This is a genomic window from Streptomyces thermodiastaticus (genome assembly GCF_014656135.1).
GTDB classification, from domain to species: domain Bacteria; phylum Actinomycetota; class Actinomycetes; order Streptomycetales; family Streptomycetaceae; genus Streptomyces; species Streptomyces thermodiastaticus.
On record NZ_BNBV01000003.1, the window covers coordinates 172,651 to 287,993 of the forward strand.

Annotated in this window: 104 protein-coding genes and 4 pseudogenes (2 of these 108 only partly in view); 71 read left to right on the forward strand and 37 right to left on the reverse strand. The window is 72.3% G+C overall.

Annotated features, from left to right (window positions below; genetic code table 11):
• From IE286_RS04365 to IE286_RS04380, 4 genes are all read right to left on the reverse strand, one after another.
• On the reverse strand, positions 1-802 hold the 5' portion of the coding sequence (locus IE286_RS04365; protein WP_189795257.1) for a branched-chain amino acid ABC transporter permease. It extends 131 nt beyond the left edge of the window; only the first 802 of its 933 coding nucleotides appear in the window; its start codon is at positions 800-802; its stop codon lies off the left edge, out of view.
• A 109-nt stretch (positions 803-911) separates the two neighbouring features.
• A complete protein-coding gene (locus IE286_RS04370; RefSeq protein WP_189795258.1) occupies positions 912-2,147 on the reverse strand; it encodes a branched-chain amino acid ABC transporter substrate-binding protein in 1,236 nt (411 codons plus the stop codon).
• 950 nt (positions 2,148-3,097) lie between these two features.
• On the reverse strand, positions 3,098-3,589 hold the full coding sequence (locus IE286_RS04375) for a PaaI family thioesterase (RefSeq protein ID WP_189795259.1): 492 nt from the start codon (positions 3,587-3,589) through the stop codon (positions 3,098-3,100).
• Between the two features lie 82 nt (positions 3,590-3,671).
• Positions 3,672-5,948 carry an FdhF/YdeP family oxidoreductase gene (locus tag IE286_RS04380; protein ID WP_189795260.1) on the reverse strand — a complete coding sequence of 759 codons (2,277 nt, stop codon included), beginning with the start codon at positions 5,946-5,948 and terminating at the stop codon, positions 3,672-3,674.
• 155 nt (positions 5,949-6,103) lie between these two features.
• Between IE286_RS04380 and polA the strand changes: the two genes are divergently transcribed.
• The 3 genes from polA (at position 6,104) to IE286_RS04395 (ending at position 11,802) form a co-directional block, all read left to right on the forward strand.
• Positions 6,104-8,830, forward strand: a complete 2,727-nt coding sequence (gene polA / locus IE286_RS04385; RefSeq protein ID WP_189795261.1) for a DNA polymerase I — start codon at positions 6,104-6,106, stop codon at positions 8,828-8,830.
• Between the two features lie 140 nt (positions 8,831-8,970).
• Positions 8,971-9,474, forward strand: a complete 504-nt coding sequence (locus tag IE286_RS04390; protein ID WP_189795262.1) for a hypothetical protein — start codon at positions 8,971-8,973, stop codon at positions 9,472-9,474.
• Positions 9,475-9,933: 459 nt separating this feature from the next.
• Entirely contained in the window at positions 9,934-11,802 is a 1,869-nt protein-coding gene (locus IE286_RS04395; RefSeq protein ID WP_189795432.1) for a lytic transglycosylase domain-containing protein, read from the forward strand.
• An 85-nt stretch (positions 11,803-11,887) separates the two neighbouring features.
• Here IE286_RS04395 and hrpB read toward each other — a convergent pair whose 3' ends face one another.
• Positions 11,888-14,506 (reverse strand): ATP-dependent helicase HrpB, encoded by a 2,619-nt coding sequence (gene hrpB / locus IE286_RS04400; protein WP_189795263.1) that lies wholly within the window; start codon positions 14,504-14,506, stop codon positions 11,888-11,890.
• A gap of 73 nt (positions 14,507-14,579) precedes the next feature.
• Entirely contained in the window at positions 14,580-15,545 is a 966-nt protein-coding gene (locus tag IE286_RS04405; RefSeq protein WP_229861943.1) for a class I SAM-dependent methyltransferase, read from the reverse strand.
• Between the two features lie 217 nt (positions 15,546-15,762).
• Here IE286_RS04405 and rpsA point away from each other — a divergent pair, with 217 nt between their 5' ends.
• From rpsA to IE286_RS04425, 4 genes are all read left to right on the forward strand, one after another.
• The gene (rpsA, locus tag IE286_RS04410) at positions 15,763-17,250 is read left to right on the forward strand and encodes a 30S ribosomal protein S1 (RefSeq protein WP_189795264.1); all 1,488 of its coding nucleotides are present in this window, start codon (positions 15,763-15,765) and stop codon (positions 17,248-17,250) included.
• Positions 17,251-17,441: 191 nt separating this feature from the next.
• Positions 17,442-18,383: a proteasome assembly chaperone family protein gene (locus IE286_RS04415; protein ID WP_189795265.1), complete on the forward strand. Its 942-nt coding sequence runs from the start codon at positions 17,442-17,444 to the stop codon at positions 18,381-18,383.
• 46 nt (positions 18,384-18,429) lie between these two features.
• On the forward strand, positions 18,430-19,098 hold the full coding sequence (coaE, locus tag IE286_RS04420) for a dephospho-CoA kinase (protein ID WP_189795266.1): 669 nt from the start codon (positions 18,430-18,432) through the stop codon (positions 19,096-19,098).
• A gap of 50 nt (positions 19,099-19,148) precedes the next feature.
• Positions 19,149-19,529: a tetratricopeptide repeat protein gene (locus IE286_RS04425; protein WP_189795267.1), complete on the forward strand. Its 381-nt coding sequence runs from the start codon at positions 19,149-19,151 to the stop codon at positions 19,527-19,529.
• A 77-nt stretch (positions 19,530-19,606) separates the two neighbouring features.
• Here IE286_RS04425 and IE286_RS04430 read toward each other — a convergent pair whose 3' ends face one another.
• Together IE286_RS04430 and IE286_RS04435 are read right to left on the reverse strand one after the other, a co-directional pair.
• Positions 19,607-19,873 (reverse strand): DUF6343 family protein, encoded by a 267-nt coding sequence (locus IE286_RS04430; RefSeq protein ID WP_189795434.1) that lies wholly within the window; start codon positions 19,871-19,873, stop codon positions 19,607-19,609.
• 75 nt (positions 19,874-19,948) lie between these two features.
• On the reverse strand, positions 19,949-20,521 hold the full coding sequence (locus IE286_RS04435; RefSeq protein WP_189795268.1) for an RNA-binding S4 domain-containing protein: 573 nt from the start codon (positions 20,519-20,521) through the stop codon (positions 19,949-19,951).
• A gap of 122 nt (positions 20,522-20,643) precedes the next feature.
• On the opposite strand from IE286_RS04435, the gene IE286_RS04440 reads away from it, so the two are divergent.
• Both IE286_RS04440 and IE286_RS28020 read left to right on the forward strand, forming a co-directional pair.
• Positions 20,644-21,366, forward strand: a complete 723-nt coding sequence (locus tag IE286_RS04440) for a uracil-DNA glycosylase (RefSeq protein ID WP_189795269.1) — start codon at positions 20,644-20,646, stop codon at positions 21,364-21,366.
• Between the two features lie 201 nt (positions 21,367-21,567).
• Positions 21,568-21,735: pseudogene (locus IE286_RS28020) on the forward strand (DUF8839 family protein); the annotation flags it as partial.
• A 166-nt stretch (positions 21,736-21,901) separates the two neighbouring features.
• Here the strand turns inward: IE286_RS28020 and IE286_RS04445 are convergent.
• The gene (locus IE286_RS04445) at positions 21,902-22,378 is read right to left on the reverse strand and encodes a hypothetical protein (protein ID WP_189795270.1); all 477 of its coding nucleotides are present in this window, start codon (positions 22,376-22,378) and stop codon (positions 21,902-21,904) included.
• Positions 22,369-23,253, reverse strand: coding sequence for an ATP-binding protein (locus IE286_RS27850; protein ID WP_372462489.1), 885 nt, complete (start codon positions 23,251-23,253; stop codon positions 22,369-22,371). Before IE286_RS27850 ends, IE286_RS04445 begins: the two co-directional genes overlap by 10 nt.
• A 263-nt stretch (positions 23,254-23,516) precedes the next feature.
• Here IE286_RS27850 and IE286_RS04455 point away from each other — a divergent pair, with 263 nt between their 5' ends.
• The 3 genes from IE286_RS04455 to IE286_RS04465 all read left to right on the forward strand — a co-directional run bounded on the left by IE286_RS04455 (position 23,517) and on the right by IE286_RS04465 (position 25,596).
• On the forward strand, positions 23,517-24,377 hold the full coding sequence (locus IE286_RS04455) for a Sco1979 family transcriptional regulator (protein ID WP_189795272.1): 861 nt from the start codon (positions 23,517-23,519) through the stop codon (positions 24,375-24,377).
• Entirely contained in the window at positions 24,378-24,659 is a 282-nt protein-coding gene (locus IE286_RS04460; protein WP_189795273.1) for a DUF397 domain-containing protein, read from the forward strand.
• A 91-nt stretch (positions 24,660-24,750) separates the two neighbouring features.
• Positions 24,751-25,596 (forward strand): SAM-dependent methyltransferase, encoded by an 846-nt coding sequence (locus IE286_RS04465; protein ID WP_189795274.1) that lies wholly within the window; start codon positions 24,751-24,753, stop codon positions 25,594-25,596.
• 156 nt (positions 25,597-25,752) lie between these two features.
• Here the strand turns inward: IE286_RS04465 and IE286_RS04470 are convergent, their stop codons facing one another.
• Positions 25,753-27,240 (reverse strand): glutamate synthase subunit beta, encoded by a 1,488-nt coding sequence (locus IE286_RS04470; RefSeq protein ID WP_189795275.1) that lies wholly within the window; start codon positions 27,238-27,240, stop codon positions 25,753-25,755.
• Positions 27,241-27,380: 140 nt separating this feature from the next.
• Here IE286_RS04470 and IE286_RS04475 point away from each other — a divergent pair, with 140 nt between their 5' ends.
• Positions 27,381-28,028 (forward strand): nucleoside/nucleotide kinase family protein, encoded by a 648-nt coding sequence (locus tag IE286_RS04475; protein ID WP_189795276.1) that lies wholly within the window; start codon positions 27,381-27,383, stop codon positions 28,026-28,028.
• 12 nt (positions 28,029-28,040) lie between these two features.
• Positions 28,041-28,271: pseudogene (locus tag IE286_RS04480) on the forward strand (SAM-dependent methyltransferase); the annotation flags it as partial.
• Between the two features lie 231 nt (positions 28,272-28,502).
• Here IE286_RS04480 and IE286_RS04485 read toward each other — a convergent pair.
• From IE286_RS04485 to IE286_RS04495, 3 genes are all read right to left on the reverse strand, one after another.
• On the reverse strand, positions 28,503-29,405 hold the full coding sequence (locus tag IE286_RS04485) for a carbohydrate kinase family protein (protein WP_189795435.1): 903 nt from the start codon (positions 29,403-29,405) through the stop codon (positions 28,503-28,505).
• Between the two features lie 77 nt (positions 29,406-29,482).
• On the reverse strand, positions 29,483-30,388 hold the full coding sequence (locus IE286_RS04490; protein ID WP_189795277.1) for a pseudouridine-5'-phosphate glycosidase: 906 nt from the start codon (positions 30,386-30,388) through the stop codon (positions 29,483-29,485).
• 266 nt (positions 30,389-30,654) lie between these two features.
• Positions 30,655-31,557 (reverse strand): glycerophosphodiester phosphodiesterase, encoded by a 903-nt coding sequence (locus IE286_RS04495; RefSeq protein WP_189795278.1) that lies wholly within the window; start codon positions 31,555-31,557, stop codon positions 30,655-30,657.
• A gap of 314 nt (positions 31,558-31,871) precedes the next feature.
• On the opposite strand from IE286_RS04495, the gene IE286_RS04500 reads away from it, so the two are divergent.
• The 5 genes from IE286_RS04500 to aroQ all read left to right on the forward strand — a co-directional run bounded on the left by IE286_RS04500 (position 31,872) and on the right by aroQ (position 37,521).
• Complete coding sequence (locus IE286_RS04500) at positions 31,872-32,720, forward strand: MHYT domain-containing protein (protein WP_189795279.1); 849 nt, start codon at positions 31,872-31,874, stop codon at positions 32,718-32,720.
• 98 nt (positions 32,721-32,818) lie between these two features.
• Positions 32,819-34,972: an excinuclease ABC subunit UvrB gene (gene uvrB / locus IE286_RS04505; RefSeq protein ID WP_189795280.1), complete on the forward strand. Its 2,154-nt coding sequence runs from the start codon at positions 32,819-32,821 to the stop codon at positions 34,970-34,972.
• A gap of 171 nt (positions 34,973-35,143) precedes the next feature.
• Entirely contained in the window at positions 35,144-35,722 is a 579-nt protein-coding gene (locus IE286_RS04510) for a TerD family protein (RefSeq protein WP_189795281.1), read from the forward strand.
• A 125-nt stretch (positions 35,723-35,847) separates the two neighbouring features.
• Positions 35,848-36,945 carry a calcium:cation antiporter gene (locus IE286_RS04515; protein ID WP_189795436.1) on the forward strand — a complete coding sequence of 366 codons (1,098 nt, stop codon included), beginning with the start codon at positions 35,848-35,850 and terminating at the stop codon, positions 36,943-36,945.
• Between the two features lie 102 nt (positions 36,946-37,047).
• Positions 37,048-37,521: a type II 3-dehydroquinate dehydratase gene (gene aroQ, locus IE286_RS04520; protein ID WP_189795282.1), complete on the forward strand. Its 474-nt coding sequence runs from the start codon at positions 37,048-37,050 to the stop codon at positions 37,519-37,521.
• Between the two features lie 169 nt (positions 37,522-37,690).
• Here aroQ and IE286_RS04525 read toward each other — a convergent pair whose 3' ends face one another.
• Both IE286_RS04525 and IE286_RS04530 read right to left on the reverse strand, forming a co-directional pair.
• A complete protein-coding gene (locus tag IE286_RS04525; protein WP_189795283.1) occupies positions 37,691-38,347 on the reverse strand; it encodes an MBL fold metallo-hydrolase in 657 nt (218 codons plus the stop codon).
• A gap of 57 nt (positions 38,348-38,404) precedes the next feature.
• On the reverse strand, positions 38,405-39,091 hold the full coding sequence (locus IE286_RS04530; protein WP_189795284.1) for a maleylpyruvate isomerase family mycothiol-dependent enzyme: 687 nt from the start codon (positions 39,089-39,091) through the stop codon (positions 38,405-38,407).
• Between the two features lie 234 nt (positions 39,092-39,325).
• On the opposite strand from IE286_RS04530, the gene uvrA reads away from it, so the two are divergent.
• Positions 39,326-42,337, forward strand: a complete 3,012-nt coding sequence (uvrA, locus tag IE286_RS04535; RefSeq protein ID WP_189795285.1) for an excinuclease ABC subunit UvrA — start codon at positions 39,326-39,328, stop codon at positions 42,335-42,337.
• A 158-nt stretch (positions 42,338-42,495) separates the two neighbouring features.
• On the opposite strand, the gene IE286_RS04540 is transcribed toward uvrA, so the two are convergent.
• Positions 42,496-43,407: a carbohydrate kinase family protein gene (locus IE286_RS04540; protein ID WP_189795286.1), complete on the reverse strand. Its 912-nt coding sequence runs from the start codon at positions 43,405-43,407 to the stop codon at positions 42,496-42,498.
• Entirely contained in the window at positions 43,404-44,450 is a 1,047-nt protein-coding gene (locus tag IE286_RS04545; protein ID WP_189795287.1) for a LacI family DNA-binding transcriptional regulator, read from the reverse strand. Before IE286_RS04545 ends, IE286_RS04540 begins: the two co-directional genes overlap by 4 nt.
• A gap of 346 nt (positions 44,451-44,796) precedes the next feature.
• Here IE286_RS04545 and IE286_RS04550 point away from each other — a divergent pair, with 346 nt between their 5' ends.
• Positions 44,797-45,222, forward strand: a complete 426-nt coding sequence (locus tag IE286_RS04550) for a Rieske (2Fe-2S) protein (protein ID WP_189795288.1) — start codon at positions 44,797-44,799, stop codon at positions 45,220-45,222.
• Between the two features lie 36 nt (positions 45,223-45,258).
• Here IE286_RS04550 and IE286_RS04555 read toward each other — a convergent pair whose 3' ends face one another.
• On the reverse strand, positions 45,259-46,197 hold the full coding sequence (locus IE286_RS04555) for a hypothetical protein (protein ID WP_189795289.1): 939 nt from the start codon (positions 46,195-46,197) through the stop codon (positions 45,259-45,261).
• Positions 46,198-46,567: 370 nt separating this feature from the next.
• Between IE286_RS04555 and uvrC the strand changes: the two genes are divergently transcribed.
• The 9 genes from uvrC (at position 46,568) to IE286_RS04600 (ending at position 56,215) form a co-directional block, all read left to right on the forward strand.
• The gene (gene uvrC, locus IE286_RS04560; RefSeq protein ID WP_189795290.1) at positions 46,568-48,622 is read left to right on the forward strand and encodes an excinuclease ABC subunit UvrC; all 2,055 of its coding nucleotides are present in this window, start codon (positions 46,568-46,570) and stop codon (positions 48,620-48,622) included.
• Positions 48,619-49,617: an RNase adapter RapZ gene (gene rapZ / locus IE286_RS04565; protein ID WP_189795291.1), complete on the forward strand. Its 999-nt coding sequence runs from the start codon at positions 48,619-48,621 to the stop codon at positions 49,615-49,617. The genes uvrC and rapZ overlap by 4 nt, the downstream gene beginning before the upstream one ends.
• A complete protein-coding gene (locus IE286_RS04570) occupies positions 49,614-50,705 on the forward strand; it encodes a gluconeogenesis factor YvcK family protein (RefSeq protein ID WP_189795292.1) in 1,092 nt (363 codons plus the stop codon). The genes rapZ and IE286_RS04570 overlap by 4 nt, the downstream gene beginning before the upstream one ends.
• On the forward strand, positions 50,696-51,685 hold the full coding sequence (gene whiA, locus IE286_RS04575; RefSeq protein WP_189795293.1) for a DNA-binding protein WhiA: 990 nt from the start codon (positions 50,696-50,698) through the stop codon (positions 51,683-51,685). The genes IE286_RS04570 and whiA overlap by 10 nt, the downstream gene beginning before the upstream one ends.
• 409 nt (positions 51,686-52,094) lie before the next feature.
• On the forward strand, positions 52,095-53,102 hold the full coding sequence (gap, locus tag IE286_RS04580) for a type I glyceraldehyde-3-phosphate dehydrogenase (RefSeq protein WP_189795294.1): 1,008 nt from the start codon (positions 52,095-52,097) through the stop codon (positions 53,100-53,102).
• A 164-nt stretch (positions 53,103-53,266) separates the two neighbouring features.
• Positions 53,267-54,478 carry a phosphoglycerate kinase gene (locus tag IE286_RS04585; protein WP_189795295.1) on the forward strand — a complete coding sequence of 404 codons (1,212 nt, stop codon included), beginning with the start codon at positions 53,267-53,269 and terminating at the stop codon, positions 54,476-54,478.
• Between the two features lie 5 nt (positions 54,479-54,483).
• On the forward strand, positions 54,484-55,260 hold the full coding sequence (gene tpiA, locus IE286_RS04590) for a triose-phosphate isomerase (RefSeq protein WP_189795296.1): 777 nt from the start codon (positions 54,484-54,486) through the stop codon (positions 55,258-55,260).
• Between the two features lie 164 nt (positions 55,261-55,424).
• On the forward strand, positions 55,425-55,661 hold the full coding sequence (secG, locus tag IE286_RS04595) for a preprotein translocase subunit SecG (protein WP_189795297.1): 237 nt from the start codon (positions 55,425-55,427) through the stop codon (positions 55,659-55,661).
• Between the two features lie 218 nt (positions 55,662-55,879).
• A complete protein-coding gene (locus tag IE286_RS04600) occupies positions 55,880-56,215 on the forward strand; it encodes an RNA polymerase-binding protein RbpA (RefSeq protein WP_189795298.1) in 336 nt (111 codons plus the stop codon).
• A gap of 289 nt (positions 56,216-56,504) precedes the next feature.
• On the opposite strand, the gene pgl is transcribed toward IE286_RS04600, so the two are convergent.
• The 5 genes from pgl to tkt are packed head-to-tail and all read right to left on the reverse strand — an operon-like array spanning position 56,505 to position 63,110.
• Entirely contained in the window at positions 56,505-57,287 is a 783-nt protein-coding gene (gene pgl / locus IE286_RS04605; RefSeq protein ID WP_189795299.1) for a 6-phosphogluconolactonase, read from the reverse strand.
• Entirely contained in the window at positions 57,284-58,345 is a 1,062-nt protein-coding gene (opcA, locus tag IE286_RS04610) for a glucose-6-phosphate dehydrogenase assembly protein OpcA (protein WP_189795300.1), read from the reverse strand. The genes pgl and opcA overlap by 4 nt, the downstream gene beginning before the upstream one ends.
• Positions 58,342-59,865 carry a glucose-6-phosphate dehydrogenase gene (gene zwf, locus IE286_RS04615; RefSeq protein WP_189795301.1) on the reverse strand — a complete coding sequence of 508 codons (1,524 nt, stop codon included), beginning with the start codon at positions 59,863-59,865 and terminating at the stop codon, positions 58,342-58,344. Before zwf ends, opcA begins: the two co-directional genes overlap by 4 nt.
• Before the next feature lie 4 nt (positions 59,866-59,869).
• Positions 59,870-60,988: a transaldolase gene (gene tal / locus IE286_RS04620; RefSeq protein ID WP_189795302.1), complete on the reverse strand. Its 1,119-nt coding sequence runs from the start codon at positions 60,986-60,988 to the stop codon at positions 59,870-59,872.
• Between the two features lie 34 nt (positions 60,989-61,022).
• The gene (tkt, locus tag IE286_RS04625) at positions 61,023-63,110 is read right to left on the reverse strand and encodes a transketolase (RefSeq protein WP_189795303.1); all 2,088 of its coding nucleotides are present in this window, start codon (positions 63,108-63,110) and stop codon (positions 61,023-61,025) included.
• A gap of 446 nt (positions 63,111-63,556) precedes the next feature.
• Between tkt and IE286_RS04630 the strand changes: the two genes are divergently transcribed.
• The 4 genes from IE286_RS04630 to IE286_RS04645 all read left to right on the forward strand — a co-directional run bounded on the left by IE286_RS04630 (position 63,557) and on the right by IE286_RS04645 (position 66,346).
• Entirely contained in the window at positions 63,557-64,543 is a 987-nt protein-coding gene (locus tag IE286_RS04630; RefSeq protein WP_189795437.1) for a heme o synthase, read from the forward strand.
• A 113-nt stretch (positions 64,544-64,656) separates the two neighbouring features.
• The gene (locus tag IE286_RS04635; RefSeq protein WP_189795304.1) at positions 64,657-64,989 is read left to right on the forward strand and encodes a hypothetical protein; all 333 of its coding nucleotides are present in this window, start codon (positions 64,657-64,659) and stop codon (positions 64,987-64,989) included.
• A 12-nt stretch (positions 64,990-65,001) separates the two neighbouring features.
• Complete coding sequence (locus tag IE286_RS04640) at positions 65,002-65,184, forward strand: hypothetical protein (RefSeq protein ID WP_189795305.1); 183 nt, start codon at positions 65,002-65,004, stop codon at positions 65,182-65,184.
• Between the two features lie 217 nt (positions 65,185-65,401).
• Positions 65,402-66,346: an NADP-dependent oxidoreductase gene (locus IE286_RS04645; protein ID WP_189795306.1), complete on the forward strand. Its 945-nt coding sequence runs from the start codon at positions 65,402-65,404 to the stop codon at positions 66,344-66,346.
• 81 nt (positions 66,347-66,427) lie between these two features.
• Here IE286_RS04645 and IE286_RS04650 read toward each other — a convergent pair whose 3' ends face one another.
• From IE286_RS04650 to IE286_RS04665, 4 genes are all read right to left on the reverse strand, one after another.
• Positions 66,428-67,438 (reverse strand): COX15/CtaA family protein, encoded by a 1,011-nt coding sequence (locus IE286_RS04650; RefSeq protein WP_229861944.1) that lies wholly within the window; start codon positions 67,436-67,438, stop codon positions 66,428-66,430.
• Between the two features lie 70 nt (positions 67,439-67,508).
• A complete protein-coding gene (locus tag IE286_RS04655) occupies positions 67,509-68,225 on the reverse strand; it encodes an ABC transporter permease (protein WP_229861972.1) in 717 nt (238 codons plus the stop codon).
• 65 nt (positions 68,226-68,290) lie between these two features.
• On the reverse strand, positions 68,291-69,214 hold the full coding sequence (locus IE286_RS04660; RefSeq protein ID WP_189795309.1) for an ABC transporter ATP-binding protein: 924 nt from the start codon (positions 69,212-69,214) through the stop codon (positions 68,291-68,293).
• A gap of 31 nt (positions 69,215-69,245) precedes the next feature.
• Positions 69,246-70,058, reverse strand: a complete 813-nt coding sequence (locus tag IE286_RS04665; protein ID WP_189795310.1) for an AAC(3) family N-acetyltransferase — start codon at positions 70,056-70,058, stop codon at positions 69,246-69,248.
• Between the two features lie 157 nt (positions 70,059-70,215).
• Here IE286_RS04665 and IE286_RS04670 point away from each other — a divergent pair, with 157 nt between their 5' ends.
• The 11 genes from IE286_RS04670 to dapD all read left to right on the forward strand — a co-directional run bounded on the left by IE286_RS04670 (position 70,216) and on the right by dapD (position 78,808).
• Positions 70,216-70,977 (forward strand): helix-turn-helix transcriptional regulator, encoded by a 762-nt coding sequence (locus IE286_RS04670; protein ID WP_189795311.1) that lies wholly within the window; start codon positions 70,216-70,218, stop codon positions 70,975-70,977.
• A complete protein-coding gene (gene sufB / locus IE286_RS04675) occupies positions 70,974-72,395 on the forward strand; it encodes a Fe-S cluster assembly protein SufB (protein ID WP_189795312.1) in 1,422 nt (473 codons plus the stop codon). The genes IE286_RS04670 and sufB overlap by 4 nt, the downstream gene beginning before the upstream one ends.
• Positions 72,396-72,455: 60 nt before the next feature.
• Positions 72,456-73,646, forward strand: a complete 1,191-nt coding sequence (gene sufD / locus IE286_RS04680; protein ID WP_189795313.1) for a Fe-S cluster assembly protein SufD — start codon at positions 72,456-72,458, stop codon at positions 73,644-73,646.
• Positions 73,643-73,966: a non-heme iron oxygenase ferredoxin subunit gene (locus tag IE286_RS04685; RefSeq protein ID WP_189795314.1), complete on the forward strand. Its 324-nt coding sequence runs from the start codon at positions 73,643-73,645 to the stop codon at positions 73,964-73,966. Before sufD ends, IE286_RS04685 begins: the two co-directional genes overlap by 4 nt.
• A gap of 7 nt (positions 73,967-73,973) precedes the next feature.
• Positions 73,974-74,738, forward strand: coding sequence for a Fe-S cluster assembly ATPase SufC (gene sufC, locus IE286_RS04690; protein ID WP_189795315.1), 765 nt, complete (start codon positions 73,974-73,976; stop codon positions 74,736-74,738).
• Positions 74,735-75,991: a cysteine desulfurase gene (locus tag IE286_RS04695; protein WP_189795316.1), complete on the forward strand. Its 1,257-nt coding sequence runs from the start codon at positions 74,735-74,737 to the stop codon at positions 75,989-75,991. The genes sufC and IE286_RS04695 overlap by 4 nt, the downstream gene beginning before the upstream one ends.
• 11 nt (positions 75,992-76,002) lie before the next feature.
• Positions 76,003-76,470 carry a Fe-S cluster assembly sulfur transfer protein SufU gene (gene sufU, locus IE286_RS04700; protein WP_189795317.1) on the forward strand — a complete coding sequence of 156 codons (468 nt, stop codon included), beginning with the start codon at positions 76,003-76,005 and terminating at the stop codon, positions 76,468-76,470.
• Positions 76,467-76,799: a metal-sulfur cluster assembly factor gene (locus IE286_RS04705; protein ID WP_125497462.1), complete on the forward strand. Its 333-nt coding sequence runs from the start codon at positions 76,467-76,469 to the stop codon at positions 76,797-76,799. Before sufU ends, IE286_RS04705 begins: the two co-directional genes overlap by 4 nt.
• Positions 76,800-76,900: 101 nt before the next feature.
• Complete coding sequence (locus tag IE286_RS04710; protein WP_189795318.1) at positions 76,901-77,221, forward strand: DMT family transporter; 321 nt, start codon at positions 76,901-76,903, stop codon at positions 77,219-77,221.
• Positions 77,221-77,757 (forward strand): TetR/AcrR family transcriptional regulator, encoded by a 537-nt coding sequence (locus IE286_RS04715; protein ID WP_189795319.1) that lies wholly within the window; start codon positions 77,221-77,223, stop codon positions 77,755-77,757. The genes IE286_RS04710 and IE286_RS04715 overlap by 1 nt, the downstream gene beginning before the upstream one ends.
• Positions 77,758-77,821: 64 nt before the next feature.
• A complete protein-coding gene (gene dapD / locus IE286_RS04720; protein ID WP_189795320.1) occupies positions 77,822-78,808 on the forward strand; it encodes a 2,3,4,5-tetrahydropyridine-2,6-dicarboxylate N-succinyltransferase in 987 nt (328 codons plus the stop codon).
• A 63-nt stretch (positions 78,809-78,871) separates the two neighbouring features.
• Here dapD and IE286_RS04725 read toward each other — a convergent pair.
• Positions 78,872-79,629: pseudogene (locus IE286_RS04725) on the reverse strand (dihydrodipicolinate synthase family protein); the annotation flags it as partial.
• A 131-nt stretch (positions 79,630-79,760) separates the two neighbouring features.
• On the opposite strand from IE286_RS04725, the gene IE286_RS04730 reads away from it, so the two are divergent.
• The 4 genes from IE286_RS04730 to IE286_RS04745 are packed head-to-tail and all read left to right on the forward strand — an operon-like array spanning position 79,761 to position 81,740.
• A complete protein-coding gene (locus IE286_RS04730) occupies positions 79,761-79,925 on the forward strand; it encodes a hypothetical protein (RefSeq protein WP_189795321.1) in 165 nt (54 codons plus the stop codon).
• On the forward strand, positions 79,922-80,632 hold the full coding sequence (locus IE286_RS04735; protein WP_189795322.1) for a hypothetical protein: 711 nt from the start codon (positions 79,922-79,924) through the stop codon (positions 80,630-80,632). Before IE286_RS04730 ends, IE286_RS04735 begins: the two co-directional genes overlap by 4 nt.
• Positions 80,633-80,688: 56 nt before the next feature.
• The gene (locus tag IE286_RS04740; protein ID WP_189795323.1) at positions 80,689-81,141 is read left to right on the forward strand and encodes a phage holin family protein; all 453 of its coding nucleotides are present in this window, start codon (positions 80,689-80,691) and stop codon (positions 81,139-81,141) included.
• The gene (locus tag IE286_RS04745; protein WP_189795324.1) at positions 81,138-81,740 is read left to right on the forward strand and encodes a DUF3618 domain-containing protein; all 603 of its coding nucleotides are present in this window, start codon (positions 81,138-81,140) and stop codon (positions 81,738-81,740) included. The genes IE286_RS04740 and IE286_RS04745 overlap by 4 nt, the downstream gene beginning before the upstream one ends.
• A gap of 104 nt (positions 81,741-81,844) precedes the next feature.
• On the opposite strand, the gene IE286_RS04750 is transcribed toward IE286_RS04745, so the two are convergent.
• Entirely contained in the window at positions 81,845-83,680 is a 1,836-nt protein-coding gene (locus tag IE286_RS04750; RefSeq protein WP_189795325.1) for a DUF8508 domain-containing protein, read from the reverse strand.
• A gap of 387 nt (positions 83,681-84,067) precedes the next feature.
• On the opposite strand from IE286_RS04750, the gene IE286_RS04755 reads away from it, so the two are divergent.
• The 3 genes and pseudogenes from IE286_RS04755 to IE286_RS04765 all read left to right on the forward strand — a co-directional run.
• On the forward strand, positions 84,068-85,549 hold the full coding sequence (locus IE286_RS04755; protein ID WP_189795326.1) for an amino acid adenylation domain-containing protein: 1,482 nt from the start codon (positions 84,068-84,070) through the stop codon (positions 85,547-85,549).
• Between the two features lie 181 nt (positions 85,550-85,730).
• Positions 85,731-87,173 (forward strand): alkaline phosphatase PhoX, encoded by a 1,443-nt coding sequence (locus IE286_RS04760; protein WP_189795327.1) that lies wholly within the window; start codon positions 85,731-85,733, stop codon positions 87,171-87,173.
• Positions 87,174-87,387: 214 nt separating this feature from the next.
• Positions 87,388-87,660 (forward strand): annotated as a pseudogene (locus IE286_RS04765) (helix-turn-helix domain-containing protein); the annotation flags it as partial.
• A gap of 58 nt (positions 87,661-87,718) precedes the next feature.
• Here the strand turns inward: IE286_RS04765 and IE286_RS04770 are convergent.
• From IE286_RS04770 to IE286_RS04795, 6 genes are all read right to left on the reverse strand, one after another.
• Positions 87,719-88,954, reverse strand: a complete 1,236-nt coding sequence (locus IE286_RS04770) for a TerD family protein (RefSeq protein ID WP_189795328.1) — start codon at positions 88,952-88,954, stop codon at positions 87,719-87,721.
• Between the two features lie 88 nt (positions 88,955-89,042).
• Positions 89,043-90,032 carry a zinc-dependent alcohol dehydrogenase family protein gene (locus tag IE286_RS04775; protein WP_189795329.1) on the reverse strand — a complete coding sequence of 330 codons (990 nt, stop codon included), beginning with the start codon at positions 90,030-90,032 and terminating at the stop codon, positions 89,043-89,045.
• The gene (locus tag IE286_RS04780; protein WP_189795330.1) at positions 90,029-90,865 is read right to left on the reverse strand and encodes a carbohydrate ABC transporter permease; all 837 of its coding nucleotides are present in this window, start codon (positions 90,863-90,865) and stop codon (positions 90,029-90,031) included. Before IE286_RS04780 ends, IE286_RS04775 begins: the two co-directional genes overlap by 4 nt.
• Positions 90,862-91,800 carry a carbohydrate ABC transporter permease gene (locus tag IE286_RS04785; protein WP_189795331.1) on the reverse strand — a complete coding sequence of 313 codons (939 nt, stop codon included), beginning with the start codon at positions 91,798-91,800 and terminating at the stop codon, positions 90,862-90,864. The genes IE286_RS04780 and IE286_RS04785 overlap by 4 nt, the downstream gene beginning before the upstream one ends.
• Positions 91,797-93,170 (reverse strand): ABC transporter substrate-binding protein, encoded by a 1,374-nt coding sequence (locus tag IE286_RS04790; protein ID WP_189795332.1) that lies wholly within the window; start codon positions 93,168-93,170, stop codon positions 91,797-91,799. The genes IE286_RS04785 and IE286_RS04790 overlap by 4 nt, the downstream gene beginning before the upstream one ends.
• A gap of 120 nt (positions 93,171-93,290) precedes the next feature.
• Positions 93,291-94,061: a DeoR/GlpR family DNA-binding transcription regulator gene (locus IE286_RS04795; RefSeq protein ID WP_189795333.1), complete on the reverse strand. Its 771-nt coding sequence runs from the start codon at positions 94,059-94,061 to the stop codon at positions 93,291-93,293.
• A 525-nt stretch (positions 94,062-94,586) separates the two neighbouring features.
• Here IE286_RS04795 and IE286_RS04800 point away from each other — a divergent pair.
• From IE286_RS04800 to IE286_RS04820, 5 genes are all read left to right on the forward strand, one after another.
• A complete protein-coding gene (locus IE286_RS04800) occupies positions 94,587-95,102 on the forward strand; it encodes a pentapeptide repeat-containing protein (RefSeq protein ID WP_229861946.1) in 516 nt (171 codons plus the stop codon).
• 354 nt (positions 95,103-95,456) lie between these two features.
• Positions 95,457-95,843 (forward strand): DUF6507 family protein, encoded by a 387-nt coding sequence (locus IE286_RS04805; protein ID WP_189795335.1) that lies wholly within the window; start codon positions 95,457-95,459, stop codon positions 95,841-95,843.
• Entirely contained in the window at positions 95,840-96,046 is a 207-nt protein-coding gene (locus IE286_RS04810) for a hypothetical protein (RefSeq protein WP_189795336.1), read from the forward strand. The genes IE286_RS04805 and IE286_RS04810 overlap by 4 nt, the downstream gene beginning before the upstream one ends.
• 9 nt (positions 96,047-96,055) lie before the next feature.
• Positions 96,056-96,910, forward strand: coding sequence for an immunity 49 family protein (locus tag IE286_RS04815; protein WP_229861947.1), 855 nt, complete (start codon positions 96,056-96,058; stop codon positions 96,908-96,910).
• Between the two features lie 154 nt (positions 96,911-97,064).
• Positions 97,065-98,480, forward strand: coding sequence for a DUF6177 family protein (locus tag IE286_RS04820; RefSeq protein ID WP_189795337.1), 1,416 nt, complete (start codon positions 97,065-97,067; stop codon positions 98,478-98,480).
• Between the two features lie 93 nt (positions 98,481-98,573).
• Here IE286_RS04820 and IE286_RS04825 read toward each other — a convergent pair whose 3' ends face one another.
• Positions 98,574-99,383, reverse strand: coding sequence for an NAD-dependent epimerase/dehydratase family protein (locus IE286_RS04825; RefSeq protein WP_189795338.1), 810 nt, complete (start codon positions 99,381-99,383; stop codon positions 98,574-98,576).
• 340 nt (positions 99,384-99,723) lie between these two features.
• Here IE286_RS04825 and IE286_RS04830 point away from each other — a divergent pair, with 340 nt between their 5' ends.
• The 14 genes from IE286_RS04830 to IE286_RS04895 form a co-directional block, all read left to right on the forward strand.
• Positions 99,724-100,701 (forward strand): 5-dehydro-4-deoxyglucarate dehydratase, encoded by a 978-nt coding sequence (locus IE286_RS04830; RefSeq protein ID WP_189795339.1) that lies wholly within the window; start codon positions 99,724-99,726, stop codon positions 100,699-100,701.
• On the forward strand, positions 100,698-101,864 hold the full coding sequence (locus IE286_RS04835) for a hypothetical protein (protein WP_189795340.1): 1,167 nt from the start codon (positions 100,698-100,700) through the stop codon (positions 101,862-101,864). The genes IE286_RS04830 and IE286_RS04835 overlap by 4 nt, the downstream gene beginning before the upstream one ends.
• A gap of 757 nt (positions 101,865-102,621) precedes the next feature.
• A complete protein-coding gene (locus IE286_RS04840; RefSeq protein WP_189795341.1) occupies positions 102,622-103,290 on the forward strand; it encodes a GntR family transcriptional regulator in 669 nt (222 codons plus the stop codon).
• Positions 103,287-104,198: a dihydrodipicolinate synthase family protein gene (locus IE286_RS04845; RefSeq protein ID WP_189795342.1), complete on the forward strand. Its 912-nt coding sequence runs from the start codon at positions 103,287-103,289 to the stop codon at positions 104,196-104,198. The genes IE286_RS04840 and IE286_RS04845 overlap by 4 nt, the downstream gene beginning before the upstream one ends.
• On the forward strand, positions 104,195-105,925 hold the full coding sequence (gene araD / locus IE286_RS04850; protein ID WP_189795343.1) for an L-arabinonate dehydratase: 1,731 nt from the start codon (positions 104,195-104,197) through the stop codon (positions 105,923-105,925). The genes IE286_RS04845 and araD overlap by 4 nt, the downstream gene beginning before the upstream one ends.
• 142 nt (positions 105,926-106,067) lie before the next feature.
• Positions 106,068-107,000: a carbohydrate ABC transporter permease gene (locus tag IE286_RS04855; RefSeq protein WP_189795344.1), complete on the forward strand. Its 933-nt coding sequence runs from the start codon at positions 106,068-106,070 to the stop codon at positions 106,998-107,000.
• Positions 106,997-107,884, forward strand: coding sequence for a carbohydrate ABC transporter permease (locus IE286_RS04860; RefSeq protein ID WP_189795345.1), 888 nt, complete (start codon positions 106,997-106,999; stop codon positions 107,882-107,884). Before IE286_RS04855 ends, IE286_RS04860 begins: the two co-directional genes overlap by 4 nt.
• Before the next feature lie 5 nt (positions 107,885-107,889).
• Positions 107,890-109,056 carry a Gfo/Idh/MocA family protein gene (locus tag IE286_RS04865; protein ID WP_229861953.1) on the forward strand — a complete coding sequence of 389 codons (1,167 nt, stop codon included), beginning with the start codon at positions 107,890-107,892 and terminating at the stop codon, positions 109,054-109,056.
• Positions 109,053-109,898: a DUF6807 domain-containing protein gene (locus IE286_RS04870; protein ID WP_189795347.1), complete on the forward strand. Its 846-nt coding sequence runs from the start codon at positions 109,053-109,055 to the stop codon at positions 109,896-109,898. The genes IE286_RS04865 and IE286_RS04870 overlap by 4 nt, the downstream gene beginning before the upstream one ends.
• Positions 109,895-111,505 (forward strand): glycoside hydrolase family 43 protein, encoded by a 1,611-nt coding sequence (locus IE286_RS04875; RefSeq protein WP_189795348.1) that lies wholly within the window; start codon positions 109,895-109,897, stop codon positions 111,503-111,505. Before IE286_RS04870 ends, IE286_RS04875 begins: the two co-directional genes overlap by 4 nt.
• Positions 111,502-112,836: an ABC transporter substrate-binding protein gene (locus IE286_RS04880; protein ID WP_189795349.1), complete on the forward strand. Its 1,335-nt coding sequence runs from the start codon at positions 111,502-111,504 to the stop codon at positions 112,834-112,836. The genes IE286_RS04875 and IE286_RS04880 overlap by 4 nt, the downstream gene beginning before the upstream one ends.
• A gap of 7 nt (positions 112,837-112,843) precedes the next feature.
• Entirely contained in the window at positions 112,844-113,641 is a 798-nt protein-coding gene (locus IE286_RS04885) for a rhamnogalacturonan acetylesterase (protein WP_189795350.1), read from the forward strand.
• Between the two features lie 87 nt (positions 113,642-113,728).
• Positions 113,729-115,069 carry a pectate lyase family protein gene (locus IE286_RS04890; protein ID WP_372462541.1) on the forward strand — a complete coding sequence of 447 codons (1,341 nt, stop codon included), beginning with the start codon at positions 113,729-113,731 and terminating at the stop codon, positions 115,067-115,069.
• Between the two features lie 149 nt (positions 115,070-115,218).
• A protein-coding gene (locus IE286_RS04895; protein ID WP_189795351.1) for a pectinesterase family protein crosses the window boundary here: on the forward strand, positions 115,219-115,343 show its 5' portion. The gene runs 997 nt beyond the window's last position; only the first 125 of its 1,122 coding nucleotides appear in the window; the start codon lies at positions 115,219-115,221; the stop codon falls past the right edge of the window.

Below are 115,343 nucleotides of genomic sequence, written 5' to 3' on the forward strand. Positions count from 1 at the left end.
CGATGTAGGCGGTGGCGAGGGTCTCGGCGATGCCGAGGACGACGCCGCCGATCATGGCGCCGTAGATGTTGCCGATGCCGCCGAGGACGGCCGCGGTGAACGCCTTCAGGCCGAGGATGAAGCCCATGCGGAACTCGATCTGGCCGTACTTCAGGCCGTAGGCGACGCCGCCGACCGCGGCGAAGGCGGCGCCGAGGGCGAAGGCGACCACGATGATGCGGTCGGTGTTGATGCCCATGAGCCCCGCGGTGTCCGGGTCCTGCGCGGTGGCCTGCATGCCGCGCCCGGTGCGGGTCCGCATGACGAAGTAGGCGAGGACGGCCATGCTCACGGGGGCGGCGCAGATCAGGAAGATGTCGCCGGTCTGGATGGTGACGCTGCCCAGATGGAAGGGGCCGCCGGGGATCTGTGGGAAGGTGCGGGCGGACTTGGCGTCGGGGTACCAGGCCCAGACGGCCTGCTGCAGGGCGAGGGACAGGCCGATGGCGGTGATCAGCGGGGCCAGCCGGGGAGCCGTGCGCAGGGGGCGGTAGGCGAATCGTTCCGCTCCCATGGCGACCAGCACGGCGACGACGATGGCGCCGATCAGCATCAGGGGCAGGGCGATCCACATGGAGGTGCCATCGGGCAGGATGTACGCGTAGACGGTCAGGGCGCCGAAGGCGCCGGTCATGAAGATCTCGCCGTGGGCGAAGTTGATGAGCTGGACGATGCCGTAGACCATCGTGTAGCCGATGGCGACCAGCCCGTACATGGCTCCCAGGAGCAGGCCGTTGACCAGCTGCTGCGGCAGTTCGTTCACCGCATGTCCTCCGAGACGTTCGGATGTGCGACGGATGTGACCGGATGCGAGTGCGCGCGGGGCGCCAGTGGAACAGCGCCCCGCGCGGCTGGTGGGTGTGCGGGCCTGGTCAGCCGGTGAAGGTGCCGGACTTCACCGGCTCGAAGACGCCGTTCTTGACGGCGTAGACGGTGAGCTGCTTGTTGGTGGCGTCACCGTATTCGTCGAAGGAGACCTTGCCGGTCACACCGTCGAAGGACACGTTCTGCATGGCCTCGGTGACCTTGGCGCGGGCATCGGAGGGCAGCGTGCCGCCGTTGTCGTCGACGACCTTCTTGACGGCCTCGATGATGGCCCAGGCCGAGTCGTAGGAGTAGCCGCCGTAGGCGGAGTAGTCGTCCTTGTAGCCGGCCGCCTTGTAGTCGGCGACGAACTGCTTGGCGGAGGGTAGGGTCTCCACCGGGGCGCCCACGGAGGTGGCCAGGTCGCCTTCGGCCTCCGGGCCGGCCAGCTTGGCGTAGGTGGCGTCGTTGATGCCGTCGCCGCCGACCAGCGGGATCTTCGCACCGGCCGCCTTGATCTGCTTGCTCAGCGGTCCGGCCTGCGGGTATTCGCCGCCGTAGTAGACGACGTCGGCACCGGATTTCTTGACCTTGGTGGCGACGGCGGAGAAGTCCTTGGTGTCGGGGTTGATGTGCTCGGTGCCGACGATCTGCCCGCCGAGTTTTTTGAACTCGGCGCTGAAGGTGCTGGCGAGGCCGGCGCCGTAGGTCTTCTTGTCGTCGATGACGAAGACCTTCCGCTTTTTCGCGTCGTTGTAGACGTACTGGGCGGCGAACGGACCCTGGATGGCGTCGGTGGTGGCGGTGCGGAAGTAGGACTTGTAGGGGCGGACCTTCTTGGTCTGCCAGTCGGGACCCTGGGTGAGAGAGGGGCCGGTGTTGGCGGGGGAGACCTCGACGAGTTTCGCGTCGTCGAAGACCTTCTGCATGGATTCGGCGACGGAGGAGTTGAGCGGCCCGACCACTCCGAGGACGTTCTTGTCGGCGACGAACTTCGAGGCGTTCTGCTGTCCGGCGGACGGCTGCGCCTGGTCGTCGAGAGCTTCGATCTTGAAAGTGACGCCCTTGACGTAGTTCTTCTTGTTGGCGTTCCTGGCGGCGAGATCGGCCGAGTTCTTGATGCCGAGGCCCATGGCGGACAGGTCGCCGGTCAGCGGGGCGTCGACGCCGATGACCACGGTGGTGCCACCGCTGCCGGAGCCGGAGGACCCGGTGTCGCCGCCGCCCCGGGAGCCGCAGGCGGTCAGGGTGAGTGCGCCCGCCGCCAGTGCGGCGGTGATGGCGATGAGCGAACGTAGACGCACGGTCAGTCCTTTCCCGAGGCACGGCCCTCCTCCCTGGAAGGGGCCGAGTCGCACGCCGGCCCGGAGGGATATTCCGACCGCGTGGTGACTGGCGGTGACTCTAAGCGCGGGTACGGAACATCGAGGAGAGTCTGACGGATGCTGTGACGTTCTTGTTATGACCCCGCGTAATACCGAACGGCGACGGGCGGCTGGAGCAGGGGATTCCGGGCCGATTCGCTCGGTCCGATTTACCGGAGCCGCAGGACGCGAGGGGTCCTCGTTCAGGTGTCTCGGCGGTTTTGGTGATGACCGGGAATGTCTCCGGAGGGGGGCGCGGAGACCCGCGGTGAGATCCAGTGCGGGGCGGGACTCGCGAGCGGAACTCTGCCACCGCATTGCCTCCGTATTACACGGTGTTACATCCAGGAAAGACGGTCCGGCATTCCGCGTCACTGTCTCGCATTGTGTGACACGCCGAGGGACGAAGATCGCGCGGACGGACCCAGGTCCGTGGTGAAGGGCGGGCCGGAGCGGAGGGCGGGAGAAAGCCCTGTATGCGGTCGGCTCCTCCGGATCACAGAAGACGGAAGGCTGGATTCCGCGCTTGCTTCCGTGCTTGTCGACCGGCGCCGCGCAGGCGAAGCCCGGGGCGGTTCGCGGCCCCGGTGCGGCGGCACCGGATGCGGGTGCGTGACGTCGCCGCCCTCGCGGGGAACGGCCGGCACGCCGCTTGTCGTGGCGTGGCCCCGGAGGGCGGGCAGCACGGATCCCCGGCGCCGGCCGGCCGAGGGGGCTGTCGCCCGGGTCGTATGCGATCCGCGCCGAGCTGTCCGAGGGGCGCGAGGCGAGCGCTGAGGGGGCGTCAGTGGCCGTGAGGTGTCTGGAAGCCGGCCGACGAGGACCCGGACGGGGCGCCCGGCCCCGGCCTGCGTCCGGAGGCCGGGGCGGGACGCGGGCGCGTCGTGGGCTCAGCCGGCCGCCGGCGGCTGCTGGGCGCCGTCGTCCGGGCGGACGTCGCGCAGCATGCAGGTCAGGCGGGCGCTGCAGACCCGACGGCCCTCCTCGTCGCTGATGGCGATCTCGTAGGTGGCCGTGGAACGCCCCCGGTGCAGGGGCGTGGCCACGCCGGTGACCAGGCCGGAGCGCACCCCGCGGTGGTGGGTGCAGTTCAGGTCCACGCCGACGGCGATCTTCGTCGGCCCGCCGTGCAGCATGGACCCCACGGAGCCGAGCGTCTCGGCCAGCACCGCCGAGGCACCGCCGTGCAGCAGCCCGTACGGCTGGGTGTTGCCCTCCACCGGCATGGTGCCCACGACCCGCTCGGCGGACGCCTCGACGATCTGCACGCCCATCCTGGTGCCGAGGTGTCCGGCGGAGAACAGCGCGGGCAGATCGACGCCGAGCGCGGCGTACTCGTCGACGACCTCCTGCGGGAACTTCACGTGGTGCTGCTCGCCCATGGGACCGGCTCCGTTCGTCGTTGGTCGCTCGCGGCCGGCCCCCGCGCCGGGCGGGGACCGGCCGTCTCGGCTGAGCGAACGCTCAGTCGGCCGCCGATTGTTCCAGACGCACCACGACGGACTTGCTGGCCGGGGTGTTGCTCACATCGGCGGTGGCGTCCAGCGGCACCAGGACGTTCGTCTCCGGGTAGTAGGAAGCCGCGCAGCCGCGGGCGGTCGGGTAGTACACCACCCGGAAGCCCGGCGCCCGCCGCTCCACGCCGTCCTTCCACTCGCCGACCAGGTCGACGTACGACCCGTCGGCGACGCCGAGGCTGCGTGCGTCCTCGGGGTTGACCAGCACCACCCGGCGGCCGTCCGCGATGCCGCGGTAGCGGTCGTTCAGGCCGTAGATCGTGGTGTTGTACTGGTCGTGCGAGCGCAGCGTCTGCAGCAGCAGCCGGCCCTCGGGCAGGTGCGGGTACTCCACCGGTGCGGCGGTGAAGTTGGCCTTGCCGGTGGCCGTGGGGAAGCGGCGCTCGTCGCGCGGGGCGTGCGGCAGCGCGAACCCGCCGGGCCGGGCCACGCGCGCGTTGAAGTCCTCGAACCCGGGCACCACCCGGGCGATCCGGTCGCGGATCTTCGCGTAGTCCTGCTGCAGCTCCTCCCACGGCACCATGCTCCTGTCGCCCAGCACCCGCCGGGCCAGCCCGCACACGATGGCCGGCTCCGAGCGCAGGTGCTCACTCGCCGGTTCGAGCCGGCCGCGGGAGGCGTGCACCATGCCCATCGAGTCCTCGACCGTGACGAACTGCTCCCCGCTCGCCTGCACGTCCCGCTCGGTGCGGCCGAGCGTGGGCAGGATCAGCGCCCGCGCCCCGGTGACCACATGGGACCGGTTGAGCTTGGTCGACACATGCACCGTCAGCCTTGCCCGGCGCATGGCCGCCTCGGTGACCTCGGTGTCGGGGGAGGCGGCGACGAAGTTGCCGCCCATGGCGAAGAACACCTTCGCCTCGCCGTCCCGCAGGGCGCGGATGGCGCGGACCACGTCGTAGCCGTGCTTGCGCGGCGGGGCGAAGCCGAACTCCTTCTCCAGCGCGTCCAGGAACGCGTCGTCGGGCCGCTCGAAGATGCCCATGGTGCGGTCGCCCTGCACATTGGAGTGGCCGCGCACCGGGCACACACCCGCGCCCGGCCGGCCGATGTTGCCGCGCAGCAGCAGGAAGTTGACCACCTCGCGGATGGTCGGCACCGCGTGCTTGTGCTGGGTCAGGCCCATCGCCCAGCACACGATGACGCGCTTGGAGGCCAGCACCATCCGCAGCGCCTCCTCGATCCGGTCACGGGTCAGACCGGTCGCGGCCAGCGTCTCGTCCCAGTCGGCGGCCCGGGCGGCGGCCGCGAACTCCTCGTAGCCGTGGGTGTGGTCGCGGACGAACTCCTCGTCCACCGCTCCCTTGTCGATGATCAGCTTGTTGAGCAGCCGGAACAGCGCCTGGTCGCCGCCGATGCGGATCTGCAGGAACAGGTCGGTCAGTGCGGTGCCGGTGGTCAGGCCCTTGGGCGTCTGGGGGTTGCGGAAGCGTTCCAGGCCCGCCTCGGGCAGCGGATTGACGCTTATGATCTTCGCGCCGTTCGCCTTGGCCTTCTCCAGGGCGGAGAGCATGCGCGGGTGGTTCGTGCCCGGGTTCTGCCCCGCCACGATGATCAGGTCGGCCCGGTACAGGTCCTCCAGCAGCACGCTGCCCTTGCCGACGCCGATGGTCTGCGCCAGCGCCGAGCCGGAGGACTCGTGGCACATGTTGGAGCAGTCCGGCAGGTTGTTCGTGCCCAGCTCGCGGGCGAAGAGCTGGTAGAGGAACGCGGCCTCGTTGCTGGTGCGGCCCGAGGTGTAGAAGACGGCCTCGTCGGGGGAGCCGAGCGCGGCGATCTCCTCGGCGATGATGTCGAAGGCGCGCTCCCAGGTGACCGGCTCGTAGTGCTCGGCGCCCTCCGGCAGATACATGGGGTGGGTGAGGCGGCCCTGCTGCCCCAGCCAGTACCCGCTGCGGCCGGCCAGGTCGGCCACGGAGTGCGCGGCGAAGAACTCCGGGGTGACCCGGCGCAGCGTGGCCTCCTCGGCGACCGCCTTGGCGCCGTTCTCGCAGAACTCCGCGGTGTGCCGGCGGTCCGGTTCCGGCCAGGCGCAGCCCGGGCAGTCGAACCCGTCCTTCTGGTTGACCCGCAGCAGGGTCAGCGCGGTGCGCTTCACACCCATCTGCTCCTGGGCCATCCGCAGACTGTGCTTGATCGCCGGCAGCCCGGCGGCCGCGTGCTTCGGCCCGGTGACCCGCGGCGCGTCCTGCACCGGATCGCCCATGGGCGGTTTCCTGGCCATCGCGCCCTCCCCTTCGACAGCAGTGTCAAGACCTGTGGTGCCGATCCTGCCACGCGGCAGCGGCAACCGGACCGGCCCCTCTCGAGGCGGCGCGCGCCGGCGGCCCCCGGGGCGCGCGGTCCGCGCTGTCAGTGGGGCGTGGCAGGATCGGGGACGTGGCAGAGACAGCATCGAAGAAGACCGACACGACCCAGGGCGGCACCCGTCCCCGGCTGATGCTCATGGACGGGCACTCGCTCGCCTACCGGGCGTTCTTCGCGCTGCCCGCGGAGAACTTCACCACCGCGACGGGCCAGCCGACGAACGCGATCTACGGCTTCGCCTCGATGCTGGCCAACACGCTGCGCGACGAGGCGCCCACGCACTTCGCGGTGGCCTTCGACGTCTCCCGCAAGACCTGGCGCTCGCAGGAGTTCACCGAGTACAAGGCGAACCGCTCCAAGACCCCGGACGAGTTCAAGGGGCAGGTGGAGCTGATCGGCGAGCTGCTCGACGCGATGCACGCCCCGCGCTTCGCCGTCGAGGGGTACGAGGCGGACGACATCATCGCCACCCTCGCCACCCAGGCCGAGGCCGAGGGCTTCGAGGTGCTCATCGTCACCGGCGACCGCGACTCCTTCCAGCTGGTCTCCGAGCACACCACGGTGCTGTACCCGACCCGGGGCGTGTCCGAGCTGACCCGGTTCACCCCGGAGAAGGTCGTCGAGAAGTACGGGCTGACCCCCGCCCAGTACCCGGACTTCGCGGCGCTGCGCGGCGACCCGTCGGACAACCTGCCGGGCATCCCGGGCGTCGGCGAGAAGACGGCCGCGAAGTGGATCAAGCAGTTCGGGTCCTTCGCCGAGCTGGTCGAGCGGGCCGAGGAGGTCAAGGGCAAGGCCGGGCAGAACCTCCGCGACCACCTGGAGGCCGTCAAGCTCAACCGCCGCCTGACCGAACTGGAGCGCACCGTCCCGCTGCCGAAGACGGTCGCCGACCTCGCCCGCGCCCCCTACGACCGCAAGGCCGTCGCCGTCTTCCTGGACGGCCTGGAGATCCGCAACCCGTCGCTGCGCGAGCGGCTCTTCGCCGTCGACCCCGGCGCCGAGGAGGCCGAGGCCACGCCGATCGCGGCGGACGGCGTCGAGGTGGACGGCACCGTGCTGAGCACCGGCGAGCTGGCCGGCTGGCTCGCCGAGCACGGCACCGGGCCGCTGGGCGTGGCCACGGTCGCCACCTGGGCCCTGGGCACCGGCTCGGTCGGCGAGATCGCGCTCGCCACCGCGGAGGGACCGGCCGCCTGGTTCGACCCCTCCGAGCTGGACGAGGCCGACGAGCGGGCGCTGGCCGCCTGGCTGGCCGACGCCGCCCGGCCCAAGACCTTCCACGACGCCAAGAGCGCGATGCGGGTCTTCGCCGAGCACGGCTGGAGCATCGAGGGCGTCACCATGGACACCGCGCTGGCCGCCTACCTGGTCAAGCCGGGCCGCCGCTCCTTCGACCTGGACGCGCTGTCCCTGGAGTACCTGCACCGCGAGCTGACGCCCGCCGCCCAGGCCGACGGCCAGCTCGCTTTCGGCGCGGACGAGGCCGCCCAGGCGGACGCGCTGATGCTCCAGGCCCGCGCGATCGTCGACCTCGCCACGGCCTTCGAGGCCCGGCTGGAGGAGGTCGGCGCCGCCGGTCTGCTGCGCGACATGGAGCTGCCCACCTCGGCGCTGCTGGCCCGCATGGAGCGGCACGGCATCGCCGCGGACCGCGCCCACCTGGAGGCGATGGAGCAGACGTTCGCGGGCGCGGTGCAGCAGGCCGTCAAGGAGGCCCACGCGGCCGCCGGGCACGAGTTCAACCTCGGCTCGCCCAAGCAGCTGCAGGAGGTTCTCTTCGGCGAGCTGAACCTGCCGAAGACCAAGAAGACCAAGACCGGCTACACCACCGACGCCGACGCGCTGGCCTGGCTGGCCACGCAGACCGACAACGAGCTGCCGGTGATCATGCTGCGCCACCGTGAGCAGGCCAAGCTCCGCGTCACGGTCGAGGGGCTGATCAAGACCATCGCGGCCGACGGCCGGATCCACACCACCTTCAACCAGACCGTCGCGGCGACCGGACGGCTGTCCTCCACCGACCCCAACCTGCAGAACATCCCGGTGCGCACCGACGAGGGCCGGGCCATCCGCCGCGGGTTCGTGGTCGGCGAGGGCTACGAGTCCCTGATGACCGCCGACTACAGCCAGATCGAGCTGCGTGTGATGGCGCACCTGTCCGAGGACGAGGGCCTGATCCAGGCGTTCACCTCCGGCGAGGACCTGCACACCACGGCGGCCTCCCAGGTCTTCGGCGTGGCCCGTTCCGCGGTGGACGCCGAGATGCGTCGCAAGATCAAGGCGATGTCGTACGGCCTGGCCTACGGGCTGTCGGCCTTCGGCCTGTCCCAGCAGCTGAACATCGACGCCGCCGAGGCACGAGCCCTGATGGAGGCGTACTTCGAGCGGTTCGGCGGGGTCCGGGACTACCTGCGCCGGGTCGTCGACGAGGCCCGCGCGACCGGCTACACGGCGACCCTCTTCGGACGCCGCCGCTATCTGCCCGACCTCAACAGCGACAACCGCCAGCGCCGCGAGGCGGCCGAACGCATGGCCCTGAACGCGCCCATCCAGGGCACGGCCGCGGACATCGTCAAGATCGCCATGCTGAAGGTGGACGGGGCGCTGCGCGAGGCCGGCCTGCGTTCCCGCATGCTGCTCCAGGTCCATGACGAGATCGTCCTGGAGATCGCCCCCGGCGAGCGGGCCGCGGTCGAGGAGATCGTCCGCCGCGAGATGACCGGCGCCGTGCGGCTGCGGGCACCGCTGGACGTGTCGGTGGGCGTCGGCCCGGACTGGGAGTCGGCCGCGCACTGAGCATCCCCGGCGGGACGGGGAGCGGGCGGGTCCACGGGCCCGGTGCCGTTCCCCCGTCCGGCCCGTGCACCGCGCCGGGACGTCACTCCGGCGGCCCCCGCCCGGGCGCACGCGCCCTTGGCGCCCGCCAGGATGCGGGCATGGGTATACGCATGCTCAACCACCGGCCGGCGGTGTCCCGGGCGGCCGTCGGAGCGGCCCCCGCCGCACCGGCCTCGCCGGTCCCGGCTTTCGCGGCCGGCGCAAGCACCGCCCGTATCCCCGTCGGTCCCGCCACCGCCGTACGCCGCGCGGTGACCGGCCTGAGCCGCCGTCTCGCACCCGGTGAACCGTGCCCCTGGCGCGTGTGGGCCGACCTGGCCCGCGGCTATGTCGCGCTCGCCCTGGAGGGGCTGCCGTTGCGGCCGGCCCCCGCACGCACCTTCACCGTCTTCGTCGCGGCCGTTCCCCAGCCTGCCGAGAGCCCGGGCGGCCGGTCCGGCCGCGACCCGGGCCCGCACCGGCAGGACCAGCCCGCTCCCGCGGGCGGGCCGGGCCGCGACGACCGCCGGCCCCACGACGACCGCCCCCGCTCGCAGCGGCACGGCACACGCCCCGACCGGCGCCGGGACGACCGGAACCCGCCGGGCCTCAGGGACCGGTGAGCCGCGCCTTTCCGGGCGGCCGGGGGCTCTGCTGCCGCCCGGCGCGGCACTCGCCGCACTGCCCCCACCGGTCGTGCCGGGCATTCTGGTCCTCCGCGCGGACGCCAGGGGGAAGCGCCCGCCGTCCGCAGCCGGCCGTCCGGCCGGCAGCAAGCCCACGGCGTGCCACGCCGCATCCGTGACCCTCCGTCAGGCCCCCGTCACATTGCCCTCGCACGGCTGCATCGACCTCCCCTCTCCCGCTTGCCGCACTCGGTGCCGTCCGCCCGACAGCACACGACGGACCGGTGACATCCGGGCACCAACGACTCCCGGCGCAAAGGAAGCTGTCGTAGGGTCACGTGCGTCGTACACCTGTATGTCCTCACGAGGGCAACCTGTGTCGCGGGTCGACCGTCACAACAGGGCGGGCAGACAGCACAGCAGGACGCTCGGACGTCCATGGGAGGGGTTCACTTCATGGCGGCGTACTTCGGCAGGAGGCTGTACAAGGGAGCGGCCACCACGGCCGTGGCCGCAGCGGCGGTCGCGGCTCTCACCGCCTCCCAGGCTCCCGTCACCACGGTCGACGGCCAGGACAGACCCACCGCCACCGACACCGGCCTCCCCACCGACGGCGACGGCGCCGCCACCGGCAACTCGCCGTACTGGACGGACCTTCCGCCGCTGAGCACCGCGAGCCCCGCGCCGGACGCCGAGGCCACGATTCCGCACACCCCGTCCGAGGCGGGCATACCCGCGACCGTGCTCGACGCCTACAAGAAGGCCGCGGCCGAACTGCGCGCCGCCCAGCCCGGATGCAACCTGCCCTGGGAACTCCTCGCCGCCATCGGCAAGGTGGAGTCCGGTCAGGCCCGCGGTGGCCGCGTCGACGCCGAGGGCACCACGACCTCGAAGATCCTCGGACCGGTCCTCGACGGCAACGGTTTCGCCCGCATCCCCGACACCGACCACGGTGCCTGGGACGGCGACACCACCTACGACCGCGCGGTCGGCCCCATGCAGTTCATCCCCTCCACCTGGGCATGGGCGGGCCGCGACGGCAACGGCGACGGCGCGAAGGACCCCGACAACATCTACGACGCCGCGCTCGCCGCGGGCCACTACCTGTGCCGCAACGGCTGGGACCTGTCCGACCCGGACGACCTCGCCCGGGCGATCCTCAGCTACAACAGCTCCCAGGACTACCTGCACACCGTCCTGTCCTGGCTGGAGTACTACCGCAAGGGCACCCACACCATCCCGGACGGCACCGGCCCGCTGCCCTCCGGGCGCAGCGACGGCACCGGCACCCACCGCGGATCGTCGTCCCCCACGCCCTCCGCGCCGCCGGCGAGCCCCCGGCCGCGCCACGACGGCGACGGCGGCAAGGAGGGCAAGGACAGCCAGGACGGCAAGCAGGGGCAGGAGGGTCAGGACGGCAAGGACGGCACCGCACCGGGCGACTCGGGCACGGCGCCCGGCACCGGCAGCGGAAACGGCAGCGGCAGCGGCGGCACGGGCCAGACCCCGCCGGCCACGCCCACCGACCGGGTGCACCACCTCGCGGACGTGGACACCGGCGAGCTCACCGCCATGGCCGGCGACACCTTCGCCCAGCGGATCCGCACCCGGGCCGAGACCGAGGACGGCGAAGGCGTCGCCAAGGTCCGGGTCCGCTTCGTGATCACCGGCGACACCGACACCACCTTCGCGGGCGGCGAGAAGGTCGCCACCGTCCTCACCGACGGCTCCGGAGTCGCCGAGGCCCCGGCGCTGCGGGCGGGCGAGCAGACCGGTGAGGTCACCGTGCGCACCGCCCTCGTCGGCCGCACCGTCCCCGGCCCCGAGTACAAGGCCACTGTCACCGAACGCGCCGCCGACACCCTGGTCCGCACCGGCGACACCGCGCTGATCTGCACCCCGGGCGGCGCGTTCGTCGAGCAGGTCGAGGTGAAGGCGACCTACCGAGGTGCGCCCGCGGACCGGGTCGCGGTCACCGCCACGCTCGTGAAGTCCGCCGACGACCCGGCCGAGAACGACAAGGGCCCCTACTTCAAGGACGCCGACGGCACGCCCGTGCGCACCCTGAAGGACCTGCGGACCGACGACCAGGGCCTGCTGAAGCTGCCGAAGCTGTACGCGGACGACACCACCGGCACCTTCCTGCTGCGCATCACCACTGCCGGCGGCGCGGCGCTCACGGTGGAGCTGAAGGTCGCCGGCGGTGACTCCGCCGACCCCTCACCGGGCACCTCGTCCGAGCCCGCACCCGGCACCTCCGCCGAGCCCAGGCCGGGCACCTCCGCCGAGGCGTCGCCCGCCGCCTCCCCGTCGCCGGCCGCTTAGGGCGTGTCCGGAAAGTCGCGCCGTCCGCCCGCAGGGCACGCCGCCGCCGGACGGGCCCCGCGGCGGCGGGAGCCCTCGGCGGCCGTCAGGAGCGCCGGAGCCGGGCGTTGGTGTGCCGGGTCGGCTCGGCGGTCGCCGGGTCCTCGGGCCAGGGATGCCGGGGATACCGCCCCCGCAGCTCGGCCCGCACCGCCCGGTAGCCGTCCTGCCAGAAGGAGGCCAGGTCGGCGGTGACGGCGGCGGGCCGCCCGGCGGGGGAGAGCAGATGCACCAGCACGGGCACCCCGGCGACGACCGGGGTGTCCCGCAGGCCGAACATCTCCTGCAGCTTCACGGCGAGCACCGGCTGCCCGGGATCGGTGTAGTCGAGACGGATGCGGGACCCGCTGGGCACGGTGATCCGCTCCGGGGCCAGCTCGTCCAGCCGCGCCGCCTCGCCCGACGCCCAGGGCAGCAGCCGCGCCAGCGCCTGCCCGGCGTCGATCCGGGCCAGGTCCGCGCGGCGCCGGGCCCGGCTCAGCTCCGGCTCCAGCCACTCCTCCGCACGCGCCAGCAGCGCCTCGTCGTCCACGGCGGGCCAGGGCTCGCCGAGCCGGTGGTGCAGGAAGGCCAGCCGCCGGCGCAGCGTCACGGCGTCCGCCGTCCACCGCAGCAGCCCGAGCCCCTCCTGCCGCAGCCCGTCCAGCAGCGCCTCGCGGACCCGGGCCGCATCGCCCCCGGCCGACGGGCGCACCGCCAGCTCCACCGCCCCCAGCCGCTCGACCCGCCGCGCCACCACGTCGCCGCCGGCCCAGTGCACCTCGTCCCGCTCCTCGTGCAGGGCCCGCGCCGCGAGCCGGGCGACGTTCTCGTCGACGGCCGCGGCGAGCCGCACCCGGGCGTGCCGGACGCCGGCCGGCCGGTCGGCCACCGCGACCGCGATCCAGGGGGAGCCGCGCAGCGCGGAGTCCTCGGGCAGCTCGGCGCGCGTCCCGGACACCATGAGATACGAGCCGCCGTCGAGCCGGGCCACCCGCTCCGGGAAGGCCAGCGCGGTGACCAGCCCGACGAGCCGGTCGCCGGACAGCGGTGCGCCGGCGTCCTGCCCGGGACCGGGGCCGTCCCCGGTCCGCGTCCCGTCGGCCGGTGCTCCGGCGCCGGCGGTCGCGGCGGCCCGCAGCCGCCGCACCTCGGCCCGCCACCGCACGGGGTAGCCGTCGCGCCCGCCGCCCCGGCGCGCGTCGCGGCCCGCCCCGGTCTCCTCGTCCGGCGCCCGGCCGGCCCGGCGGACGGCCCGCAGCGCCGCGGCGAGATCGTCCCCGTACTCGCGCGGCACCTCCTCGCTGAGCAGGGCGACGACCTCGGCGACCGCACCGGCGTCGCCCAGACGGGCGGAGGCGTCCAGCAGGGCCCGGCCCAGCCGCGGGTGCACGCCCAGACGGGCCAGCCGCACGCCCCGCTCGGTGGCCCGCCCGGAGGCGTCCACCGCGCCCACCGCGGCCAGCACCGTCCGCGCCGCCGCCATCGCACCGCCCGGCGGGGCGTCCAGCAGCGCGAGCCCGGAGGCATCGGGATCGCCCCAGCAGGCCGCCTGCAGGGCGAACGCGGTCAGGTCGGCCACCTTGATCTCCGGAGCGGGGAACCGCGGCAGCAGGCCGTCCTCCGCCTGGTCCCAGCACCGGTACACCGTGCCCGGCGCCTCGCGGCCGGCCCGTCCGGCCCGCTGCCTCGCCGACGCCCGCGAGGCCCGGACCGTGGTCAGCGCGCTCAGCCCGCGCGCGTGGTCCACCCGCGGTTCCCGCGCCAGCCCCGAGTCGACCACCACCCGCACTCCGGGCACCGTCAGCGACGACTCCGCCACGGAGGTGGCGAGCACCACCCGGCGGCGCCGCCCCGGCGCCAGCACGGCGTCCTGCACGGCCGCCGGAGCACGCCCGTGCACCCGGAGCACCTCCACCTCGCCGAGGTCCCCCAGCTGCCCCGCGACCCGCTCGATCTCGCCCACACCGGGCAGGAAGCACAGCACGTCCCCGGTCCGCTCGGCGAGCGCGCGCCGCACCACCGACACCACGTGCGCCAGCAGCGCCGGGTCCACCCGCATGCCGTGCGGCGGCCGCACCGGGCGCGGCGGCGGCGCCCACACGACGTCCACCGGATGCGACGGCCCGTGCGCCTCGACCACCGGGGCGCCGCCGAGCAGCCGCGCCCAGCCCTCCGCGTCCGTGGTCGCCGACGCGGCCACCAGACGCAGCTCGGGCCGCAGCGTCTGCCGTACGTCCCACAGGAAGGCCGCCGCCGTGTCCGCGTCCAGGTGCCGCTCGTGGCACTCGTCCAGCAGCATCACGTCCACGCCCGCCAGTTCCGGGTCGCGCTGCAGGCGCTGCACCAGCACGCCGGTGGTGAGGACCTCCACGCGGGTGCGCGGCCCGGTCACCCGCTCCCCGCGGACGGCGTAGCCGACGCTCGCTCCGGTCTCCTCGCCCAGCAGCCACGCCATCCGGCGGGCCGCCGCCCGTGCCGCGATCCGCCGCGGCTCGGCCACCACCACCCGCCGGGCCGGGCCCGCCCCGCCCAGCAGGCCGGCCAGGGCGAGCGGCACCAGGGTGGTCTTGCCGGTACCGGGCGGCGCCACGAGGACCGCGGTCCCGTGGCCGTCGAGGGCGTCGTGCAGAGCGGGCAGGGCGTCGCGCACCGGCAGCGCGTCCAGGGCGTCGTCACGGATCACGCCCTCCAGTGTCCTCACCGCGCCGGCCGGGGCGGACGGCACCCCGCGCCGGCGCCCCCGCCCCGCGGAGCCGTCAGTCCCGGACGCAGACGAAGATCGCCGTCCCCGGGATCAGATGCCCGCGCAGCGGGGACCAGCCGCCCCACTCGGAGGTGTTCCAGTCCGGCCACTCCGGCTCCACCAGGTCCACCAGGCGGAAGCCCGAGGCCACCACGTCCCGGACCCGGTCGCCGAGCGTGCGGTGGTGCTCCACGTAGACGGCGTTGCCCTCCTCGTCCTGCTCCACGTACGGCGTGCGGTCGAAGTAGGAGGCGGACACGCTCAGCCCCTCGGGGCCGGGCTCGTCGGGGAAGGCCCAGCGGACCGGGTGCGTCACCGAGAACACGAACCGCCCGCCCGACCGCAGCACCCGGTGCACCTCCCGCAGCACCAGCCGTGGGTCGGCGACGAAGGGCAGCGCCCCGTACGCGGAGCAGGCCAGGTCGAAGGAGCCGTCCGCGAAGGGCAGCGCGCCGGCGTCGGCGCACACCAGGGGGAAACAGCCGCCGATGCGCAGCGCGTGCTGCAGCTGGCGGTGCGAGAGGTCCAGGGCCACCGGGCGGGCGCCCTGCGCGGCCAGCCAGCGCGAGCACTGGGCGGCACCGGCGCCGACCTCCAGGACGTCCTTGCCTTTCAGCTCCTCCACCGGGCCGAGCAGCTCGGCCTCCACCTCGTCCAGGCCCTCGGGGCACCACACGAACCGGTCGTCGCCGAGAAACGTGCCGTGCTCGGTCTGGTACTCGTCGGCGTTGCGGTCCCACCAGCCCCGGTTGGCCCGGACGCTCTCCGTGACACCGGCCGCGCGCCGCGTGGCCTCCGGCTCGGGCGCGGCAGCGCCCGTCTCCCGCTCTTGGATGATCCGCTCCCTCGTCGTACTCTTCCGTCCAGCCCGCCGGGCGGAGCGCCGCGACGGGCGCCGACGCCCGTGCCGGACGCCGGGCGGAGACAGGGTGTGTGCCGCATATGCGGTGATCTGCCCTGGGTGTGCGGCTTCGCGCATTGACCATGCCCGCCTGCCCCCGTATGCTACAAGTTGCGCTGCGGGCCTGCGCGCCTCGGACGGAGCAGGCTGCGCTCGCATCTGTTGTTGTCCCCTCGGTTGTCGAGGCGCCGCCCTTGGTGGCGCTTCCTTGGCTGTCCGGCTTCTACAGAGCGAAACGGGCTCCGGCGTAAGCAGTACCTACGACTTCAATGTCCGTACCGGAGCCCTTTCCCACATGACGAGCAGCACCGAGACCACCGCGACCACCCCTCAGGTAGCGGTCAACGACATCGGTAACGAGGAAGCCTTCCTCGCAGCGATCGACGAGACGATCAAGTACTTCAACGACGGCGACATCGTCGACGGCGTCATCGTGAAGGTCGACCGGGACGAGGTCCTGCTCGACATCGGGTACAAGACCGAAGGTGTCATCCCGAGCCGCGAGCTCTCGATCAAGCACGACGTCGACCCGAACGAGGTCGTCGCCGTCGGTGACGAGATCGAGGCCCTTGTCCTCCAGAAGGAGGACAAGGAAGGCCGCCTGATCCTCTCGAAGAAGCGCGCCCAGTACGAGCGTGCCTGGGGCACCATCGAGAAGATCAAGGAAGAGGACGGCATCGTCACCGGTACCGTCATCGAGGTCGTCAAGGGTGGTCTCATCCTCGACATCGGCCTCCGCGGCTTCCTCCCGGCCTCCCTGGTCGAGATGCGCCGTGTCCGCGACCTCCAGCCGTACGTCGGCAAGGAGCTCGAGGCGAAGATCATCGAGCTGGACAAGAACCGCAACAACGTGGTCCTCTCCCGCCGTGCCTGGCTGGAGCAGACCCAGTCCGAGGTCCGTCAGACGTTCCTCACGACCCTGCAGAAGGGTCAGGTGCGCTCCGGTGTGGTCTCCTCGATCGTCAACTTCGGTGCCTTCGTGGACCTCGGCGGCGTCGACGGTCTGGTCCACGTCTCGGAGCTGTCCTGGAAGCACATCGACCACCCGTCCGAGGTCGTCGAGGTGGGCCAGGAGGTCACCGTCGAGGTCCTCGACGTCGACATGGACCGCGAGCGTGTCTCCCTGTCGCTGAAGGCGACCCAGGAAGACCCGTGGCAGCAGTTCGCCCGCACCCACCAGATCGGCCAGGTCGTGCCCGGCAAGGTCACCAAGCTGGTGCCGTTCGGTGCGTTCGTCCGCGTGGACGAGGGCATCGAGGGTCTGGTCCACATCTCCGAGCTGGCCGAGCGCCACGTGGAGATCCCCGAGCAGGTCGTCCAGGTCAATGACGAGATCTTCGTCAAGGTCATCGACATCGACCTCGAGCGCCGTCGCATCAGCCTCTCGCTGAAGCAGGCCAACGAGTCCTTCGGTGCCGACCCGCTGGCGGTCGAGTTCGACCCGACCCTGTACGGCATGGCCGCGTCCTACGACGACCAGGGCAACTACATCTACCCCGAGGGCTTCGACCCGGAGACCAACGACTGGCTGCCGGGCTACGAGAAGCAGCGCGAGGAGTGGGAGCGCCAGTACGCCGAGGCCCAGGCCCGGTTCGAGGCGCACCAGGCCCAGGTCATCAAGTCCCGCGAGGCGGACGCTGCTGCCGCCGCCGAGGGTGGCGACGCCGCCGCTCAGGCGTCCGGCGGCTCGTACTCCTCCGAGGGCGGCGACAACTCCGGCGCCCTGGCCTCCGACGAGGCCCTGGCCGCCCTGCGCGAGAAGCTGGCCGGCGGACAGAGCTGACGCTCACCGCAGGGCCCTTCCCGGCCCGAGGCTGACGGCCGTGGCCCGCACCCCGAACGGTGCGGGCCACGGCCGTTCCGGTACACAGGACACGGACACCTCACGAGGTCGCCGGCGTCCCGGATGCGCGCGGGAATGCCCGTTGGCCGCGCCTCGTTGTACTCGTACGAACACAAGGAGGGGCGTTCACAGTGCTTGATCCGCAGGGTTTGTACGCATGGGAGCCGAAGGGCCTGTCGGTCGTCGACATGGCGCTCGCCCAGGAATCGGCCGGCCTGGTCATGCTGTACCACTTCGACGGCTACATCGACGCCGGCGAGACCGGGGGTCAGATCGTCGAGCGGCTCCTCGGTTCGCTGCCCCACCAGCTCGTGGCGCGTTTCGACCACGACCGGCTCGTGGACTACCGGGCCCGGCGTCCCCTGCTGACCTTCCGGCGCGACCGCTGGACCGACTACGAGGTGCCCGCCATCGAGGTGCGCCTGCTGCAGGACACCACCGGCGCGCCGTTCCTGCTGCTGTCCGGCCCGGAGCCCGACGTGGAGTGGGAGCGCTTCGTCGCGGGCGTGCTGCAGATCGTGGAGCGGCTCGGGGTGCGCCTGTCGGTGAACGTGCACGGCATCCCCATGGGCGTCCCGCACACCCGGCCGGTCGGCCTGACCCCGCACGGCAACCGGAGCGACCTCGTCCCCGGTCACCGCAGCCCCTTCGAGGAGGCCCAGGTGCCGGGCAGCGCCGAGGGCCTGCTGGAGTACCGCCTGATGGAGGCGGGGCACGACGTCCTGGGCGTGGCCGCGCACGTGCCGCACTACATCGCCCGCTCGCCCTACCCGGACGCCGCCCTGACCGCCCTGGAGGCGATCACCGCCGCCACCGGCCTGGTCCTGCCGACCGTCGCCCACGCGCTGCGCAGCGACGCCCACCGCACGCAGACGGAGATCGACCGCCAGATCCGCGAGGGAGACGAGGAACTCACCGCCCTCGTCCAGGGCCTGGAGCACCAGTACGACGCAGCGGCCGGGGCGCAGACCCGCGGCAACATGCTCGCCGAACCCCTGGAGATCCCCTCCGCCGAGGAGCTCGGCCGCGAGTTCGAGCGGTTCCTGGCCGAGCGGGAGGGCGGCGACAACTGACGCCCGCCGGGGGCCGCCCGCACCTGTGGGATCTAAGCTGCCGCTCATGCTGAAGGTAGGCCTGACCGGCGGTATCGGAGCCGGCAAGAGCGAGGTGTCCCGGATGCTCGTGGAGTGCGGGGCGGTCCTGATCGACGCCGACCGCGTCGCGCGCGAGGTCGTCGCCCCGGGCACGCCCGGTCTGACGGCGGTCGTGGAGGCGTTCGGCCCGGAGGTCCTCGCCCCCGACGGCTCCCTGGACCGGCCCCGGCTCGGCGCGATCGTCTTCGGCGACCCGGAGAAGCTCGCCCTGCTGAACTCGATCGTCCACCCGCTGGTCGGCGCCCGCTCCCGCGAGCTGGAACAGGCCGCAGCCGAGGACGCCGTCGTGGTCCACGACGTCCCCCTGCTGACGGAGAACGGCCTGGCCCCGCTGTACGACGTGGTCGTCGTGGTGGACGTGGCGCCCGAGACGCAGCTCGACCGTCTGGTGCGGCTGCGGGGCATGACCGAGGAGGACGCGCGCGCCCGGATGGCCGCCCAGGCCACCCGAGAGGAACGCCGGAAGATCGCGGACATCGTCATCGACAACGACGTCCCGCTGGAGCAGCTGCGCCGGCGAGTGCGCGAGGTGTGGGAGGACCTCACGCGCCGGGCGCACGCCGCCGCCCCGGCCGCGCGGTCCCGCAAGCCGGAGGCCACCGAAGGGGCGCCCGGGCAGGAGCCCCAGGAATAGCTCTGCCCTGCACAGGCGTTGAAACGCCCCAGTGAGGGAAGGACTGTGTCGTGCCCGACTCCAGCGGTTCCACCGGAGGTACTCCGGAGACGCATGTCATAGATTTTCGCGCCGCCGAGCGTCTGCTGGCCGCGCGGGACCCGCGGGGCGCGGTGAGGCTGCTCGACTCGGTCATCGCCGCGCACCCCGAGAACACCGCCGCCCGCCTGCTGCGGGCGCGCGCCTTCTTCGCCGCGGCGCAGCTCAGACCGGCGGAACTCGAGTTCAGCATCGTGCTGGAACGGGAGCCGGACAACGCCTACGCGCACTTCGCGCTCGGCCGGACCTACGAGCGGCAGGGCCGCCCCGACCAGGCCCGGCGCCATTTCCGGCTCGCCGCGGCGCTGGACCCCAACCCCGAGTACCTGCAACGGGCCAAGTTCGACACGTAAGACGCCGAGGCCCTCGCCAGAATGCCGAGGCTCCCGCCCACCACCCGGGCGCACCGTCCGCCCCCGCCCGCCCGCCGCTACCGGCCCTTGTTCTCCGGCGGCTCGTACGGGGGGACGTCCCGGCCCGGCTGGAAGTGCGGGCCCTGCCGGATGTGGCGCACGACCACGGCGAAGTCCACAGCCATCAGCAGCAACAGCACCCCGCACGCCGCCGCCCAGCCCGGGTGGCCGAGCAGCACGAACACCACGAGGGCGGCGATCACCCACGCCATCCCCCACACGCTCAGCCACAGCCGTGCCCGCAGTGCACTGCGCGCGGTCCTCGGTTCGCTGCCTGTCCGCATGGCCATCACCGCTCCTTCTCGCACCGTACTCGCGCAGCGAGGAAACGGGCAAAAGGGGCGACGGCCGACCGGGGTTCACCGGCCGCGCGTGCGGCCCTTCGACCGGACGGACCCCTCCCGGCCTCCGGCGCCCAGGCCGGGCATGCCGGTGAGGCCGCGCAGGCGTTCCAGCTCGCGGCGGTCGCGCTTGGTGGGGCGGCCGGCGCCGCGGTCGCGCACCCCGATGGAGGCGACGGCCTCGCGGGGCGGGGGCGGCGGGGAGTTGTCGATGTAGCACTGGGCGGCCACCGGGGCGCCCACCCGCTTGCGGATCAGCCGGGTGACGACGACGATCCGCTCCCGGCCCTCGTGCCGCAGGCGCACCTCGTCCCCGACCCGCACCGCGTGGGCGGGCTTGACCCGCTCGCCGTTCACCCGGACGTGTCCGCCGCGGCAGGCGGTGGCGCCGATGGAACGGGTCTTGACCAGCCGTACCGCCCAGATCCAGCTGTCGATCCGCACCGTCTCGCCGTTCGCCGGGGCGGCCGCCTCCGCGGCGGCCACGGCCGCGGCGATCTTGGGGTCCGCGGCGGCGGACGGCTCGGCTCCGGCGGCCTTGCCGGCGTCCCGGTCACGGTCCATGTCGCGCTCGTCGTCCTCCACTGCCATGGCTATGACCTTAGTCTCTCCGCGGCGCCGCACCGGACGGCCGGCCGCGTGCGGGCCGCGCGCGGCCGCGGGCGAGGGCACCGTCGCCGCGTTCCCGCACCGCGGGACCGTACGGTGGAGGCATGGACTCCAGCGGCCTGGCGGCCCTCGACCGGCGGATCACGCAGTGCCGGGCCTGCCCGCGGCTCGTGGCCTGGCGCGAGGAGGTGGCCAGGACCAGACGTGCGGCCTTCGCCGACCAGCCGTACTGGGGGCGCCCGGTGCCGGGGTTCGGGCCGCCGGACGCCCGTCTGCTGATCGTGGGGCTCGCCCCGGCCGCGCACGGCGGCAACCGCACCGGCCGCATGTTCACCGGGGACCGCTCCGGCGACGTGCTGTACCAGGCGCTGTACGACATCGGGCTGGCCTCGCAGCCGGCCTCCGTGCACCGGGACGACGGCCTGCACCTGTACGGCGTGCGGGTCACCGCACCGGTGCACTGCGCCCCGCCCGCCAACAAGCCGGCGCCCCGCGAGCGCGACACCTGCCGGCCCTGGCTGGTGCAGGAGCTGCGGCTGCTGCGGCCCGGGCTGCGGGCCGCGGTGGTGCTCGGTGCCTTCGGCTGGCAGGCCGCGCTGCCCGCGTTCGCCGAGGCCGGCTGGACGGTGCCCCGGCCCCGCCCCGCCTTCGCGCACGGCGCCCATGTGCGACTGGACGGCCTCGACCTCTTCGGCTGCTTCCACGTCAGCCAGCGCAACACCTTCACCGGCCGGCTCACTCCCGCGATGCTCCGGGACGTCCTGCGCACGGCGGCCCGGACGGCGGGACTGCCCGTGGTGGACTCCCCGAGCGGCCAGGGGGAGTGAGACCGCGCTGCGCGGGCACGCGCACGTCCCGTGCCCCTGGCCGGGGGGTGCCCGCCGGCCGGCCGCTCCGGTGGTGTGAGCCGGGCCGCGTCACCGGCGGTGAACGCGTGTCGACCGGGTCCCGGCACCGGCACAGGAGGGGGCCGTCGCCCGTGCCGGACGGTTGACGGCTTGCGGCACGGGGCCGGATGGAGACGCAGGGTGGACGGGCGGACGGTGGTCGAACGGTTCCCCGCGGGCGGCCCGCGCGGGTCGTGGCAGGCACAGGAGTTCGCGCGTGCGCGGCGTCAGGAGGGGCTGCCCGCCGAGGTCGTGACGGACCTGGCGACGGACACGTTCCTGGTGTTCGTGCGCAGCGGAGACAACGGCGCCGGCCCCGCCGTCCGACGGGGCGGCCGGGCGCCGGTGCGGCCCTCGCGCACCCGGCGGCCGCACAGACCGTCCGGGGCGCGGAGGGGGAGAGGGCGCGGGACACGTGGCCCCGGCCCTTGGGCGAGCGAGGCCTGTGCAGGGGCCCCGCCGGGTGGTGCAGACGCTAGACGCTGACCGGGCGGGACCACGCCGGGGTGGTGCCCGTCACCCGGCACAGCGCCAGATAGAGCGGAATCGGCGGGGTGTACGGAACGGTGCCGTCCGGCCGGTGGATGAGGGCCGGCGGCCGGTCCGGGGCCACGCCGGGCAGCACCGCGCCGGTCACGTAGTGCGCCGGGGCGGGCCACGGGAGCGCGTAGTCGGAGTCGGCCGGCACGATCCACCACCAGGTGGTCGCGTCGGCGTAGACACAGCCCACGCGGGGCAGCCGGGGCAGCAGCTGGGGCCCGATGCGGGCCGGTGCCGACACCGCGTCGCAGCCCAGCGGGAGCGTCATGTCCTCGGGCAGGGACAGCCGGCACGACACGCCGGCCGTGCCGGATCCTCCGGGCGCGTCGGACACATGGGTCCGGCGGCCCAGGCGGACGAGGGTGTCGAGGCTGCGTACCGGGCCGGAGCCGGAAGAGCCGCTCACAGCCATGAGGCCCCCGCTCCCGGTATGCGGCCCGGAGCCGCCGGCTGCGGTGTGCGCGGCGGCCGTGCCACGGCACCGGACGGCTGCGGCAGGCCCTTGGGCGACTGGCGCGGCGTCAGCTGCGGTTGACGAAGCCTCATGTGCGGTACCGTCCGTGCTCCTTGGGGTGCGTGCGGCACGCCCGGCTGCGCCTGCCGTGCGCCGGGAAGAGGCGCCGTGCGGCGCGCGCCGGTGTGCGGCCGGCCGTCGTCGGGGCGCGGCCGGCATCCCTCGGGCGCCGTGGTGTCCCGCCGCGGGGCGTCCTGGCCGTCCCGGGCCGGCTGAGGGCCGGGCAGCGGCTTGGGACGGGCGCCCCAGCCGAGGTCCCCGCGCGCCTCCTCCTCGGGCTGCGTGCGGGCCTCGGGCGCACCGCCGCGCGGCAGTTCGGCCCACACCACAAGACCGGAGCCGTGCTGCTGCGCGCCCCAGGCGTGACAGACCGCGTCGACGAGGAGCAGACCCCTGCCGTGTTCCTCCTCCGGACGCGGAGGGAAGGGGCTCGGATCCCCCGGCGCGCTGCCTTCGTCGTGCACCGCGATGCGCACCCGGTCGTCGGTGTCGTGCAGTTCGCACACCACGCGCCGGCTCGCGGTGTGCACGACGGCATTGGTGACCAGCTCGGAGACGACCAGCGCCGCGGTGTCGCGGGTGTCCTCGCAGACCGACCAGATGGCGAGCCGGGATCTGGTCAGCCGCCGGGCCTGGGCGGGGGAACCCGGATCTGCGGCCAGTTCGAAGCGGAACCTGCGCTCGGCAACGGCCCGCGCGGGGCTCGCTCCCGTGGCGGCACCGGAGGCGGGGGAACCTGCGGCGGCTGTTCCTAAGGGCGGGGACGGAATCACGCTTGCCACTATCGCCCCGTCACAAACACTTGGCAAGGGTCACTCTGAAAAATGCAGAGTGCTTCACGACGGAGTGAAGGGGCGTGGCAGACTGCTCGCAACAGCATGTGCGTGGCACCGGCCGAGGTCACCGGGGATCCGGCGGGTCTTCGAGCCGGCCTTCGCACCGGTGCCGCGGGGCTGTGGGTCCTCCGGGCCGGCCGGTCTCACGGGCCGGTGCGGTCCGGCTGTTCCCGGGTCCGCAGGCGAGATGGAGGTGGAGTGTGAGCGAACCGCGGTCCGCGCCGACCGTCGGACAGGTCGTGCTCGGCCGGCGCCTGCTCGATCTGCGGGAACGTGCCGGGCTCAAGCGGGAGGAGGCCGCTCGCGTCCTGCGGGTCGCTCCGGCCACGGTCCGGCGCATGGAGACGGCCGAGGTCGCCCTCAAGGTCCCGTACGTGCAGCTGCTGCTGAAGGCCTACGGCGTCCCCGACGACGAGGCCGAGGTCTTCGTGCAGCTGGTGGAGGAGGCCAACCGGCCCGGCTGGTGGCAGCGGTTCCACGACATCCTGCCCGGCTGGTTCTCGATGTACGTCAGCCTGGAGGGTGCCGCCTCGCTCATCCGGTCGTACGAACCCCACTTCGTGCCCGGTCTGCTGCAGACCGAGGAGTACGCGCGGGGGGTGCTCACGTCCGGGGCCGTCGGCCAGACCAGTCCGGAGGACATCGAGCGCCATGTCGCGCTGCGCATGCAGCGGCAGGAACTGCTCACACGCCCCGACGCGCCCCGGTTCTGGGCCGTGCTCGACGAGACGGTGCTGCGCCGTCCCGTCGGCGGCCCCGAGGTGATGCGCGCGCAGATCGACAGGCTGCTCGAAGCCGCCGAGCTGCCCAATGTCACGCTGCAGATCGCCCCGTTCTCCTCGGGACCCCACCCCGGCACCTACGGGCCGTTCGTGCTGTTCCGATTCGCCGTGCCCGAACTTCCGGACATGGTCTACAGCGAGTACCTGACCGGCGCCGTCTACCTGGACGCGCGCAGCGAGGTGGCCGCCCACCTGGAGGTCATGGACCGCATGGCGGCGCTGGCCGCCACGGCACAACGCACCAAGGAGATCCTCCGGGATCTCCACAAGGAGTACTGAATGGATCACACCACCTCGTCCCAGCCGCCCGGCCCGCATACCCGCGGCGTGCGGATCTACAACGGCATGCCCGCCCGTGAACTGGGCGACGAGGGCTGGCACAAGCCGTGGAGCGGCGGCAACGGAGGCAACTGCCTGGAGGCGATGAAGCTGGCGGACGGCCGGATCGCGGTGCGCCAGTCCACCGACCCGGACGGCCCCGCGCTCATCTACACCACCGACGAGATGACCGCCTTCATCGAGGGCGCCAAGGCGGGGGTGGCCGACTTCCTGCTCTCCTGACTCTTCTCTGTGTTTCTTTTTATGCTCAATTGGCTAGTTCCGCATGGACTCTGATGGATCATCAAGCTGACTCATCCTTACGGAGCGTTCTATGACCGGGCAGGACACACCGCTCGACCACGGCCACATCGCCGGGCCCACCGGCCCGTCGGTCCTCATCGACACCAGCAAGCCCCATCCCGCACGGATGTACGACTGGTATCTGGGCGGCAAGGACAACTACCCGGTCGACGAGGAGCTGGGCCGGCAGATGCTGGCCCTCGAACCCCGCGTGCCGGTGATGGCCAAGGTGAACCGCGCGTTCATGCACCGCGCCACCCGCTGGCTGGCCGGCCAGGGGATACGGCAGTTCCTCGACATCGGCACGGGCATCCCCACGGAGCCGAACCTGCACCAGGTCGCGCAGGAGGTCGCACCCGACGCCCGCGTCGTCTACTGCGACAACGACCCCATCGTGCTGGCGCACGCGGCGGCCCTGCTGCACGGCACACCGCAGGGAGCCACCGACTACCTGCAGGCCGACGTCCGCGACCCGGACACCATTCTCGAGGGTGCCCGCACGACCCTGGACCTGACCCGGCCCGTCGCGCTGTCCCTGATCGCGCTGCTCCACTTCGTGACCGACGAGGACGGCGCGCACGACCTGGTGCGCCGGCTGCTCGCCGACCTGCCCTCGGGCAGCTACCTGGTGATGACCCACGCCACCGCCGACTTCACCCCCGAGGAGTCGGTGGTGGCCACGGAGAAGCTCAAGGCGGGCGGCGTCACCCTGGCGCTGCGCTCCCGCGAGGAGTTCGCCCGCTTCTTCGACGGTCTGGAGCTGGTGGACCCCGGCGTCGAGGTGGTGCACCGCTGGCACCCGGAACTGGGCGAGCCGGTGCCGGGACAGGACGACGGGGTCATCCCGGGTTACGGGGCGGTGGCCCGCAAGCCCTGATCCCGCAAGCCCAGCCCTGATCCCGCAGGCCCTGACCGTCCGCAGCCGCGCCGCACCGGGCCCCGGTCCGCGCACCGTCCGTGCGCGGCCCGGGGCCCGGCGCACGCCGCGGGATCCGCTGCGGGGCACGCACGGCCCGCCGGTGACGGCCGGCCCTCACACCTTCATCGGCCGGTCGTACGGCCCGACCGGTGCCGGCAGCTCCGAGCTGCCCATGAGGTACCGGTCCACCGCCGCGGCCACCGCCCGTCCCTCCGCGATCGCCCACACGATCAGCGACTGCCCGCGGGCGGCGTCCCCGGCCGCGAACACCCCGGGGACGTTCGTGGCGAAGTGGGCGTCGCGGGCGATGGTGCCGCCCGGCGTCAGCTCGATCCCCAGCTGGTCGATCAGCCCGTCGCGCCGGTCCGGCCCCGAGAACCCCAGCGCGAGCAGCACCAGATCGGCCGGCAGGGTCCGGTCGGTGCCCGGCAGCGGGCGCCGCCGCGCGTCCACCTCGACCAGGTGCAGCTCGCGCACATGCCCGCTGCCGTCCCCGGTGAGGCGCAGTGTGGAGGCCCCGAACAGCCGCGCGTCGGCGTCCGCGGCCGGCGCGGTCCACAGCGTGGCCGCCTCCTCGTGCGCGGCCGACAGCCGGTAGATCTTCGGATAGGTCGGCCACGGCTCGGTCTCGTCGTCGCGCTCCGTGCCGGGCATGGCGTAGATGTCCAGCTGGGTCACGGACGCGGCGCCCTCCCGCACCGCCGTCCCCAGGCAGTCGGCCCCCGTGTCCCCGCCGCCGACGATGACAACGTGTCGCCCCGCCGCGGACAGCGGGGAGACCTCCAGGTCACCCGCGCACACCCGGTTCGCGGGCGGCAGATACTCCATCGCCTGGTGCACCCCGGCCAGCTCCCGTCCCGGCACGTCGAGTTCGCGCCACGCGGTGGCCCCCGTGGCGATCACCACGGCGTCGTAGCGCGCCCGCAGCTCGTCCGCCCCGATGTCCCGCCCCACCACCGTGGAGGCACGGAACCTGGTGCCCTCCGCCTCCATCTGCTCCAGACGCCGGTCCAGATGGTGCTTGGCCATCTTGAAGTCGGGGATCCCGTACCGCATCAGACCGCCGATCCGGTCGTCCCGCTCGTACACCACCACCGTGTGACCGGCGCGAGTCAGCTGCTGGGCCGCGGCGAGCCCGGTCGGCCCCGAGCCGATCACGGCGACGGTGCGGTCCGACAGCCGCTCCGGCGGGCAGGGTGCGACGTAGCCGTCCTCCCACGCGCGGTCGGCGACGGCGCACTCGACGTTCTTGATGGTGACGGCCGGCTGGTTGATGGCCAGGACGCATCCCGCCTCGCACGGCGCCGGGCACAACCGGCCCGTGAACTCGGGGAAGTTGTTCGTCGCGTGCAGCCGGTCGCTCGCCGCCCGCCAGTCCCCGCGGGCCACCAGGCCGTTCCACTCGGGGATCAGATTGCCCAGCGGGCAGGCGTGGTGGCAGAACGGGATCCCGCAGTCCATGCAGCGGTCCGCCTGCTTGCTGATGATCGGCAGCAGCGCACCCGGGACGTACACCTCGTTCCAGTCCCGTACGCGCTCGTCCACCGGCCTGCGCGGCCATTCCTGCCGCGGCGTGGACATGAACCCTTTGGGATCGGCCATGGCCGTCTCCCTCACCTGCGTGCGTCCCCGGACGACGCTCCTTGGGTCACGATACGACGGCCCGCCCGGGCCCGCAGGACCTGCGACCGCGGGCGGTCTCGGCCCGCGGGCCGCCCCGGGGCCTGGCGCATCATGGCCGTGTGCGACTCGAAGCGATCACCTGGGAACGGCTCGCGGACCTCCTGGCCGACCGGCTGCTCGGCCTGGAGCCGGGCGACGGCGGTACCCGGACGCGCCTCGCCGTCGACGGCGCCCCCGCCGCCCGCACGGGCGACCTGGCCGCGCTGATCGGCGAGGCACTGCGCGTCCGCGGACGCCCCGCGCTGGTCGTCGCCGCCGACGGTTTCCTGCGTCCGGCCTCCCTCCGCCTGGAACACGGTCACCGGGACGTGGACTCCTACTACGACGGCTGGCTGGACACCGGAGCCCTGTGGCGGGAGGTGTTCGGCCCGGTGGAACCCGGCGGCGACGGCCGGGTCCTGCCCGACCTGCGCGACGCGGCCACCGACCGGTCGACCCGCAGCGAGCGGGTCCCGCTGCCGCCCGGCGGAGTGCTGCTGCTGCACGGCCCGCTGCTGCTGCGGCACTGGTTCCCCTTCGGCCTCACCGTCCACATCGCCCTCTCCCCGGGCGCGCTGCGCCGCCGAACCCCGGAGGCGGACCACTGGACGCTGCCGGCCTTCGAACGGTACGAGGCGGAGACCGACCCGGCCGGCATGGCGGACGTGCTGGTGCGCGCCGACGACCCGCGTCACCCGGCGTGGAACGGCATGACCGCTCGTGAATGATCATCGGAGGGAGTGCTGCGCGCCGTCGGCCTGCGACGGGTCGAGGCCGACGCCTGCTTCCCCGTCGCCTCGCCGGCCTGCGCCGCCCTGGAGTCGGCCACGGTCCGGCAGATCCGCGGCCGGCTCGTCGCGGTGGGTCTGGCGACGGACGAGGAGATCGACCGCCATCCGGCCCGTGTGGCCTCCGGCACCATGGACCTGGCCGCGGCACCGATGATCTCCGCCTGGGGATACACGCCGTAGCGCCGCCGGGCGCGCGGGCGGTGGTGGGCACGCGGACGACGCCGGGCGCGCGTGCGATGCCGGGCGCGGGCGGTGCCGGGCACACGGGACTCGTGCGACCGGACTCACACGCATGCCCCTCGGGCCGCGCTGCGGGTCCTGGCGGTCCCGCCCGGCCCACGGGACCGCCGCCGCGCCGCACCCGGCCGTACGCCCCGCGCCCGCGCGACCTCCCGGCACCGGCGCCACGCCCTACGCCCCCTGTGCGGCACCCTTCGGCGGCCGGGCACCCACCCGGCTCACCGCCAGCGCGCCCGCCCGGCAGCCGTCCGCCGCCGCCTCGCGGGCACCGGCACCCGCCAGCAGCGCGGCCAGGAACGCCCCGGCGAAGGCGTCACCGGCGCCGGTCGTGTCCCTGACCACCGCCGGCACGGCGGGCACCCGCGCCTCCACGGCGCCGTGGCGGGCCACCAGCGCCCCGTCGCCGCCCAGGGTGACCACCACCAGCGGAACGTGCCGGCTCAGCCGGGCCGCCGCGCGGGCCGGATCGGACAGCCCCGTCAGCAGGCAGGCCTCCGCGCCGCTGGGCAGCAGCACGTCCATCCCCTCCGTCAGCTCCCGGAACCGCCGCACCCCCAGCGCGGAGAGGAACCCCGCGGACGCCGGGTCCAGGCTGACGGGGATGCGAAGGGCCCGGGCCGAGGCGACCGCCGCGGCCACCAGCGCCCGCCCCGGCGCGGAGAACAGCAGATACCCCGACAGATGCAGCCGGCCCACGCCGTCCAGCAGCTCCTGGCCGAAGTCCTCGGGCCCCAGCCGCACCGAGGCCCCGCTGTCGGTGAGGAACGTGCGCTCGCCCGCGGCCGCCGCGTCGACCAGACAGATCACCGTCCCGGTCGGAGCCCCCGCATCCCGCACCAGCCGGGGCCGCACCCCCGAGGCGATCAGTTCCCGCTCGTGCCAGGACGCCGTGTCCGCGCCCACCCGGGCCAGCAGCCGCACGTCCGGACACCCCCGGTGGGCCGCCCAGCAGGCCGCATTGGCCCCGGCGCCTCCGGGCACCAGCCGGATCGCCGCGGTCGAGTCGGTGCCGGGCGCGGGCGGGCCGTGGTGCAGCGCGACGACGTCCGTCACCACGTCCCCGACCACCAGCAGCGCCCGGCCCTCCGTCCCGCCCGCACCGGCGGCGTGCGTACCGGGCGGCGTGGCGGACGGGGCCGCCGGATGCGCGGTCACCTCCCGGCCCACGCCGTCGCGATCCGCGCCGCCAGCCGTACGTTGCCGCGGACGGCCGCCACGTTGGCGCGCAGCGCGGCGCCGTCCGTGTGCCGCACCAGGTGGTCGAGCAGGAACGGGGTGACCGCCTGCCCCGTCACGCCCTGTGCCGCGCACGCGTCGAGCGCCTCGGCGAGCACACGGGCGTGCAGCCCCGGATCCAGCTGCTCCTCCGGCGGCACGGGATGGGCGACGATCAGCGCCGACTCCGGCATGCGCAGCGCGTTCTGCGCCCGCATGACCTCGGCCACCTCCTCGGGGGTGGTCAGCGTCCAGTCCACCGGATGGCCCGAGTCGGTCAGGTAGAAGCCAGGGAAGCGGTCCGTGCCGTAACCGGCCACCGTCACCCCCAGCGTCTCCAGGCGCTGCAGCGTGGCCGGCACGTCGAGGATGGACTTCACGCCCGAGCACACCACCGTGATCCGGGTGCGGGCCAGCAGTCTCAGGTCGGCGGACTCGTCCTGGGTCTGCGTCCACTCGCGGTGCACCCCGCCCAGTCCGCCCGTAGCGAGGACCCGGATGCCCGCCAGGGACGCCAGCAGCGCTGTGGCCGACACCGTCGTGGCCCCGCTCGCCTTCGCGGCCACCGCCGGCGGCAGGTCGCGGTGGCCCAGTTTGCGGATGCCGTCCTCGCCCGCGACCCGCTCCAGCTGCTCCTCGCCCAGGCCGATGTGCGGCCGGCCGTCCAGGACCGCGATGGTCGCCGGTACGGCGCCCCCCTGCCGGACCGCCTCCTCCAGCTGAAGCGCCACCCGCAGATTGTGCGGTCGCGGCAGCCCGTGCGCGATGATCGTGGACTCCAGGGCCACCACGGGGCGGCGCCCGGCCAGCGCCTCCCGTACCTCGTCGGACACCACCAGCACGTGCCTGCCTCCCGTCTTCCTTCTCGCGCCTGACGTCTCATCCCTGGCGGGCCGCGGCAGGAGGCAAACCCCGGCGGACCGGCGCCCCGGTGCTCACAGGGCGCGCCCGCCCGCACAGGGGTCGCACGCGGATGCGTCGGCTCCGCACACGGGTCGCACGCAGGACGCACGCGCCGCGCACCGCGGCCTGCGGGAGGCGGGCACGCAGAGAAGCCGATGCGGGAGGCGGGCGGACAGTGAAGCCGGGGAGACGGGCAGCCGGCCGGTCAGGCGGCGTCCAGGGCCTCGCTCACCACGTCCGGCTTGTCGGAGATGATGCCGTCCACGCCGTACCCGGCCGCGGTGCGGGCCACGGACGGGCTGTCGACCGTCCAGGTGAACACCCTCAGCGGCCTGCCGTGCGGGCCGGTCAGCGCGTGGACGGCGGAGACGTACGCCGCGGACAGGCCGCCGGCCTGGGGATTGACCGCGTCCGCGAAGGCCGCGTACCGGGGCAGGTCCGCGGTGGCAGGGCTGCCCAGGAACGCGGTCTCGACCGCGGGCCGCAGGGCGTGCACGGTGCGCACGCTGTCGGCACTGAAGCTCTGCACGATCAGCCGGCCGGACAGGTGGCGGCGGTCGAGCCAGCCCTCGCTGCCCAGCACGTCGAGGATCTGCCGCTCGATGCCCGGGTACAGCTCGGGGTGCTTCACCTCCAGCAGCAGCCTCGTGCGGTCGCGCTCGGCCCGGCGCAGGTACTGCCGCAGCGTCGGCACACGCGTGCCCGCGAAGGCGGGGGAGAACCAGCTGCCCGCGTCCAGCCGCGCGATCTCGGCGGCGGTGAAGTCCCTGACCCGCCACGGCGCCCGGTCCGGGAAGACCTGCTCGGCGTCCGTGGTGCGCACCAGGGTGTCGTCGTGCAGGACGACCAGTTCGCCGTCCTTGGTGCGCTGCACGTCGTTCTCCACCCAGCCGATGCCGAGCGCGGCCGCCTTGTCGACGGCGGGCAGGGTGTTCTCCGGGGCGTAGGCACTGGCGCCCCGGTGAGCGACGACAACCGGCCGCTGCGGGGCCCCGGCGACCAGCTCGGGCCGTTGCGGGGCCGCGGCCGCCCGGGCCGGCCCGGCGGGGGACAGCAGCGTCGCTGCCAGCAGAGCGGGGACGGCGGCAGCCACTGCGCGGACGTGCATACGGGCTCCTCGGTGCTCGGTGCTCGATGTCGCAGAGCGATGACGCGGAGCACCACCATGACAGCACAGGGTGACGATGTGGAGTACGCGTGAGGGCGCGCCGGGTGGTCAGGCGCGCGCCCGCTCACCGGTGGCGCACATCAGCGACACGTCATGGTTCTTTGTCGGAAACTCGTTCGACCCGTTCGGTGGACGTCGTACTCTCTGCGTCAGCCAGGCTCATGGGGGAACGGCCGGTCAGCGGGGGCGACGGCATCACGTCGCGGAACTCATCAGGGCGGAAGGGCAGCCGCAGGGCGGAAAGGCAGCCGCGCATGCACGGCACGGTCGACGATTTCGGCTACGGGCTCGTCACCCCGCTGGTGGGCTATCTCATGGCCTGCCTCGGCGGGGCCCTCGGGCTGCGCTGCACCACACGGGCCCTGTGCGTGCCCGGCAGCTGGCGCCCCGGCTGGCTCGCCCTCGGCGCGGCGGCCATCGGCTCCGGCGCCTGGACGATGCATTTCATCGGGATGATGGGCTTCACCATCGACGGCGCCCCGATCCGCTACGACCGGCCGACCACGTACGCGAGCCTGCTTCTGGCCGTCGTCATGGTCGGGGTGGGGATCTTCATCGTCGGCTACCGCGGAGCGACCGGCTCCGCGCTGTTCACCGGGGGCACGATCACAGGACTCGGGATCGCCTCGATGCACTACCTGGGCATGGCCGGCATGCACTTCGACGGCACGTTCGAGTACAACACCCTCACCGTCGCCGCCTCCGTCCTCGTCGCGATGGCCGCGTCGACCGCCGCCCTGTGGGCGGCCGGCAAGGCCGGACGGCCGATGTGGAGCGTCGGCGCGAGCCTGGTGATGGGGGTCGCGGCCGGCGGCATGCACTATGCGGGCATGGGCGCCGTCAGCGTGCACGTGCACGGTGCGGCCGCGGCGCCCGGGAAGTCACCAGCCGCCCTGCTCGCACCCCTGCTGATCGGCCCGCTCGCCCTCCTGCTGCTGGCGGGCGTCGTGGTGCTGCTCGACCCGCTGACGATCACGAACAGGGGCCAGTGGACCCCCGTGGACCGCAGACCCGGCGTGCCGGCGCCCCGGCTCGCCGCCCCCTCCGCCGTCCACCCGTACCCGTCCTCCGCCCGCCGCCCGCACACCCCCAAGCAGCACTGAGCGGGACCCAGCAGCACTGAGCAGGTCCTCTCCCCTCCGGCCTCCCCCCTCCCCGCCGGGCGCCCCCGTTGTCAGTGGCGGGTCGTACGGTGGATGACATGCGGCCCGTTTCCCACATCGAACGCACGGTGGCGCCCTTCGAGGTCGTCAGCCCCTACCGGCCCAGCGGCGACCAGCCGCAGGCCATCGAGGAACTCGCCCGGCGCATCCAGGCGGGCGAGAAGGACGTGGTGCTGCTCGGCGCCACCGGCACCGGCAAGTCCGCCACCACCGCGTGGATGATCGAGAAGCTGCAGCGCCCCACCCTCGTCATGGCGCCGAACAAGACCCTGGCCGCGCAGCTGGCCAACGAGTTCCGCGAGCTGCTTCCCCACAACGCCGTCGAGTACTTCGTCTCGTACTACGACTACTACCAGCCCGAGGCCTACGTCCCGCAGTCGGACACCTACATCGAGAAGGACTCCTCGATCAACGAGGAGGTCGAACGGCTGCGCCACTCCGCGACCAACTCGCTGCTCACCCGCCGCGACGTCGTCGTGGTCGCCTCCGTCTCCTGCATCTACGGCCTGGGCACCCCGCAGGAGTACGTGGACCGCATGGTCCCGCTCCGCGTCGGCGACGAGATCGACCGCGACGAGCTGCTGCGCCGCTTCGTGGACATCCAGTACACGCGCAACGACATGTCCTTCACCCGCGGCACCTTCCGGGTACGCGGCGACACCATCGAGATCTTCCCGGTCTACGAGGAGCTCGCCGTCCGCATCGAGATGTTCGGCGACGAGATCGAGGCGCTGTCCACCCTGCACCCGCTCACCGGCGAGATCATCAGCGACGAACAGCAGCTGTACGTGTTCCCCGCCTCGCACTACATCGCCGGCCCCGAGCGCATGGAGCGGGCCATCCGCGGCATCGAGCAGGAACTCAAGGAGCGCCTGGCCGAGCTGGAGAAGCAGGGCAAGCTGCTGGAGGCCCAGCGGCTGCGCATGCGCACCACCTACGACATCGAGATGCTCCGCCAGATCGGCACCTGCTCCGGGGTGGAGAACTACTCGATGCACTTCGACGGCCGCGAGCCCGGCACCCCGCCCAACACCCTCCTCGACTACTTCCCCGAGGACTTCCTGCTCGTCATCGACGAGTCGCACGTCACCGTGCCCCAGATCGGCGCGATGTACGAGGGCGACGCCTCCCGCAAGCGCACCCTGGTCGAGCACGGCTTCCGCCTGCCCTCCGCCCTGGACAACCGCCCGCTGAAGTGGGAGGAGTTCCAGGAACGCATCGGCCAGACGGTCTACCTGTCGGCCACCCCCGGCCCCTACGAGCTGTCGCGCTCCGACGGCCAGGTCGAGCAGATCATCCGGCCCACCGGCCTGGTCGACCCCGAGGTCGTCGTCAAGCCCACCGAGGGACAGATCGACGACCTGGTGCACGAGATCCGCAAGCGCGTGGAGAAGGACGAACGCGTCCTGGTCACCACGCTCACCAAGAAGATGGCCGAGGACCTCACGGACTACTTCGTGGAGCTCGGCATCCAGGTGCGCTATCTGCACAGCGACGTCGACACGCTGCGCCGCGTCGAGCTGCTGCGCGAGCTGCGCTCCGGCGAGTTCGACGTCCTGGTCGGCATCAACCTGCTGCGCGAGGGACTGGACCTGCCGGAGGTGTCCCTGGTGGCGATCCTGGACGCCGACAAGGAGGGCTTCCTGCGCTCGGGCACCTCGCTCATCCAGACCATCGGCCGCGCGGCACGCAACGTCTCCGGCCAGGTCCACATGTACGCCGACAAGATCACCCCGGCGATGGAGAAGGCCATCGAGGAGACCAACCGCCGCCGGGCCAAGCAGATCGCCTACAACAAGGCTCACGGCATCGACCCGCAGCCGCTGCGCAAGAAGATCAACGACATCGTCGCGCAGATCGCCCGCGAGGAGGTCGACACCGAGCAGCTGCTCGGCACCGGCTACCGCAAGAGCAAGGACGGCCGCAGCGGCAAGGCCGCCGTGCCCGCGCTCGGCGGCCGGCAGGAGGGCAAGGCGGCGGCCAAGGCGACCAAGCCCGGCAAGGGCAAGGCGAAGGAGACGACGCCCACCGACCGACCCGCGGCGCAGCTCGCCGAGCAGATCGAGGAGATGACGGAGCGGATGCGCGCCGCCGCGGCCGAGCTGCAGTTCGAGGTGGCGGCCCGGCTGCGCGACGAGGTCGCCGAGATGAAGAAGGAGCTGCGCCAGATGAGGGAGGCGGGGCTGGCCTGATCCCGTGCGGCGGTGCCCGGCCCGCTGGGCCGGCCACCGCCGTGCGCGCTGTGTTGCAAGACCGCCACAAACAGCGGTCCGCCGGTCGGCGCCGCCGCTTTCGCCGCGTAAGGTGCGGATCGACCGCGTCCTGCGCGGCAACAGGGGAGCCGTCGGAGAGGGGAAGCAGCCGTGTCCGTCAACCTGACCAAGGGCCAGGCCATCAGCCTGCAGAAGAACGACGGGGGCAGCCTGACCGCGGTGCGCATGGGCCTCGGCTGGAAGGCGGCGCCGCGCCGCGGCCTGTTCGGCACCCGCACCCGGGAGATCGACCTCGACGCCTCCGCCATCCTGTTCGCCGGCGACCAGCCCGTCGACGTGGTCTTCTTCCGCCATCTGGTCAGCGACGACGGCTCGGTGCGCCACACCGGTGACAACCTGGTCGGCGGTGCCGGGCAGGGCACCGACGACGAGGCGATCCTCGTCGACCTGCGGCGCGTCCCGTCCCACATCGACCAGATCTTCTTCACCGTGAACTCCTTCACGGGCCAGACCTTCCAGCAGGTGCAGAACGCGTTCTGCCGCCTCGTCGACGACACCACCGGACAGGAACTCGCCCGCTACACCCTGGACGGCGGCGGCGACTACACCGCCCAGATCATGGCGAAGGTGCACCGGGCCGGGAACGGCTGGACGATGACCGCCCTCGGCGTCCCCTCCCACGGCCGTACGTTCAAGGACCTCATGCCGGCCATCGCCCCGCTGCTGTAGGACGGCACCCGCGGCACGGCCGCCGAGAGCACCGGCGCGGTCCCGCCCGCACCGCCCAAGGCACGGACACCGCCCTCGCCGCCGGCCGGAATGCGAACCTGCGCCGGATGCGGGACGATCCTTACATGATCACCCGGCGCGCGCTCACACGGGCGCGGACGACCGCCGTGCCGGTGCTCGCGGTGGTTCTGCTGGCCCTGACCTGGGGACGCAGCCTGCCTGCCGTGGTGACCGTGGTGCTGTGCGGGGTGCTGGCCGCATCGGTCCTGGCCGCGGTCCACCACGCCGAGGTGGTCGCCCACCGGGTCGGTGAACCGTTCGGCTCCCTGGTCCTCGCGGTCGCCGTCACCGTGATCGAGGTGGCCCTCATCGTCACGCTGATGCTGGACGGCGGCGCCAAGAGCGCGACCCTGGCCAGGGACACCGTGTTCGCCGCCGTCATGATCACCTGCAACGGCGTGCTCGGCATGTCCCTGCTGGTGGCCTCGCTGCGGCACCGCACGGCCGTCTTCAACGCCGAGGGCACCGGCGCGGCGCTCGCCACGGTGGCGACCCTGGCCACCCTGAGTCTCGTCCTGCCGGCGTTCACCACCAGCGAGCCGGGCGCGCAGTTCTCCGGTGTGCAACTCACCTTCGCCGCGGTGTCCTCGCTGATCCTCTACGGCCTGTTCGTCGCCACCCAGACCGTGCGGCACCGCGACTACTTCCTGCCGGTCACCCGGCAGGGAATGGTGATCACCTTCGAGGCCCATGCGGATCGGCCGTCCGCCCGCACCGCCTGGATCAGCGCAGCGTTGCTGCTGCTGGCCCTGGTCGGCGTGATCGGCATCGCCAAGGGCGTCTCACCGGCCATCGAGGCCGGGGTGCAGGCCGCCGGCCTGCACCACGCGGTCGTCGGCGTGATCATCGCCATGCTGGTGCTGCTGCCCGAGACCATCGCGGCCCTGCGCGCGGCCCGGCGCGACCGGGTGCAGACCAGCCTCAACCTGGCCCTCGGTTCGGCGATGGCCAGCATCGGCCTGACCATCCCCGCGGTCGCCCTGGCCTCTGTGTGGCTGTCCGGGCCGCTGGTGCTCGGCCTGGGCTCCGCCCACATGCTCCTGCTCCTTCTCACGGTGGTCGTCGCCTCGCTGACCGTGGCACCGGGCCGGGCCACCCCGCTCCAGGGCGGCGTCCACCTGGTGATCTTCGCGGCCTACCTGGAGCTGGCGATCAATCCCTGAGCGGCGCCGGCGGGCGTGCGGAGGCGGCCGGGTGCCGTGATAGACCGACTACCAGCCGCCGTCCGGCGGACGGCCGTCCACGCCACACACCCGGAGGAACCCGTGCCCCGCACACCAGCCACCGCGCCGATCATGATCCTCAACGGCCCCAACCTGAACCTGCTCGGGCAGCGGCAGCCGGAGATCTACGGCTCCGAGACCCTCGCGGACATCGAGGCCCGGTGCGCCGGGGCGGCGGCCGCCCACGGCCGCACCGTGGACTTCCGGCAGTCCAACCACGAGGGCGAGCTGATCGACTGGATCCACGAGGCCCGGCTGCACCACTGCGGCATCGTCATCAACCCGGGCGCCTACTCGCACACCTCCGTCGCCATCCTGGACGCCCTCAACGCCTGCGACGGCCTGCCGGTGGTGGAGGTGCACATCTCCAACATCCACCGGCGCGAGTCCTTCCGGCACCACTCCTACGTGTCCCTGCGTGCCGACGGCGTCATCGCCGGATGCGGGACTCAGGGATACGTCTTCGCGGTGGAACGGGTGGCGGCACTGGCCGGAGCCGTCAGCACGGAGGCCTAGGGGCTCCCGCGGGCCGTCCTGGGCGGCCGTCACCCGCTGTCCGGACGGCGCACCGCCCAGGACGCGCATCGCCCAGGACGCGCACCGCCCGCAGGACGGCACACCGCCCCAGGACGGCCGCCTAAGGACGGACGGCGTACCGCCCCGAGGAGGGCGCACCACCCGCGGTTCACCACCCGCGCGCGTGCCACTCCGGCAGGTGCGGGCGCTCCGCGCCCAGCGTGGTGTCGTTGCCGTGTCCCGGGTAGACCCAGGTCTCGTCCGGCAGGACGTCGAAGATCTTCGTCTCGACGTCGTGGATCAACTGAGCGAAGGCCTGCGGATCGTGGAAGGTGTTCCCGACCCCGCCCGGGAACAGGCAGTCCCCGGTGAACACGTGCGGGTGCCCGTGCGGGTCGTCGTAGATCAGGGCGATCGACCCCGGCGTGTGGCCGACCAGGTGGCGCGCGGTCAGCTCCACCTGCCCCACCCGGATGGTGTCGCCGTCGTCGACCAGGACGTCCGTGGGCACGGGAATCCCCTCGGCGTCCTCGCGGCCCGCGTAGGTGCGCGCGCCCGTCGCCTCGACCACCTCTGCCAGCGCCTGCCAGTGGTCGGCGTGCCGGTGGGTGGTGACCACCGAGGCGATGCCGTCGTCGCCGATCATCCCGAGCAGGGTCCGGGCGTCGTTGGCGGCGTCGATCAGCAGCTGCTCGTCCGTGGCCCGGCAGCGCAGCAGATAGGCGTTGTTGTCCATCGGACCCACCGCGATCTTGGTGATCATCAGGTCCTTGAGTTCGTGCACGTCCGCCGGGCCGCCGACCCTCACCTCTCCGGTGTACGTCATGGCCGTCAGCCTATCGCCGGTCCCGGCCCGGCGAAGGTCCTGCGGGCCGGGCGGGGGCTACAGCGGAGGGAGAGCCGGGAGAGGGCCGCCGGTCACCGTGAGCACCGCTCCGTCACGGCGCCCGGAGAGCCAGCCGAGCAGGTCCGGCCGGCTCCCCGTGACGGTCAGCCGCGGCTCGGCCGCCTCCCGCCCGGTGTGCCATGTGCGGGTGCCGTCCGTCAGCCGGACCGGGGGGACGTCCGGGTGGCCCGTGAAGCGCTCGGCGAGGAAGCCGATCTCCCGCTCGGTGAACTCGGCGGGCAGGTCTTCCAGCTCGTATCCGATGCCGAGGTCCACATGGTGCAGCTCGACCTCCACCCAGCGCCGGAACGGCACCCGGGAGGCGGAGTCGGTGACCGAGTTGCGCAGCTCGACGGTGCGCGACCAGTCCTCGGTCGCGGCCGCCGCCTTCTGGAAGCGGGCCGCGCTCTCGCGCACGTCGGCGAGGTGCACCCGCAGGCTGCGGGGGGCGTCGCGCTCGATGTCGGCGTCGCGGGCCTCGGCGGACGCATACATCGGGCGGCCCCGCAGCACGTTCACCAGGGCGTCGGCGTTGCGGGCCAGATGGGCCAGGACATGGCCCCGGCTCCAGCCCGGCAGCCGTGACTGGTAGGTCACAGCCGCGTTGTCCAGGGTGGCGACCGCGCCGAGCAGCCGGTCGGTGGCGTGCTGTACAGACGCCAGGTCACGAGCGTGATCCATCATGCGCCCGACCCTAGCCCCGCCACTCCTTCGGGTGAAGGAGTCGGGCTCCGGCCGTAAATCGAATACACGTGCTATAAGGTCGGGGGCGACGTCGGGCATGCTGGAGAGCCGGGAGTTGTTGTGTATCCGGGTGGCTCCGGGCAGCCCACCCGGCGTTGTCAGTGGCTCCCCCTAGTCTGAAGAAGCACGGGGGCCCCGCCCCTGTCACTTCTCTCAAGAAAGGTGCGGACCGGCGTGGCCGACCGTCTCATCGTCCGTGGCGCGCGCGAGCACAACCTGAAGAACGTCTCGCTCGACCTGCCCCGGGACTCGCTCATCGTCTTCACGGGCCTGTCCGGGTCGGGCAAGTCCTCCCTGGCGTTCGACACCATCTTCGCCGAGGGCCAGCGGCGCTACGTGGAGTCGCTCTCCTCGTACGCCCGGCAGTTCCTCGGCCAGATGGACAAGCCGGACGTCGACTTCATCGAGGGCCTGTCCCCGGCGGTCTCCATCGACCAGAAGTCGACCTCGCGCAACCCCCGCTCGACCGTCGGCACGATCACCGAGGTCTACGACTACCTGCGCCTGCTCTTCGCACGCATCGGCAAGCCGCACTGCCCCGAGTGCGGCCGCCCGATCTCGCGCCAGTCGCCGCAGGCCATCGTCGACAAGGTGCTTCAGCTGCCGGAGGGCAGCCGCTTCCAGGTGCTCTCGCCGCTGGTGCGCGAGCGCAAGGGCGAGTTCGCCGACCTCTTCGCCGACCTGCAGGCCAAGGGCTACTCCCGCGCCCGCGTGGACGGCGAGACGATCCACCTCTCCGACCCGCCCAGGCTGAAGAAGCAGGAGAAGCACACCATCGAGGTGGTCGTGGACCGCCTCACCGTGAAGGACTCCGCCAAGCGCCGCCTGACCGACTCCGTGGAGACCGCCCTCGGCCTGTCCGGCGGCATGGTCGTGCTCGACTTCGTCGACCTCCCCGAGGACGACCCCGAGCGCGAGCGGATGTACTCCGAGCACCTGTACTGCCCGTACGACGACCTGTCCTTCGAGGAGCTGGAGCCCCGCTCCTTCTCCTTCAACTCGCCTTTCGGCGCCTGCCCCGAGTGCACCGGCATCGGCACCCGGATGGAGGTCGACCCGGAGCTGATCGTCCCGGACGTGGAGAAGTCCCTCGACGAGGGCGCCATCCACCCCTGGTCGCACGGCCACACCAAGGACTACTTCGACCGGCAGATCCACGCCCTGGCCGACGCGCTCGGCTTCCGCACCGACATCCCCTTCGCCGGGCTGCCCCAGCGCGCCAAGAAGGCCCTGCTGTACGGCCACAAGACGCAGATCGAGATCCGCTACCGCAACCGCTACGGGCGCGAGCGGGTCTACCTGGCGTCCTTCGAAGGCGCCGTGAACTTCGTCAAGCGGCGGCACGGCGAGGCCGAGAGCGACGCCAGCCGGGAGCGCTTCGAGGGCTACATGCGCGAGGTGCCCTGCCCCGCATGCGAGGGCACCCGCCTGAAGCCGGTCGTCCTCGCGGTGACGATCATGGGCAAGTCCATCGCGGAGATCTCCGCGATGTCGATCAGCGACTGCGCCGAGTTCCTGCGCGGGCTCACGCTCGACGGCCGCGAGAAGAAGATCGCCGAGCGGGTCCTGAAGGAGGTCAACGAGCGCCTGCGGTTCCTGGTCGACGTCGGCCTGGACTACCTCTCGCTCAACCGCGCCGCCGGCACGCTCTCCGGTGGCGAGGCCCAGCGCATCCGCCTCGCCACCCAGATCGGCTCCGGCCTGGTCGGTGTGCTGTACGTGCTGGACGAGCCGTCCATCGGCCTGCACCAGCGGGACAACCACCGGCTGATCGAGACCCTGGTCCGGCTGCGTGACATGGGCAACACGCTCATCGTCGTCGAGCACGACGAGGACACCATCAAGACCGCCGACTGGATCGTGGACATCGGCCCCGGCGCGGGTGAGCACGGCGGCAAGGTCGTGCACAGCGGCTCCCTGAAGGAGCTGCTCGCCAACACCGAGTCGCAGACCGGCCAGTACCTCTCGGGCCGCAAGTCCATCCCCCTGCCCGAGGTACGCCGCCCGCGCGACCCCGCCCGGCAGCTGACCGTGCACGGCGCCCGCGAGAACAACCTCAAGGACATCGACGTCTCCTTCCCGCTGGGCGTGTTCACCGCGGTCACCGGTGTCTCCGGCTCCGGCAAGTCGACGCTGGTCAACGACATCCTGTACACCCACCTCGCGCGCGAGCTGAACGGCGCCCGCACCATCCCCGGACGGCACACGCGCGTCGAGGGCGACGACCTCGTCGACAAGGTGGTGCACGTCGACCAGTCGCCCATCGGCCGCACCCCGCGGTCCAACCCGGCGACGTACACCGGCGTCTTCGACCACATCCGCAAGCTGTTCGCCGAGACCACCGAGGCGAAGGTCCGCGGCTACCTGCCCGGGCGGTTCTCCTTCAACGTCAAGGGCGGCCGCTGCGAGAACTGCGCCGGCGACGGCACCATCAAGATCGAGATGAACTTCCTCCCGGACGTCTACGTCCCGTGCGAGGTCTGCCACGGCGCCCGGTACAACCGGGAGACCCTGGAGGTCCACTACAAGGGCAAGTCCATCGCCGACGTGCTGAACATGCCCATCGACGAGGCCACGGAGTTCTTCGAGGCGGTGCCGGCCATCTCCCGGCACCTGAAGACGCTCAAGGACGTCGGCCTCGGCTACGTCCGGCTCGGCCAGTCGGCGACCACCCTGTCCGGCGGCGAGGCCCAGCGCGTCAAGCTCGCGAGCGAGCTGCAGCGCCGCTCCACCGGCCGCACGGTCTACGTGCTGGACGAGCCGACCACCGGTCTGCACTTCGAGGACATCAGCAAGCTGCTCAAGGTGCTGAACGGCCTGGTCGACAAGGGCAACACGGTCATCGTCATCGAGCACAACCTCGACGTGATCAAGACCGCGGACTGGATCATCGACATGGGCCCGGAGGGCGGCGCCGGCGGCGGTCTGGTCGTCGCCGAGGGCACCCCCGAGCAGGTCGCCGGTGTCCCGGCCAGCCACACCGGCAAGTTCCTGCGGGAGATCCTCGGCGCGGACCGGATCAGCGACGCGGAGCCGGTCAAGGCGACGCCGCGCAAGGCCGCCGCCGGCAAGGCGGTGGCGGCGACCGCCGCCCGCAGGACCACCACCGCCCGGAGGCGGGCGAACAACACGGCGAGCAAGAAGAGCGAGCCCGCGAAGAAGATCCCGCGCGCCCGCAAGGCCTGACCCGCATCGCCCGGACGGCCCTCGGCCCCCGTGGGACCACCACGGGGGCCGAGGGCCGAGGCGTACGGTGCCACCGACAGGGCGACGGCCGGAACCCGCGCCGGGGAGCCGGTGACCGCGAGCTGGTGCCCCTGGCCGGCTCCGCGACGGGAAGCGCCTTACGGCTCGCCGACCTCCGCCGCGTACGGCGGCTGGGCGCCCGCACGGGAACAGGTGACCGCCGCCGCACGGGCCGCGAACCGCAGCAGCCGCTGCCAGCCGGCCGCGTCCAGCGCCGCCAGCCCCTCGGGGGACAGCGCGTCCTGCGCCGCCAGACCGTGCAGCAGGGCCGCGTTCACGGTGTCCCCGGCGCCGATCGTGTCCACGACGTCGACCTTCTCGCCCGGCACGGAGTGCTCCGCGCCGTTGCGGGTGTACGCGGTCAGCCCGTCGCCCCCATGGGTGATCACGACGGCCGACGGCCCCGCGGCCAGCCACTCGGCGGGCGTGCCGCCCAGCCAGCGGGCGTCCTCCTCGGACAGCTTCAGCAGCGTCACCGACGGCAGCCAGCCGCGGAAACGGGCCCGGTAGGCGTCCGCGTCCGGGATCAGCCCGGGCCGGATGTTCGGGTCCAGCGCGGTGAACAACCCTTGCGCGGCCACCCGGTGCATCAGCTCCTCGTAGGCGCTCGCGCCCGGCTCCAGCGCCAGCGAACAGGTGCCGAAGGACACCGCGCGACTCCCGGCGGGCAGCTCGGCGGGCGCGGTGAACAGCCGGTCGGCGGTGCCCTCGACGTAGAAGGAGTACGCGGCCGAGCCGTCGTCCCCGACCGACGCCACGGCCAGCGTGGTCGGCTCCGGGCCGCGCTGCACGGCGGAGACGTCGACGCCCGCCCGGCGCAGCCCGTCGAGCAGGGCCTGCCCGAAGGCGTCCTCGGACGTGCGGGAGCAGAAGGCCGTGGGGGAGCCCAGGCGGCCGAGCGCGACGGCCGTGTTGTACGGGCCGCCGCCGAGCGCCGGTGTCAGGTCCGCGAGGGGGCCCGGGCCGCGCGGTACCAGGTCGATCAGGGCCTCTCCGGCGACGACGATCACGAGTCGGTTCCTTTCTCGGGCGGCGTGGGACAGCCGCAGGACGTGCGGTGGACGAAGGAGCAGGGCAGGCGCACGGTCCGGGCCGGCCGGTCCGGCGCGTCGAGACGGTCCAGCAGCAGCCGCACCGCCCCGGCGCCCAGCTCCCGGCCCGGCTGGGCGATCGCGGTCAGCCCCGGTGTGAACAGGCCGGCCCAGTCGAAGTCGTCGAAGCAGCACAGCGCCATGTCCGCCGGGACGGACAGACCGCGCTCGCGCAGGGCGCGCAGCGCGCCGATGGTCATCGCGTTGTTCGCGGTGACCAGTGCCGTCGGCGGCGCGGCCCGCGAGAGCAGCTCCCCGGTGGCGCGCTCGGCACCGCCGGCCGAGGAGTCGCCGTGGACCACGAGCCGTTCGTCGCAGGCAAGTCCGGCGGCGGCCAGTCCCCGGCGGTAGCCGGCCAGGCGCTCGGCGGTCGTGCTCCAGCCGGGCAGCCCGGCCACCAGCCCGATCCGCCGGTGCCCGAGGGAGGCGAGATGGCCGACCAGCCGGGCCGTGGGCTGTGTGCCGTCGGCGCAGATCTGGTCGAAAGCGGGCGCGTCCTGCCCGCCGGTGCCCTCGGGCAGGAGCCGGTCCAGGAACACGGCCGGCAGACGATGCCGCGTCAGATACGCCACCAGGGCGTCCGGCTGCGCGGAGGGGGCGACGATCACCCCGTCCACGCGCCGCTCGTGCAGCAGCTGGACCACCGTCCGCTCGTGCTCCGGGTCGTCGTGCGGATCGGCCAGCAGCAGGCTGTAGCCGTGCTCCAGGGCACAGGACTCGACCCCTTGCAGGATCTCGGTGAAGTACGGGTTGCTGATCGCCGACACCGCCAGCCCGATGGACCGGGTGCGCGAGGTCACCAGGGAGCGGGCGAGGCCGTTGGGCGTGTAGCCGAGCTCCTCCACGGCGTCCAGGACCGCCTGGCGGGTGTGCGGCAGCACGGGCCGGGTGCCGTTGAGCACGTGCGAGACGGTCGCCACGGAGACTCCTGCGCTCCGTGCGACGTCTGCCATCGTGGGCATCGCGTCCGTCCTCCTCGTGGGCTGCCCTGCCTGCGGCGGGGACCGTATCCCATCGCACCGCCGCGCGTAAACGCTCGCGTAAGCGTTTACGTCCCCAGCGTACGGCTGCCGCGATCCGCCCCGGACCGTGGCTCGCCGCATCCGCTGCGGCGGCCGGGCACCGCCGGCTGCGGCGGCCCGAACCCGCGGCCACGGCGGTCCCGGGCCGCGGGCACCGGTGTCCCCCGACCGGCGGACACCGGCGCCCCGGCCCGCCCCGCCCGGCCGGGGAGAGCCCCGCTCCCGGACGACGGAAGCGGGGTCGGTATCGTCGCCCTGCACAGACCTCGACCAGGGGGAGTTCCACATGTCCGGCCGTCCGTCCGCGAGCCGCCGTACGATCATCCGAGGCGCGGCCCTCACGCCCGTCGCCGGGCTCGGGCTCGCCGCCTGCGGCCCCGACGGCGGTGCCTCGGCCCCCGCGACCCCGACGGCCCCCGTCGACCTCGGCCCGGAGAGCGCGGTGGCCGAAGGGAGCGCCACGCTGTTCCGCGACCACAACGTGGTCGTCAGCCGGGCCGCGGACGGCACGCTGAAGGCGTTCAGCACCATCTGCACGCACGCCGGATGCCCGATCGACAAGCTGGAGGGCACGACCCTGGTCTGCCCCTGCCACGGCAGCCGGTTCGACGCCACCACCGGCAAGGTGGTGCAGTCCCCGGCCACCGTGCCGCTGGAGCAGGTCCCGGTGCGGGCCAAGGGCGGCAAGCTCATCGCCGGCCCCGGCGCCTGACCGGGCCGCCCCGCCGAGGCCCCCGGCCGGCACGGCCTACTCCCAGTCCCAGCCGATCCCCACGATCCCCGGCCGCACCCGCGGCTCGACGAGGTGGACCGAGCGGTGCCGTTCGCTCACCGGCAGCTCCTGCCGCCCGTCGCGCGGCGCGGCGGCCGAGGTCTGGACGAAACGGTGGCAGCGCACGGGGAGCGAGGCGGTGTCGAAGCGCACCAGCAGGGCGTACTGCCCGCCCGCCGAGGCGAACATCCGCGCGTACTCGTGCGCCACACCGGCCGTGCCGTCCTCGACGCCGTAGCGGAACAGGTACGACTCGCCGGCCCGCAGGCTGCGGTCGAAGAGCAGTTCGGTGATCAGCAGGCCGGCGGCGTGGTGCCGGTGCACCCGCCCGGTACGGCAGTTCTCCAGCGGCCGCACGGCCATGCGCTCCGGGGCGCACCCCGGGTCGCCGTGATGCACGGCCACGAAGCGGTCCACTCCGTCGCGCCGGGCCCGCACGATGTGCTGCGACTCGGCGCCGACGAGGGTGCCCGACGGCCCGATCCGCACCCGTTCGTGGTGCCCGAGCGTCCGCACTCCGCCGTCGTCCGGCACGCCCAGCCCGGCCAGCACCTCGCGCAGCACCGCGGAGGCCGTGACCAGCGAGCGGTACGAGCGCGTGGCGGCGCGCCGGCCGGCCGGGTCCCCGGTCAGCAGCCGGATCAGCGACTCCTCGGGCAGCCGCAGGATCTCCTCCAGGGCCCGCACGGCGCGCAGCGACTCCGGGCGCCGCGGACGCCGGGCCCCCTGCTGCCAGTAGCTCAGACTGGTCACGCCGACCCGGACCCCACGGCGGGCCAGATGGTGCTGCACACGCTGCAGCGGCAGCCCCCGGGCGGCGATCGCGGCGCGCAGCGCCACATGGAACGGACCGTTCCGCAGGGCCGTGTCCAGCTCCGTGCGGGCGCTTGCCGGCTGCTGAGGGGCGTCCTGCATGCGCGGGCCTTTCGAGGAGGGTGCGGCGGCCGGACGGACCGGACGCACGGGGCCCGTCCGTCCCACGGCCCCGGCGTTGCGGGCATTGATAGCGCGCCCGCCGCGGTGCGACAACACCCCGGGGCGCACCCGTGGCGCACCCGTGACCGGTCCGGCACCCCGGCGGTCCGGCCCCGGCCCGCCGGTCACAGGGGGCCGCGCACCCCCGGCGAGGACGGCGTCCCGCGCGGTGTCCGCAGGCCCGGCCCGGGGGTGTTGTCGCACCGCACACGCGTCGTCCACGGGCCCGCCCCGGTGCCGTCCACAGGCCCGGCCCGGCGTCGTCCACAGGCCCGCCCCGGTGTCAGTGACCGCCAGTAGGGTGTGAGACATGGCCGACCCCTCCAGCTACCGCCCCAAGCCGGGAGACATCCCGGACTCTCCCGGGGTCTACAGGTTCCGTGACGAGCACCGCCGGGTGATCTACGTCGGAAAGGCGAAAAGCCTGCGCCAGCGCCTGGCGAACTACTTCCAGGACCTGGCGAACCTCCACCCGCGCACCCGCACCATGGTCACCACGGCCGCGTCCGTGGAGTGGACCGTGGTGTCCACGGAGGTGGAGGCCCTGCAGCTGGAGTACTCCTGGATCAAGGAGTACGACCCCCGGTTCAACGTCAAGTACCGCGACGACAAAAGCTATCCGTACCTCGCGGTGACGATGAACGAGGAGTTCCCGCGGGTGCAGGTCATGCGCGGGCACAAGAAGAAGGGCGTGCGCTACTTCGGCCCGTACGCCCACGCCTGGGCCATCCGCGACACCGTCGACCTGCTGCTGCGCGTCTTCCCGGTGCGCACCTGCTCGGCCGGCGTCTTCAAGAACGCCGCCCGCACCGGCCGTCCGTGCCTGCTCGGCTACATCGGCAAGTGCTCCGCGCCCTGCGTCGGCCGGATCTCCCCCGAGGACCACCGGGAGCTGGCCGAGGAGTTCTGCGACTTCATGGCCGGCCGCACCGGCACCTATCTGCGCCGTCTGGAGCGGCAGATGGCCGAGGCGGCCGAGGCGATGGAGTACGAGCGGGCCGCCCGCCTGCGCGACGACATCGGGGCCCTGAAGAAGGCCATGGAGAAGAACGCGGTCGTGCTCGCCGACGCCACCGACGCCGACCTGGTCGCCGTGGCCGAGGACGAATTGGAGGCCGCCGTGCAGATCTTCCATGTGCGCGGCGGACGCGTGCGCGGCCAGCGCGGCTGGGTGACCGACAAGGTGGAGGACGTCACCACCGGCGCCCTGGTCGAACACGCCCTGCAGCAGCTCTACGGCGAGGAGAGCGGGGACGCCGTGCCCAAGGAGGTGCTCGTCCCGGCCCTGCCCGACCCGGTCGCACCCGTGCAGCAGTGGCTCACCGGGCGCCGCGGCTCGGGCGTGTCCCTGCGGGTGCCGCAGCGGGGCGACAAGAAGGCCCTGATGGAGACGGTCGAGCGCAACGCCCGGCAGGCGCTCGCCCTGCACAAGACCAGGCGCGCCTCCGACCTGACCACCCGCTCGCGCGCCCTGGAGGAGATCGCCGACGCCCTCGGCCTCGACAGCGCCCCGCTGCGGATCGAGTGCTACGACATCTCCCATCTGCAGGGCGAGGACGTGGTCGCCTCCATGGTCGTCTTCGAGGACGGCCTGCAGCGCAAGAGCGAGTACCGGCGCTTCCAGATCAAGGGCTTCGAGGGCCAGGACGACGTCCGCTCCATGCACGAGGTCATCACCCGGCGCTTCCGCCGCTACCTCGCCGAGAAGGAGCGCACCGGCGAGTGGGTGGACGACGGGGCGGGGGAGAACGGGCTCAAGGACGAGGAGGGCCGTCCCCGCAAGTTCGCCTACCCGCCCCAGCTGATCGTCGTCGACGGCGGGCAGCCGCAGGTCGCCGCGGCCCAGCGGGCCCTGGACGAGCTGGGCATCGACGACATCGCCGTGTGCGGCCTGGCCAAGCGCCTGGAGGAGGTCTGGCTGCCCGGCGAGGACGACCCGGTGGTCCTGCCGCGCACCAGCGAAGGGCTGTACCTGCTGCAGCGCGTCCGCGACGAGGCCCACCGCTTCGCCATCACCTATCAGCGCACCAAGCGGGCCAAGCGGCTGCGCGTCGGCCCCCTGGACGGCGTGCCCGGCCTCGGCGAGACACGCAAGCGGGCGCTGATCAAGCATTTCGGCTCGGTGAAAAAGCTCCGGTCCGCCACAATCGACCAGATCTGTGAGGTACCCGGCATAGGCCGCAAGACGGCCGAGGCGATCGCCGCGGCCCTCGCCCGGACGGCCCCGGCCGCACCCGCCGTGAACACGGCAACTGGAGAGATCATGGAAGACGTGGACGAGGCGGTACCCGGACCGACGGCGGGCACCGCAGGGGAGCCCGTCGCCACGGGAGCCCCGGAGCGACGACGGGGGCGTGAGAGATGAGCGAGCACGAGCAGCCCGCGACCGGAGAGGACCGGACCCGCGACGGCACACGTGAGGACCTGCGGCAGCGCACGGTCCGGAAAGACGGAGCACAGGTGAGTCAGGGCATCGACCTGGCCGGCGTCCCCGACGCCGCCATCCCCGAGCTGGTGATCATCTCCGGCATGTCGGGGGCCGGCCGCTCCACGGCGGCCAAGTGTCTGGAGGACCTCGGCTGGTTCGTGGTCGACAACCTGCCGCCCGCCCTGATCCCCACCATGGTGGAGCTGGGCGCCCGCTCGCAGGGCAACGTGGCGCGCATCGCGGTCGTCGTGGACGTCCGCGGCCGCCGCTTCTTCGACAATCTGCGCGAGTCCCTGGCGGACCTGGAGGCGAAGAACGTCACCCGGCGGGTGGTCTTCCTGGAGTCCTCCGACGAGGCCCTGGTGCGCCGCTTCGAGTCGGTGCGCCGCCCGCACCCGCTCCAGGGCGACGGCCGCATCGTCGACGGCATCGCCGCCGAACGGGAGCTGCTGCGCGAGCTGCGCGGCGACGCCGACCTCGTCATCGACACCTCCAGCCTCAACGTGCACGAGCTGCGCGCCAAGATGGACGCCCAGTTCGCCGGCGAGGAGGAGCCCGAGCTGCGGGCCACGGTGATGTCCTTCGGCTTCAAGTACGGCCTGCCGGTCGACGCCGACCTGGTCGTCGACATGCGCTTCCTGCCCAACCCGCACTGGGTCCCCGAGCTGCGGCCCCACACCGGCCTGAACGAGGAGGTCGCCGACTACGTCTTCAGCCGGCCCGGCGCCAAGGAGTTCCTCGACCGCTACACCGAGCTGCTCCGGCTGATCGCGGTCGGCTACCGCCGCGAGGGCAAGCGGTACGTGACCGTCGCCGTCGGCTGCACCGGCGGCAAGCACCGCTCGGTCGCCATGGCCGAGAAGCTCGCCACCCGGCTCGCGGCCGAGGGCGTGGAGACCGTCGTCGTCCACCGGGACATGGGGCGCGAGTGAGCGGACGTACATCACGGCTGGGCCGGCTGCGCCGGGTGATCCCCGAGTCGCGCGCCGGCCGCCCCGCGCCCGACCCGCGCGCCGCCCGCCCCGAGGGCCGCGGCGCCCGGCCGCGCCGCCGGGGCGCCCAGCCCAAGGTGGTCGCGCTCGGCGGCGGCAGAGGGCTGTCCGCGTCGCTGGCCGCGCTGCGCCGCATCACCGGGGACCTGACCGCCGTCGTCACCGTGGCCGACGACGGCGGCTCCAGCGGACGCCTGCGCGAAGAGCTGGGGGTGCTGCCCCCCGGCGACCTGCGCAAGGCGCTGGCCGCGCTGTGCGGCGACGACGACTGGGGCCAGACCTGGGCCCGGGTGATCCAGCACCGCTTCACCTCCAAGGGCGAGCTGCACGATCACGCGGTCGGCAACCTGCTGATCGTCGCCCTGTGGGAGCAGCTCGGCGACCATGTGCAGGCCCTGGACCTGGTCGGCAAGCTGCTCGGCGCGCACGGACGCGTGCTGCCCATGTCCGCCGTGCCGCTGGAACTGCAGGCCCTGGTCAAGGGACACGATCCTGAGCGGCCCGACGAGGTGGACACCGTGCGCGGCCAGGCCACGGTCGCGCTCACCCCGGGCGAGGTGCAGTCCGTGCACCTGGTGCCGCCCGACCCGCCCGCCGTGCCCGAGGCCGTCGAGGCGGTGCTGGACGCGGACTGGGTGGTGCTGGGCCCCGGCTCCTGGTTCTCCTCCGTCATCCCGCACCTGCTGGTTCCGGACCTGCTGGACGCCCTGATCACCACCAAGGCGCGCCGGGTGCTGTCGCTGAACCTCGCCCCGCAGCCCGGAGAAACCGAAGGCTTCTCACCGCAGCGTCATTTGGAGGTTTTGGGACGACACGCCCCTAAACTCGCCCTGGACGTGGTGCTGGCCGACGAGGCCGCCGTGCCTGACCGCGACGTGCTGACCGAGGCCGCCAAGCGGTTCGGGGCCGCGGTCGAGCTGGCCCCGGTGGCCCGCAGGGACGGAACCCCTCGGCACGATCCGGAGCTGCTGGCCGCCGCGTACGACCGTATTTTTCGGATGCATGGAAGGATCGGCCCATGGCGATGACGGCAGCGGTGAAGGACGAGATCTCCCGGCTTCCCGTCACCCGGACCTGCTGCAGAAAGGCGGAGGTCTCCGCCGTCCTGCGGTTCGCCGGCGGCCTCCACCTGGTCAGTGGGCGCATCGTGATCGAGGCGGAACTGGACACCGCGATGGCCGCGCGGCGGCTGAAGCGGGACATCCTGGAGATCTTCGGGCACAGCTCCGAGCTGATCGTGATGGCACCGGGCGGGCTGCGCCGCGGCTCGCGCTATGTGGTGCGCGTGGTCGCGGGCGGCGACCAGCTGGCCCGCCAGACCGGGCTCGTCGACGGCCGGGGCCGCCCGATCCGCGGCCTGCCGCCGCAGGTGGTCTCGGGGGCCACCTGCGACGCCGAGGCCGCCTGGCGCGGCGCCTTCCTCGCCCACGGCTCCCTCACCGAGCCCGGCCGCTCCTCCTCGCTGGAGGTGACCTGCCCGGGCCCGGAGGCCGCGCTCGCCCTGGTCGGTGCCGCCCGCCGGCTGTCCATCGCCGCCAAGGCCCGCGAGGTGCGCGGCGTGGACCGGGTCGTCGTCCGTGACGGTGACGCCATCGGCGCGCTGCTCACCCGTCTGGGCGCCCACGAGTCCGTGCTGGCCTGGGAGGAGCGGCGGATGCGCCGCGAGGTCCGCGCCACGGCGAACCGGCTGGCCAACTTCGACGACGCCAACCTGCGCCGTTCGGCGCGCGCGGCGGTCGCCGCGGGTGCCCGGGTCGCCCGCGCGCTGGAGATCCTCGGCGACGACGTCCCCGAGCACCTCGCCGCCGCCGGACGCCTGCGCATGGAGCACAAGCAGGCATCCCTGGAGGAGCTGGGCGCGCTCGCCGACCCGCCGCTGACCAAGGACGCCGTGGCCGGCCGTATCCGCCGCCTGCTCGCCATGGCTGACAAGCGCGCGGCCGACCTCGGCATCCCGGGCACCGAGGCCAGCCTCACCGAGGACCTGGCGGACAACCTCGCCGGCTGACCGGAGCGCCCGCGCCCGGCCCGGGACACGGCCCCATCCTCCACCGTGCGGGGGAGCGGCACATGCCCCGGCGGTCGTCTCCCCGGACCCCGTCATCGCTCTGCGCGAACTGCCGGACGTCCCGAATATGCGCCGACGGAAATCAGCCTTTCTCATATGAGAGAGGGGGTTCACGAAAGAGTGATCAATGTGAACAACGTGCCCTCGTCGAACCGTAGCGAAATGGAGTGATCCGGGCGCTCGTGCGAGCGGCCCGTATCTCTCCTGATCGGTATGAAGCGCCGCGCTTTTCGCGGGGCGTCCGAATGTCACTCAGGCGGCTCCAGAGCGGTAGGGTCGGGGGTGGTCGGGGACATCCCAAAACAGCTCGCCGGCGTCGAATCCGGCGTACCAACGAGGAGATCGGTTCGTGACGATCCGCGTAGGCATCAACGGCTTTGGCCGCATCGGTCGTAACTACTTCCGCGCGCTGCTGGAGCAGGGTGCAGACATCGAGATCGTGGCTGTCAACGACCTGGGTGACACCGCGACCACCGCTCACCTGCTGAAGTACGACACCATCCTCGGCCGACTCCAGCAGGAGGTCTCGCACACCGAGGACACCATCACCGTCGGCGGCAAGACCATCAAGGTCCTCTCCGAGCGCAACCCGGCCGACATCCCCTGGGGCGAGCTGGGCGTGGACATCGTGATCGAGTCCACCGGCATCTTCACCAAGAAGGAAGACGCCGAGAAGCACCTCGCCGGCGGCGCGAAGAAGGTCATCATCTCCGCGCCGGCGAAGAACGAGGACGTCACCGTCGTCATGGGTGTCAACCACGACACCTACGACCCGGCGAAGCACCACGTCATCTCCAACGCCTCCTGCACCACCAACTGTGTGGCGCCGATGGCGAAGGTCCTCGACGAGAACTTCGGCATCGTCAAGGGCCTGATGACGACGGTGCACGCGTACACCAACGACCAGCGGATCCTGGACTTCCCGCACAAGGACCTGCGCCGGGCCCGCGCCGCCGCCGAGAACATCATTCCGACCACCACCGGTGCCGCCAAGGCCACCGCCCTGGTGCTGCCGCAGCTCAAGGGCAAGCTGGACGGCATGGCCATGCGCGTCCCGGTCCCCACCGGCTCGGTCACCGACCTGGTCGTCGAGCTCTCCCGCGAGGTCACCAAGGAAGAGGTCAACGCCGCCTTCCAGAAGGCCGCCGAGGGCGAGCTGAAGGGCATCCTGGAGTACACCGAGGACCCGATCGTCTCCTCCGACATCGTCAACGCCCCGGCGTCCTGCACCTTCGACTCCTCCCTGACGATGGTCCAGGAGGGCAAGAACGTGAAGGTCATCGGCTGGTACGACAACGAGTGGGGCTACTCCAACCGCCTCGTCGACCTGACGGTCTTCGTCGGCAGCCGGCTCTGATCGGCTGAAACAGGCGTCTCGATGCGACACCAGGGCTCGGGCAGCGCGGCACGGCGCTGCCCGGGCCCTGACGCACGTACGGCACGCCGGGGCGCTCGGCCCGCCTGCGCGCCCCCCGACCGGCCCTCGTACGATCAAGAGCCCCTCCTTTGGAGTCCCATCCCATGAAGACGATCGACGAACTTCTCTCCGCAGGCGTGGACGGCAAGCGGGTCTTCGTCCGCGCCGACCTCAACGTGCCGCTGGCCGACGGTGTGATCACCGACGACGGCCGCATCCGCGCCGTGCTGCCCACCGTCAAGGCCCTCGCCGACGCGGGCGCCAAGGTGGTCGTGGCCTCCCACCTGGGCCGCCCCAAGGGCGCCCCGGACCCGGCCTTCTCCCTGCGGCTCGCCGCCGACCGGCTCGGTGAGCTGCTCGGCGCCCCGGTGGCCTTCGCCGAGGACACCGTCGGCCCGGCCGCGCAGAGCGCCGTGAACGGCCTGCAGCCCGGCCAGGTCGCGGTCATCGAGAACCTGCGCTTCAACTCCGGTGAGACGTCCAAGGACGACGCCGAGCGCGGCGCCTTCGCCGACCGGCTCGCCGCCCTCGCCGACGTCTACGTCGGCGACGGCTTCGGCGCGGTGCACCGCAAGCACGCCTCCGTCTACGACCTCCCGGCCCGGCTGCCGCACTACGCCGGCTACTTGATCGCCACCGAGGTCGGCGTGCTGAGGAAGCTCACCGAGGACGTCCAGCGGCCCTACGTGGTCGTGCTCGGCGGCGCCAAGGTCTCCGACAAGCTGGCCGTCATCGACCAGCTGCTCGGCAAGGCCGACCGCCTGCTCATCGGCGGCGGCATGGCGTACACCTTCCTCAAGGCCAAGGGCTACGAGGTCGGCAAGTCCCTGCTGCAGGAGGACCAGATCCCCGCGGTCACGGAGTACATGGAGCGCGCCGAGAAGTCCGGCGTCGAGCTGCTGCTCCCGGTGGACGCGGTGGTCTCGCCCGACTTCCCGGACCTGAAGACCAAGGCACCGGCCAAGACGACCGCTGTCGCCGCCGACGCCATCCCGGCCGACCAGGAGGCCCTGGACATCGGCCCGGAAACCCGCAAGCTCTACGCCGCCAAGCTCGCCGACGCCGCTACCGTGTTCTGGAACGGCCCGATGGGCGTCTTCGAGCACCCCGACTTCGCCGGGGGCACCAAGGCCGTCGCCCAGGCCCTGACCGAATCGGAGGGCTTCACCGTCGTCGGTGGCGGTGACTCCGCCGCCGCCGTCCGCACGCTCGGCTTCGACGAGTCGGCGTTCGGCCACATCTCGACCGGTGGGGGCGCCTCCCTCGAGTACCTCGAGGGCAAGACGCTTCCCGGCCTCGCCGCACTGGAGGACTGACCTCGATGACCACCCGCACGCCGCTGATGGCGGGCAACTGGAAGATGAACCTCAACCACCTCGAGGCCATCGCCCACGTCCAGAAGCTCGCCTTCGCCCTGAGCGACAAGGACTACGACGCCGTCGAGGTCGCCGTCCTGCCGCCCTTCACCGACCTGCGCGCGGTGCAGACCCTGGTCGAGGGCGACAAGCTGAAGATCAAGTACGGCGCCCAGGACCTCTCGCAGCACGACTCCGGTGCCTACACCGGCGAGATCTCCGGCGCGATGCTGGCCAAGCTGAAGTGCACCTACGTGGTGATCGGTCACTCCGAGCGCCGGCAGTACCACGGCGAGGACGACGCCCTGGTCAACTCCAAGGTCAAGGCCGCCTTCCGGCACGGCCTGACCCCGATCCTGTGCGTGGGCGAGGAGCTCGACGTCCGCGACGCGGGCAACCACGTGGCCCACACCGTCGCCCAGGTCGAGGGCGGCCTGAAGGACATCCCGGCCGAGCAGGCCGAGACCCTCGTGATCGCCTACGAGCCGGTGTGGGCCATCGGCACCGGCAAGGTCTGCGGCGCCGACGACGCCCAGGAGGTCTGCTCCGCGATCCGCGCCAAGATCGCCGAGCTGTACTCGCAGGACGTGGCCGACAAGGTCCGCATCCAGTACGGCGGCTCCGTGAAGTCCGGCAACGTCGCCGAGATCATGGCGCGCCCCGACATCGACGGTGCCCTGGTCGGCGGCGCCTCCCTGGACGCCGACGAGTTCGTCAAGATCGTCCGGTACCGCGAGCAGTGAGCCGGACGGCGTGATCCGCCGCGTGCCTGTCCGTCGGTAGGCGGCAGCGGCGATCCGTCGTACGCTGTGCGGGGGCCGCGGGCTCGGCCGGTGAGCGGCTAAGCTCACCGGAAAGGAGCTTCGGCCCCCGTCGTCCATCCAAGTCCGAGGAAGTTGGTCCAGCCGTGGTTCTGGGGTTCTCCATCGCCCTGATCGTCTTCAGCCTGCTGCTGATGCTGCTGGTGCTGATGCACAAGGGGAAGGGCGGCGGCCTCTCCGACATGTTCGGTGGCGGCATGCAGTCCTCCGTCGGCGGCTCCTCGGTCGCCGAGCGCAACCTCGACCGCATCACCGTGGTGATCGGTCTGCTCTGGGTCGCCTGCATCGTGGTCCTCGGCATCCTGATGAAGAGCAACAACTGACCCGGACCCTTTGGCGGTGGCCCCGCTCTTCCCGAACGCGAAGCCCCATGGTCGGTACGCGCCCTGCGGCGCGGCCTATCATGGGGCTTGCGTCTGGGAGTGGGGCTGCTGTAACTCCAATCACCGGACGCGCGTTGGGCCTTACGTAGACTGGGGCGCTCGCGGCGAAGCGGAACGCCGACTCGCTTCGCGGCACCATCACGCAGGGAGTTACGACCGTGGCAAGTGGCAACGCGATCCGAGGAAGCCGGGTCGGGGCGGGGCCGATGGGCGAGGCCGAGCGCGGCGAGTCCGCGCCGCGTGTGCGCGTCTCCTTCTGGTGTGCCAACGGGCACGAGACGCAGCCGAGCTTCGCCACCGACGCACAGGTACCCGACACCTGGGACTGCCCGCGCTGCGGCTTCCCGGCCGGACAGGACCGGGACAACCCGCCGGACCCGCCGCGCACCGAGCCGTACAAGACGCACCTGGCGTATGTGCGGGAGCGGCGCAGCGACGCGGACGGCGAGGCGATCCTCGCCGAGGCCCTGGCCAAACTCCGGGGCGAGATCTAGGGACTGACGCCCGGTCAGGGCTCCTCACGAGCGATCTGACCGGGCATTTCGCGTCCGGCGCGCGACGGGCGGGCACCGACCCGGCCTGCGGTCGCCGCGATCGCCCCCTGGCCCGGCCCGTCACCGGCGGCGCGGGCGGGGCATTGATATGACTCTCCCTCAGAAAACCTGCCCGTGCGCCCCGTTGGCGGCCAGGACCCGCCGGCGGACACACGAGCCCCGGACGACGCGCGAGGGCGGTACAGGCCGCCGTGCAGCCCGTACCGCCCCCGGTGGCCGTGAGGACCCGTCAGGCCGAGGCCGGCGGATACAGCGACCGCGGCAGCTGCGCGGCCGCCGCCTCGTCCAGCAGCCACAGCGTGCGGGCCCGCCCGCGGGCGCCCGCGGCCGGAGCCTGGATCTCACCCGCGCCCGACAGCGCCATCGCCACCGCGTTGGCCTTGTCCTCACCCGCCGCGAGCAGCCAGACCTCGCGGGCCGAGCGGATCGCGGGCAGGGTGAGGGAGATCCGGGTGGGCGGCGGCTTCGGCGAGCCGTGCACCCCGATCACCGTGCGCTCGGTCTCCCGCACCCCCGGGTGCTCCGGGAACAGGGAGGCCACATGCGTGTCCGGGCCGACGCCGAGCATCAGCACGTCGAAGACCGGGACCGCGCCGTGGTTCTGCGGACCGGCCGCCCGGGCCAGTTCCTCGGCGTACGCCTCGGCCGCGGCCTCCACGTCCGTGCCGTACGGGCCGTCCGAGGCGGGCATCACGTGCACCCGCTCCGCATCCAGCGGTACGGCGTCCAGCAGTGCCTTGCGGGCCTGTGTCACATTGCGCTCGGGGTCGCCCTCCGGCAGGAACCGCTCGTCACCCCACCACAGGTCCAGCCGGCCCCAGTCGATGGCGTCGCGGGCGGGTGCGGCCGCCAGCGCGGCGAGCACCCCGTTGCCGTTGCGGCCCCCGGTCAGGACCACGTTCGCCGAGCCCGTCGAGGCCTGCGCGTCCACGATCCTGGTGATCAGCCGGGCCGCGGCGGCCTGCGCCATCAGCGCCTTGTCACGGTGGACGACCAGCTGCGGAGTGCTCATTTCGCCGCCGCCTTCCGGTTCGGGGACTTCCGCGCGGTCTTGGCGGCCGCCCGTCCCGCCGGCGCCTTGACCGCTTCCTCCTCGGGCGTCGCGACCGCGACCGGCTCCTGCGCGAAGTCCGCCGGGGCCGGTGCCGAGGCGAGCCGCGGGACGCCGTGACGCAGCGCCGAGGCGTAGGTGTCGTCCGGGTCCAGACGGCGCAGCTCCTCCGCGATCAGCTCGGCCGTCTCCCGGCGCTTCAGCGCCACCGCACGCTCCGGCTGCCCCTGGATGGACAGGGTGGCCAGCCGGCCGTCGGCGCGGTCCAGGGCGATCGGGCCGCAGGTGGTGTCCAGGCGGACCGCGGTCAGCCCCGGCCCGGCGGACACCGAACGCTTCACCGGCACCTGCAGCCGGTCCGCGAGCCACATCGCCAGCAGCTCGCAGCTCGGGTTGGACTCCTCGCCCACCACCTCGACGGAGCGGACCTCGCAGGTGACCTGGTCCAGGGCAGCCGCCAGGAGGGAACGCCACGGCGTGATCCGGGTCCACGCCAGGTCCGTGTCGCCGGGGGTGTAGGCCTCGGCCCGCGCCGCCAGCTCCCGCAGCGGGTCCTCGCAGGCGTAGCTGTCGGTGACGCGGCGCTGCGCCAGCGCGCCCAGCGGGTCCCGGGCCGGGTCCAGCGGGCCGTTCACCGGCCACCACACGACGACGGGCGCGTCCGGCAGCAGCAGCGGCAGCACCACCGACTGGGCGTGGTCGCAGACCTCGCCGTACAGCCGCAGCACCACCGTCTCGCCGGAGCCCGCGTCCGCGCCCACCCTCACCTCGGCGTCCAGCCGGGAGGAGGTGCGGTCGCGCAGGGTGCGCGAGACCCGGCGGATGACGACCAGGGTCCGCGAGGGGTGCTCGCGGGAGGCGTCGCCGGCGGCCTTGAGGGCGTCGTACGCGTTCTCCTCGTCGGTGACGATGACGAGGGTCAGGACCATGCCCACGGCCGGGGTGCCGATGGCCCGGCGGCCGTCCACCAGGGCCTTGTTGATCTTGCTTGCCGTGGTGTCGGTCAGGTCTATCTTCATGGCCGGCGCCAGCTCCGTCCGTCTCGTGCGAGCATCTCGTCCGCCTCGGCGGGCCCCCACGTCCCGGACGGGTACTGCGCGGGCTGTCCGTGTGCCTCCCAGTACTCCTCGATCGGGTCGAGGATCTTCCAGGACAGCTCGACCTCCTCCGTGCGAGGGAAGAGGTTGGCGTCACCCAGCAGCACGTCCAGGATGAGGCGCTCGTACGCCTCGGGGCTGGACTCGGTGAAGGACTCGCCGTAGGCGAAGTCCATCGTCACGTCCCGGATCTCCATCGAGGTGCCCGGCACCTTGGAGCCGAAGCGCACGGTGACGCCCTCGTCGGGCTGGACGCGGATGACGACCGCGTTCTGGCCCAGCTCCTCCGTCGCCGTGGTGTCGAACGGGGAGTGCGGGGCGCGCTGGAAGACGACCGCGATCTCGGTGACGCGGCGGCCGAGCCGCTTGCCGGTGCGCAGGTAGAAGGGGACACCCGCCCAGCGGCGGTTGTCGATCTCCAGCTTGATCGCCGCGTAGGTCTCGGTTGTCGACTTCTTGTCGATGCCCTCTTCCTCGAGGTAGCCGATGACCTTCTCGCCGCCCTGCCAGCCGGCCGCGTACTGACCGCGCACCGTCGAGGCGCCCAGGTCCTTGGGCAGCCGCACCGCCCCGAGCACCTTCGCCTTCTCCGCGGCGAGCGCGGCGGCGTCGAAGGAGGCGGGCTCCTCCATCGCGGTCAGCGCCATCAGCTGCAGCAGATGGTTCTGGATGACGTCCCGGGCGGCGCCGATGCCGTCGTAGTAGCCGGCCCGGCCGCCGATGCCGATGTCCTCGGCCATGGTGATCTGCACATGGTCCACGAAGGACCGGTTCCAGACCGGCTCGAACATCTGGTTGGCGAAGCGCAGCGCCAGGATGTTCTGGACGGTCTCCTTGCCCAGGTAGTGGTCGATGCGGAAGACCTGGTCCGGGGCGAACACCTCGTGGACGATCCTGTTCAGCTCCTCGGCGGACCGCAGATCGTGGCCGAAGGGCTTCTCGATGACCGCGCGCCGCCAGGAACCGCCGGTCTGGTCGGCCAGTCCGTGCTTCTTCAGCTGCTGGATGACGACAGGGAAGGACCGCGGCGGCACCGACAGGTAGAAGGCGAAGTTGCCGCCCGTGCCCTGTGCCTTGTCCAGGTCCTCGATCGTGCTGCGCAGCCGCTCGAAGGCCTCGTCGTCCTCGAACGTGCCCTGCACGAAGCGCATGCCCTGGCTGAGCTGCTGCCAGACCTCCTCGCGGAACGGGGTGCGCGCATGCTCCTTGACCGCGTCGTGCACGACCTGCGCGAAGTCCTCGTCCTCCCAGTCCCGCCGGGCGAAGCCGACGAGCGAGAAGCCCGGCGGCAGCAGCCCCCGGTTGGCCAGGTCGTACACGGCCGGCATCAGCTTCTTGCGGGACAGGTCGCCGGTGACGCCGAAGATCACCAGGCCCGACGGCCCCGCGATGCGCGGGAGCCGTCGGTCTGCGGGGTCACGCAGCGGGTTGCCGCTGGTCAACGTGTCATCCCTCCGCCGGAGCAAGGCGCTCCAGCTCTGCCTCGGTCGACTTCAGCAGGTCGTTCCAGGAGGCCTCGAACTTCTCGACGCCCTCGTCCTCCAGGACCTGGACCACCTCGTCGTAGGAGATGCCGAGCTTCTCCAGCGCGTCCAGGTCGGCACGGGCCTGCTCGTAGGTGCCCTTGATCGCGTCGCCGCGGATCTCACCGTGGTCCTCGGTGGCCAGCAGCGTGACCTCGGGCATGGTGTTCACCGTGTTCGGCGCGACCAGCTCCTCGACGTACAGGGTGTCCCGGTACGCCTTGTCCTTCACGCCGGTGGACGCCCACAGCGGACGCTGCCGGTTGGCGCCGGCGTTCTCCAGCGTGCTCCAGCGCTCGGAGGAGAAGACCTCCTCGTAGGCCTGGTAGGCCAGCCGCGCGTTGGCCACGGCCGCCTTGCCGCGCAGCGCCTTGGCCTCGTCGGTGCCCAGCTGGTCCAGGCGCCGGTCGATCTCGGTGTCCACACGGGAGACGAAGAACGACGCCACCGAGTGGATCTTCGACAGGTCCAGGCCCTTCTCCCGGGCCTTCTCCAGGCCGGTGAGGTAGGCGTCCATGACCGCGCGGTAGCGCTCCAGGGAGAAGATCAGCGTGACGTTGACGCTGATGCCCTTGGCGATCGTCTCGGTGATCGCCGGGAGACCGGCCCGGGTGGCCGGGATCTTGATGAACGTGTTGGGCCGGTCCACCAGCCAGGCCAGCTGCTTGGCCTCGGCGACCGTCGCCCGCGTGTTGTGCGCCAGGCGCGGGTCGACCTCGATGGACACCCGGCCGTCCTTGCCGTCGGTCGCGTCGAACAGCGGGCGCAGGATGTCGGCGGCGTCCCGCACGTCCGCCGTGGTGATCATGCGGATCGCCTCTTCCACGGTGACCTTGCGGGCGGCGAGGTCCGCCAGCTGCTGCTCGTAGCCGTCGCCGCTGCTGATGGCCTTCTGGAAGATGGTCGGGTTGGTGGTGACGCCCACGACGTGCTGCTGGTCGATCAGCTCGGCGAGGTTGCCGGACGTGATCCGCTTGCGCGACAGGTCGTCCAGCCAGATCGCCACGCCTTCGTCGGAGAGGCGCTTGAGTGCGTCTGTCATGGAAATTGCATCTCCTACGTGTCGTATATGAGCGTCAGCGCTGAGCGGCGGCGAGAGATTCCTTGGCCTTTGCGGCCACGTTCTCGGCGGTGAAGCCGAATTCCTTGAACAGCAGCTTGCCGTCGGCGGACGCACCGAAGTGCTCCAGGGAGACGATCCGTCCGGCGTCTCCCACGTACCGGTGCCAGGACAGGCCCACACCGGCCTCCACCGCGACACGCGCCCTGACGGCAGGCGGCAGGACGCTGTCCCGGTACCCCTGGTCCTGCTCCTCGAACCACTCGATGCACGGCATGGACACCACACGGGTGGGGATGCCCTCGGCCTGCAGCTGCTCCCGGGCCGCCACGGCGACCTGCACCTCGGAGCCGGTGGCGATCAGCAGGACCCGCGGCTCGCCGCCCTCGGCCTCGAACAGGACGTAGCCGCCGCGCGCGGCGTTGTCGTCGGGCTCGTAGACGGGCACGCCCTGCCGGGTCAGCGCCAGGCCGTGCGGCTGGCCCTTGCCGTACTCCTTGGTCCAGCGCTTGAGGATCTCCCGCCAGGCGATCGCGGTCTCGTTGGCGTCGGCCGGGCGGACGATGTTCAGGTTCGGGATGGCGCGCAGCGAGGCCAGGTGCTCCACCGGCTGGTGGGTGGGGCCGTCCTCGCCCAGGCCGATGGAGTCGTGCGTCCACACGTACGTCACCGGCAGGTGCATCAGGGCCGACAGGCGCACCGCGTTGCGCATGTAGTCGGAGAACACCAGGAAGGTGCCGCCGTAGATGCGGGTGTTGCCGTGCAGGGCGATGCCGTTCATCTCCGCGGCCATCGCGTGCTCGCGGATGCCGAAGTGGACGGTGCGGCCGTACGGGTCGGCCTCGGGCAGCGGGTTGCCCTTCGGCAGGAACGACGACGTCTTGTCGATGGTGGTGTTGTTCGAGCCGGCCAGGTCGGCGGAGCCGCCCCACAGCTCGGGGATCACCGCGCCGAGGGCCTGCAGCACCTTGCCGGAGGCGGCGCGGGTGGCGACCGACTTGCCGGCCTCGAACACCGGGATCTTCTCGGCCCAGCCGGTGGGCAGCTCGCCCTTGGCGATCCGGTCGAACTCGGCGGCGCGCTCGGCGTTGGCCTCACGCCAGGCCTGGAAGGACTTCTCCCACTCCTCGCGGGCCTGCCGGCCGCGCTCGACCGCCTTGCGGGTGTGGGCGATGACCTCGTCGGCGACCTCGAAGTGCTTGTCCGGGTCGAAGCCGAGGACGCGCTTGGTGGCCGCGACCTCCTCCTCGCCCAGCGCCGAGCCGTGCGCGGCCTCGGTGTTCTGCGCGTTCGGGGCCGGCCAGGCGATGATCGAGCGCATCGCGATGAACGACGGCTTGTCCGTGACCTTCTTCGCCTCCTGGATGGCGGCGTAGATGGCGCGCGGGTCCAGGTCGCCGTTCTCCTGCGGCTCCACCCGCTGCACGTGCCAGCCGTAGGACTCGTACCGCTTGACGGTGTCCTCGGACACGGCCGTGGCGGTGTCGCCCTCGATCGAGATGTGGTTGTCGTCCCACAGCAGGATCAGGTTGCCCAGCTTCTGATGCCCCGCCAGCGAGGACGCCTCGGCGGAGATGCCCTCCTGCAGGCAGCCGTCACCGGCGATGCAGTAGACGTAGTGGTCGAAGGGCGAGGTGCCCTCCGGCGCGTCGGGGTCGAACAGGCCGCGCTCGTAGCGGGCGGCCATCGCCATGCCCACCGCGTTGGCCACACCCTGGCCCAGCGGGCCCGTGGTGGTCTCCACGCCCGCGGTGTGCCCGTACTCCGGGTGACCGGGGGTCTTCGAACCCCAGGTGCGGAACGCCTTCAGGTCGTCCAGCTCCAGACCGAAGCCCGCCAGGTACAGCTGCGTGTACAGGGTCAGGGAGGAGTGGCCGGCGGACAGCACGAAGCGGTCGCGCCCCACCCACTGCGGATCGGACGGGTCGTGCCGCATCACCTTCTGGAACAAGGTGTAGGCCGCGGGCGCCAGGCTCATCGCCGTACCGGGATGGCCGTTGCCGACCTTCTGTACGGCATCGGCGGCCAGGACACGCGCGGTGTCCACCGCACGCTGGTCCAGCTCGGTCCACTCGAGGTCTGTGGTGGTCGGCTTGGTGCTCACCCTGAGTCAGGGCTCCTCTCCACATGTCGGATGCCGGTGCACTTGACCACGCACCGGCGGCCGGCGTTCTTCGCGCCGGCCGGCATCGATGAGCCTACCCCCGTAACAACGTGCATTTTTTCGAGTGATTCCAGACTGCCGGGAGTTGGTGAAATCCGCCTCTCGACTCGCGCGTTCCGTATTCGGCACGTGAAAAGGAAGCCGCTCATTCGATCGCTCATTCGAGCTGGTCCGTGCCCGTCGGACAACTCCCCGCCCGCGTGTCTGTGCAGGTGCGCCGCAGTGGCCCGCGGGGGCGGCGGAGGCTGCCCGGCGGGCCGTGCGGTCAACACGACCCCACCCCCGCGAAAGTCCGGGTCTGGGCAACGTCTACAGTGGCGTGGTACGCGCGAGCCTTTACCGTGAGTTCACGGGGGCGGGGGCTCGCTGGGATGTCTCTGTCAGGGGTGTGCGTGACGGCCGTAGAATCCCGTCCAGCGGGTGCGGGCACTGCCCATGCCGTTCAGGCGATGGGGGAACTCGGTGCGGGCCACAGTCCGGACCACCGGCCGTTCGGGGCCCGCCTGAAGGCGTTCGTGGCGCTGACCAAGCCGCGGATCATCGAACTGCTGCTGATCACCACCGTTCCGGTGATGTTCCTGGCGCAGCAGGGCGTGCCCGACATGAAACTCGTGCTGCTCACCTGTGTCGGCGGCTACCTGTCCGCGGGCGGCGCCAACGCCCTGAACATGTACATCGACCGGGACATCGACGCGGTGATGGACCGCACCTCGCAGCGGCCGCTGGTCACCGGAATGGTCAGCCCGCGCGAGTGCCTGGTCTTCGGCATCACCCTGGGGATCGTCTCCACGCTCCTCTTCGGTTTCACCGTCAACTGGCTGTCGGCGTGGCTGTCGCTCGGGGCGCTGCTGTTCTACGTCGTGGTCTACACGATGATCCTCAAGCGGCGTACCTCACAGAACATCGTCTGGGGCGGCATCGCCGGCTGCATGCCGGTGCTGATCGGCTGGTCCTCGGTCACCAACTCGATGTCGTGGGCGCCCGTCATCCTCTTCGTCGTCATGTTCTTCTGGACGCCGCCGCACTACTGGCCGCTGTCCATGAAGGTCAAGGACGACTACGCCCGGGTGGGCGTGCCGATGCTGCCGGTCATCGCCGGCAACAAGGTCGTCGCCAAGCAGATCGTCATCTACAGCTGGGCGATGGTCCTCGTCTCGCTGCTGCTGACCCCGCTCGGTTACACGGGCTGGTTCTACACGGTGGTCGCGCTGGCGGCCGGCGGCTTCTGGCTGTGGGAGGCGCACGCGCTGCAGAACCGGGCCAAGGCCGAGGTGACGGGCGCGAAGCTGAAGGAGATGCGGCTGTTCCACTGGTCCATCACCTACGTGTCGATCCTGTTCCTTGCGGTCGCGGTGGACCCCTTCCTGCGGTAGCCCGCACGCGGCGCATCCGTCGCCGCGCAGCGCTGCCCGACGGGCGGGGTGGGTGGTCAAGGCCACCCACCCCGCCCGTCGCCGTTTCCGCTACTCATGGGTAGTCTCGGGCCATGGCAGAGACGCAACAGGCTGACACCAAGGCCGACCGCACGGCGGCCCGCCTCGCCCACCGCATCGGCTCCTTCTCCAAGGCCCACGGCGGCGCCGAGGGACAGGTCGCGTACATCGGACAGCGCGGCGCCCGGATCGTCCTCGTCGGCGAGGACGGCGCCTGGGGTGACATCGTGGCCCCGAGCTACGCCATCGCTGAGAAGGCTGTGCAGAAGGCGGGGATCACCGTCCACGAGGCGTTCGACGGCGCCCTGGCGGCCAAGGTGAAGACGGGCCGCTACGAGTGGACCCGCATGGCGGGCATCCAGGTGGGCGGCCCGCGTAACCGCTGAGCCGGTCCCCGTGTGACGAGAACGACGCTGGGCCTCGACGCGGACGAGCACGAGGCCCAGCCGGCCGTGGTGGGGCCGCCCGCGCAGGGACACGGCGCCCTGCATCACTTCATGGCCCGTTCCTCGCGCACGTTCTTCCACCGCCCGCGAGTCACCGACAGGCCCCTCGCCCACGCACCCGCACTGGCCGGCTGACTCGGACGAGGCCGCTGTTCGCGCCTCACCGACTCCTCGGATGGTGTCGAACGGACAACGTCTCGCCGGTCGGAGAGCGGTTGAGCGTCCGTCCGCGGGCATCCGCGGGCCTGGGGAGCGAACTCGCTGTGCGTTCGGCTTGTCGGCCTGCCGGCCTGCCGGCCTCGGCCGGCCGGGGTACGGAATGCGCGGCTCGTGGGGCGAGTTGTGCGGAAGCATGAAGGCAGTCGGAGTTCTCGAGTTCGGTGGTCCCGACGTTCTGCGGGTGCTGGATCTGCCCGAGCCGCAGGCGGGGCCGGGTGAGGTCCGTGTCAGTGTGCACGCGGCCGCGGTCAGTCCGACCGACGTTCTGCTGCGGACCGGCGGTCATGCCGTCCGCATGCCCGGTCGCCGGCCTCCGTTCGTGCCGGGCATGGACGCGGCCGGAGTGATCGACCAGCTGGGGCCCGCAACCGGCGGCCGGCTGGCCGTGGGCCAGCGGGTCGTCGCCCTGGTGCCGTTCACCGGTCCGCACGGCGGTGCCTACGCGGAGCAGGTCGTGGTGCCCGCCGCGTCGGTGGTGCCGGCGCCGGCGGGGGTGGGTTTCCCGGAGGCGTCCACCCTGTTGATGAACGCCATGACCGCGCGTCTCGCCCTGGACGTGCTGGCCGTGCCGCGCGGTGGCACGGTCGCGGTGACCGGTGCCGCCGGCGCCGTGGGCGGGTACGCGGTAGAGCTGGCCAAGGCCGACGGGCTGACCGTGATCGCCGACGCGGCCGAGGGCGATGCCGCGGTGGTCCGCGGCTTCGGGGCGGACCATGTCGTCGAGCGCGGCAGCGGTGTCGCCGCGCGGATCCGGGAGTGCGTGCCCGGGGGAGTGGATGCGCTGGTCGACGGGTCGATGCAGACCACCGAGGTGGTGCCCGCGATCCGTGACGGCGGGGCCCTGGCCGAACTGCGGGGCTGGTCCGGGCCGGCCGGGCGGGGCATCCGGGTGCACCCGGTGATGGTGTCCGACCGGCTGGAGGACATCGCGGGCCTGGACGCCCTGTGCCGTCTGGCCGAGAAGGGCGTGCTGACGCTGCGCGTCGCCGAGGTGCTGCCCGCGCACGAAGCGGCCAGGGCACACCGTCTGCTGGAGGCCGGCGGCCTGCGGGGGAGGGTGGTGCTGGACTTCTCCTGAAGACCCCGGCGAACGGGGCGGCGGCACAGGGGAGCACCCGGCGGCCGTACGGTGTACGGTCCTGAGCGGCTCCCCGGCCGCCTACGCCTTGCTGAGCGCGGCCTCGGCGGACCGCTCCGGCGGCTGAGCCGGTTCCGTCGCCGGCCGCTCGCGCAGCGACAGCAGCACCCGCAGGACGGCGATCCAGATCAGCGCCGAACCGAGCATGTGCAGGCCGACCAGGAACTCCGGCAGCTTGGTGAAGTACTGGACGTAGCCCAGGACACCCTGCAGGAGCAGCACGACGAAGAGGTCCCGGGTGCGCCGCAGCGGTCCCTGCGGCGCGTCCACCGCCTTGAGCACGAACCACAGGGCGAAGGTCAGCGTGACCACGACCCAGGCGAGCACGGCGTGCAGTTTCGCCACGGTCTCCCAGTTCACCGGCATGCGGGGAACGTCGCTGGAGTCGCCCGCGTGCGGACCCGCGCCGGTGACCACGGTACCCACCAGGATCAGCAGCACGGTGGCGGCCACCAGGAACCACACCAGCTGTACCACCGACGCGCCGACCAGGGGCCGGGGCGCCGCGTCGCCCTCCTTCGCGCGCTGCCACATCAGCACGGCGACGGTGATGAGCGCGGTGGTGGCCATGAAGTGCACGGCGACCGTGTACGGGTTCAGGCCGACGAGGACCACGACGCCGCCGATGACGGCGTTGCTCATGACGACCCAGAACTGGGCCCAGCCCAGCCGGGTCAGGCTGCGCCGCCGCGGCTTCTGCGAGCGCGCCGCGACGATCGCCCAGCCGACCGCCGCGCACAGGACGTAGGTCAGCATGCGGTTGCCGAACTCGATGGCGCCGTGGAAGCCCATCGCACTGGTCGCGGCCAGCGAGTCGTCGGTGCACTTGGGCCAGGTCGGGCAGCCGAGCCCGGAGCTGGTCAGGCGCACGGCACCGCCCGTGACGACGAGGACGACCGCCATCACGAGGGCGGCCAGGGCCGCCCGCCGGACGGTCTCGGGCCGCGGGGTCCAGCGTGCGGCGATGAAGGCGAGCGGGTTGCGCACGGCGGATACGGCGTCGGCGCGGGTCAGCTTTGGCACGCGTCCCATGGTAGGGGTCCGCTTGTGCATGCTTTCACGAGGGTCGCTCCGAGCCGTGTCCATGGGATGCCTCCCGTTCTCATTCCCAGCGGAAGCACTTCGCCGCGGCCGCCAGCCCCGCGACCGCCCAGACGGCGAGGATCCCCAGGTCGCCCCATGGCATGCCGGCGCCGTGCCGCAGCACGTCCCGCAGCCCGTCCGACAGGGCGGAGATCGGCAGCAGGCCGAGCACGCCCTGGGCGCCGGAGGGGAACTTGTCGAGCGGCACGATCACCCCGCCGCCCACCAGCAGCAGCAGGAACACCAGATTCGCGGCGGCCAGCGTGGCCTCGGCCTTCAGCGTCCCGGCCATGAGCAGGCCCAGCCCGGAGAAGGCGGCCGTGCCGAGCACGAGCAGCAGCACCACCGCGAGCGGGTTGCCGTGCGGGGACCAGCCCAGCGCGACAGCGATCACGGTCAGCAGGACGACCTGGAGCACCTCGGTCACCAGCACCGACGCCGTCTTGGCGGTCATCAGGCCCCAGCGGGGCAGCGGTGAGGCGGCCAGCCGCTTCAGCACGCCGTAGCGGCGCTCGAAGCCGGTGGCGATGGCCTGCCCGGTGAACGCCGTCGACATCACCGCGAGCGCCAGCACGCCGGGTGTGAGGAAGTCCACGGACCGGCCCGCCCCGGTGTCCACGATGTCCACCGAGCTGAACAGCACCAGCAACAGCGTCGGGATGACCACGGTGAGCAGCAGCTGCTCGCCGTTGCGCAGCAGCATCTTCGTCTCCAGCGCCGCCTGCGCCGCGATCATGCGGGGCAGCGGGGCCGCGCCCGGCCGGGGCGCGTACCTGCCGGTGCGGGGGGAGGTGGCGGTGGTCACGAGCGCAGCTCCTTGCCGGTCAGCTCCAGGAAGACGTCCTCCAGAGTGTGCCGCTCGACCGCGATCCGGTCGGGCATCACGCCGTGCTGCGCGCACCAGGACGTCACTGTCGCGAGCAGCTGCGGGCCGACCTCGCCGTCGACCCGGTAGGTGCCCGGCGTCACCTCGGCGGCCGAGCAGTCGTCGGGCAGCGCCTTGAGCAGGGAGGTGATGTCCAGGCCGGGCCGGCCGGTGAAACGCAGGGTGTTCTCGGCGCCGCCGCGGCACAGCTCCTCGGGAGAGCCCTGGGCGATGACCTTGCCGGCGTCCACGATGGCGACGTCGTCGGCGAGCTCCTCGGCCTCGTCCATGGCGTGCGTGGTGAGGATCACGGACACCCCGTCGGCGCGCAGGTCGCGCACCAGGTCCCAGGTGGCCCGGCGGGCCTGCGGGTCGAGCCCGGCGGTCGGCTCGTCGAGGAAGACCAGCTCGGGCCGGCCGACCACGGCCATGGCGAGCGCCAGCCGCTGCTTCTGCCCGCCGGACAGCCGGCGGTAGCTGGTGCGCCCGCAGCTGCCCAGACCCAGCCGTTCGATCAGCTCGTCGACGTCCAGCGGGTGGGCGTGCAGCCTGGCGACGTGCCGCAGCATCTCCTCGGCGCGGGCCCCGGAGTAGACGCCTCCGGACTGCAGCATCACCCCGATGCGGGGACGCAACTGCGCGGCCTGGCCGACGGGATCGAGGCCCAGGACGCGCACCGTGCCGGAGTCCGGCTTCCGGTACCCCTCGCAGGTCTCGACCGTGGTCGTCTTGCCGGCGCCGTTGGGGCCGAGGACGGCGGTCACGCCCGGCCGGGCCACCAGGTCGAGGCCGTCCACCGCGGTCTTCGTGCCGTACCGCTTCACCAGGGCCTGGACCTGGACCACGGGCTCACTTCGCATGGGACCAGAGTCTAGGGACACGGCGGGCCCCTCAGTCGCGGGGGTGCCCGGCGGCCTGCTCGCGGGGACGGTGGGCCGGGAGCCGCCGCTCGGCGTAGGCCACCGCGTCCGCCAGCGGGAACAGCCGCGCCGTGGCCGCCCCGACGCGGCCGCGCACCACCGGACGGTCCCGTTCGAAGTCCCGGCCCAGCTCGTCGAACCGGTCGGCGCTGATCGACACCTCGGTCACCTCCTCCCAGCCCCGCGGCCCGGGGCGGCCCACGCGGACGCGGGGCGCCGGGATGCGGTATTCGGCCAGATGGAAGCAGGTGCAGGCGTCGTATCCGCAGCCGAGCAGCAGCACCCGGGCGCCCGCGGGCTCCAGGGCGGCCGGCGGGCTGTGCTCGCCCGGGCGGCAGTCGGGGGCGTGGCCGGCGGTGATCTCGGCGGCGCGCGGCCCGACGGCTGCGGACGACGTCTGCGGATGCGCGCTGCGCCGGGCGCCCGGCCAGGTCCGCACGGTCTCGGGGATCACCCCGGCCCCGAGGGTGGGGGTCACCCGCGGGTCGAAGGCGGGCATCGCGGCCCGGATCACCTCCCACCACTGCTCGGGCACCGGCGGGTTGCTCCACTGCGCGGGGTCGGACAGATGGCCGGAATGCGCGGGCACCACCAGGGTGCCGTCCGGGCCGAGCGCGTCCAGGAGGGCCCGCACGACGGCGACGGCGCCGCCGCAGACCCAGCCGAGCGAGCTGAGGGAGGAGTGCACCAGGAGCAGCTCGCCGGGGCGCACCCCGAGGTCGCGCAGCTGGCGGGCGAGCGAGGTGCGGGTGACGAGAGGGCCGGTCGGAAGGGGTGCGGGCATGGGCAGCAGTCTCGCGCACCGCACGGCCGGAGGGGTGCTTGCGGACGGCCGGTTCTTTTCCGCAGGTCGGCTTAGGTCTGCCTTAGTGATGCACGGCACCGCCCGGCCGGGGGGAGGCCGCTTGTCACTGTCCGAGGAATTACGCAACAATGGCGTTGTGAAAAACGTCGGCGTGGCTCGGGAGGCCCCCCAGGGGGCCCCGCAGGACGAGTTCGCGGCCGGGTTGCGCGCGGATCGCTCCACCCGCAACCGGGTCGCGCGGTCCATCCTGGACCACGGCCCGTCGACCGTCGCCGAGCTGGCCGGACGGCTGGGTCTGACCCAGGCGGCCGTACGGCGCCACCTGGACGCCCTGGTCGCCGACGACGTGGTCGAGGCGCGAGACCGCCGGGTGTACGGGACGCGTACGCGCGGTCGGCCCGCCAAGGTGTTCGCGCTCACCGACTGCGGCCGGGACGCCTTCGACCAGTCCTACGACCAGCTGGCCGTGGCCGCGCTGCGCTGGATCGCCGAGCGGGAGGGCGGCCGCGCCGCGGTCGCCGCCTTCGCCCGGGCCCGGTTCGCCGCGCAGGCCGGCGCGTACCGTGAGGCGATCGAGAGGGCAGGCCCCGGACGGCGCGCCGAAGCACTGGCCAAGGCGCTGAGTGCGGACGGGTACGCTGCTACAACGCGCAGCGCGCCCCTCCCGCAGCAGGGCGAGCAGCTCTGCCAGCACCACTGCCCGGTCGCCCACGTCGCGGAACAGTTCCCGCAGCTGTGCGAGGCGGAGACGGAGGTCTTCGCCGAACTGCTGGGAACCCACGTCCAGCGGCTGGCGACCATCGCCCACGGCGACGGCGTCTGCACGACGTTCATCCCCAAGATTTCCGACTCCAGCGACACCGCATCTGCTAGCACGGCCGGGAGGAACCCCGCATGACTCTCCCCACGGAGACTGCCCACCCCGAACTCGAGGGCCTGGGCACGTACGAATACGGCTGGGCCGACCGGGACGTGGCCGGCGCGACGGCGCGTCGCGGCCTGGACGAGGACGTCGTCCGGGACATCTCCGCCAAGAAGTCCGAGCCGGAATGGATGACCAAGCTCCGCCTCAAGGGCCTGCGGCTCTTCGAGAAGAAGCCCCTGCCGAACTGGGGCTCGGACCTGTCGGGGATCGACTTCGACAACATCAAGTACTTCGTGCGCTCCACGGAGAAGCAGGCGGAGTCCTGGGAGGACCTGCCCGAGGACATCAAGAACACCTACGACAAGCTGGGCATCCCCGAGGCGGAGAAGAAGCGCCTGGTGGCCGGTGTCGCCGCCCAGTACGAGTCGGAGGTCGTCTACCACCAGATCCGCGAGGACCTGGAGCAGCAGGGCGTCATCTTCCTCGACACCGACACCGCGCTGAAGGAGCACCCGGAGCTCTTCAAGGAGTACTTCGGCACCGTCATCCCGGCCGGTGACAACAAGTTCGCCGCGCTGAACACCGCCGTGTGGTCCGGCGGCTCCTTCATCTACGTGCCGCCGGGTGTGCACGTGGAGATCCCGCTGCAGGCCTACTTCCGCATCAACACGGAGAACATGGGCCAGTTCGAGCGGACCCTGATCATCGTCGACGAGGGTGCCTACGTGCACTACGTCGAGGGCTGCACCGCGCCGATCTACAAGAGCGACTCCCTGCACAGCGCGGTCGTCGAGATCATCGTCAAGAAGAACGCCCGCTGCCGCTACACGACCATCCAGAACTGGTCGAACAACGTCTACAACCTGGTCACCAAGCGCGCCGTGGCCTACGAGGGCGCGACCATGGAGTGGATCGACGGCAACATCGGCTCCAAGGTGACGATGAAGTACCCGGCCGTCTACCTGATGGGCGAGCACGCCAAGGGCGAGACGCTGTCCATCGCCTTCGCCGGCGAGGGCCAGCACCAGGACGCCGGCGCCAAGATGGTCCACATGGCGCCGAACACGTCGTCCAACATCGTCTCCAAGTCGGTGGCGCGCGGCGGCGGCCGCACCTCCTACCGCGGTCTGATCGAGATCGGCGAGGGCGCCCCCGGCTCCAAGTCGAACGTGCTGTGCGACGCGCTGCTGGTGGACACCATCTCCCGGTCCGACACCTACCCCTACGTCGACGTCCGCGAGGACGACGTGTCCATGGGCCACGAGGCCACCGTCTCCAAGGTCTCCGAGGACCAGCTCTTCTACCTGATGAGCCGCGGTCTGAGCGAGGACGAGGCGATGGCGATGATCGTGCGCGGCTTCGTCGAGCCGATCGCCAAGGAGCTGCCCATGGAGTACGCGCTGGAGCTCAACCGGCTGATCGAGCTGCAGATGGAGGGCGCGGTCGGCTGACCGCCGCCGCAGCACCCCCGTCAGGCCCATACGCAACGGAAAGCGAGCATTACGACAGCCATGGCTGAGGCCCAGAACTCTCCCACCCCCGTGGGATCCACCACCGCGGGCCAGATCGCGGTCGCCGCCGAGTCGACCGTGGCCACGCGGATGAGCGCGCCGCCGTCCTTCGACGTGGCGGACTTCCCCGTCCCGCACGGCCGCGAGGAGGAGTGGCGGTTCACCCCGCTGGAGCGCCTTCGCGGCCTGCACGACGGCACGGCCGTCGCCGCGGGCCAGGGCGTGAAGGTCGTCGTCGAGGCGCCCGAGGGTGTCACCGTCGAGACCGTCGGCCGTGACGACGCCCGGCTCGGCAAGGCCGGCACCCCCGTGGACCGCGTCGCCGCCCAGGCGTACTCCGCCTTCGAGCAGGCGTCCGTCGTGACCGTGCCGAAGGAGACCCAGCTCACCGAGCCGATCCGCATCGCGGTGCACGGCGAGGGCGGCGCCGCCTTCGGCCACCAGGTCGTCGAGCTGGGCGCGTTCGCCGAGGCCGTCGTCGTCATCGACCACACCGGTGACGCGGTGCTCGCCGCGAACATCGACTACGTCCTCGGCGACGGCGCCAAGCTCACCGTCGTCTCCGTCCAGGACTGGGACGACCGGGCCGTCCACGTCGCCCAGCACAACGCGCTGGTCGGGCGGGACGCCTCCTTCAAGTCCGTGGTCGTCACCTTCGGCGGCGACCTGGTCCGGCTGCACCCGCGGGTGACCTACGCCGGGCCCGGCGGCGAGGCCGAGCTGTACGGCCTGTACTTCACCGACGCCGGGCAGCACCAGGAGCACCGGCTCTTCGTCGACCACAGCGCCCCGCACTGCAAGTCGAACGTCGCCTACAAGGGCGCGCTGCAGGGCGAGGACGCGCACGCGGTGTGGATCGGTGACGTGCTCATCGAGGCCAGGGCCGAGGGCACCGACACCTACGAGATGAACCGGAACCTGGTGCTCACCGACGGCGCCCGGGTCGACTCCGTCCCCAACCTGGAGATCGAGACCGGCGAGATCGTCGGCGCCGGCCACGCCTCCGCCACCGGCCGCTTCGACGACGAGCAGCTGTTCTACCTGATGGCCCGCGGCATCCCGGAGAACGAGGCCCGCCGCCTGGTGGTCCGCGGCTTCTTCGCGGAGCTGGTCCAGCAGATCGGTGTGCAGGACATCGAGGAGCGCCTGCTCACCAAGATCGAACAGGAGCTGGAGGCCTCGGTCGCATGAGCAACGCCTTCGTACGTGTCTGCGGGCTGAGCGAGCTGGAGGACGACACCCCGAAACGGGTGGAGATCGACGGCACGCCCGTGTCCGTGGTGCGCACCGAGGGCGAGGTGTTCGCGATCTACGACATCTGCTCGCACGCGAACGTCTCGCTGTCGGAGGGCGAGGTCGACGACTGCCACATCGAGTGCTGGCTGCACGGCTCGCGCTTCGACCTCCGTTCCGGTAAGCCCGACGCACTTCCGGCGACGCGTCCCGTCCCCGTATACCCCGTAAAGATCGAAGGGGACGACGTGCTCGTCTCCCTCTCCCAGGAGTCCTGAGGCACCCATGGCAACGCTTGAAATCCGAGACCTGCACGTCACCGTCGAGGCCGACAACGCCACGAAGGAGATCCTCAAGGGCGTCGACCTGACCGTGAAGCAGGGTGAGACGCACGCCATCATGGGCCCCAACGGCTCGGGCAAGTCGACCCTCGCCTACTCGCTGGCCGGTCACCCCAAGTACACCGTCACCGGCGGCACGGTCACCCTCGACGGCGAGGACGTGCTGGCGATGTCGGTCGACGAGCGTGCCCGCGCGGGCCTGTTCCTGGCGATGCAGTACCCGGTGGAGGTCCCGGGCGTCTCCGTCTCCAACTTCCTGCGCACCTCCGCCACCGCGGTCCGCGGCGAGGCCCCCAAGCTGCGCACCTGGGTCAAGGAGGTCAAGGAGACCATGGAGCGTCTCCACATGGACCCCTCCTTCGCCGAGCGCAACGTCAACGAGGGCTTCTCCGGCGGTGAGAAGAAGCGCCACGAGATCCTCCAGCTGGAGCTGCTCAAGCCGAAGATCGCGATCCTCGACGAGACCGACTCCGGTCTGGACGTCGACGCGCTGCGCATCGTCTCCGAGGGCGTCAACCGCGTCCGCGAGACCGGCCAGGTCGGCACCCTGCTCATCACCCACTACACGCGCATCCTGCGCTACATCAAGCCCGACCACGTCCATGTGTTCGCCGACGGCCGGGTCGTGGAGTCCGGTGGGCCGGAGCTGGCGGACAAGCTGGAGAACGAGGGCTACGAGGCGTACGTGAAGGGTGGCGTATCCGCGTGACACAGCTGCCGGGCCTCCTCGACACCGAGGCGATCCGCAAGGACTTCCCGACCCTGGACCGGCTGGTCCACGACGGCCGGAAGCTGGTGTACCTGGACAATGCGGCGACCTCGCAGACGCCGCGCCAGGTGCTCGATGTGCTCTCCGAGTACTACGAACAGCACAACGCCAACGTCCACCGCGGCGTGCACGTGCTGGCCGAGGAGGCCACGGCGCTGTACGAGGGCGCGCGCGACAAGGTCGCGGCGTTCATCAACGCGCCCAGCCGGGACGAGGTGGTGTTCACCAAGAACGCCTCCGAGTCGCTGAACCTCGTGGCGAACATGCTCGGCTGGGCCGACGAGCCCTACCGGGTGGACGCCGACACCGAGATCGTCATCACCGAGATGGAGCACCACTCCAACATCGTTCCCTGGCAGCTGCTCTCGCAGCGCACGGGCGCGAAGCTGAAGTGGTTCGGCCTGACCGACGACGGACGTCTGGACCTGTCGAACATCGAGGAGATCATCACGGAGAAGACGAAGATCGTCTCCTTTGTGCTGGTGTCCAACATCCTCGGCACCGTCAACCCGGTCGAGCAGATCGTCCGCCGCGCCCAGGAGGTCGGCGCCCTGGTCTGCATCGACGCCTCCCAGGCGGCGCCGCACATGCCGCTGGACGTGCAGGCTCTCCAGGCCGACTTCGTGGCCTTCACCGGCCACAAGATGTGCGGTCCGACCGGCATCGGTGTGTTGTGGGGCCGTCAGGAACTCCTGGAGGACCTGCCTCCGTTCCTGGGCGGCGGCGAGATGATCGAGACGGTGTCGATGCACTCCTCGACCTACGCGCCGGCGCCGCACAAGTTCGAGGCCGGCACCCCGCCGATCGCGCAGGCGGTCGGCCTGGGCGCGGCCATCGACTACCTGAACTCCATCGGCATGGAGAAGATCCTCGCCCACGAGCACGCGCTCACCGAGTACGCGGTGAAGCGGCTCGCCGAGGTCCCCGATCTGAAGATCATCGGCCCGGCCACGGCCGAGGACCGCGGCGCGGCGATCTCCTTCACGCTCGGTGACATCCACCCGCATGATGTGGGCCAGGTCCTGGACGAGCAGGGCATCGCGGTGCGCGTGGGCCACCACTGCGCCCGCCCGGTGTGCCTCCGCTACGGAATTCCTGCGACCACGCGGGCGTCGTTCTATCTGTACTCCACGCCGGCCGAGATCGACGCTCTGGTCGACGGCCTGGAGCACGTACGGAACTTCTTCGGATGAGGGGCTGAGGCGTGAAGCTGGACTCCATGTACCAGGACGTCATCCTGGACCACTACAAGAACCCCCACGGGCGGGGGCTCAGGGATGGCGACGCCGAGGTGCACCACGTGAACCCGACGTGCGGCGACGAGATCACGCTTCGCGTCAAGTACGACGGCACGACGATCCAGGACGTCTCGTACGAGGGGCAAGGCTGTTCCATCAGCCAGGCGTCGGCCTCCGTGCTGAACGATCTCCTCGTCGGCAAGGACCTCGCCGAGGCGCAGAAGATCCAGGAGACGTTCCTGGAGCTGATGCAGTCCAAGGGCAGGATCGAGCCCGACGAGGCGATGGAGGACGTGCTGGAGGACGCGGTGGCCTTCGCCGGCGTCTCCAAGTACCCCGCGCGGGTCAAGTGCGCCCTGCTGAGCTGGATGGCGTGGAAGGACGCGACGGCCCAGGCGCTGGCCGGCGCCGAGGCCGAAAGGAAGACGGCATGAGCGACACGGCCCAGATGAAGCCGGTCTCGGAGGAGGAACTCCGCGAGGCCCTGATGGACGTCGTCGACCCCGAGCTGGGCATCGACGTCGTCAACCTGGGGCTGGTCTACGGCATCCACATCGACGACTCCAACGTGGCCACCGTCGACATGACCCTCACCTCGGCGGCCTGCCCGCTGACCGACGTCATCGAGGACCAGGCCCGGTCCGCGACCGAGGGCATCGTCAACGAGCTGCGCATCAACTGGGTCTGGATGCCGCCGTGGGGCCCCGACAAGATCACCGACGAGGGCCGCGAGCAGCTGCGCGCGCTCGGGTTCAACGTCTGACACACCGCTGGAGCACACGAAACGGCGAGGTCCGCCCGGGCCTCGCCGTTTCTTTCACCCTCGTTGTGTACGAGTGTACATACCGCCGGTACGCTCCGCTCATGGGATACGTGATGCTCGCCGGCGCCATCGCCGCGGAAGTCGCCGCCACCACCGCCATGAAGTACAGCGAGGGCTTCAGCAGGCTCGGACCGTCGCTGATCACCCTCCTCGGTTATGTGCTGTCCTTCGCGCTGCTGGCCCAGACCCTGAAGTCCGTCTCCATCGGCACCGCCTACGCCATCTGGTCGGGCATCGGCACCGCGGCCGTCGCCACGCTCGGCCTGCTGCTGTTCGGCGAGGGACTCACCCTCGCCAAGATCGCCGGCATCGTCCTGATCATCGGCGGTGTGGTGGTGCTGAACCTCGGCGGAGCCCACTGATGGCCCGCCGCTGGGACCCCGGGCGTCGGCAGCGGATCATCGACGCCGCGATCCGTGTCGTCGCCCGCTCGGGCATCGCCGGGCTGAGCCACCGCTCGGTGGCGGCCGAGGCGGACGTGCCCCTGGGGTCCACGACGTACCACTTCGCCACCCTCGACGACCTGCTCCTGGCCGCCCTGCGCCAGGCCGGCGAGGACTTCGCCGGCACGATCGCCGCCCGCCGCGCGCTGAGCGACCCGGACACCGACCTGGCCGCCGAACTCGCGGCCTGGATGGGGGAGTGGCTCCGGGGCGACCGCAGCGAGATCGAGCTGGAGTACGAGCTGTATCTCGCCGCCCTGCGCCGCCCCGCGCTGCGCCCGGTCGCCGCCGAGTGGGCCGGTGTCCTGGCCGCCCTCCTCGCCCGCCGCACCGACGCGGTCACCGCCCGTGCGCTGGTGGCGCTGATGGACGGCATCTGCCTGGAGGCGCTGCTCACCGGCAGGCCGTACGACGAGGACTACGCGCGCGACGCCCTCGCCCGGCTCATCCCCTGACGGCACGCCCGGCTGGCGAGACGCGGTTCGCCCTCACCAGCCCGCTCACGTTAGGTTTTGTCCCATGACCGAGTCTGCTGCACGCACCACCGGCGCCGTGGCCGCCGGCCTTGCCACGATCGCCTGTGACGGCACCGTCCTCGACACCTGGTTCCCCGCGCCCGAGCTGGCCGACCAGCCCGGTCCGGCCGGTACCGAGCGGCTGTCCGCCGAGCAGGCCGCGCGGCTGCTGGGCGGCGGTGCGACGGCGGCCATCGGCCCGGACGCCCGCCGGGGCGTCGAGGTGGTCGCGGTCCGCACGGTCATCGCCTCGCTGGACGAGAAGCCGATCGACGCCCACGACGTCTACCTGCGCCTGCACCTGCTCTCGCACCGCCTGGTCAAGCCGCACGGCCTGTCCCTGGACGGCATCTTCGGCCACCTCGCCAACGTCGCCTGGACCTCGCTCGGCCCGGTCGCGGTGGACGACATCGAGAAGGTGCGCCTCAACGCCCGCGCCGAGGGCCTGCACCTGCAGGTCACCTCCATCGACAAGTTCCCGCGGATGACCGACTACGTCGTGCCCAAGGGCGTCCGCATCGGCGACGCCGACCGGGTCCGCCTCGGCGCCCACCTCGCCGAGGGCACCACGGTCATGCACGAGGGCTTCGTGAACTTCAACGCGGGCACCCTCGGCAGCTCCATGGTCGAGGGCCGCATCTCCGCCGGTGTCGTCGTCGGCGACGGCTCGGACATCGGCGGCGGCGCCTCCACCATGGGCACCCTCTCCGGCGGCGGCAACGTGGTCATCTCCATCGGCGAACGCTGCCTGATCGGCGCCGAGGCGGGCGTGGGCATCGCCCTCGGCGACGAGTGCGTGGTCGAGGCCGGCCTGTACGTCACCGCCGGCACCCGGGTGACCATGCCCGACGGGCAGGTCGTCAAGGCCCGTGAGCTGAGCGGCGCCTCCCACATCCTCTTCCGCCGCAACTCGGTCACCGGCGCGGTCGAGGCCCGCCCGAACAACGCGGTCTGGGGCGGCCTGAACGAGGTGCTGCACCAGCACAACTGACCCACGGCGGCCCGCAGGCGGGCCCGGCTCGGCCGAACGCCGGGCCCGCGCGGGGCGCTTCGCTCAGTCGCCGGTCAGCCGCTCGTACGCGGCCGGCAGACGGGCGTCCGTCTCCGCGCCGGTCGGCCGCAGCGGCGCACAGACGGGCCCGCCTGCAGCCCGAGGGCACCGAGCAGCACCTTGACGGTGACCGTGCCGGGCAGGCCGGAACACCTCGTCAGCTCGATGCACTCGATGGCGCGTTGCTGCAGCCGGGCCGCCCGTGCGGTGTCGCCCGCGTCGAACGCCTCCGAAACGGCCCGCACCTGACGCGGGACGGCGTTCGCCACCGTGCTGACACAGCCGGCGGCACCCGCCGCGATCAGCGCGAGACGGTGCTCGTCGCGGCCGGCGCAGACCGCCGACTCGCTTCCGGCAGGCACCTTCTGCGTGCCCAGCAGATCGCCGGCGCAGCCCTTGACCGCCACGATCCCGGGGTGTCCGGCCAGCCGCAGCAGGGTGGCGGGTTCGACACGGGTGCCGGTGCGGCCGGGGATGTCGTACAGCATGACGGGCAGGCCGCAGGCGTCGGCGACCGTGCGGAAGCGCGCCTCGCCCGCGTCCTGCGGCGGCCTGCCGCAGCACGGGGTCACCACCAGCACCGCGTCGGCTCCTGCCTTCCGCGCCTCCTGGGCGATCTCCACGGTGTGCCGGGTGCCGGCGGCGCCCACGCCCGCGACGATCGTGGCCCGGTCGCCCACGGCCTCGCGCACCGCCCGGATCAGCGCGGCCTTCTCGGCGTCCGTGGTGGTGGGCGACTCGCCCGTGGTGCCGTTGAGCAGCGGTTGTCATGTTCGTGGCATCGGCGCCGCGCGGACACTGCTGCACGGTCGCCCGGGCGCCCTGTGGGCAAATCCGCCCGTATGGGTCACCATGGTGCCGAGGTCACCGACCGGCAGCTCATGGAGGCGTCATGAAGCTCGGCAAGGCACTGGCCACCGGATACGCGCAGGAGGAGCAGGAGCCGCGGGTCGCCCCCGAGCAGCGCGAGCAGCACAGGAGGGAACGCACCGACGCCGGCCTCGCACCGCGGGCCGCCGCGGACGACGCACCGCACGAGGCCCCCTCCGCCCGATGAGGCTGCGGCTGCCGAGGGAACGCCCGCCCCAGCCGCCGACCGGATACAAGATCGCTTTCCCGGTGCTCTCCCAGGACGGCACCTGGGCGGGCTTCACCGGGGTCTCGCTCGGCGGTGCCGAGCCCTACGCCGTCGTCGCCGACGCCGGCTGTGTGTACGGGCGCCGGCACCGGCCGCCCGCCCGGCTGTGCGACTGCGGGTTCCACTGTCTGCACGACCGCACGGCCGCCGAGGGCCTGCTGTGCACCGCCGGGCATCGCGGCGCCGTGCTGCTCGAGGTCCGGGTGCTCGGCGCCTACATCCGCTACGAGCGCGGCTTCCGCTACGCACGCCAGCGGGTGCGGACCATGACGGTCGGGCCCTGCGCATGCGGGGCGCGCCCGGCCGCGCTGGCCGACGCGGGCTGGGGCCGGCCCGGGCTGCGGGCGCTGACCAGCGCATGCGCCGGCTGTGTGCGCGGGCGCATCTGTCTCACCCTCGCGGCATTCGCCCGCCTGGCCGGAGACGGACTGCGCGTCCTCGCCGCGGAGGGAACGGGCGGTGCCGTCGCCGCGGAGCCCGGCGGGCCCGTGGGCGCGGGCGGGCCCGGCACGCTCAACCTGCGCGAACTCGTCGCCGAGGCAGCCCTGTTGCAGGCCCGACTGGACTGGTTCCAGACCCAGCTGGCGCGGCTGGGCGAGCGCGGCCCCGGCGCGGACCACGGATAGCGGACAGCGTGCGGGGGTACCCGGGGTGTTCCGGACCGAGAGGAGGCGGGACAGACGTGACCGGGACCATCGACGCCACAGGGGTACGCGACGAGCGCCAACCGGCGGACGATCACCGCGCGGGCGACCGCTCGGTGGGAGAACTCGTCCACCAGGCCACCGAACAGATCTCCCAGCTGGTGCGGCAGGAAGCGGCCCTCGCCAAGGTGGAGCTGGCCGCCAAGGGCAAGCGCGCGGGACGCGGCGGCGGGCTGCTGGGCGCCGCGGGCGCCCTCGGCTACATCGGCCTGTTCGCCCTCGCCGGAGCAGCCGGTGCCGCGCTGGCGCTGGTGCTGCCCGTGTGGGCGGCGGCGCTGGTCGTGGCCGGTGCGCTGTTCCTGATCGCCGGGCTGCTGGCTCTGGTCGGCCGGGCCCAGCTGCGGCAGGTCGGCCCGCCCACACCGCAGCGGGCGATCGGCAGCGTCCGGGCCGATGTCGAGGTGATCAAGGAAAGGGCGCACCACCGATGACGGACAGGATGCAGCGGGCGGACGGCGGTGCCGCGCGCTCCGTCGGTGCGAAAGGCCCCGACGAGCTGCGGCAGCAGATCGAGGAGACCAGGCGCCGGCTCGGCGACACGGTCGAGGAGCTGGCCGCCAAGGCGGACGTGAAGGGCCGTGCCCGGGCGCGGGCGACCGGCCTGCGGGACAAGGCCGGCGCGATGACCGGGCGTCTGCGCGGCTCCGCCGCGCAGACGGGCCACCGTGCCCAGGAGACGATCGGCCACGCCGGGCAGCGCGCGCAGCGCACGGCGAGCCACGCCGGCCACCGGGCCCAGGAAGGCGCCGGACGCGCCGGCCACCGGGCCCAGGAAGGCGTCGCACGGGCCGCCCACCGGGCGCACGAGGGCGCCGGACAGGCCGGGCACCGCATACAGGAGCGCGCCGGACACGCCGGGCAGCGGCTCCAGGAGACCGCCGGGCGGACCGGGCACACGGTCGCGCGCCCGGTCGAGGGCGCCCTCCAGGCCTGCCGCCGCCACCCCGTCCCGCTGACGCTCGCCGGTGTGGCGGGCACGGCGCTGGTGACCTGGGGCGTGCTGGCCCGCCGGCACACCCGCTGCCGGTGAGCGGTCCGCCCGCCGCCGCTCTCGGCCCCTGACCGGCGGCCACCGGGGACACACGAAGGCCGCCCCGTCCCTCGGCCGGGGCGGCCGTCACGGGCAAGGGCCGCTCACGGACGGAACCGCAGGACCTGCGGGTCGTGGTCGCTGATCTGGTCGTGGAACTCCGAGTTGATGTGCACGCTGTCGTAGGAGAAGCGGCCGGCCCGGCGGATCCGCGGGCTGATCAGGATCTGGTCGAGAACCTGCTCGTTGCCCTGGTAGTTGTAGGTGTAACGCTCGTTCGCGGGCAGCGACTTGACCGCCGACCACAGCTCGCCGTCGCCCTCGAGGATCTTCGCGGTGCCGGAGAACTCGAAGTCGTTCAGGTCACCGAGGACGACGACCTCCGCGTTCTTCTGCACCTTCAGCAACTGGGCCACGAAGGCGTGCACCTCGGCCGCCTGCCGGTGCCGCTGCGTCTCCGAGCTGCGCACGGGCGGCTGGTACTGGGCGGTCAGGCCCTGGTCGCCGCCCTTGGACGCGAAATGGTTGGCGATCACGAACACGGTCCTGCCGCGGAAGACGAACTCCCCGGCCAGCGGCTTGCGGCTGGACGTCCACGCGTCGGACGCGGGGTCGATCCGGCCGGGGGAGGCCGTCAGGGCCGCCTTGCCGTGGATCTTCGTGACCCCGACCGCGGTGGTGGAGGTGCCGCCCGGGCGGTCGGTGAAGGACACGCGCGCCGGGTTGAACAGGAACACCTGGCGGATGTTGCCGCCGGGCTCGCCGCCGTCCTGGCCGTCGACCGGGTCGACGGAACGCCAGTCGTACCGCGGGCCGCCGGCCGCGACGATCGCGTCGATCAGCGCGCTGACCGTCTTCGCCGCGCTCACCGTGCCGTCGTCGGTGGCGCCGTTGTCGTCCTGGATCTCCTCCAGGCAGACGATGTCGGGCGCCTGCAGGCGGTGCACGATCGCGTCGGCGTGCGCGGCGAATGTGGTGTCCGACGGGTCCAGGTTCTCCACGTTGTAGGTGGCCACCGCCAGCTCGCCGGAGGACTGCTTGCGGGTCGTCTCGCGCTGCAGCCCGCCCTTGCGCAGCATGCCCATGCGGTCGGCCACGAGGGTGTAGCCGCCGTACTGGTTGTAGTCCAGCGGGCCGGTGGTGGGGCCGGTGAGGGTGTCGCCGACGTCGGCCACCGGGAAGTCGTCGGCGGAGCCCAGCGACTGGATCTGCAGCCGGCCCGTGTTCTGCGCGTCGTAGGAGCCGTAGACCGTGCCGCCGCGGCTGCTGCGGTGCTCGCCGGGCTTCACCGTCACCCACAGCTCGCTGTAGGGGTCGGTGGCCGTGACCACGCGGGCGTCGGACACCTGGACGTTCATGCCCTCCAAGGACTCGTAGTAGTCCAGGGCGTAGGCGGACGGCCGCAGCGGCAGCGCGCCCACGGAGTTGTTCGCGGCCGGGTCCCCGGCCGGGGTGTAGGCGTCGGGGACGGTACGAGCGTCCACGACCACCGGGGCGGGCACCGGGTTGCCGTGGGAGACGACGGTCACGGCCGGCTTGGTGATCTCCGTCACCGACTGGTTGCCCGAGCCGGTGCCGCCCGGGACGTACTCCGAGACGGTGCCGGTCACCGTCACCGCGTCACCGGCCGCGACCTTCGGGGCGGAGCCGGTGAACACGAAGACGCCCTCGCTGGTGGCCGGGTCGTCGTCCGGGCTGGGGTCCTGCATCCAGAAGCCCTTGGACGAGCCGTAGGTGCGCACACCGGTGACGAGGCCGGGCACGTCCGTGACCTGCCGGCCGGCGTAGGGCGACAGCCGGGTGGTGCCCTGGATGTCGTGGATGCGCACGGAGTCCGCGTGCGCGGGCGCGGTGAGCACGGTCGTCTGGGCGGCGAGGGTCGCACCGCAGACGGCGGCGACGGTCAGCGCGGCGAGACGCGCGGAAGACGCTCTGGGCACCAGGATTCCTCCGAGGACGTGACGAGGCACCGGGACGAGGTGGAGCGGACATGCGACCGCGCGGGCCGCGACCGGCAGTGCGGCGACGCGCGTGCGGAGGAGGGGCGGGCGGCGACGGCGCATGCCGCCCGCGGCTTCTACGCGCGTCAATTTCCTGTGCTTCCAGGCCAGTTGTCAAGGTTCCAGCCGCGGAACGGACCGTGACCGGGAGATGAACCGGGCGGCATGGGGGGAAATCCGTCTAGGCTGAGCGGCCGGGGCACACGAGCCTCGACACCATGGGCGTCCGGCTCCCCGCGCCGGGTGCGCCGGCGCCCCGACCACCCCCGGGCCCTCGGGCCCCGGGCCGTCCAGGTCCCCCGGGACCGCCATCAGGAGAACCAGCCGATGTCCGACAGCTCCCCGTTGCCGCCGGTGCGTCCGGCTTCCGAGCCGCAGCTGGCGCGGGACGCCCTCACCACTGAGCTGCTGTCCCGCGCCGCCCGGCTCGCCCGCTGGGCCGGCCCCGGCACCCGGGTCGACGCCCAGGGTGCCCTGGTGGCCGAACAGCTGCCCGCCGCCGCCGAGGAACTCGCCCTGACCGGGGACGACGCGGCGGACGCGGCCGCCCGGGCGTGGCGGATCGCGGTGGACACCCGCCTGGTGGAGATCACCGACCCGGACCAGGGCACCGTCGCCGCCGGAGCCACCCTGCGCCTGCTCACCGGCGGCTCCCCGCAGGACGTGCTCACCGTGTGGCGGACGGCGCTGGAGACCGTGCTGGATCAGGCGAGCGCGCCCGGCCCGGACGACCTGTACGACGAGCCCGGCACCGCCTCCTGGTCCACCCGCGGCCTGACCGCGCGCGCCCGGGCGGACTTCCTCGACCGGGTGCTGACCGAGCTGTACGCGCTCACCGCGGCCGAGGACGAGCCGTCCGGCGCACCCGTGCCGCTGCCCGCGCTCGCCGCGTCCGTGATCCGGCCCGGCGATCTGCGGCGGCCCTCCGACGCCGTCCTGGAACAGGTCTCCCAGGCGCTGCTGCGGCTCGACGGGCAGTTCCGGCTGCTGGAGCCGGCCGGACTGGTCGAGTACCGGCCGGTCGACACGACGGTGCTGACGGACGCCGCGACCGCGGACGCGGACACCGCGGCGGCGGACACCGGGGACACGGCGGACCGGACCGCGCCGACCGGCCGCGGCGCGGCGCCCGTCGACGACACGGACGTCGCCCGCTACGGCATGGTGCGCCTCACCCCCCTCGGGGTGTACGGGCTGCGCGCCCGGCTGCTGAAGGCCGGACACCAGGCGCCCGCGCTCGGTGACCTGGCCGGCCAGGGAGCGGACGCGCTGCTCGCCGGACTCGCCGGCTACCCGCCCGCCGCCGCCCACGCCGAGACCGAGCAGTGGCTGGCCCGCCGCGCCCCGGCCGACGCGGCACGGGACCTGCTGGCCGCCGCGCGCGGCGCCGACGCGGACGCCCCGCTGCGCCGGCTGCGCTGCCAGCAGGCGCTGTCGCTGATCGGCGCCGAGGCCGAGCCGGCGCTGCGCGAGGTGCTGGACGACGCCGAACTGGGCGGGCTGGCCCGGGTGTGGCTGACCGAGCGGGGCCTTCCCGACGTGCCGCCGCCGTCGCAGGAGATGGTCTTCTGGCTCACCATCGACACCGTGGCCGCCCAGCTGGCGGCCGACAGCGACGTCGAGGAACTGCACGCCCTGGTGCAGGGACTGGCCGAGCAGCACAGCGGGTTCTTCTCCGCGGCCTGGCGGGTGGACCACCCGCAGACCGCGCAGGTCCTGGAGGCGGTGGGACGGCTGCACCCGGACCGCCGGATCGCCAAACAGGCCCGCACGGCGGCCTTCAAGGCCCGCTCCGCCCACGGACGCTGACGCCCCGGCTGCTGTCTCCTCGCGGTTCCCCGCCGGCCGCCGGGACGGGGCCGGCGGATTCACCGAAGCGGCACCTGCCCGGCCGGCCGGTGTTCAACCGGAGTTCAGCCACGGTCGCGACGGTTGCGCCGGATCGAGGTACGCCACCCTCCACGGCACCGACACCGTCACAGGAGACAGCATGTCGCTCACCCGCAGGGACTTCGCCAGGACGTCCGCGCTCACCGGCGCAGGGATCGCCCTGGCCGGCAGCGTCGGCGCCCTCGCCACCGCGCCGAACGCCCTCGCCGCCACCGACGGCGCCACGGCCGCGGCGAGGGGACAGGACGACGGCCCCGAGGCCGGCTACGGCCCGCTGCTGCCCGACCCGGACGGCATCCTGGCCCTGCCGGCCGGCTTCTCCTACCGGATCGTCACCTACAGCGGCCGGACCCGGCTGGAGTCCGGTGAGTTCACGCCCTCGAACCACGACGGCACCGCCGCCTTCGCCGGCCCGCGCGGCACGACCCTCCTCGTCAACAACCACGAACTCGGCGGCCCCCGCGCCGACTGGGACCACCCGGTGCCGACGCCCGAGGGCCTCGTCTACGACCCGGCCGCCGCCGGCGGCTGCACGGTCGTCGAGGTGCGCGGCGACCAGGTCGCCGAGTGGGTCGGCATCGCCGGCACCTCCACCAACTGCGCCGGCGGCCGCACCCCCTGGGGCACCTGGCTGACCTGCGAGGAGACCGAGGACAAGGCCGGCCAGAACGGCATGACCAAGGACCACGGCTACGTCTTCGAGGTCGACCCGGAGGACCGCCGGGCCAACCGCGACCCCCGGCCGGTCAAGGCGCTGGGCCGCTACGCCCACGAGGCCGTCGTCGTGGACCCCAAGCGCGGCCACCTCTACCTCACCGAGGACGCCTCCGGCCCCAACGGTCTGCTGTACCGCTGGACCCCGCCGCACGGCTTCCGGCACGGCCGCGGCCGGCTGCGCACCCTCGCCGACGACGCGGGTGTGCTGGAGGCATTCCGGTGCTTCGACTCCCGCGGCCGCTTCGTCGACGACCTGTCGCGGGCCACGCGAACGGGCACCGTCTACGGCGTCGACTGGGTCGCGGTGCCCGACCGCGACGCCCGGAGGGTCTCCGTCCGCAAGCAGTTCACCGACGGCCAGGTCACCCGCGCCCGCAAGCTGGAGGGCATGTGGTGGGCCGACGGCGGCGCCTACATCGTCTCCTCCTACGCCCGTGAGGAGAGCCCGGTCCAGCACGACGGCCAGGTCTGGTTCTACGACCCGTCCCGCCGCACCCTGACCTTGCAGGTGCTGCTCGGGGTCAACCGGGACCCGGAGAAGGACGGCGCCTTCGACGGCCCCGACAACATCACCGTCTCCCCGTACGGCGGGCTGATCATCGCCGAGGACGGCGAGGGCGTCCAGCACCTGTTCGGCGCCACCGAGAGCGGCCGCACCTACCCCATCGCCCGCAACGAACTGAACATCGGCACCGAAGAGGAGCCGGAGTACAGCGAGTTCACCGGCGTCACCTTCTCGCCGGACGGCAGGACCCTGTACGCCAACATCCAGGAGCCGGGCATCATGCTGGCCATCACCGGGCCCTGGAAGCGGCAGCGCCGGTGAGACCGGGCGCCGTCCGGATCGTCCGCGGCACCGGACGGCGCGACCGTCCATGACGTCGCGGACGGGCACGGGCGGACCGTCGCGGGGCCACCGCACCGGCGAACCGGCGCCTGCCGGTCACGGTGCCGGTGACGGTCTGCCCGGCCGTGCCCGCCCGCGCACCCGGCGGCCCAGCGGGCCGGTGAGACCGGGTGCGCGGGTGGCGCCCGCTGGCATGGGCGGACGGCCTCCAGGGGCAAGGAGCAGGTGGACGGCGCAGGTCAGGCCCATGCGTGCGGACGCTCGGCGCAACTACGAGCGCCTGCTGAAGGCGGCCGCCGAGGCCTTCGCCACGCACGGGGAGAACGCCTCGCTCGACGACATCGCCAAGCGGGCCGGCGTCGGAGCCGGCACCCTCCACCGGCACTTCCCCAACCGGCGGGCCCTGCTGGAGGCGGCCTGTCTGGACCGGATCGAGGCCATCGCCGCCCGCGCCGGCGAACTGGCGGACACCCCGGTGGCGCCCTCCGGCTGAGGGCGCACGCTCCCCGGCGCCGCGTGCCCGGCTACAGCGCCTGCGCCGCCGGCTTCACCATGTTCCGCACCGTGCGGGCCTTGACGAACTCGCCCATCGCGGTCATCTCCCACTCGCCGGAGAACTGCCGGATGAGCTTGGCCATCATCACACCGGTCTGCGGCTCGGCGTGGGTGAGGTCGAAGCGGACCAGCTCCTCGCCGGTGACGCCGTCGAGCAGCCGGCAGTAGGCCTTGGCGACCTCGGTGAACTTCTGCCCGGAGAAGGAGTTCACGGTGAACACCAGGCCGGTCACCTCCTGGGGGAGGCGGCCCAGGTCGACCGTGATCACCTCGTCGTCGCCGGAGCCCTCGCCGGTGAGGTTGTCACCGGAGTGCTGGATCGCGCCGTTCAGGATGGTCAGCTTGCCGAAGTAGCAGCTGTCGATGTGGTTGCGCTGCGGGCCGTAGGCGATGACGGAGGCGTCCAGGTCGATGTCGGCGCCGCGGAACGCCGGCTCCCAGCCGAGCCCCATCCGCACCTGGGACAGCAGCGGGCGGCCGCCCTTGACGAGGGAGACCGTCTGGTTCTTCTGCAGGCTCACCCGGCCCTTGTCCAGGTTCACCTTGCCGGTGCCGGGGGCGGGAGCGGCGGCCTGCGGGGCCGGGGAAGCGGCCGGCGCGGGCGGCCCGGCCGGCGTCTGCATCGCGGGCGGCGGCGGAGCCACCGGCTGGGGCGGGGCCACCGGCTGCGGAGGAGTGACCGGCTGCGCCGGGGCGGCGGGGGCGGCGGCCGGTTCGTCCACGGTGACGCCGAAGTCGGTGGCGATCCCGGCCAGCCCGTCGGCGTACCCCTGGCCGACGGCCCGCGCCTTCCACTGGCCGTTGCGCCGGTAGATCTCCATGACGAGCAGTGCCGTCTCCGGGCCGAGCTGCGGCGGCGTGAACGTGGCCAGCACCGAGCCGTCGTCGGCGTTGCGCACGGTCGCCGTGGGCTCGATGCCCTGGAAGGTCTGCCCGGCCGCGTCCGGGCTGGCGGTGACCACGATCTTCTCGATGTCCGGCGGCACCGCGGCCGTGTCCACGGTGATCGTGTCCGGGGCCGTGCCGCCGCCCGAGCGGTAGGTCACGCCCGGGCCGGAGGGCTGGTTGTAGAAGATGAAGTCGTCGTCGGAGCGCACCTTGCCGTCGGCGGTGAGCAGCAGGCCCGACACGTCGAGCCGCACCGGGGCCGCGACGTCCACCGCCACGCGCACGGCGGAGAGAGGCATGTTCGAGCCAGGGGTCATAGCTGTCATGTGAGGCCCAACGAACGGGGGCGCTTTACCGTTCCCTTACCTGCCGAACGAGTGAAGCGCCCCCTCCGTACTCATGTGTCTACGGCACCACGACGATCTTGCGCCCCACGCCCGCCGCGAACTGGGCCAGCGCCTCGGGGTAGTTGTCCAGCGGGATGCGGTCGCTGATGAACACCTCCGGGTTAAGCACCCCGTTCGCGAACAGCTCGGCCGCCCGCTCGTAGCTGTGCAGGACCGCCATGGACCCGGTGATGGTGATCTCCTGGTTGTAGATGCGGTACGGGTCGATCTGCACCCGGGTGGCGTAGTCCGCCACGCCGAACTGCAGGAACGTGCCCGCCTTGGCCACCCGCCCCAGGCCGTCCTGGATCGCCGCCGCGTTGCCGGTGGCGTCGATCACCACGTCCCAGCCCTGCGGCCGGTCCAGCTCGTCCGCGTTCGCCGCGGAGGCCGACACGCCCAGCCGCCGTGCCGTCTCCAGCCGCGCCGGGTTGATGTCCACCACGTCCACACGGGCCGCGCCGGTGCGCTTGGCCAGCTCCAGCATCATCAGGCCCATGGTGCCCGAGCCGTAGATCAGCACATGGGCGCCCAGGCGGGACTGCAGCACGTCGTAGCCGCGCACCGCGCAGGACAGCGGCTCGATCAGCGCCGCGTCCTGGGTGCGCACGTGCTCGGGCAGTTTGACGCAGTTGGCCACCGGGGCGACGGTGTACTGGGCCGCGCCGCCCGCCGTGGTGACGCCGATCGCGGCCCAGCGCTCGCACAGGTTGCCGTGGCCGGTGCGGCAGTAGCGGCACTCGTGGCAGTGCAGGGACGGGTCCACCGCCACCCGGTCGCCGACCGCGACCTCGGTGACCTCGGTGCCGACGCCGACCACCTCGCCGGCGAACTCGTGCCCCGGCACGATCGGCAGCTTCGGCGCGAACTCGCCCTGCAGGATGTGCAGGTCCGTCCCGCACAGTCCGCAGGCCGCGACCTCGACGACGACCTCGCGCGGTCCGGGCGTCGGGTCCGGGACCTCGGTGACGACGGCACGGCCCACGGACTCGATGACGGCGGCCTTCATTTCACGGCTCCCAACGACAGGCCCTGGACCAGTTTGTCCTGGGCGGCGAACCCCGCGGCGAGCACCGGCAGGGAGATGACGAGCGACGCGGCGCACACCTTGGCCAGGAACAGGCCCTGGCTGGTGATGAAGCCGGTCAGGAAGACCGGGGCGGTCTCGGCGACCACGCCGGTCAGGACCCGGGCGAACAGCAGCTCGTTCCAGCTGAAGATGAAGCAGATCAGGGCGGTGGCGGCGATTCCCGGCAGGGCGATCGGGGCGACCACGCGGGCCAGGATCACCGGCAGCCGGGCCCCGTCCACGCGGGCCGCCTCGATGACCGCCACCGGGACCTCGGCGAGGAATGACTGCATCATCCACACCGCGATCGGCAGGTTCATGGAGGTGTAGAGGACGACCAGCAGCCAGATGTTGTCGAGCAGCCCGGCGTTCTTGGCGAACAGGTAGATCGGCAGCAGGCCCGCGACCGCCGGCAGCATCTTGGTGGACAGGAAGAAGAACAGCACGTCCGTCCACTTCTTCACCGGACGGATCGACAGCGCGTACGCCGCCGGCAGCGCCAGCAGCAGCACGAGCAGCGTGGAGACCACCGACGCCACCGCCGAGTTGATCAGCGCGGGCCAGGGGCTGGCCCCGCCGCCGGTGCCGAAGAACTCGCGGTAGCCGTCCAGGGTGAGCGGCGCCGTGAAGGACGGCGGGTTGGTGGCGGCGTCCGCCTCGGAGTGGAAGGACGTCAGGGCCATCCAGGCGATGGGCAGGAAGAAGACGATGCCGGCCAGCCAGGCCAGCAGACCCAGCCCGTGGCGTCGGACGGCGCTCGGCGCGGCGCTCATGCGCGGGACACCTCCTCGCGGAACAGGGACGACACCACGCGCAGGGCGAAGGTCGCGATGACGATCGAGCCGATGACGACCAGGACGCCCGCGGCGGAGGCGAGGCCGTTCTCATGGGCCTGGTAGAAGCTCTGGTAGACGGTGTACGGCAGGTTCGCCGTGCCCAGTCCACCGGAGGTGATGGTGAACACCGCGTCGAAGTTCTGCACGATGTAGATCGAGCCGAGCAGGGCGCCCAGCTCCAGGTAGCGGCGCAGGTGCGGCAGGGTGAGGTGGACGAAGATCTGCCAGTTGCCGGCCCCGTCCACCCGGGCCGCCTCGATCTGCTCCGGGTCCCGGCTCTGCAGCCCGGCCAGCAGGATCAGCATCATGAACGGCGTCCACTGCCACACCAGCGAGGCCTCGACGGCGAGCAGCGGGGTGTTGGACACCCAGTCCGGCTGCGGGCCGCCCACGTAGTGCAGCAGGCCGTTGAACAGGCCGTACTCCGGGTTGTACAGCACGTGCTTCCACAGCAGCGCGGCGGCCACCGGGACGACGAGGAACGGCGCGATCAACAGGGTGCGCACCAGGCCCCGGCCGCGGAACGGCCGGTCCAGCAGCAGCGCCAGCAGCAGCCCGAGCACCAGGCTGGCCAGCACCACCGCCACCGTCAGCAGCACCGTCGTCCACACCGAGTGGCGCAGGGTGCCGTCGGTGAGGACCTGGCGGTAGTTGTCCAGGCCGGTGAAGTGCCGCGCCTTGGGATACAGCGCGTTCCAGTCGAAGAAAGAGATCACCAGCGTGGCCACGAACGGCAGCTGGGTGACAATGATCATGAAGACGAGCGCGGGCAGCAGCGGGGCCCGGGTGACCCAGGCACGCAGCCGGGCGGAGGGCTGCCGCGTCCCGCTCGGGGCGGATGCGGCCACGGGGGCCGTGGTCGTGGCGGTCATCGTCCCTCGTACTCCTTGGAGATCTTCGCGGCGAGCTTCTGGGACTTCTTCAGGGCCGTCTCGACGGACTGGCGTCCGGCGATGGCCGCGCTGATCTCCTGCGAGACCTTGGTGCCGAGATCGGTGAACTCGGGGATGTCGACGAACTGGATGCCGGGCGCGGGCCGCGGCTGAACGCCGGGGTCGTTGGGCCGGGCGCTCTCGATGGCCTGTTTCGTCTGCTCCTGGAAGGCGGCCGCCTCCTTGCGGTAGGCCGGGTTGTCGTACGTGGAGGCGCGCTTGCCCGCGGGCACGTCGGACCAGCCGGACTCCTTGCCGACCAGTTCCTCGTACTCCTTGCTCGACGCCCAGGAGACGAACCTCCAGGCCTTGTCAGCGTTGCGGGAGGCCTTCTGGATGCCCCAGGCCCAGGTGTAAAGCCAGCCGGAGGACTCGGTGCGCTCCACCGGGGCCGGCACGTAGCCGATCTTCCCCTTCACCGGGGAGCCCTTGGCCTCCAGGGAGCCGGCCGCGCTGGTGGCGTCGTACCACATGGCGACCTTGCCCTGGGTCAGGTTGTTCAGGCACTCGGCGAACCCGGACTGGGCGGCACCGGACTCGCCGTGCGCCCGGACCAGGTCGACGTAGAACTTCGTCGCCTTGACGAACTCGGGGGAGTCCAGGTGCGCCTTCCAGTCCTTGTCGAACCAGGTGCCGCCGAAGGTGTTGACCACCGTGGTCAGCGGGGCCATCAGCTCGCCCCAGCCGGGCAGGCCGCGCAGGCAGATGCCGCGCATGCCGGGCCGGGCGCCGTCCACCTTCGCGGCCAGCTCCGCCACCTGCTGCCAGGTGGGGTGGGCGGGCATGGTCAGGCCCTTCGCCGCGAACACGTCCTTGCGGTACATGAGGAACGACGACTCGCCGTAGAAGGGCTCGCCGTACAGCTTGCCGTCGTCGCCGGTGAGCGACTCGCGCATCGGCTCCAGCACGTCCTGCTGGTCGAAGGCCTTGTCCTCGGCGACGTAGTCGTCCAGCGGGTGCAGCCAGCCGTTGCGGGCGTAGATCGGGATCTCGTAGTTGGACAGCGTGGCCACGTCGTACTGGCCGGCCTGGTTGGCGAAGTCCTGACTGATCTTGTCGCGGACGTCGTTCTCCGGCAGCACGGTGAAGTTCACCTTGATGCCGGTCTCCTTGGTGAAGTGCGCGGCGGTGAGCTTCTGCAGTTCGACCATCTGCGGGTTGTTCACCATCAGGACGTTGACGGAGTCACCGCCGGACCCTGCCCCGCCCGCCCCGACCCAGCAGCCGGAGAGCAGCGGGGCGAGCAGCGTCCCTGCGGCGGCCAGCGCGAGTGTGGCTCGCGGCGGCCGTCGTCGGCTCTGGGTTCGCATGGATCGCTCCTGGACGTAAGGGGATGAAGAAATGCTTAAGTGACGATTCAGAGCTGTAAAGAGACAAAAGGGAGATATGAAAGGCGTCACCTCGTGTGGTGTGTGCTCCCGGGCGGTGGCTCAGACCCGGACGACCTGGGGACCCAACAGGGCGTAGCGGTGGGCTTCGGACGCCGGTAGCAGGGTGCCGGTCACGATCGCCTCCAGCGCGCCGACCTCCGCGAACCGGCAGAAGCTGACCGCGCCGAACTTGGTGTGCGCCCCGACGAACACCGTGCGCCGCGCCACCCGCATCGCCTGGGCCTTCACCTCGCTGACCGCGGGATCGGGCGTGGTCAGGCCGTGCTCGCGGGAGATGCCGTTGGCGCCGATGTAGGCCAGGTCGATGACGAAACCGGCCAGCATCTTCGTCGTCCAGTGGTCCACGGTGGCGAGCGTGCCCGCACGGACCCGCCCGCCCAGCAGCAACACCGACGTGTTCTCCGCCCCGGCGAGCGCCCCCGCGACCGGCAGGGACGCCGTGACCACGGTCAGCGGCCGGTCCTTCGGCAGCGCCTCCGCGATCAGCTGCGGCGTGAATCCCTCGTCCACGAACACCGTCTCGGCGTCCCCGAGCAGATCCGCCGCGGCAGCCGCGATCCGCCGCTTCTCGGGCACATGACTGGTGGCACGGAAGGCGAGCGTGGTCTCGAAACCGGCGCTCTCCACCGGGTAGGCCCCGCCGTGGGTACGGCGGACCAGCCCGTGGTCCTCCAGGGCACGCAGATCCCTGCGCACGGTCTCCTTCGCCACCCCGAGCTCGGCGGCGAGCGCCGTGACGTCGACCTGGCCGGTGGCCCGGGCGATCCGGACGATCTCCCGCTGGCGTTCTTCCGCCCCTCGCGCGCCCATGGCCGACACCTGCCCTTCAAGCCTCATTGCCCGTTCGGACTCCCGGGGGACAGTTCTACTGTGCGCACGCGCCGCTGACCAGGTCTGTTGCCCGGCGGATACTGCCCGGATACGCCCGTTTGCCGTGCGCTGTGCCCGCCTCGGACCTGCGGGGCTGTGAACGCGATGGAGGGAAACGGGCCAAACGGATGCCCGTTCAGGGCGGCCACCTGCCCGTTCGGCGCCCGCCCTGCCCCGCAAACGACAGTTTTCCGCCGACCTTCGAACGAGTGGGGCGGGCTGTGGGTTCCGGTGGTTCCGCGGGCTGCGGGCTGTGTGTTCAGCGGGCTGCGGGTTCTGCGGGCCGGGGGTGCGTGACGCAGGGCGCAGGCTGAGGCCGGCGCCGGCCGGAGGGTGCGGGGGCCGGGGTTTCGGCGGTGCGGGGCCGGGCGCGGCGCCACACCCCGTTCGCCGCCCCGGCTGCGTCGATAGCACCCGCCGGGGACGATCAGGATGATCTCTACTCCCCGAGCAGGGGTGTCTTCATTGCTGACGGAGGCGGTCCTGCGCAAGGCCAATCTCTCCGGCTGCGACCTTTATCGCGCTCACCTGGAGGCGGCTGTCCTCGCCGAGGCCGACCTCTCCGGCGCCGGCCTCGTGAAGGCCGTTCTCGACGAGGCGACCTTGACCGGAGCGAACCTGGACGGCGCGGATCTGGGCAGTGCGGAACTCTGGGGCGTCGACGCCTCCGGAGCAAGCCTGCGAGGGAGCAGGCTGCACGGTGCGGCCCTGCTGGAGACGAAGCTGTACGGAGCGGACCTGTCCCACGCGACGGTCCAGGAGACCTCCTGCAGGGCCGCATCCTCGGCCTGCCAGCGGCTCCGGCGTGTCAGCACCGCAGGCAGGCCCTCGGCGCGGGGGACTGATCGGATTCGTCGGGAGCGGACCGATCACAGATCGAGCCTGACGGTGGACAGAGGCGAACACGCGCCCCGCGTACTGGCACGGCACCTGGGCAGACAACCGACGACCGACATCACCCTCGCCTCGGCCGTCGCGTGATGGGTGTTCAGTACGGGCAGATCGGCGGTCCGTCACGAAGTGGTTGCCGAGGTGGCTTGGGTGGGGAGGTCCGTCCTGTTCGGCGATGAGCGTGTCAGTGTACGGCTCGGAGTCGGTCCGGGGCTCGTAGCCCATGGCCTTGCGTGGTCCCCGCGCAGGGTCCGGCAGCGCTGTGAACTGGCAACCAATTGCACGCCGATCACCAAATCTTGGTCAACTGACCGACTTTTTTTGGGACTTCGGACAGGACCTTGATAGACATGTTCAAGTAGTTCGAAGCTGTGACACGTGATGCCAGTCGGCAGCGGGAGTTGCCGACTGGCATCACTGGGGGAAAGCGCAACGGGGTTCATCGTGCCCAAATGGGATATATCGGTCGATGCTGTTCGTGGCGTGCTCGGTAAAACGCAGGAGACTGCGAGCAAGTTCGAAGACGCTTTCACGGCTTATTCCAACGCCATGACGAGTGCTGCTTCTTCCGCGGGCACGATGCTTCCCGGGGCGAAGCCCAAGAGCGGGACGCCGGGTCCCGTCGCTGTGGCGCTGCAGGAGTTCGCGGACAAGACGTTCGACGACCTTCGCTATCTGCCCGCTCGTGCCGCTAAATCGATCGCTGGAGCAGCGAAGGCAACAGACGCTTACGTCAGCGGTGATCTGGACATGGCGGCCAACGCCCAGCACGAAGCCATCCCCGAGCCGAAGCTTCCCCCGGTCAAGGCTGACGGAAGTGAGAGCAAGTGATCGGCGACCTCAGCGACATTCCAGAATACAGCGGCGACCTGGACCAGTTAGAGAAGGATGCCGGCGCCCTCAAGGAGGCCGCGTCCGACATCCGGAACACCGGGCGGGATGTCCACAACGACTTCCAAGGACTGGTCTCCTGCTATACCGCTCCTGAAGCCGACCAGCTCTTTCGCACCACCCTCCCGGTCCGGGACAGATAGGAGTGCAAGATGGCAATTCGGGTAGCGCGCCATGCCTTGAATGCCAGTGCTGCATCCCTGCAGGTCATGACCGATGCGTTCAAGGGACGCATTGACAAGCTTGGCATGTCACCTGCCGGGTTTGGCTCACTTCTCAACGAGGCGTCGATGCTAGTTTACGGACGTGCAGTGCTCGATCCAGACGCAGCGGAGCTGGAGACATGGGAAGCAGTTGTCGCCGCGATGCAAGTGGGAACGGCCGCCTTCGCGGCGGCACAAGTCAATGAGGGTGTCGTTGAATGCAGGATCGTGGATGAAATTCGGACTGTCCAGGCAACTGGGCCGCGCTCCTACGTCAATGCTGGCAACTGGCTGACGACGTTGTGGTATGTCATCGTTTGTCGAGACCAAGCACGCATGGACGCTATGTGTAACGTCCCTATCGAACTACTTCGTGCATCTGGTGCCCATGGGGACGAGTACGTATATCATTGGGTGGATTCCCTCCAGACGTACTGGCTTGAGCGCCCTGGTCTGTTCGAGAAACTTCGGTCCGCGATCGAACTTTCGCATCCGGAATATGCGACTATTGCGTCACGGGATCTGCTGCAGAATATCCTGTATCAGCCGATCCATCTCTTCTCATTCTTTGTGCGCAGGGATCGTGATGGATTCAACGGGGCGTTGAGGGAAGCCCTGGAACTTCACAAGGTTTACTGGACGGCAACCGAAAAGCGGGCCCGCAGTCCTAGAGGGGCTGTGGTGCTAGGTCCGCTCGCTATGGCCTGCCTTGCCTATGATGCGGGTTTTCCAATCGACGTCCACTCCGAGTACCTTCCCAAGGCTTTGCTTGAGCGGGCCTGGGTTGGTGAGTTCGAAACCTGAGCCGAGAGAAAGTTCAGGGTCTTCGCGGATTGTTCCACCGAGGTGTCTGTACGTTCGGATGCTTGCATAGATGTTCTTTCAGTCATTGAGGCCGGTGGTGAACGGCTCTGGCTGATGAACCGGCGACCAATTACGGAAAACTCGAAGGCGTCGTGTGACTAAAGATGTCATAGCACTGACCGACCGCATGCCGGACGCCTGGAGTGTCCTGGCCGGCCTTCTTGCCGGCGGCCCGGACCTCAGTGTTCAGACCGTTGCCGAGGGAGCGGTCATCCAGCTGTGTGACGATCAGGGGCGTCCCTTGGTCTCGGTCGAGGCTCCGCTGCTGCTCCATGTTCCGGGGGAGGCGCAGCGACTGCTCGGCGCAGCAGGGGCCGTCGACAAGCCGCAGTGGTGGACCGAGGCGCGCGCCTCCACTGCGGTGCCGGGGGCCGAGAGGATCGCCGGGGCCTTCGCAGCGCGCCTTGCAAGGCTGCTGGGCGGCACCGTCTGGCCGCCGGGTGCGCCCGGCGCCGACGACCCGTCCCGGCCTGTCGACACCTCCGGCATCACGGCCGTCCCCACCCCCGCTGCCGCTCAACCCGCTGTCGACGTGCTGACGGAGAAGGTCGCGGTGGTCCTCCAGGACCGGCCGGTCATCGCCATGACCGGCTGGCTGTCCGAGGCCCTCCGCGCCACCCTGCAGAGCGAACGCGCCTTGCAGATCGTCACGCCTCGGCACTGCCGCCTCTCCCTGCCCATCAGCACCGCGCTCAGTGGACCGCCCGCGCGCTGGGTCGTCCAGGACCCCGACTGCGGTTACTACGACGGGCTCACCGGTGCTGTTCTGCGCTGGCAGGACGGCGCTTTCCAGGCAGCAAAGGACGCCGACGGGCAGAGTCCGCTCGCTCCTGCCTTCACGAACGCCGGCCGCACCGGTGAGCGCCAGATTCTTCTGAACTTCCGTACGGTCCACCGGCCGGACGCTCACCTGGTCCTCGGCGGCGCCCTGGAAGCAGCGTGGGAGGCCGTCACCGGTGAACTCCCCATCGGCTGGGGCACTGCCGAGCCGGCCAATCTGCCGTGGTCGCGGCGCCGCCTCACAGAGCTGGCGTACGAGCGTGCGCCCCGGCCGACCTGGACGGTCGTGGTCGGTTCGGCCGACCGACCCGCCCTTGCCACCCTGCGTGTGCTGCGCACTCCGGAAGGGGTGGAGGAGGACATCACCTTCGCTGCGGGTTTCCGGGACGGGGAGAAGCCCCCGGTGTCCGTCGTCGCGGACTTGGCGACCGAACTCGCCGCGCGCCATGGGCTGCGTACGCTCCTCGCGCAGTTGCGTGAGGCCCGCGCGGATCTGACCGTGCCGCCGCACTTCGAACGGCCGCCCGTGCCGTTCGGCTATGCCCTGGGTCCTGTGGAAGTCGCCGAGGCGGGAGCCGGCTCGGCTGCCCGCCCGCCGCTCACCGCCGCCCCGGTACGGCTCGGTGCCGCGTCGGGACCGGGTTACTACTACCCGCTCGGGGACGGCGAGTCGGTCGAGGGGTGGACCGCTTTCGAGGCCCTGCTGAGGCACTTGCGGGGCGTCCAGTAGAAGCCCACGGAGGATACGTGGAGCAGGGACCGTGAGTGCCCGAAGATGCGGCGCGCGGTCCCCGCCGTTCGTTGCTCGTCGTGCGCCGTGTGTTCAGTACGGCCAGATCGGCGGGTCCGTCACGAAGTGGCCGCCAAGGTTCGCGTGGGCGGGGTCGGCCGGGTCGAGCTCGCCCTGTTCGGCGATGAGTTTCGCGGCGTACGGTTCGGAGTCGTCCTGGGGCTCGTAGCCCAGGGCTCGTGCGGTCGACAGGTCCCACCACAGGCGGGTGTTGGCGGAGGAGCCGTAGACGACGGTGTGGCCGACGTTCTCGGCGGTCAGAGCGGCGTGGAAGAGGCGGGCGCCGTCGGCGGGGCTCATCCAGATCGACAGCATGCGCACGCTGGTCGGTTCGGGGAAGCAGGAGCCGATGCGCACGGAGACGGTCTCGATGCCGTGCTTGTCCCAGTAGAGCTGGGCGAGATCCTCACCGAAGGACTTCGACAGGCCGTAGAAGGTGTCGGGGCGGCGCGGGGTGTCGATGGGGATGAGCGGGTCGTCGCCCTGGGGGCGTGGGGTGTAGCCGACGGCGTGGTTGGAGGAGGCGAACACGATCCTGCGCACGCCCTCTTCGCGGGCCGCCTCGTACAGGTGGTAGGTGCCCTCGATGTTGGACCTGAGGATCTTCTCGAACGGGGCTTCCAGGGAGATGCCGGCCAGGTGGACGATCGCGTCGACGCCCCGGACGGCCTCGCGCAGGGCCTGGGTGTCGCACAGGTCGGCGGTGATCGCGTCCGGCTCGTCCTCGATGGGTCGGAGGTCGAACAGGCGCAGGGTGTAGCCGTAGTCGGGCAGCAGGCCGCGCATCAGGGTGCCGAGCCCTCCGGCGGCGCCGGTGAGCAGAACGGTGCGGGGTGCGGGCATCTGCGAATCTCCTTGTCCTGGGGTTCGTCCCGTCGCGGCGGACACGGCCCGGGGTGTTGGGGGGCGTTGGGGGTGTTTCTGCGTCGTGGACGCCATTCACATGCGTGGACACGCTAGGAGGGGGCTCCTGGTGCGTCAAGGGTGACGTGGGCAAAGGTGTGCGAGGTCGTCGGTGTGGTGTATGGGGGGCGGTGTGGGTCGGTGATGCGGCGGCTGTCGGGTGCGGGTGCGTGCTTGACCGGCGGCGAGCGGTCACCGTAGCGTGGGAATCGTTCATGAATATGGACGTCAATCATAACCGTGAGCGCCGTACCGTGAGCGCCTGCCTCAGGGAGAGCCCGTGACGTCAGCCCCTCTCGCCGAACGCCTGCGTGTCCCCAGCGGGCCGCTGTTCTTCCCGGTCACCGCCTACGGCCCCGACGGGGGGCTCGACCTGGACGCCTACCGCACCCATGTGCGGCGCGGCATCGAGGCAGGCGCCGCCGCGGTGTTCGCCTGCTGCGGCACCGGGGAGTTCCACGCGCTGACGCCGGAAGAGTTCCAGGAGTGCGTGCGCGCCGCCGTCGAGGTGGCCGACGGCCGGGTGCCGGTCGTCGCGGGCGCCGGATACGGCACCGCGCTCGCCGTGCGCTACGCCCGCCTCGCCGCGGACGCCGGCGCGGACGGGCTGCTGGCCATGCCGCCCTACCTCGTCGTCGCCGGCCAGGAGGGACTGCTGCGCCACTACCGGCAGGTCGCCGCCGCGACCGAGCTGCCGGTCATCGTCTACCAGCGTGACAACGTCCTCCTCACCCCGGGCACCGTGGCCGAACTCGCCCGCACCGACGGCATCATCGGCCTCAAGGACGGCATCGGCGACCTGGATCTGATGCAGCGCATCGTCAGCGCCGTGCGCACCGAGGCCCCCGGCGACTTCCTGTACTTCAACGGTCTGCCCACCGCCGAGCAGACCCAGCTCGCCTACCGGGGGCTGGGCATCACCCTGTACTCGTCCGCCGTCTTCTGCTTCGCCCCCGAGATCGCCCTCGCCTTCCACGCCGCGCTGCGCGAGGGCGACGACGCCACCGTGCACCGCCTTCTGGACGGCTTCTACCGGCCGTTCGTCGAACTGCGCGCCCAGGGCAAGGGGTACGCCGTCTCCCTGGTCAAGGCGGGCGTACGGCTGCGCGGACTCGACGTCGGCGAGGTGCGGCCCCCGCTGCAGGAGCCGGCGAAGAAGCACGTCGAGCAGCTCGCCCGGCTCATCGACCAGGGCTATGCGCTGCTGGAGCAGGGCGGCGAGGACGGTCAGGGCGGCGGGGAAGGAGCCGGTGCGTGAAGGCCTCCGCGTTCGTCTATCCCTGGGATGTCGTCGGGGACGGCGAGGCGGCCGCCCGGATCGCCGCGCTCGGCGTGGAGCAGGTGACGCTGGCCGCCGCCTACCACTCCACGCGTGCGCTGACCCCCCGTCACCCGGGCCACCGCGTGGTCACCGCCGAGCACGCGGCGGTGCTCTACCCGCCGGACGCCGCCCGCTGGGAGGGCCGCGCGCTGCGCCCGTACCCGGCCGGGGACTGGGCGCCCGGCGACGCCTGGGGCGAGGCGGCGCACGCCCTGTCCGAGGCCGGGCTGGAGGTGCACACCTGGGTCGTGCTCGCCCACAACTCCCGGCTGGGCGCCGAGCACCCGCACACCTCGGTGGTGAACGCCTACGGCGACCGCTACCCGTGGGCGCCGTGCATCGCGCAGCCCGCCACCCGCGCCTACTTGACCGAGCTGGCCGCCGAGGCCGCCGTACGGCCCGGTGCGCGCGGCACCGAACTGGAGTCGCTCGGCTGGTACGGCCTCGCCCATCTGCACGCCCACGACAAGACCGGCGGGGTTCCGCTCGGCGACGCCGGGCAGTACCTGATGTCGCTGTGCTTCTGCCCGGCCTGCCGGGAGGGGTACGGGCGGCACGGGCTGGACGCGGACGGCCTGGCGGCGGCGGTGAGGGCGGCACTGGAGCCGGTGTGGCGCGGTGAGGCGCGCGACGAGGGCTGGGCGGACGCCGAGAAGCTGCTCGGGGCCGAGGTAGCCGCCGCCACCCGTGCCTACCGGGAGGAGACGGCCCGCACCCTGCAGGAGGAGGCTGTGGCCGCGGTCCGGGCCGCCGCGCCCGACGGCTTCCAGGTGCTGCTGCACGCCGACCCGGTCTCCTACCACTGCGGCGCCAACGCGGGCGTCGATCCGGCGCACATCCTGTCGGTCGCGGACGGGGTGGTGGTGCCGTGCACGGGCGGCGCCGGGCTGATCGGGCCGTTCGCGGAGCAGGGGCGCGCCGGTGCGGTCCTCGCCGCCAACTTCACCGTCGTCGGCGGGATGGGAGGCAGCCCGGACACCCTGGCCCGGGACGCCGCCCGGGCCCGCGACCTGGGGGCGAACGAACTGAGGCTTTATCACGCCGGGTTGGCGTCCGACGCCGATCTGGCGGCGGTGCGGTCGGCGCTCGCCGACCTCTGAACCACGCCGCCGTCAGCGTCGGCACCCCTCCGAGCAGCACGAGCAGCATCCGCACCTGGACGGCCTCGACCAGGGCGGCCCCCGCCGCGAGCCCGGCCACGTTCGGCACGCAGCCGGGCGAGTCGGTGGTGGCCGCCACCCGGCCGACCAGGCCCGGCGGAGTCTCGTGCTGCACGGCGGTGAAAACGGCGACCAGCACGCACGGCAACCGGCGCCGATCGCCGCGCCGCACACCAAGGTCGGCGGCTTCTCCGGCACCGCCCGCAACGGCACCGCGAATGCGGTCAGCGCGATCCCCACGGCCACGAACCGGCGTCCCCCGAGCCGACGTCGGGCGCCCTCGGCGGTGCGCGCCCGCCAGGACTGTGTGGGCGCACCGGTGTGTCCTCAACCCACACACCGCACACCAGGCCACAGCGCCGGCGTGCCGAAACCCGACACCACCACCACCGCGAGCAACTGCCGTGCCGCGCGGTCCGGGAGCACCCGCAGAAGTCTGCGAGCCGGGTGGAGGGCCGCCTTACGGACCGGCCGGAGGGCCGCCTCACGAGCCCGTTCGGGCCCCCGTACGCCCCCACGGCTTTCTGCCGCACGACCCATTGACGGCTCCCCGCCCCGCACTTACCGTCGACCGCGTCGTACTTCGTACGTCATATATGAGACGCGATACGCGAGATCGGATACGCGCGAGATCCGAACGCAAGATCCGAACACGCGAGATCACAGACGCGACACCCTTTTCCGACGAGAGGCGCGCATGACCTCTGTGCCCACGCCGATCCCCTCCCGCACCCAGTACGTGCAGGAAGAGATCAAACGCCGCATCCTCACCGGGCAGCTCTCCCCGGGACAGGCCCTGGTCGAGACCGAACTCGCCGCGCAGTTCGGGGTGTCCAAGACCCCGGTGCGCGAGGCGCTCAAGACCCTGGCCGGCACCGGACTGGTGGTGATGAACCACTACAAGGGCGTCACGGTGCGCATGGTGGACGCGGACATGGCGCGCGAGGTCTACGACGTGCGGCTGCTGCTCGAACCCGAGGCGCTGCGGCGCACGGTGCGGCGCGGTGCCGGTCTGGACGCCGCCCGGGAAGCACTGCGCCGGGCCGGCGAGGCCACGGACACCGCCGAACGCTCCCTGGCCAACCGGGAGTTCCATCGCGCCCTGTACCTGCCGTGCGGCAACCCGTTGCTCGGCCGGATGCTCGACGAGGTGCGCGACCAGGCGGCGCTCGTCTCCGCCGTGGCCTGGTCCGCCGACCCCTCGTGGGAGCGGGAGGCCGCCGAGCACCGGCGGATCCTGCGGCTCGCCGAGCAGGGGGACGCCGACGGCGCCGCCCGCGCCCTGCACGACCACATCGCGTCGTTCGTCCGGCGCGCATACCCCGAGGCCGTCCCGGCGGCCCTGGAAGAGGAAGGCCAGGCATGAGCAACGCGGCGTTCGAGGCCCAGCGCACGGCGCTCGCCGACGTGGTGGCGATCCCGGTGACGCCGTTCGCCGAGGACGGCGGCGTGGACCGCGACACCTACCGCGCCCTGCTGCGCCGTCTGCTGCACGGCGGCATCACCACCCTCACCCCGAACGGCAACACCGGCGAGTTCTACGCCCTCACCCCCGCCGAGCGGCGCCTGGTGACCGAGCTGACCGTCGAGGAGGTCGGCGGGGAGGCGACGGTCCTGGTCGGCGTCGGCCACGACGTGCCCACCGCCGTCGCCTCCGCCCGGCACGCCCGCGAGGTGGGCGCACAGATGGTGATGGTGCATCAGCCGGTCCACCCCTATGTCTCGGCGGCCGGCTGGGTCGACTACCACCGGGCCATCGCCGAGGCCGTGCCCGAGCTGGGCGTCGTGCCGTATGTGCGCAACGCGCAGCTGCCCGGTGAGCGGCTCGCCGAACTCGCCGACGCCTGCCCCAACGTCATCGGCGTCAAGTACGCCGTCCCCGACGCCGCCCGGTTCGCCGCCTTCGCCCGGGACGCCGGCCTGGACCGCTTCGTGTGGGTGGCCGGCCTCGCCGAACCGTACGCCCCCTCCTACTTCTCCGCCGGCGCCACCGGCTTCACCTCCGGCCTGGTCAATGTGGCCCCCACGGTGTCCCGGAGCATGCTTCGGGCGCTGCGGGCCGGCGACTACCCGGCCGCGATGACAGTGTGGGAGCGGATCCGCCGCTTCGAGGAGCTGCGTGCGGCGCACGGCTCCGCCAACAACGTCACCGTCGTCAAGGAGGCCCTCGCCTGCCTCGGGCTGTGCCGGCGGGACGTGCGCCCGCCGAGCAAGCCACTGCCCGAGGAGGAACGCGCCGAGGTCGTCGCCATCGCCGAGGAGTGGTCGATATGACCGCACGCAAGCGTCCCGAACAGCTGCGCAGCCACCAGTGGTACGGCACCGACGGCCTGCGCTCCTTCAGCCACCGCGCCCGCACCCGCCAGCTGGGCTATCTGCCCGAGGAACACCTCGGCAAGCCGGTCATCGCGATCCTCAACACCTGGTCCGACATCAACCCCTGCCACGTCCACCTGCGGGACCGTGCCGAGGCGGTCAAGCGCGGGGTGTGGCAGGCGGGCGGCTTCCCGCTGGAGTTCCCGGTCGCCACCCTCAGCGAGACCTTCCAGAAGCCGACCCCGATGCTCTACCGCAACCTGCTGGCGATGGAGACCGAGGAGCTGCTGCGCTCCTACCCGGTGGACGGCGCGGTGCTGATGGGCGGCTGCGACAAGTCCACGCCCGCCCTGCTCATGGGCGCCGCCTCCGCCGATCTGCCCGCGGTGTTCGTGCCCGCAGGGCCCATGCTGCCGGGCCACTGGCGCGGCGAGGTCCTCGGCTCCGGCACCGACATGTGGAAGTACTGGGACGACAAGCGGGCCGGACTCATCGGCGACTGCGAGATGGCCGAACTGGAAAGCGGCCTGGCCCGCTCGCCCGGCCACTGCATGACCATGGGCACCGCCTCCACGCTGACCGCCGCCGCCGAGGCCCTCGGTGTCACCGTGCCGGGCGCCTCCAGCATCCCCGCCGTCGACTCCGGGCACGCCCGCATGGCCGCCAAGGCGGGCATGACGGCCGTCGAACTCGTCCACCAGGACCGCAGACTCTCCCGCATCCTGACCCGGGAGGCCTTCGAGGACGCCGTCACCACCGTCCTCGGCCTCGGCGGCTCCACCAACGCGGTCATCCATCTGATCGCCATGGCCGGCCGCGCCGGGGTGACGCTCACCCTGGACGACTTCGACCGGATCGCCCGCACCGTCCCGGTCCTCGCCAACGTCCGCCCCGGCGGGCAGCGGTACCTGATGGAGGACTTCCACTTCGCGGGCGGCCTGCCCGGCTTCCTCTCCCGCATCCCGGACCTGCTCCACCTGGACAGGCCCACCGTCTGCCACGACACCCTGCGCGAGCAGCTCGCCGGTGCCCGGGTCCACCACGACGACGTGATCCGGCCCCGCGAGAATCCGGTCGCCCCCGAGGGCGGGGTCGCGGTGCTGCGCGGCAACCTCTGCCCCGACGGTGCCGTCATCAAGCACATCGCCGCCGAGCCGCGGCTGCTGCACCACACCGGCCCCGCGGTCGTCTTCGACGACTACAAGACCATGCAGCGCACCATCGACGACCCGTCCCTCGGCATCACCGCCGACAGCGTCCTGGTGCTGCGCAACTCCGGCCCGCTGGGCGGCCCCGGCATGCCCGAGTACGGGATGCTGCCGATCCCCGAGTACCTGCTCAAGCAGGGGGTGCGGGACATGGTCCGGATCTCCGACTCCCGGATGAGCGGCACCAGTTACGGCACCTGTGTGCTGCACGTGGCCCCCGAGTCCGCCGTCGGCGGCCCGCTGGCCCTGGTGCGCACCGGGGACCTCATCACCCTGGACGTCGCCGCCCGCCGCCTGCACCTCCACGTCGACGACGAGGAGCTGGAGCGCCGCCGCGCCGCCTGGACACCGCCGCCCGCACGGTACGAACGCGGCTACGGCGCCCTGTACGCCGGGCAGATCACCCAGGCCGACACCGGCTGCGACTTCGCCTTCCTCGCCCGGCCGGGCACGGTGCCGGACCCGTACGCCGGCTGAGCCGCCCCCGAGCGCTCGGCCGGGCGCCGGACCACGTGTACGTAGCAAGCGCTTCCTGGGTGCGCTGCCTCACTCTCTCCCCGCACCTTTCGGACTCTCCCCGCACCCCTCGGACCCCGCCCCCAGCGAACGGAGAACAGTCATGGCCCAAGCCGCAGCCGTGGCGGACCCGCCCGCGCCACCCCGGCGGCGCCGTGTCTCCGCCACGCCGCGCAGACTGCCGTACCTGCTGATCGCCCCGGCCGCCCTGCTGATGCTGGGCTTCATCGCCTACCCGGTGCTCAGCGTCTTCTACTACAGCCTGCGCGACTACAACCCCACCAAGCCCTGGCGCAACGGCTGGGCCGGCCTGGACAACTTCGTCCACGCCTTCACCCAGGACCCGCAGTTCCGGGACTCGCTGGTCTTCAGCGCCCAGTGGGTCGTCGTCGAGGTCGGGCTGCAGCTGGTGTTCGGGCTCGCGCTCGCCCTGATCGTCAACCAGACCTTCGTGGGCCGTGCGCTCGGGCGGGCGCTGGTGTTCTCGCCGTGGGCCGTCTCCGGCGTGCTGACCTCCGTCATCTGGGTGCTGCTGTACAACTCCCAGACCGGCATCACCCGCTACCTCGCCGACCTCGGCGTCGGCTCCTACGGCACCAGCTGGCTGTCGGACACCTCCACCGTCTTCCCGGCCGCCGTGGTCGCCGACCTGTGGCGGGGCGTGCCCTTCTTCGCCATCCTCATCCTCGCCGACCTGCAGTCCGTCTCCAAGGACCTGTACGAGGCCGCCGAGGTCGACGGGGCGAGCCGGCTGCAGAAGTTCCGGCACATCACCCTGCCCCATCTGAAGGACGCCATCGTCCTGTCCACGCTGCTGCGGGCGGTGTGGGAGTTCAACAACGTCGACCTGCTCTACACCCTCACCGGCGGCGGCCCCGCCGGCGAGACCACCACCCTTCCCCTGTACGTCGCCAACACGTCCGTCGACGCCCACGACTTCGGCTACGCCTCCGCCCTGACCACGGTGGCGTTCGTGATCCTGCTCTTCTGCTCGATCGTCTATCTGCGGCTGAGCAAGTTCGGAGGTGAGAAGTGATCACCGAGATCGCCCCCGCGCCCGGGCGTGCGGCGGCCGAACCGGCCCGGCCCCGCGGCAGACGCCGCCGCGCCTGGGACCAGGTCCCGCGCTGGCAGATCTACCTGCCGCTGTCGCTCTACCTGCTGTTCACGCTGATCCCGTTCTACTGGATCCTGCTGTTCGCGCTGCGCCCGGCCGGCTCCACCTCGCTGGTGCCATGGCCGCTGACCTTCGAGCACTTCGAGAAGGTGTGGATCGACCGCAGTTTCGGCGTCTACTTCCGCAACAGCGTCCTCGTCGGCGTCTCCACCCTGGTGCTGACCACGCTGGTCGCCCTGGCCGGCGGCTATGCGCTGGCCCGGTTCGACTTCCGTGCCAAGCGCGGCTTCATGCTGGCGCTGCTGTGCTCGCAGTTCGTGCCCGGCGCGCTGCTGCTGGTGCCGCTGTTCCAGATCTTCGCCTCCCTCAAGATGATCAACTCGCTGGGCAGCGTGATCATCGCGGAGACCGTCTTCCAGCTGCCGCTGTCCATGATCCTGATCAGCGGCTTCATCCGGAACGTGCCGCCGTCTTTGGAGGAGGCCGCCTGGGTGGACGGCTGCGGCCGCCTCGCCGCCTTCCGGATCGTCGTGCTGCCGCTGCTGCGGCCCGGTCTCGTCGCCGTCGGCTCCTTCGCCTTCGTGCACGCCTGGAACCACTTCCTGTTCGCCCTGATGTTCCTGTCCGAGCAGGGCAAACAGACCATCCCCGTCGGCCTGAACACCCTGATGAGCGCGGACAGCGTCGACCTCGGCGCGCTCGCCGCGGGCGGCATCGTCGCCGCCGTGCCCGTGGTGATCGTCTTCGCCTTCATCCAGAAATGGCTGATCACCGGCTTCAGCGCGGGGGCGGTGAAGGGATGACCGCCATGACACCCACCGACACCCTCACGACCCCCGTGCCCGTGGTGCTCGCCGGGGCCCGCGGCCACGGCCGCTGGCACCTGGACAACATCCGCCGGCTGCAGCGCGCCGGACGGGTCCGCCTCGCCGGCATCTGCGAACTCACCCCGCTCGCCGCCGAGGAGATCCCCGACGGCCTCGGCACCCCCGCCCAGTCACCGGATCTGGGCGCCCTGCTCGATCGGACCGGCGCGCGGATCGCCGTGCTGTGCACCCCCATCCCCACCCACACCGATCTGGCGCTCACTGCGGCCCGGCGAGGCGTGCACGTGCTGCTGGAGAAGCCGCCCACCCCTTCCTACGCCGAGTTCCGCCGCCTGGCCGACGGGATCGCCGAGGCCGGCGTCGCCTGCCAGATCGGCTTCCAGTCGCTCGGCTCGCACGCCGTGCCCGCGATCCGCGCGCTGCTCGCCGACGGCGCGATCGGCGAGGTCACCGGGATCGGCGGCGCCGGGGCGTGGGCGCGCGACGAGGCGTACTACCGGCGGGCGCCCTGGGCCGGGCGGCGCCGGATGAACGGGACCGATGTGGTCGACGGGGTGCTCACCAACCCCCTCGCCCACATCACCGCCACCGCCTTCGCACTGCTCGGCATCACCGGCGCCGACGACGTCACCGGCATCGAGACCGAGCTGTGGCGGGCCAACGCCATCGAGGCCGACGACACCTCCTGCCTGCGCGTGCGCACCAGGCGCGGCCCGGTCGCCGTCGGCGCCACCCTGTGCGCGGAGCACCCGGACGAGCCGTACGTCGTGGTGCACGGCCGCAGCGGCCGGATCACCTTCTGGTACAAGCAGGACCGGGTGCTGCTGCAACGCGCCGGGCACGGCCCGGAGGAGACCGAGCACGGCCGCACCGATCTGCTGGACAACCTCGTCGACCACCTCTCCACCGGCGCCGGGCTGCTGGTCCCGCCCCCCGCCACGGACGCCTTCATGCGGGTCGTCGAGACCGTGCGCACCGCGCCCGACCCGCGGCCGCTGCCGGCCGGCGCTTGGCGCACCGACCCGCGCGAGCGGCGCCGGATCGTGCCCGGCGTGGACGCCCTGGTCGCGGCCGTCGCCGACACCCTGTCCCTGTACTCCGAGCTGGGCGCCCCCTGGGCTTCGCGGAAGGAGACGAGTACCGCATGACGCCGCACGACTGTCCCGAACTGCGGGTCGCGGGCCGCACGGTCGCCCGCCTGGTCACCCGGCCCGAACTGCCCGAGACGCTCTCCCCGCGCCCCTACCTGCATCCCGTCACCACCCTGTCCGGCCAGGCGGTCACCGACCTGTGCCCCGACGACCACCCGCACCACCTCGGCGTCGGGGTCGCCGTCGCCGACGTCGAGGGGCACAACTTCTGGGGCGGCCGCACCTTCGTGCGCGGCCGGGGACCGACCGAGCTGGACAACCACGGCGTCCAGCGGCACACCGGGTTCACCCGGCGCACGGACGACCGGTTCACCCACGAGCTGAGCTGGGTGGCCGCCGGCCGTGAACTGCTGCGCGAAGAGCGCACGGTCGCCGCCGTCCCGCTCACCTCCGCCGCCTGGGCACTGGACGTCGCCTTCACGCTCACCAACGTCACCGGCGCGCCGCTCACCGTCGGCAGCCCGGCCACCAACGGCCGGCCCGGCGCCGCCTACGGCGGCTTCTTCTGGCGGGCCCGCACGGAGGACGAGCCGCCGGCGGTGTTCTCCGCCGACCGGGACGGCGAGGCGGAGGCGCACGGCCGGCCCGCCGACTGGCTGGCGCTGGCCGGACGCACCTGGACGCTGGTGTTCACCGCGGGCGACGACGCCACCCGCCGCGACGCGTGGTTCGTGCGCGCCGCCGAGTACCCGGGCGTCGGCTCGTCGCTGGCCCTCGACGACCGCCTGCCCATCGCGCCGGGGGAGAGCGTCGCACGCCGGGTCGTCACCGTCGTCGCCGACGGCCGCCTGGACCGCGCCGAGGCGGCGGCGCTGGCGAAGCGGGCGGTGAGCCCGTGAGCGGGCCCGGGGGGCGGGCCGCGGACGGCGCGGCGGCCTTCAGCGCCGACCTCGGCGACGGCACCTTCGCCAACCCCGTGCTGGACGCCGACTGGTCCGACCCCGACGTGCTGCGCGTCGGCGACGACTACTACCTCACCGCCTCCAGCTTCGGCCGCGCCCCCGGCCTGCCGCTGCTGCACTCCCGGGACCTGGTCAACTGGACCCTGATCGGGCACGCCCTGCCCCGCCTGGAACCGGACGCCGAGTTCCGCACCCCGCGCCACGACCGCGGCGTGTGGGCGCCGTCGCTGCGGTATCACGACGGCCGCTTCTGGATCTTCTGGGGCGACCCCGACCAGGGCATCTTCCAGATCAACGCGCCCCGGATCCGCGGCCCGTGGACCCGCCCGCACCTGCTGAAGGCGGGGCGGGGCCTGATCGACCCGTGCCCGCTGTGGGACGAGGAGACCGGCGAGGCGTATCTGGTGCACGCCTGGGCCCGGTCCCGCTCCGGGGTGAACAACCGCCTCACCGGGCACCGCATGCACCCCGACGGCACCGAACTCCTCGACGAGGGCACGGTGATCGTCGACGCGGACATGCTGCCGGGCTGGTTCACCCTGGAGGGGCCGAAGCTGTACCGGCACGACGGCTGGTTCTGGATCCTGGCCCCCGCCGGATCGGTGGCCACCGGCTGGCAGGGCGCCTTCCGGGCACGCTCCTTCTTCGGCCCGTACGAGGAGAGGGTCGTCCTGGAACAAGGGGACACCGACGTCAACGGTCCCCACCAGGGCGGCTGGGTGCGCACCCAGGCCGGCGAGGACTGGTTCGTGCACTTCCAGCAGCGCGGCGCCTACGGCCGGGTGGTGCATCTGCAGCCGATGCGCTGGGACGCGGACGGCTGGCCGGTCATCGGCGAGAAGGGCGCCCCCGTCGCCGTGCACCGCAAACCCGCGCTGCCGCCGCAGCCGCCCGCCGCGCCCGCCACCGACGACGACTTCCCCGGCGGCCGCTACGGACGGCAGTGGCAGTGGACCGCCAACCCCCGTGACGGCTGGGCCACCCAGCACTCCGCCGACGGACTGCGCCTGACCTGCGTCCGCGCGGCCGGCACCGATCTGCGGCGGCTGCCCCATGTGCTCACCCAGCGGCTGCCGGGACGCCGCTGCACCGTCGAGGTCGGCCTGCGCCTGGACGCGCGGGAAGCCGGGGCCGCGGCCGGCCTCACGGTCCTCGGGGACGCGTACACCTGGATCGGGCTGCGCCGGGAGACCGACGGGACGGTCCGCCTGGTGCACCGGTTCGCCCTGCCGGACATGCCGGAGCGGGACGCCGGGCCTTCCCGGCCCGCGCCCGGCGGACAGGCACGGCTGCGCGTCGAGATCGGCGCGGGCGCGCGCTGCCGCTTCTCGGCCGACACCGGCGACGGCTTCCGCCCCTCCGGGCAGGTGTTCGCCGCCACCCCCTGGCGCTGGGTCGGGGCGCTGCTCGGCCTGTTCGCCGTGGCGCCCGAGCAGCCGGGACCCGCGGGAGCCGCACTGTTCACACGGTTCCGGATCACCCCCCACCGCCACCTGCACACCGTTCCATCACCGCCCGACCAGCAGAAGAGAGCCGACCGATGAAGAGCAGCATCCGTATCAGCAGACGGGCCGCCGTGGCCGTCGCCCTGGGTTCCGTGCTCGCGCTGACCGCCACCGCGTGCGGCGACGACGGCACCGAAGGAGGCAACGGCGCCGAGGGGTCCGGTAAGGGCGAGATCACCTTCTGGGACAACAACGGCGGTGTCCGCACCGACATCTGGAAGCAGATCATCGCCGACTTCGAACGCGAGTACCCGGACATCACGGTGCACTACGTGGGCATCCCGGCCGCCAGCGCCCAGTCCAAGTACGACACCGCGATCCAGGGCGGCGGCCTGCCCGACGTCGGCGGGGTGGGCACCGCGATGCTCGCCGGACTCGCGGCCCAGGGAGCGCTGGAGCCCCTGGACGACCGGCTGGCCGACAGCCCGCTCCACGGCCATCTCAGCGAGAACCTGCTCCAGGTCAGCAAGGCCGCGGGCGGCGGCGACGCCCTGTACCAGATCCCGACCTCCGCGAACAACGGCACCCTGTGGTACCGCACCGACCTGTTCCGCAAGGCCGGCCTGGACGCGCCGACCACCTGGAGCAGGTTCTACGAGGCCGCCGAGAAGCTCACCGACCCGGGCCGCAACGCCTTCGGTTTCACCATCCGCGGCGGCGAGGGCTCCATCGCGCCCGCCCTGGACGCGGTGTACGGGCAGACGGGCATCACCTCGTTCTGGAACGGCGACAAGACCACCGTCAACGACCCGAGGAACGTCAAGGCGCTGGAGAAGTACGTCGCCCTGTACAAGAAGAACACCCCGTCCGCCGACGTCAACAACGACTTCACCAAGATGGTCGCCCAGTGGGACAGCGGCACCATCGGCATGCTCAGCCACAACCTCGGCTCCTACCAGGACCACCTGAAGGCCCTGGGCAAGGACAAGTTCCGCGGCATCCCCAACCCGACCCTGGAGGACGGCAGGCGGGTGCAGGTGTCCAACCCGGTCGACGGGCTGAGCCTGTTCAGGACCAGCAAGAACAAGGCGGCGGCCTGGAAGTTCATCGAGTTCGCCGCCTCCCACGAGGAGAACTCGAAGTTCAACGAGTCCGCCGGGCAGGTGCCGGCCAACACCGATGCCGCCAAGGACGCGTGGATCCAGAGCAGCGAGCCGACCCGGCTGGCGGCCGAGGCGCTCAACGGCGGCTCCACCACGATCGTGCAGCTGCCGTACTACCTGCCCGACTGGAACACCATCTCCAAGGCCGACAACGAGCCCAACTTCCAGAAACTGCTGCTCGGCAAGATCACCGCGAAGCAGTTCCTGGACACGCTGGCCGACCAGCTGAACAAGGCGCAGGCCGAGTGGAAGCAGCGAAAGGGGTGAGCGGGCCGTGTCGCTGACGCGCAGACAGGCCGGCGCCGCGGCCCTCGCCGCCGTTCCGTTCGCTCTGGCGGCGACCGGCACGGCCCGGGCCGCGGGACGCCGCACCCGCACCGTGTACCTCGCAGGCGACTCCACCGCGGCCCGGAAGACGGCCGACGAGGCCCCGGAGACCGGCTGGGGCATGGCCCTGCCGTTCTTCCTCCACCCCTCGGTGGCCGTCGCCAACCATGCCGTCAACGGCCGCAGTTCCAAGAGCTTCCTCGACGAGGGACGGCTCGATCCGATCCTCGCCGCGATCGGGTCGCGGGACGTCCTGCTCGTCCAGTTCGGGCACAACGACGAGAAGGCGGAGGACCCCTCCCGGTACACCGAGCCGTGGACGACGTACCAGGACTGCCTGCGCCGGTATCTCGACGGGGCCCGGGAACGCGGGGCCCGCCCGGTGCTCGCCACCCCGGTGGAGCGGCGCCGCTTCGACGCCGCCGGGAACGCCGATCCCACCCACGGCGAGTACCCGGCGGCGATGCGCGCCCTCGCCGGGGCCGAAGGGGTGCCGCTGCTCGACGTCCAGGCGCTGTCGCTGGCGCTGTGGCAGGAACTCGGCCCCGAGCGGACCAAGGCGTACTTCGACTGGACCGCCACCGAACAGGACAACACGCACTTCAGCCCGACCGGCGCGATCGCGGTGGCCCGGCTCGTGGCCCGGGAGCTGCTGCGCACCGGGGTGCTGGCGCCGGGCGAGGTGCGCCGGCTGGACGAGGAGGTCCCCGCCTCCTGGATCACCTGGCCCGACCCGGCCGTCTGACCCCGCCGTCCCATCCCGCCCGGTCCCGGCCGGCCACCGGCAGGACGACGCCGGCCGGCCGCACCACAGCAGAAGAGGAGCCGCACAGTGAACAGACGTCAGTGGCATGCCCATGCCCATGTCCTGCGCGGACGGGTGGCCGCGGTCGCCGGCTGCGCTGCCGCGCTCGCCCTCGCCGTCACCGGCACCGCCTCCGCCCGGCCCGCCCACCACGGCCCGGACCCCGCCCGCCAGGTGCTGGCCGCCCGGGACGGCTGGGCCGCCTACGGCACCGGCACCACCGGCGGCGCCCGCGCCGACGCCGCCCACGTCCACACCGTCTCCACCTGGGAGGAGTTCAAGGCCGCCCTCGCCGACGGCGGCGACGCACCGAAGATCGTCAAGGTGGTGGGCACCATCGACGCCGACGGCCCGGACTGCGCGTCCTTCGCCGCTCCCGGCTACGACTTCGGCACCTATCTGAAGACCTACGCGCCCGAGACCTGGGGCCGCGACCGGGACCTGTCCGCGGAGCCCGACGACAGCCCCGAGGGCCTGCGCCGCGCCTCGCAGGCCCGGCAGGACGCCTACGTCAAGGCCTACGTCCCCGCCCACACCACCGTCATCGGCGTCGGCGCACACGCCGGCTTCAAGGGCGCCAGCCTCCAGATCAAGGGCGTGGACGACGTCATCGTCCGCAATCTCACCTTCGAAAGCCCCTTGGACTGCTTCCCGCAGTGGGACCCGACCGACACCGCCGACGGCAACTGGAACTCCGAGTACGACAGTGTCGTGGTCGACGGCTCGAGCCATGTGTGGCTGGACCACAACACCTTCACCGACGGCGACCACCCCGACAGCACCCTGCCGCACTACTACGGCCGCCTCTACCAGCAGCACGACGGCGAACTGGACGTCGTCCGGGGCGCCGACTACGTCACCGCCTCCTGGAACGTCTTCGCCGACCACGACAAGACCGTCCTGGTCGGCAACAGCGACAGCGAAGCGGCCGCCGCCGTCGACCGCGGCCGGCTGAAGGTCACCTTCCACCACAACCTGTTCCGCGACCTCGTCGAACGCGCCCCCAGGGTCCGCTTCGGCCAGGTGGATTCCTACAACAACCACTTCGTGGCGGGCCCCGACTACTCCTACAGCTACGGCATCGGCAAGGAGTCCCAGCTCGTCGCCGAGCACAACGCCTTCACGCTGCCCGAGGGCGTCACGGCCGGCACCATCCTGAAGAAGTGGACGGAGGCGCCGCTCACCGCCGCGGACAACTGGGTCAATGGCCACCGCACCGACCTGATCGCCGTCCACAACGCCGAGGTCCCCGACGAGAATTTGAAGTCCGGCGCGGGCTGGACGCCCGTCCTGCGCACCCGCGTCGACTCCCCACGGGCCGTCCCCGCGCTCGTCGCCCGTCTCGCGGGTGCCGGCCGCCTGCACTGACCGGCGCACCGTTCCCGCGTGTACAGCCCCGGCGCGGCGCCGGCCCGTGCCGCCGGCGTCCCGGCACCGCCGGGCCGGGCGGCCCGCCTCCCCGGCCCGCGCGCCCTCCTCGTCACGGCCCACCGTCCACCGGCACCTTGGAGGTCCCCATGCCCACCCGACGGCAGTTCCTGCTCGCCTCCGCCGCCACGCTCGGCACCGCCGCCCTGGCCGCGGCCCCCGCCCGCGCGGCTGCCGCCCGCCCCCGCCCCTTCGGCCGCTACGGCTCACCGGC

Coding starts and splice junctions, on each gene's coding strand:
- IE286_RS04375 (WP_189795259.1), bottom strand. CDS start 3,589: ATGGGCGAGCAGCACCACGTGAAGTTCCCGCAGGAGGTCGTCGACGAG.
- IE286_RS04380 (WP_189795260.1), bottom strand. CDS start 5,948: ATGGCCAGGAAACCGCCCATGGGCGATCCGGTGCAGGACGCGCCGCGG.
- IE286_RS04390 (WP_189795262.1), top strand. CDS start 8,971: ATGGGTATACGCATGCTCAACCACCGGCCGGCGGTGTCCCGGGCGGCC.
- IE286_RS04395 (WP_189795432.1), top strand. CDS start 9,934: ATGGCGGCGTACTTCGGCAGGAGGCTGTACAAGGGAGCGGCCACCACG.
- IE286_RS04405 (WP_229861943.1), bottom strand. CDS start 15,545: ATGCGCGAAGCCGCACACCCAGGGCAGATCACCGCATATGCGGCACAC.
- rpsA (WP_189795264.1), top strand. CDS start 15,763: ATGACGAGCAGCACCGAGACCACCGCGACCACCCCTCAGGTAGCGGTC.
- coaE (WP_189795266.1), top strand. CDS start 18,430: ATGCTGAAGGTAGGCCTGACCGGCGGTATCGGAGCCGGCAAGAGCGAG.
- IE286_RS04430 (WP_189795434.1), bottom strand. CDS start 19,873: ATGCGGACAGGCAGCGAACCGAGGACCGCGCGCAGTGCACTGCGGGCA.
- IE286_RS04435 (WP_189795268.1), bottom strand. CDS start 20,521: ATGGCAGTGGAGGACGACGAGCGCGACATGGACCGTGACCGGGACGCC.
- IE286_RS04440 (WP_189795269.1), top strand. CDS start 20,644: ATGGACTCCAGCGGCCTGGCGGCCCTCGACCGGCGGATCACGCAGTGC.
- IE286_RS04445 (WP_189795270.1), bottom strand. CDS start 22,378: ATGGCTGTGAGCGGCTCTTCCGGCTCCGGCCCGGTACGCAGCCTCGAC.
- IE286_RS04460 (WP_189795273.1), top strand. CDS start 24,378: ATGGATCACACCACCTCGTCCCAGCCGCCCGGCCCGCATACCCGCGGC.
- IE286_RS04465 (WP_189795274.1), top strand. CDS start 24,751: ATGACCGGGCAGGACACACCGCTCGACCACGGCCACATCGCCGGGCCC.
- IE286_RS04470 (WP_189795275.1), bottom strand. CDS start 27,240: ATGGCCGATCCCAAAGGGTTCATGTCCACGCCGCGGCAGGAATGGCCG.
- IE286_RS04495 (WP_189795278.1), bottom strand. CDS start 31,557: ATGCACGTCCGCGCAGTGGCTGCCGCCGTCCCCGCTCTGCTGGCAGCG.
- IE286_RS04500 (WP_189795279.1), top strand. CDS start 31,872: ATGCACGGCACGGTCGACGATTTCGGCTACGGGCTCGTCACCCCGCTG.
- uvrB (WP_189795280.1), top strand. CDS start 32,819: ATGCGGCCCGTTTCCCACATCGAACGCACGGTGGCGCCCTTCGAGGTC.
- IE286_RS04515 (WP_189795436.1), top strand. CDS start 35,848: ATGATCACCCGGCGCGCGCTCACACGGGCGCGGACGACCGCCGTGCCG.
- IE286_RS04525 (WP_189795283.1), bottom strand. CDS start 38,347: ATGACGTACACCGGAGAGGTGAGGGTCGGCGGCCCGGCGGACGTGCAC.
- IE286_RS04530 (WP_189795284.1), bottom strand. CDS start 39,091: ATGATGGATCACGCTCGTGACCTGGCGTCTGTACAGCACGCCACCGAC.
- IE286_RS04545 (WP_189795287.1), bottom strand. CDS start 44,450: ATGCCCACGATGGCAGACGTCGCACGGAGCGCAGGAGTCTCCGTGGCG.
- IE286_RS04550 (WP_189795288.1), top strand. CDS start 44,797: ATGTCCGGCCGTCCGTCCGCGAGCCGCCGTACGATCATCCGAGGCGCG.
- IE286_RS04555 (WP_189795289.1), bottom strand. CDS start 46,197: ATGCAGGACGCCCCTCAGCAGCCGGCAAGCGCCCGCACGGAGCTGGAC.
- uvrC (WP_189795290.1), top strand. CDS start 46,568: ATGGCCGACCCCTCCAGCTACCGCCCCAAGCCGGGAGACATCCCGGAC.
- rapZ (WP_189795291.1), top strand. CDS start 48,619: ATGAGCGAGCACGAGCAGCCCGCGACCGGAGAGGACCGGACCCGCGAC.
- whiA (WP_189795293.1), top strand. CDS start 50,696: ATGGCGATGACGGCAGCGGTGAAGGACGAGATCTCCCGGCTTCCCGTC.
- IE286_RS04585 (WP_189795295.1), top strand. CDS start 53,267: ATGAAGACGATCGACGAACTTCTCTCCGCAGGCGTGGACGGCAAGCGG.
- tpiA (WP_189795296.1), top strand. CDS start 54,484: ATGACCACCCGCACGCCGCTGATGGCGGGCAACTGGAAGATGAACCTC.
- pgl (WP_189795299.1), bottom strand. CDS start 57,287: ATGAGCACTCCGCAGCTGGTCGTCCACCGTGACAAGGCGCTGATGGCG.
- opcA (WP_189795300.1), bottom strand. CDS start 58,345: ATGAAGATAGACCTGACCGACACCACGGCAAGCAAGATCAACAAGGCC.
- tal (WP_189795302.1), bottom strand. CDS start 60,988: ATGACAGACGCACTCAAGCGCCTCTCCGACGAAGGCGTGGCGATCTGG.
- IE286_RS04635 (WP_189795304.1), top strand. CDS start 64,657: ATGGCAGAGACGCAACAGGCTGACACCAAGGCCGACCGCACGGCGGCC.
- IE286_RS04645 (WP_189795306.1), top strand. CDS start 65,402: ATGAAGGCAGTCGGAGTTCTCGAGTTCGGTGGTCCCGACGTTCTGCGG.
- IE286_RS04650 (WP_229861944.1), bottom strand. CDS start 67,438: ATGGGACGCGTGCCAAAGCTGACCCGCGCCGACGCCGTATCCGCCGTG.
- IE286_RS04655 (WP_229861972.1), bottom strand. CDS start 68,225: ATGATCGCGGCGCAGGCGGCGCTGGAGACGAAGATGCTGCTGCGCAAC.
- IE286_RS04660 (WP_189795309.1), bottom strand. CDS start 69,214: ATGCGAAGTGAGCCCGTGGTCCAGGTCCAGGCCCTGGTGAAGCGGTAC.
- IE286_RS04665 (WP_189795310.1), bottom strand. CDS start 70,058: ATGCCCGCACCCCTTCCGACCGGCCCTCTCGTCACCCGCACCTCGCTC.
- sufB (WP_189795312.1), top strand. CDS start 70,974: ATGACTCTCCCCACGGAGACTGCCCACCCCGAACTCGAGGGCCTGGGC.
- sufD (WP_189795313.1), top strand. CDS start 72,456: ATGGCTGAGGCCCAGAACTCTCCCACCCCCGTGGGATCCACCACCGCG.
- IE286_RS04685 (WP_189795314.1), top strand. CDS start 73,643: ATGAGCAACGCCTTCGTACGTGTCTGCGGGCTGAGCGAGCTGGAGGAC.
- sufC (WP_189795315.1), top strand. CDS start 73,974: ATGGCAACGCTTGAAATCCGAGACCTGCACGTCACCGTCGAGGCCGAC.
- IE286_RS04705 (WP_125497462.1), top strand. CDS start 76,467: ATGAGCGACACGGCCCAGATGAAGCCGGTCTCGGAGGAGGAACTCCGC.
- IE286_RS04710 (WP_189795318.1), top strand. CDS start 76,901: ATGGGATACGTGATGCTCGCCGGCGCCATCGCCGCGGAAGTCGCCGCC.
- IE286_RS04715 (WP_189795319.1), top strand. CDS start 77,221: ATGGCCCGCCGCTGGGACCCCGGGCGTCGGCAGCGGATCATCGACGCC.
- dapD (WP_189795320.1), top strand. CDS start 77,822: ATGACCGAGTCTGCTGCACGCACCACCGGCGCCGTGGCCGCCGGCCTT.
- IE286_RS04730 (WP_189795321.1), top strand. CDS start 79,761: ATGAAGCTCGGCAAGGCACTGGCCACCGGATACGCGCAGGAGGAGCAG.
- IE286_RS04735 (WP_189795322.1), top strand. CDS start 79,922: ATGAGGCTGCGGCTGCCGAGGGAACGCCCGCCCCAGCCGCCGACCGGA.
- IE286_RS04745 (WP_189795324.1), top strand. CDS start 81,138: ATGACGGACAGGATGCAGCGGGCGGACGGCGGTGCCGCGCGCTCCGTC.
- IE286_RS04755 (WP_189795326.1), top strand. CDS start 84,068: ATGTCCGACAGCTCCCCGTTGCCGCCGGTGCGTCCGGCTTCCGAGCCG.
- IE286_RS04760 (WP_189795327.1), top strand. CDS start 85,731: ATGTCGCTCACCCGCAGGGACTTCGCCAGGACGTCCGCGCTCACCGGC.
- IE286_RS04770 (WP_189795328.1), bottom strand. CDS start 88,954: ATGACCCCTGGCTCGAACATGCCTCTCTCCGCCGTGCGCGTGGCGGTG.
- IE286_RS04775 (WP_189795329.1), bottom strand. CDS start 90,032: ATGAAGGCCGCCGTCATCGAGTCCGTGGGCCGTGCCGTCGTCACCGAG.
- IE286_RS04780 (WP_189795330.1), bottom strand. CDS start 90,865: ATGAGCGCCGCGCCGAGCGCCGTCCGACGCCACGGGCTGGGTCTGCTG.
- IE286_RS04785 (WP_189795331.1), bottom strand. CDS start 91,800: ATGACCGCCACGACCACGGCCCCCGTGGCCGCATCCGCCCCGAGCGGG.
- IE286_RS04790 (WP_189795332.1), bottom strand. CDS start 93,170: ATGCGAACCCAGAGCCGACGACGGCCGCCGCGAGCCACACTCGCGCTG.
- IE286_RS04795 (WP_189795333.1), bottom strand. CDS start 94,061: ATGGGCGCGCGAGGGGCGGAAGAACGCCAGCGGGAGATCGTCCGGATC.
- IE286_RS04815 (WP_229861947.1), top strand. CDS start 96,056: ATGGCAATTCGGGTAGCGCGCCATGCCTTGAATGCCAGTGCTGCATCC.
- IE286_RS04825 (WP_189795338.1), bottom strand. CDS start 99,383: ATGCCCGCACCCCGCACCGTTCTGCTCACCGGCGCCGCCGGAGGGCTC.
- IE286_RS04840 (WP_189795341.1), top strand. CDS start 102,622: ATGACCTCTGTGCCCACGCCGATCCCCTCCCGCACCCAGTACGTGCAG.
- IE286_RS04845 (WP_189795342.1), top strand. CDS start 103,287: ATGAGCAACGCGGCGTTCGAGGCCCAGCGCACGGCGCTCGCCGACGTG.
- araD (WP_189795343.1), top strand. CDS start 104,195: ATGACCGCACGCAAGCGTCCCGAACAGCTGCGCAGCCACCAGTGGTAC.
- IE286_RS04855 (WP_189795344.1), top strand. CDS start 106,068: ATGGCCCAAGCCGCAGCCGTGGCGGACCCGCCCGCGCCACCCCGGCGG.
- IE286_RS04865 (WP_229861953.1), top strand. CDS start 107,890: ATGACACCCACCGACACCCTCACGACCCCCGTGCCCGTGGTGCTCGCC.
- IE286_RS04870 (WP_189795347.1), top strand. CDS start 109,053: ATGACGCCGCACGACTGTCCCGAACTGCGGGTCGCGGGCCGCACGGTC.
- IE286_RS04880 (WP_189795349.1), top strand. CDS start 111,502: ATGAAGAGCAGCATCCGTATCAGCAGACGGGCCGCCGTGGCCGTCGCC.